Source organism: Citrobacter sp. L55 (genome assembly GCF_002850715.1).
Classification (GTDB): Bacteria; Pseudomonadota; Gammaproteobacteria; order Enterobacterales; family Enterobacteriaceae; genus Citrobacter; species Citrobacter braakii.
Window position 1 is genome coordinate 113,597 of the sequence record NZ_KZ559402.1, and the last position, 115,343, is coordinate 228,939.

The 115,343-nt window shown below is 51.8% G+C and carries 92 protein-coding genes, 1 tRNA gene and 7 pseudogenes (2 of these 100 running past the window's edge); 47 read left to right on the forward strand and 53 right to left on the reverse strand.

Features of this window, described 5'->3' with window-relative positions; all coding sequences use genetic code 11:
* Window positions 1–418, reverse strand: the start of a protein-coding gene (treR, locus tag B9P82_RS10630) for a trehalose operon repressor TreR (protein WP_016155565.1). It extends 530 nt beyond the left edge of the window; the window shows 418 of its 948 coding nt (coding positions 1–418); the start codon lies at window positions 416–418; its stop codon lies beyond the left edge, outside the window.
* A gap of 191 nt (window positions 419–609) precedes the next feature.
* Here treR and mgtL point away from each other — a divergent pair, with 191 nt between their 5' ends.
* From mgtL to B9P82_RS10645, 3 genes are all read left to right on the forward strand, one after another.
* Window positions 610–663, forward strand: coding sequence for a mgtA regulatory leader peptide MgtL (mgtL, locus tag B9P82_RS29395; RefSeq protein ID WP_223870169.1), 54 nt, complete (start codon window positions 610–612; stop codon window positions 661–663).
* A gap of 144 nt (window positions 664–807) precedes the next feature.
* Window positions 808–3,516 (forward strand): magnesium-translocating P-type ATPase, encoded by a 2,709-nt coding sequence (gene mgtA, locus B9P82_RS10640; protein WP_016151487.1) that lies wholly within the window; start codon window positions 808–810, stop codon window positions 3,514–3,516.
* A 558-nt stretch (window positions 3,517–4,074) separates the two neighbouring features.
* Window positions 4,075–9,417: a BigA/YdbA N-terminal beta-barrel domain-containing protein gene (locus tag B9P82_RS10645; protein WP_101700317.1), complete on the forward strand. Its 5,343-nt coding sequence runs from the start codon at window positions 4,075–4,077 to the stop codon at window positions 9,415–9,417.
* Between the two features lie 60 nt (window positions 9,418–9,477).
* On the opposite strand, the gene ridA is transcribed toward B9P82_RS10645, so the two are convergent.
* From ridA to pyrL, 5 genes are all read right to left on the reverse strand, one after another.
* Window positions 9,478–9,864, reverse strand: a complete 387-nt coding sequence (gene ridA / locus B9P82_RS10650; RefSeq protein ID WP_016151491.1) for a 2-iminobutanoate/2-iminopropanoate deaminase — start codon at window positions 9,862–9,864, stop codon at window positions 9,478–9,480.
* A 76-nt stretch (window positions 9,865–9,940) separates the two neighbouring features.
* Entirely contained in the window at window positions 9,941–10,402 is a 462-nt protein-coding gene (pyrI, locus tag B9P82_RS10655) for an aspartate carbamoyltransferase regulatory subunit (protein WP_016151492.1), read from the reverse strand.
* Between the two features lie 13 nt (window positions 10,403–10,415).
* On the reverse strand, window positions 10,416–11,351 hold the full coding sequence (pyrB, locus tag B9P82_RS10660) for an aspartate carbamoyltransferase (RefSeq protein WP_016151493.1): 936 nt from the start codon (window positions 11,349–11,351) through the stop codon (window positions 10,416–10,418).
* 2 nt (window positions 11,352–11,353) lie between these two features.
* Window positions 11,354–11,407, reverse strand: coding sequence for a pyrBI operon leader peptide (locus tag B9P82_RS29400; protein WP_106875647.1), 54 nt, complete (start codon window positions 11,405–11,407; stop codon window positions 11,354–11,356).
* Window positions 11,388–11,489, reverse strand: a complete 102-nt coding sequence (pyrL, locus tag B9P82_RS10665) for a pyr operon leader peptide (RefSeq protein ID WP_003025819.1) — start codon at window positions 11,487–11,489, stop codon at window positions 11,388–11,390. Before pyrL ends, B9P82_RS29400 begins: the two co-directional genes overlap by 20 nt.
* Here pyrL and B9P82_RS10670 point away from each other — a divergent pair.
* Window positions 11,469–11,591: a hypothetical protein gene (locus B9P82_RS10670; protein ID WP_085951096.1), complete on the forward strand. Its 123-nt coding sequence runs from the start codon at window positions 11,469–11,471 to the stop codon at window positions 11,589–11,591. The two genes, pyrL and B9P82_RS10670, sit on opposite strands and share 21 nt — an antisense overlap.
* On the opposite strand, the gene B9P82_RS10675 is transcribed toward B9P82_RS10670, so the two are convergent.
* The 5 genes from B9P82_RS10675 to arcA all read right to left on the reverse strand — a co-directional run bounded on the left by B9P82_RS10675 (window position 11,588) and on the right by arcA (window position 16,893).
* Complete coding sequence (locus tag B9P82_RS10675; protein WP_003839609.1) at window positions 11,588–12,067, reverse strand: arginine repressor; 480 nt, start codon at window positions 12,065–12,067, stop codon at window positions 11,588–11,590. The two genes, B9P82_RS10670 and B9P82_RS10675, sit on opposite strands and share 4 nt — an antisense overlap.
* A 144-nt stretch (window positions 12,068–12,211) precedes the next feature.
* A complete protein-coding gene (locus tag B9P82_RS10680; protein ID WP_101700318.1) occupies window positions 12,212–13,615 on the reverse strand; it encodes a YfcC family protein in 1,404 nt (467 codons plus the stop codon).
* Between the two features lie 55 nt (window positions 13,616–13,670).
* On the reverse strand, window positions 13,671–14,675 hold the full coding sequence (gene argF, locus B9P82_RS10685) for an ornithine carbamoyltransferase (RefSeq protein ID WP_016155572.1): 1,005 nt from the start codon (window positions 14,673–14,675) through the stop codon (window positions 13,671–13,673).
* Window positions 14,676–14,730: 55 nt separating this feature from the next.
* On the reverse strand, window positions 14,731–15,663 hold the full coding sequence (gene arcC / locus B9P82_RS10690) for a carbamate kinase (RefSeq protein WP_016151496.1): 933 nt from the start codon (window positions 15,661–15,663) through the stop codon (window positions 14,731–14,733).
* Between the two features lie 9 nt (window positions 15,664–15,672).
* Window positions 15,673–16,893: an arginine deiminase gene (arcA, locus tag B9P82_RS10695; RefSeq protein ID WP_016151497.1), complete on the reverse strand. Its 1,221-nt coding sequence runs from the start codon at window positions 16,891–16,893 to the stop codon at window positions 15,673–15,675.
* A 672-nt stretch (window positions 16,894–17,565) separates the two neighbouring features.
* On the opposite strand from arcA, the gene B9P82_RS10705 reads away from it, so the two are divergent.
* Window positions 17,566–18,018, forward strand: a complete 453-nt coding sequence (locus B9P82_RS10705) for a YhcH/YjgK/YiaL family protein (protein WP_016151499.1) — start codon at window positions 17,566–17,568, stop codon at window positions 18,016–18,018.
* A gap of 99 nt (window positions 18,019–18,117) precedes the next feature.
* Here B9P82_RS10705 and argF (B9P82_RS10710) read toward each other — a convergent pair whose 3' ends face one another.
* Together argF (B9P82_RS10710) and B9P82_RS29405 are read right to left on the reverse strand one after the other, a co-directional pair.
* Window positions 18,118–19,125 carry an ornithine carbamoyltransferase gene (gene argF / locus B9P82_RS10710; RefSeq protein WP_016155574.1) on the reverse strand — a complete coding sequence of 336 codons (1,008 nt, stop codon included), beginning with the start codon at window positions 19,123–19,125 and terminating at the stop codon, window positions 18,118–18,120.
* A complete protein-coding gene (locus B9P82_RS29405; RefSeq protein ID WP_370916541.1) occupies window positions 19,095–19,190 on the reverse strand; it encodes a putative translational regulatory protein ArgL in 96 nt (31 codons plus the stop codon). Before B9P82_RS29405 ends, argF (B9P82_RS10710) begins: the two co-directional genes overlap by 31 nt.
* A gap of 98 nt (window positions 19,191–19,288) precedes the next feature.
* Between B9P82_RS29405 and rraB the strand changes: the two genes are divergently transcribed.
* The 3 genes from rraB (at window position 19,289) to B9P82_RS10725 (ending at window position 21,520) form a co-directional block, all read left to right on the forward strand.
* A complete protein-coding gene (rraB, locus tag B9P82_RS10715; RefSeq protein WP_016151501.1) occupies window positions 19,289–19,714 on the forward strand; it encodes a ribonuclease E inhibitor RraB in 426 nt (141 codons plus the stop codon).
* A gap of 51 nt (window positions 19,715–19,765) precedes the next feature.
* Window positions 19,766–20,524 carry a tRNA isopentenyl-2-thiomethyl-A-37 hydroxylase MiaE gene (gene miaE / locus B9P82_RS10720; RefSeq protein WP_019078254.1) on the forward strand — a complete coding sequence of 253 codons (759 nt, stop codon included), beginning with the start codon at window positions 19,766–19,768 and terminating at the stop codon, window positions 20,522–20,524.
* Window positions 20,525–20,689: 165 nt separating this feature from the next.
* A complete protein-coding gene (locus B9P82_RS10725) occupies window positions 20,690–21,520 on the forward strand; it encodes a hypothetical protein (protein ID WP_049268898.1) in 831 nt (276 codons plus the stop codon).
* 26 nt (window positions 21,521–21,546) lie between these two features.
* Here B9P82_RS10725 and B9P82_RS10730 read toward each other — a convergent pair whose 3' ends face one another.
* A complete protein-coding gene (locus B9P82_RS10730) occupies window positions 21,547–22,050 on the reverse strand; it encodes a GNAT family N-acetyltransferase (RefSeq protein WP_075849114.1) in 504 nt (167 codons plus the stop codon).
* 193 nt (window positions 22,051–22,243) lie between these two features.
* Between B9P82_RS10730 and B9P82_RS10735 the strand changes: the two genes are divergently transcribed.
* Window positions 22,244–23,434: a YjgN family protein gene (locus B9P82_RS10735; RefSeq protein WP_101700319.1), complete on the forward strand. Its 1,191-nt coding sequence runs from the start codon at window positions 22,244–22,246 to the stop codon at window positions 23,432–23,434.
* 56 nt (window positions 23,435–23,490) lie between these two features.
* Here B9P82_RS10735 and B9P82_RS10740 read toward each other — a convergent pair whose 3' ends face one another.
* The 3 genes from B9P82_RS10740 to pepA all read right to left on the reverse strand — a co-directional run bounded on the left by B9P82_RS10740 (window position 23,491) and on the right by pepA (window position 28,411).
* Window positions 23,491–26,346, reverse strand: coding sequence for a valine--tRNA ligase (locus tag B9P82_RS10740; protein ID WP_101700320.1), 2,856 nt, complete (start codon window positions 26,344–26,346; stop codon window positions 23,491–23,493).
* Complete coding sequence (holC, locus tag B9P82_RS10745) at window positions 26,346–26,789, reverse strand: DNA polymerase III subunit chi (protein WP_016151505.1); 444 nt, start codon at window positions 26,787–26,789, stop codon at window positions 26,346–26,348. The genes B9P82_RS10740 and holC overlap by 1 nt, the downstream gene beginning before the upstream one ends.
* 110 nt (window positions 26,790–26,899) lie before the next feature.
* Complete coding sequence (gene pepA, locus B9P82_RS10750) at window positions 26,900–28,411, reverse strand: leucyl aminopeptidase (RefSeq protein ID WP_003025870.1); 1,512 nt, start codon at window positions 28,409–28,411, stop codon at window positions 26,900–26,902.
* A gap of 153 nt (window positions 28,412–28,564) precedes the next feature.
* Here pepA and B9P82_RS28910 point away from each other — a divergent pair, with 153 nt between their 5' ends.
* The 3 genes from B9P82_RS28910 to lptG all read left to right on the forward strand — a co-directional run bounded on the left by B9P82_RS28910 (window position 28,565) and on the right by lptG (window position 30,860).
* Entirely contained in the window at window positions 28,565–28,615 is a 51-nt protein-coding gene (locus tag B9P82_RS28910; RefSeq protein ID WP_212723231.1) for a hypothetical protein, read from the forward strand.
* 62 nt (window positions 28,616–28,677) lie between these two features.
* Window positions 28,678–29,778 carry an LPS export ABC transporter permease LptF gene (lptF, locus tag B9P82_RS10760; protein WP_016151506.1) on the forward strand — a complete coding sequence of 367 codons (1,101 nt, stop codon included), beginning with the start codon at window positions 28,678–28,680 and terminating at the stop codon, window positions 29,776–29,778.
* Window positions 29,778–30,860, forward strand: a complete 1,083-nt coding sequence (lptG, locus tag B9P82_RS10765) for an LPS export ABC transporter permease LptG (protein ID WP_008786067.1) — start codon at window positions 29,778–29,780, stop codon at window positions 30,858–30,860. The genes lptF and lptG overlap by 1 nt, the downstream gene beginning before the upstream one ends.
* A gap of 39 nt (window positions 30,861–30,899) precedes the next feature.
* Here lptG and B9P82_RS10770 read toward each other — a convergent pair whose 3' ends face one another.
* From B9P82_RS10770 to idnD, 5 genes are all read right to left on the reverse strand, one after another.
* Window positions 30,900–32,402 (reverse strand): helicase HerA-like C-terminal domain-containing protein, encoded by a 1,503-nt coding sequence (locus B9P82_RS10770; protein WP_046275851.1) that lies wholly within the window; start codon window positions 32,400–32,402, stop codon window positions 30,900–30,902.
* 79 nt (window positions 32,403–32,481) lie between these two features.
* Window positions 32,482–33,480, reverse strand: coding sequence for a DNA-binding transcriptional regulator IdnR (locus B9P82_RS10775; RefSeq protein WP_047358548.1), 999 nt, complete (start codon window positions 33,478–33,480; stop codon window positions 32,482–32,484).
* Between the two features lie 52 nt (window positions 33,481–33,532).
* Window positions 33,533–34,852 carry a gnt-II system L-idonate transporter gene (idnT, locus tag B9P82_RS10780; protein ID WP_016155581.1) on the reverse strand — a complete coding sequence of 440 codons (1,320 nt, stop codon included), beginning with the start codon at window positions 34,850–34,852 and terminating at the stop codon, window positions 33,533–33,535.
* Between the two features lie 187 nt (window positions 34,853–35,039).
* Window positions 35,040–35,804, reverse strand: coding sequence for a gluconate 5-dehydrogenase (idnO, locus tag B9P82_RS10785; protein ID WP_101700321.1), 765 nt, complete (start codon window positions 35,802–35,804; stop codon window positions 35,040–35,042).
* An 11-nt stretch (window positions 35,805–35,815) separates the two neighbouring features.
* Window positions 35,816–36,859, reverse strand: a complete 1,044-nt coding sequence (idnD, locus tag B9P82_RS10790; protein WP_101700322.1) for an L-idonate 5-dehydrogenase — start codon at window positions 36,857–36,859, stop codon at window positions 35,816–35,818.
* Window positions 36,860–37,076: 217 nt separating this feature from the next.
* Between idnD and idnK the strand changes: the two genes are divergently transcribed.
* Window positions 37,077–37,598: a gluconokinase gene (gene idnK, locus B9P82_RS10795; RefSeq protein WP_101700323.1), complete on the forward strand. Its 522-nt coding sequence runs from the start codon at window positions 37,077–37,079 to the stop codon at window positions 37,596–37,598.
* Between the two features lie 30 nt (window positions 37,599–37,628).
* Here idnK and B9P82_RS10800 read toward each other — a convergent pair whose 3' ends face one another.
* Window positions 37,629–38,648 carry an NADPH-dependent aldehyde reductase Ahr gene (locus B9P82_RS10800; RefSeq protein ID WP_016155584.1) on the reverse strand — a complete coding sequence of 340 codons (1,020 nt, stop codon included), beginning with the start codon at window positions 38,646–38,648 and terminating at the stop codon, window positions 37,629–37,631.
* A 221-nt stretch (window positions 38,649–38,869) separates the two neighbouring features.
* Between B9P82_RS10800 and B9P82_RS10805 the strand changes: the two genes are divergently transcribed.
* The 5 genes from B9P82_RS10805 to B9P82_RS10825 all read left to right on the forward strand — a co-directional run bounded on the left by B9P82_RS10805 (window position 38,870) and on the right by B9P82_RS10825 (window position 47,318).
* A tRNA-Leu gene (locus B9P82_RS10805) sits at window positions 38,870–38,954 on the forward strand.
* A 198-nt stretch (window positions 38,955–39,152) separates the two neighbouring features.
* Window positions 39,153–40,418 carry a tyrosine-type recombinase/integrase gene (locus tag B9P82_RS10810; RefSeq protein WP_101700324.1) on the forward strand — a complete coding sequence of 422 codons (1,266 nt, stop codon included), beginning with the start codon at window positions 39,153–39,155 and terminating at the stop codon, window positions 40,416–40,418.
* Window positions 40,419–40,654: 236 nt separating this feature from the next.
* The gene (gene hsdR, locus B9P82_RS10815) at window positions 40,655–44,167 is read left to right on the forward strand and encodes a type I restriction-modification system endonuclease (RefSeq protein WP_101700325.1); all 3,513 of its coding nucleotides are present in this window, start codon (window positions 40,655–40,657) and stop codon (window positions 44,165–44,167) included.
* 71 nt (window positions 44,168–44,238) lie between these two features.
* Window positions 44,239–45,828, forward strand: coding sequence for a type I restriction-modification system methyltransferase (gene hsdM / locus B9P82_RS10820; RefSeq protein ID WP_101700326.1), 1,590 nt, complete (start codon window positions 44,239–44,241; stop codon window positions 45,826–45,828).
* Window positions 45,825–47,318: a restriction endonuclease subunit S gene (locus B9P82_RS10825; protein WP_101700327.1), complete on the forward strand. Its 1,494-nt coding sequence runs from the start codon at window positions 45,825–45,827 to the stop codon at window positions 47,316–47,318. The genes hsdM and B9P82_RS10825 overlap by 4 nt, the downstream gene beginning before the upstream one ends.
* Before the next feature lie 71 nt (window positions 47,319–47,389).
* Here B9P82_RS10825 and B9P82_RS10830 read toward each other — a convergent pair.
* The 8 genes and pseudogenes from B9P82_RS10830 to B9P82_RS10865 all read right to left on the reverse strand — a co-directional run bounded on the left by B9P82_RS10830 (window position 47,390) and on the right by B9P82_RS10865 (window position 61,723).
* A pseudogene (locus tag B9P82_RS10830) lies at window positions 47,390–53,709 on the reverse strand (DEAD/DEAH box helicase).
* Between the two features lie 12 nt (window positions 53,710–53,721).
* Window positions 53,722–57,009, reverse strand: coding sequence for an STY4851/ECs_5259 family protein (locus B9P82_RS10835; RefSeq protein WP_101700328.1), 3,288 nt, complete (start codon window positions 57,007–57,009; stop codon window positions 53,722–53,724).
* A 1,169-nt stretch (window positions 57,010–58,178) separates the two neighbouring features.
* Entirely contained in the window at window positions 58,179–58,388 is a 210-nt protein-coding gene (locus tag B9P82_RS10840; protein WP_101700380.1) for a helix-turn-helix transcriptional regulator, read from the reverse strand.
* A gap of 107 nt (window positions 58,389–58,495) precedes the next feature.
* A complete protein-coding gene (locus tag B9P82_RS10845) occupies window positions 58,496–59,074 on the reverse strand; it encodes a YagK/YfjJ domain-containing protein (protein ID WP_101700329.1) in 579 nt (192 codons plus the stop codon).
* A gap of 137 nt (window positions 59,075–59,211) precedes the next feature.
* A pseudogene (locus tag B9P82_RS10850) lies at window positions 59,212–59,410 on the reverse strand (phage polarity suppression protein); the annotation flags it as partial.
* Between the two features lie 15 nt (window positions 59,411–59,425).
* Window positions 59,426–59,591 (reverse strand): annotated as a pseudogene (locus tag B9P82_RS10855) (ogr/Delta-like zinc finger family protein).
* A gap of 41 nt (window positions 59,592–59,632) precedes the next feature.
* Window positions 59,633–60,724, reverse strand: a complete 1,092-nt coding sequence (locus B9P82_RS10860) for a hypothetical protein (RefSeq protein ID WP_143704268.1) — start codon at window positions 60,722–60,724, stop codon at window positions 59,633–59,635.
* A gap of 126 nt (window positions 60,725–60,850) precedes the next feature.
* Window positions 60,851–61,723, reverse strand: coding sequence for a phosphorothioated DNA-binding restriction endonuclease (locus B9P82_RS10865; RefSeq protein WP_101700331.1), 873 nt, complete (start codon window positions 61,721–61,723; stop codon window positions 60,851–60,853).
* 258 nt (window positions 61,724–61,981) lie between these two features.
* On the opposite strand from B9P82_RS10865, the gene B9P82_RS10870 reads away from it, so the two are divergent.
* From B9P82_RS10870 to B9P82_RS10880, 3 genes are read left to right on the forward strand one after another with little or no spacing between them, the layout of a single operon-like run.
* Window positions 61,982–62,431 carry an STM2901 family protein gene (locus B9P82_RS10870; protein ID WP_101700332.1) on the forward strand — a complete coding sequence of 150 codons (450 nt, stop codon included), beginning with the start codon at window positions 61,982–61,984 and terminating at the stop codon, window positions 62,429–62,431.
* Window positions 62,425–62,751, forward strand: coding sequence for a DUF1493 family protein (locus tag B9P82_RS10875; RefSeq protein WP_046275102.1), 327 nt, complete (start codon window positions 62,425–62,427; stop codon window positions 62,749–62,751). The genes B9P82_RS10870 and B9P82_RS10875 overlap by 7 nt, the downstream gene beginning before the upstream one ends.
* An 18-nt stretch (window positions 62,752–62,769) precedes the next feature.
* Window positions 62,770–63,255 (forward strand): Hcp family type VI secretion system effector, encoded by a 486-nt coding sequence (locus B9P82_RS10880; RefSeq protein ID WP_016151545.1) that lies wholly within the window; start codon window positions 62,770–62,772, stop codon window positions 63,253–63,255.
* 62 nt (window positions 63,256–63,317) lie between these two features.
* Here the strand turns inward: B9P82_RS10880 and symE are convergent, their stop codons facing one another.
* On the reverse strand, window positions 63,318–63,680 hold the full coding sequence (symE, locus tag B9P82_RS10885; protein ID WP_101700333.1) for an endoribonuclease SymE: 363 nt from the start codon (window positions 63,678–63,680) through the stop codon (window positions 63,318–63,320).
* A gap of 778 nt (window positions 63,681–64,458) precedes the next feature.
* On the opposite strand from symE, the gene B9P82_RS10890 reads away from it, so the two are divergent.
* The 3 genes from B9P82_RS10890 (at window position 64,459) to pdxY (ending at window position 68,152) form a co-directional block, all read left to right on the forward strand.
* Entirely contained in the window at window positions 64,459–65,829 is a 1,371-nt protein-coding gene (locus tag B9P82_RS10890; RefSeq protein WP_016155590.1) for a tyrosine phenol-lyase, read from the forward strand.
* Between the two features lie 188 nt (window positions 65,830–66,017).
* Window positions 66,018–67,283, forward strand: coding sequence for an aromatic amino acid transporter (locus B9P82_RS10895; RefSeq protein ID WP_016151548.1), 1,266 nt, complete (start codon window positions 66,018–66,020; stop codon window positions 67,281–67,283).
* Window positions 67,284–67,294: 11 nt separating this feature from the next.
* Window positions 67,295–68,152 carry a pyridoxal kinase PdxY gene (pdxY, locus tag B9P82_RS10900; RefSeq protein ID WP_101700334.1) on the forward strand — a complete coding sequence of 286 codons (858 nt, stop codon included), beginning with the start codon at window positions 67,295–67,297 and terminating at the stop codon, window positions 68,150–68,152.
* 470 nt (window positions 68,153–68,622) lie between these two features.
* On the opposite strand, the gene B9P82_RS10905 is transcribed toward pdxY, so the two are convergent.
* Window positions 68,623–70,176, reverse strand: coding sequence for an L-lactate permease (locus B9P82_RS10905; protein WP_101700335.1), 1,554 nt, complete (start codon window positions 70,174–70,176; stop codon window positions 68,623–68,625).
* A gap of 580 nt (window positions 70,177–70,756) precedes the next feature.
* Between B9P82_RS10905 and B9P82_RS10910 the strand changes: the two genes are divergently transcribed.
* Genes B9P82_RS10910 through B9P82_RS10920 form a run of 3 tightly spaced genes read left to right on the forward strand, consistent with a single transcriptional unit; the run spans window position 70,757 to window position 73,599 of the window.
* Window positions 70,757–71,476, forward strand: a complete 720-nt coding sequence (locus B9P82_RS10910; protein WP_101700336.1) for a (Fe-S)-binding protein — start codon at window positions 70,757–70,759, stop codon at window positions 71,474–71,476.
* A 10-nt stretch (window positions 71,477–71,486) separates the two neighbouring features.
* The gene (locus B9P82_RS10915) at window positions 71,487–72,914 is read left to right on the forward strand and encodes a LutB/LldF family L-lactate oxidation iron-sulfur protein (RefSeq protein ID WP_016151552.1); all 1,428 of its coding nucleotides are present in this window, start codon (window positions 71,487–71,489) and stop codon (window positions 72,912–72,914) included.
* On the forward strand, window positions 72,907–73,599 hold the full coding sequence (locus tag B9P82_RS10920; protein WP_016151553.1) for a LutC/YkgG family protein: 693 nt from the start codon (window positions 72,907–72,909) through the stop codon (window positions 73,597–73,599). Before B9P82_RS10915 ends, B9P82_RS10920 begins: the two co-directional genes overlap by 8 nt.
* 49 nt (window positions 73,600–73,648) lie before the next feature.
* Here the strand turns inward: B9P82_RS10920 and gntP are convergent, their stop codons facing one another.
* Window positions 73,649–74,992 (reverse strand): gluconate permease GntP, encoded by a 1,344-nt coding sequence (gene gntP, locus B9P82_RS10925; protein ID WP_019078289.1) that lies wholly within the window; start codon window positions 74,990–74,992, stop codon window positions 73,649–73,651.
* A 260-nt stretch (window positions 74,993–75,252) separates the two neighbouring features.
* On the opposite strand from gntP, the gene uxuA reads away from it, so the two are divergent.
* The 5 genes from uxuA to B9P82_RS10950 all read left to right on the forward strand — a co-directional run bounded on the left by uxuA (window position 75,253) and on the right by B9P82_RS10950 (window position 81,057).
* The gene (uxuA, locus tag B9P82_RS10930; protein ID WP_016151555.1) at window positions 75,253–76,437 is read left to right on the forward strand and encodes a mannonate dehydratase; all 1,185 of its coding nucleotides are present in this window, start codon (window positions 75,253–75,255) and stop codon (window positions 76,435–76,437) included.
* Window positions 76,438–76,515: 78 nt separating this feature from the next.
* Window positions 76,516–77,991 (forward strand): fructuronate reductase, encoded by a 1,476-nt coding sequence (locus B9P82_RS10935; protein ID WP_101700337.1) that lies wholly within the window; start codon window positions 76,516–76,518, stop codon window positions 77,989–77,991.
* A 221-nt stretch (window positions 77,992–78,212) separates the two neighbouring features.
* The gene (uxuR, locus tag B9P82_RS10940; RefSeq protein WP_029139754.1) at window positions 78,213–78,986 is read left to right on the forward strand and encodes a Uxu operon transcriptional regulator; all 774 of its coding nucleotides are present in this window, start codon (window positions 78,213–78,215) and stop codon (window positions 78,984–78,986) included.
* Window positions 78,987–79,633: 647 nt separating this feature from the next.
* A complete protein-coding gene (locus B9P82_RS10945) occupies window positions 79,634–79,843 on the forward strand; it encodes a hypothetical protein (protein ID WP_016151558.1) in 210 nt (69 codons plus the stop codon).
* Window positions 79,844–80,019: 176 nt separating this feature from the next.
* A complete protein-coding gene (locus B9P82_RS10950; protein ID WP_101700338.1) occupies window positions 80,020–81,057 on the forward strand; it encodes a porin in 1,038 nt (345 codons plus the stop codon).
* A gap of 61 nt (window positions 81,058–81,118) precedes the next feature.
* Here B9P82_RS10950 and B9P82_RS10955 read toward each other — a convergent pair whose 3' ends face one another.
* The 4 genes from B9P82_RS10955 to B9P82_RS10970 form a co-directional block, all read right to left on the reverse strand.
* Window positions 81,119–81,520 (reverse strand): hypothetical protein, encoded by a 402-nt coding sequence (locus tag B9P82_RS10955; RefSeq protein ID WP_049269974.1) that lies wholly within the window; start codon window positions 81,518–81,520, stop codon window positions 81,119–81,121.
* Between the two features lie 190 nt (window positions 81,521–81,710).
* On the reverse strand, window positions 81,711–82,898 hold the full coding sequence (locus B9P82_RS10960) for an MFS transporter (RefSeq protein WP_101700339.1): 1,188 nt from the start codon (window positions 82,896–82,898) through the stop codon (window positions 81,711–81,713).
* 96 nt (window positions 82,899–82,994) lie between these two features.
* Window positions 82,995–84,275 (reverse strand): DUF445 domain-containing protein, encoded by a 1,281-nt coding sequence (locus tag B9P82_RS10965; protein WP_095715655.1) that lies wholly within the window; start codon window positions 84,273–84,275, stop codon window positions 82,995–82,997.
* A 75-nt stretch (window positions 84,276–84,350) separates the two neighbouring features.
* Window positions 84,351–85,277 carry a LysR family transcriptional regulator gene (locus B9P82_RS10970; RefSeq protein ID WP_016151563.1) on the reverse strand — a complete coding sequence of 309 codons (927 nt, stop codon included), beginning with the start codon at window positions 85,275–85,277 and terminating at the stop codon, window positions 84,351–84,353.
* Between the two features lie 219 nt (window positions 85,278–85,496).
* Between B9P82_RS10970 and B9P82_RS10975 the strand changes: the two genes are divergently transcribed.
* Window positions 85,497–86,729, forward strand: coding sequence for a dicarboxylate/amino acid:cation symporter (locus tag B9P82_RS10975; RefSeq protein WP_003019196.1), 1,233 nt, complete (start codon window positions 85,497–85,499; stop codon window positions 86,727–86,729).
* Between the two features lie 30 nt (window positions 86,730–86,759).
* Window positions 86,760–87,950: a cystathionine beta-lyase gene (metC, locus tag B9P82_RS10980; RefSeq protein WP_016155600.1), complete on the forward strand. Its 1,191-nt coding sequence runs from the start codon at window positions 86,760–86,762 to the stop codon at window positions 87,948–87,950.
* Between the two features lie 92 nt (window positions 87,951–88,042).
* Here the strand turns inward: metC and mdtM are convergent, their stop codons facing one another.
* The 3 genes from mdtM to B9P82_RS10995 form a co-directional block, all read right to left on the reverse strand.
* Window positions 88,043–89,284 (reverse strand): multidrug efflux MFS transporter MdtM, encoded by a 1,242-nt coding sequence (mdtM, locus tag B9P82_RS10985; RefSeq protein ID WP_101700340.1) that lies wholly within the window; start codon window positions 89,282–89,284, stop codon window positions 88,043–88,045.
* A gap of 323 nt (window positions 89,285–89,607) precedes the next feature.
* Window positions 89,608–90,258, reverse strand: coding sequence for a LysE family translocator (locus B9P82_RS10990; RefSeq protein WP_101700341.1), 651 nt, complete (start codon window positions 90,256–90,258; stop codon window positions 89,608–89,610).
* 48 nt (window positions 90,259–90,306) lie between these two features.
* Window positions 90,307–91,122, reverse strand: a complete 816-nt coding sequence (locus B9P82_RS10995) for a helix-turn-helix transcriptional regulator (RefSeq protein ID WP_101700342.1) — start codon at window positions 91,120–91,122, stop codon at window positions 90,307–90,309.
* 230 nt (window positions 91,123–91,352) lie between these two features.
* On the opposite strand from B9P82_RS10995, the pseudogene B9P82_RS11005 reads away from it, so the two are divergent.
* Window positions 91,353–91,856, forward strand: a pseudogene (locus B9P82_RS11005) (Rpn family recombination-promoting nuclease/putative transposase).
* Between the two features lie 51 nt (window positions 91,857–91,907).
* On the opposite strand, the gene B9P82_RS11010 reads toward B9P82_RS11005, so the two are convergent.
* Window positions 91,908–93,320, reverse strand: coding sequence for an aminotransferase-like domain-containing protein (locus tag B9P82_RS11010; protein ID WP_047358390.1), 1,413 nt, complete (start codon window positions 93,318–93,320; stop codon window positions 91,908–91,910).
* A gap of 177 nt (window positions 93,321–93,497) precedes the next feature.
* On the opposite strand from B9P82_RS11010, the gene B9P82_RS11015 reads away from it, so the two are divergent.
* The 7 genes from B9P82_RS11015 to tssD all read left to right on the forward strand — a co-directional run bounded on the left by B9P82_RS11015 (window position 93,498) and on the right by tssD (window position 98,037).
* The gene (locus tag B9P82_RS11015; protein WP_016155606.1) at window positions 93,498–93,662 is read left to right on the forward strand and encodes a DUF1127 domain-containing protein; all 165 of its coding nucleotides are present in this window, start codon (window positions 93,498–93,500) and stop codon (window positions 93,660–93,662) included.
* 148 nt (window positions 93,663–93,810) lie between these two features.
* A complete protein-coding gene (locus B9P82_RS11020) occupies window positions 93,811–94,275 on the forward strand; it encodes a MarR family winged helix-turn-helix transcriptional regulator (RefSeq protein WP_049041985.1) in 465 nt (154 codons plus the stop codon).
* Between the two features lie 5 nt (window positions 94,276–94,280).
* A complete protein-coding gene (locus tag B9P82_RS11025; protein ID WP_049041984.1) occupies window positions 94,281–95,348 on the forward strand; it encodes an HlyD family secretion protein in 1,068 nt (355 codons plus the stop codon).
* On the forward strand, window positions 95,338–96,402 hold the full coding sequence (locus tag B9P82_RS11030) for a DUF2955 domain-containing protein (RefSeq protein WP_049041982.1): 1,065 nt from the start codon (window positions 95,338–95,340) through the stop codon (window positions 96,400–96,402). The genes B9P82_RS11025 and B9P82_RS11030 overlap by 11 nt, the downstream gene beginning before the upstream one ends.
* Before the next feature lie 205 nt (window positions 96,403–96,607).
* Window positions 96,608–97,039 (forward strand): tlde1 domain-containing protein, encoded by a 432-nt coding sequence (locus tag B9P82_RS11035; RefSeq protein ID WP_223952673.1) that lies wholly within the window; start codon window positions 96,608–96,610, stop codon window positions 97,037–97,039.
* Entirely contained in the window at window positions 97,039–97,545 is a 507-nt protein-coding gene (locus B9P82_RS11040; protein ID WP_047414535.1) for a hypothetical protein, read from the forward strand. The genes B9P82_RS11035 and B9P82_RS11040 overlap by 1 nt, the downstream gene beginning before the upstream one ends.
* The gene (tssD, locus tag B9P82_RS11045; protein ID WP_016151575.1) at window positions 97,546–98,037 is read left to right on the forward strand and encodes a type VI secretion system tube protein TssD; all 492 of its coding nucleotides are present in this window, start codon (window positions 97,546–97,548) and stop codon (window positions 98,035–98,037) included. It abuts the gene before it with no gap.
* A gap of 79 nt (window positions 98,038–98,116) precedes the next feature.
* Here tssD and B9P82_RS11050 read toward each other — a convergent pair.
* The 3 genes and pseudogenes from B9P82_RS11050 to B9P82_RS11055 all read right to left on the reverse strand — a co-directional run.
* Window positions 98,117–98,400, reverse strand: a pseudogene (locus B9P82_RS11050) (SymE family type I addiction module toxin); the annotation flags it as partial.
* Window positions 98,381–98,536, reverse strand: a pseudogene (locus B9P82_RS28915) (type I restriction endonuclease subunit R); the annotation flags it as partial. The pseudogenes B9P82_RS11050 and B9P82_RS28915, both read right to left, overlap by 20 nt.
* Before the next feature lie 95 nt (window positions 98,537–98,631).
* Window positions 98,632–99,798 carry a restriction endonuclease gene (locus B9P82_RS11055; RefSeq protein ID WP_019078303.1) on the reverse strand — a complete coding sequence of 389 codons (1,167 nt, stop codon included), beginning with the start codon at window positions 99,796–99,798 and terminating at the stop codon, window positions 98,632–98,634.
* 231 nt (window positions 99,799–100,029) lie between these two features.
* On the opposite strand from B9P82_RS11055, the gene B9P82_RS11060 reads away from it, so the two are divergent.
* The gene (locus B9P82_RS11060; protein ID WP_049269953.1) at window positions 100,030–100,317 is read left to right on the forward strand and encodes a BrnT family toxin; all 288 of its coding nucleotides are present in this window, start codon (window positions 100,030–100,032) and stop codon (window positions 100,315–100,317) included.
* On the forward strand, window positions 100,304–100,606 hold the full coding sequence (locus tag B9P82_RS11065) for a BrnA antitoxin family protein (RefSeq protein ID WP_016155614.1): 303 nt from the start codon (window positions 100,304–100,306) through the stop codon (window positions 100,604–100,606). The genes B9P82_RS11060 and B9P82_RS11065 overlap by 14 nt, the downstream gene beginning before the upstream one ends.
* A 307-nt stretch (window positions 100,607–100,913) precedes the next feature.
* On the opposite strand, the gene B9P82_RS11070 is transcribed toward B9P82_RS11065, so the two are convergent.
* The 4 genes from B9P82_RS11070 to btsT all read right to left on the reverse strand — a co-directional run bounded on the left by B9P82_RS11070 (window position 100,914) and on the right by btsT (window position 106,311).
* The gene (locus tag B9P82_RS11070; RefSeq protein WP_101700343.1) at window positions 100,914–102,761 is read right to left on the reverse strand and encodes a UvrD-helicase domain-containing protein; all 1,848 of its coding nucleotides are present in this window, start codon (window positions 102,759–102,761) and stop codon (window positions 100,914–100,916) included.
* 186 nt (window positions 102,762–102,947) lie between these two features.
* Window positions 102,948–103,904, reverse strand: coding sequence for a GTPase (yjiA, locus tag B9P82_RS11075; protein WP_101700344.1), 957 nt, complete (start codon window positions 103,902–103,904; stop codon window positions 102,948–102,950).
* Between the two features lie 12 nt (window positions 103,905–103,916).
* Window positions 103,917–104,111 carry a YbdD/YjiX family protein gene (locus tag B9P82_RS11080; protein ID WP_003830038.1) on the reverse strand — a complete coding sequence of 65 codons (195 nt, stop codon included), beginning with the start codon at window positions 104,109–104,111 and terminating at the stop codon, window positions 103,917–103,919.
* 49 nt (window positions 104,112–104,160) lie between these two features.
* A complete protein-coding gene (gene btsT, locus B9P82_RS11085; protein WP_003830033.1) occupies window positions 104,161–106,311 on the reverse strand; it encodes a pyruvate/proton symporter BtsT in 2,151 nt (716 codons plus the stop codon).
* Between the two features lie 365 nt (window positions 106,312–106,676).
* On the opposite strand from btsT, the gene tsr reads away from it, so the two are divergent.
* Window positions 106,677–108,338 carry a methyl-accepting chemotaxis protein gene (tsr, locus tag B9P82_RS11090; protein WP_101700345.1) on the forward strand — a complete coding sequence of 554 codons (1,662 nt, stop codon included), beginning with the start codon at window positions 106,677–106,679 and terminating at the stop codon, window positions 108,336–108,338.
* Between the two features lie 39 nt (window positions 108,339–108,377).
* Here tsr and B9P82_RS11095 read toward each other — a convergent pair whose 3' ends face one another.
* From B9P82_RS11095 to B9P82_RS11105, 3 genes are all read right to left on the reverse strand, one after another.
* Complete coding sequence (locus B9P82_RS11095; protein ID WP_101700346.1) at window positions 108,378–108,893, reverse strand: GNAT family N-acetyltransferase; 516 nt, start codon at window positions 108,891–108,893, stop codon at window positions 108,378–108,380.
* A gap of 52 nt (window positions 108,894–108,945) precedes the next feature.
* Complete coding sequence (locus B9P82_RS11100; protein WP_016155619.1) at window positions 108,946–110,307, reverse strand: MFS transporter; 1,362 nt, start codon at window positions 110,305–110,307, stop codon at window positions 108,946–108,948.
* A gap of 211 nt (window positions 110,308–110,518) precedes the next feature.
* Window positions 110,519–111,433 carry a GntR family transcriptional regulator gene (locus tag B9P82_RS11105; RefSeq protein ID WP_016151582.1) on the reverse strand — a complete coding sequence of 305 codons (915 nt, stop codon included), beginning with the start codon at window positions 111,431–111,433 and terminating at the stop codon, window positions 110,519–110,521.
* A gap of 137 nt (window positions 111,434–111,570) precedes the next feature.
* Here B9P82_RS11105 and B9P82_RS11110 point away from each other — a divergent pair, with 137 nt between their 5' ends.
* On the forward strand, window positions 111,571–112,593 hold the full coding sequence (locus tag B9P82_RS11110; protein ID WP_019078308.1) for a zinc-binding alcohol dehydrogenase family protein: 1,023 nt from the start codon (window positions 111,571–111,573) through the stop codon (window positions 112,591–112,593).
* A gap of 13 nt (window positions 112,594–112,606) precedes the next feature.
* On the forward strand, window positions 112,607–114,052 hold the full coding sequence (locus B9P82_RS11115; RefSeq protein WP_101700347.1) for a tagaturonate reductase: 1,446 nt from the start codon (window positions 112,607–112,609) through the stop codon (window positions 114,050–114,052).
* A 105-nt stretch (window positions 114,053–114,157) separates the two neighbouring features.
* On the opposite strand, the pseudogene opgB reads toward B9P82_RS11115, so the two are convergent.
* Window positions 114,158–115,343 (reverse strand): annotated as a pseudogene (gene opgB / locus B9P82_RS11120) (phosphatidylglycerol--membrane-oligosaccharide glycerophosphotransferase) (it continues 1,105 nt past the right edge of the window).

The window sequence follows — 115,343 nt, forward strand, 5'->3', positions numbered from 1 at the left end:
CCTGCCAGGAGGCGAGCATGGATTCACTTATGCCGGTAAAACCAAACAGCACCACGCCGTCAATATTGCGGCGTCTGAGCATGCCGAGATGCTCTTCAACCAGCTCGGGCGAGAACTGGCTTTCCATCATGATCGGGTCGTAACCCTGCTCATAAAAGGCGGGCAGCATGGTTTGCACGGCGAGATTTTCCGAAAGCGAGTCCAGACGCGTGACGATGATCGCCACCACCTTGTCACTTTGTCCGCGCATGGCGCGTGCGGAGCGGGAAGGGGAAAAACCGTGCTGATTCATCACCGCTTCAACGCGTTCGCGGGTGCGTTCGCTCACGCCGCTTTCATTGTTAAGCACACGGGAAACGGTTGATTTTCCCACACCGCTTAAGCGGGCGATGTCTTTAATTGTCAGCCGGTTTTGCATCCTGTTTTCCCGTGTTGCGTGTGAAGTTATGCCAAATAGAGAATAACTTTACTCAAGCGCAGCGCAATGGGCAAAGTCTGGTATACGTTTGGTTTAGTTTCCATGGTTTATCATACTGCCATAATTGCCACAAACCTTATGGTTTTCTGCGTATAATCCGCAGCGCAAATCATTCACTTACCGGAGGCTATATGGATCCCGATCCCACCCCTCTCCCGAGATGGAGAAACTCCCCTTTCCGGTAAGCCTGTCTTTCACTGTCTTACCGGAGCAGTAAGACAGTGACGTTCTGACGTCCCTGTTGTGAATTTAATATTGCCATCAGGTAAGGCTTTGCCACGCCTGAAGGATTTACTGCGCCTGTTGAGACTGGCGCAGAGGGACTGCCTATGTTCAAAAATATTACTCGCCAGCTATTTGCCCGGCTAAACCGCCATTTACCACATCGTCTGGTGCATCGCGATCCGTTGCCTAATGCCCAGACCGTTGCCAGCACGCCGATCCCACCATCGCTGAGCGAACATTGTCTGAAAATGGCGCTGATGGACGAAGCCGCGCTGTGGAAAACGTTTGGCGCGCACCCGGAAGGATTAAACGCCGCAGAAGTGGAAAACGCTCGCGAATTACATGGTGAGAACCAACTGCCGGCGCAGAAGCCGTCGCCGTGGTGGGTGCATCTGTGGGTCTGCTACCGCAACCCGTTTAATATTTTGTTGACCATCCTCGGTGCGATTTCCTATGCCACCGAAGATCTGTTTGCCGCTGGCGTCATTGCTCTGATGGTCGTCATCTCTACGCTGCTGAATTTTGTGCAGGAGGCGCGTTCCACCAAAGCGGCAGATGCGCTGAAAGCGATGGTCAGTAACACCGCTACGGTGCTGCGCGTTATCAACGAGAAAGGAGAGAACGGCTGGGTTGAACTGCCGATCGACCAGTTAGTTCCCGGCGATATCATTAAGCTGGCGGCAGGGGATATGATCCCGGCCGATCTGCGTGTGGTGCAGGCTCGTGACCTGTTCGTGGCCCAGGCTTCGCTGACCGGTGAATCGCTGCCGGTGGAGAAAGTCGCAACCAGCCGCGACCCGCAGCAAAGCAACCCGCTCGAATGCGATACCCTGTGCTTTATGGGCACCAACGTGGTGAGCGGCACGGCGCAGGCCATCGTGATTGCGACCGGAGCCAATACCTGGTTCGGGCAACTGGCGGGCCGTGTCAGCGAGCAGGAAAGCGAGCAGAATGCTTTCCAGAAAGGGATCAGCCGCGTCAGCATGCTGCTGATCCGTTTTATGCTGGTGATGGCGCCGATTGTGCTCATCATCAACGGCTATACCAAAGGCGACTGGTGGGAAGCGGCGCTGTTTGCCCTGTCTGTCGCGGTGGGGCTGACCCCGGAAATGTTGCCGATGATCGTCACCTCGACGCTGGCGCGCGGGGCGGTGAAGCTGTCAAAACAAAAGGTCATCGTCAAACACCTCGACGCCATTCAGAACTTTGGCGCGATGGATATCCTGTGTACCGATAAAACGGGCACCCTGACACAAGACAAAATTGTACTTGAGAATCATACAGATATATCTGGTAAGCCCAGCGAGCACGTCCTGCATTCTGCGTGGTTGAACAGTCATTACCAGACCGGGTTGAAGAATCTGCTGGATACGGCAGTGCTGGAAGGCGTGGACGAAGAATCAGCCCGCCAGCTCTCTACCCGCTGGCAGAAAATTGATGAGATCCCGTTTGACTTCGAACGCCGCCGCATGTCGGTGGTGGTCGCTGAAGAAACCGATGTGCATCAGCTGGTGTGCAAAGGCGCGCTGCAGGAGATCCTCAGCGTCTGCACCCAGGTGCGCTACAGCGGTGAGGTTGTCCCGTTAGATGACAACATGCTGCGTCGGGTGAAGCGCGTCACGGATACGCTGAACCGCCAGGGGCTGCGCGTGGTGGCGGTGGCGACGAAATACCTGCCTGCGCGTGAGGGTGATTACCAGCGTATTGATGAATCAGATCTGATCCTCGAAGGCTATATTGCGTTCCTCGATCCGCCGAAAGAGACCACCGCGCCAGCGCTCAAAGCGCTGAAAGCCAGCGGTATTACGGTGAAAATCCTGACTGGCGATAGCGAGCTGGTGGCGGCGAAAGTGTGTCATGAAGTAGGGCTGGATGCGGGCGATGTGGTTATCGGCAGCAGCATTGAAGGGTTAAGCGACGATGAGCTGGCAACGCTGGCCCAGCGCACCACGCTGTTTGCTCGTCTGACACCGATGCACAAAGAGCGCATTGTCACGCTGCTCAAGCGCGAAGGTCATGTGGTTGGCTTTATGGGGGATGGCATTAACGATGCCCCGGCGCTGCGTGCGGCGGACATTGGTATCTCCGTTGACGGCGCGGTTGATATTGCGCGTGAAGCGGCTGATATCATCCTGCTGGAAAAGAGCCTGATGGTGCTGGAAGAAGGGGTGATCGAAGGACGCCGTACTTTTTCTAACATGCTGAAGTATATCAAAATGACGGCCAGTTCTAACTTCGGTAACGTGTTTAGCGTGCTGGTGGCGAGCGCCTTCTTACCGTTCCTGCCGATGTTGCCGCTGCACTTACTAATTCAGAACCTGCTGTACGATGTATCCCAGGTGGCGATTCCGTTTGATAACGTCGACGAAGAGCAGATCAAAAAGCCGCAGCGCTGGAATCCCAGCGAGTTGGGGCGCTTTATGATCTTCTTTGGACCAATCAGCTCGATCTTCGACATTCTGACATTTTGCCTGATGTGGTTCGTCTTCCATGCGAATACGCCAGAACATCAGACGTTGTTCCAGTCTGGCTGGTTCGTGGTAGGCCTGCTGTCGCAAACGCTGATTGTGCATATGATCCGTACCCGCCGCGTGCCGTTCATCCAAAGCCGCGCCGCATGGCCGTTGATGCTGATGACGCTGGTGGTCATGGTGGTAGGCATTGCATTACCGTTCTCGCCGCTGGCCAACTATCTGCAATTGCAGGCGCTGCCGCTGAGCTACTTCCCGTGGCTGATTGCGATTCTGGCGGGCTACATGACATTAACCCAGCTCGTGAAAGGTTTTTATAGCCGCCGCTACGGCTGGCAATAAGCACAAGATATCGGCTGCGTTGGTCCCTTAAAAAGCCAACGCAGCTGTAACCTGGCGCAGGAAGAATATCGGTATCGCCCGATGATTCGCGCCGCATAAAATTCATGCGCATTATTATTTCTGTTAAAAGATAATTAATTCGATAAATGTGAATGATAAGTGAATAAATTCACGTAGAATATTGTTTTTTAATATTCATGCATTAAAAATTATAATTTATAAGATATGCCTTAGCACTCCCCCTCTATTCATTCCGTAAAATATCGATAATTAAAAAATTTACATAAAAATCTATGGTTGCAACATGCTGTATTTTATGTTTTTTTTAATGATTCCTTTATTCTTATTTTTGTTAATCCCAATAAAAACAATGCGTTGAGATATATATTCATGGCGGTGATTCGTTGTTATGAAATATGTCTTTGGATATACTCGCTTCTATATAAATTTATTTATATGGTGCCGCTGTTGCACAGGTTCGGAGAATCTGTGGCGGCGTGTTTCGTCGCTATGTCGTTTTATCTATATCATTTCGCTCACATCAGAGAGAGTCACATTATGCAAAGGAAAGCTATTTCATTTTGTATTGCCCTGGCATTAAGCGGTAATACATTTGCCGCCGATCTTAACAACAACGAAGACAAAAAAAAGCAGTGTCCCGAAAATATCAGCAGCCTTTCTCAGGCTGAGCTGGCCAAACTGTCGCCGGAGTGCCAGAAAGCCACGGAAAGCGTTTTAGAGCAGGGCTGGGCATGGGCGGTGGGCGGTATCGCTGCTGTGGCCGCCACGGTGGGTATCGCGGCGAGCGGCGGCGGCGGCAGCAGCCATTCGTCCTCCGGGTTGCCTGTTGATCCAGTAACGCCTGTGGACCCGGTAACACCTGTCGATCCGGTGGACCCCGTTACACCTGATACCCCCCCCTCTGTTTATGACAATGGCGTTACCCTTGACCGGGGCGCGAAAACCCTGACCTTTGCCTCGCTGGTGGTGAACGGCGTCACTTATACCAATACCACCTTCGCCATTACCAAGCAGGGCGACGGCTACCTGCTGACCGCGCCGGACGGCAAAACCCTGACCGTGACCAGCCTGAATGTGATGGGCAATGCGCTGGTGATGCAGGGAACGTACGGCAGTAACAACCTGTTCTGGTCGTACAACCGCGCAGGAAAGCTTACCCTTGCGGGGCCAGACACCACGGTTATTGACGGCGACGGGCAGCAGAAAACAGTTGATGGTGGCTCCACCGCAGGCGGCCCGGGCGATACCGGGACGATTATCAACGGCGATGGTAACGATATTAATGTGAATGGTGACACCGGCGCTACTGGCGGCGGCACCGGCACCGACGTAACCGGTGACGACAACACCATCGACAATAAGGGTAAAAATACCGCAGACGGCGAAGGCTCCACCGGTACAAAAGCTGACGGTAACGGCAACACCATCAATAACGAAGGTGATACTGGCGCCACCAATGGTGGTACCGGCACGGACGTTGACGGCAACAACAACACCATCGACAACAAGGGTAAAACCACTGCAGATGGCGCTGGCTCAACGGGTACCGACGTAACCGGCGACGGCAACAAAATCAACAACGAAGGTGATACCAGCGCAACTGCTGGCGGCACCGGCACCAGCGTGGACGGTGGCGGCAACACCATTGACAACAAAGGCACCACCACCGCAGAAGGGGAAGGCTCGACCGGTACTGATGTCGCGGGTAATAACAACACCATTAATAACGATGGCGCCAGCAAAGTCATTGACGGTGCGACGGGGGCAAAAGTCAGCGGTGACGGCAACACCCTGAACAACGCAGGGGAAATGACCGCAGGCAGTACCGACAGTACCAAACCGAGCACCGGGGTGGATGTTGCCGGTAATAACAATACCATTAACCAGAACGGTAAAATGGTAGTGGGGGATTTCTCCACCGGTCTGAACGTGACGGGTAAATCGAACACCATTAATCTCGCGTCTGAAGAGATGAGCATCACCGGCCAGCAGGCGACCGGAGTCAACGTTTCCGGCGAAGCCAATAAGGTGACGCTGACCGGCAATATGGTGGTGGATAAAGACCAGACCTCTCCGCTGGCGGCAGATAATTTCTATAAGGCGTCCACCGGGATTAACGTTAGTGGAAGCAGCAATACCGTTAGTCTGGACGGAAAACTGACGGTAATCAGTGATACTGAAGCTACCTATGGAACAGAGTACAAACCGGGCAGCTCTGAAAGCATTAGAGGTTTGACGATTACCGGTGATGGCAACACCGTAAATCTGAACGGAGGGATTACCCTGAAAGGGGAAACGGACGCAATGGCTGATATTGCGGCAGGAGACAGCATCGGGGATGAAAATAGAGGGGCAGCAAATCAGTCTGTTGTTGATATTAGCGGCAAATCAACGGTCAATCTGTCAGGGGCATCAACCATCGAAGGTGATTTTTACGCCGGACTGGGCTCTGTATTCACGTTGTCTGATGGTGCATCACTGGTGATGCAGGATGGTGCATCACTGAATATGAATGCCGGTCATGTAGATAATTTCAACTACAACATGGATATGACTCCGTTAGTGAATGCTACGACGGATGCAACCATTACGATAGCCCCTACTGCGACAGTTCAGATTAAGGATGCTGCCGGTTTCCGTACCGCGACAGGCGCTGCAATGGTTAACAACGGGACGGTCGAGTTTGATCGTACTTCCCTTCTTGGTAATGACCGTAGCGGTGGTTTACGTGGCATGGATGCCCGTGGTGGCTCGGTGGTAAACAACGGTAAAGCCGTGGGCAAAGTGCTTAATCGAGATGGCGTAAATAGACTTGGAGGCACGAGTGATGACTACAGTGCGGTATGGGGTTCTGTGTCTGCTGTGGAAGTTATGAGTGCAACAAGCAATTCATCAACAGTCACCAACAGCCAGACGGGGGAAATTGAGCTCTATGGCCGTGGATATGGCATGACCGCTATGTCGGGAGCGAAAGCTGAAAACTACGGTTCAATTACCTCGGATTCTATGTGGAAAGATGCCGCAGACACGACGGACTATGCTGCTGATGTCGCTGGTTTGACCGATGTCAGGTACTTCGGCGCAGGTATGGGCAGCTCTGGCGGTAGCTTAACCAACCACGAGAATGGAACAATCACCATTTATAATGCCGGTGTGGGGATGTTTGCCGCGAGTGCGACGGCGATCAACCAGGGCACCATTAATCTTGAGAAAAATGAGAATTACACTGGCAATGAACCGCTCGTCGGTATGGCGGTGTATAGCGGTGGTACAGCCATTAACGACACTACCGGCATAATTAACATCAATGCTGAGAATGGTAAGGCGTTTTATTCTGATGGTAATGCCAACAACCGTATTATCAACCGCGGACAGATTATTCTGGGGGCGAATGCGTCAGCCGATGCGGATAACAGCGCTGACCTTGTGATGCCTGAATTTGCTGATGGCACCATTCTTGAGAACACCACCACTCTGGATAAAAATACGGGTATTGCACCCGGCAGTACGGTCAGCAATACCGGCACGGTTGATGGCACCTCAACGTTGACAGTCGAGGGCATCTATAACAACCAGACCGGTGCGGTGACCAGCGCGCCGTTGACCGTCAACGCCAGCGGCTTGGTGAATAATAGCGGTACGGTTAACAGTGTCACCACCGTCAACGGTTCCGGGAAAGTCGTCAACACCGGCAGCATGACCAGAGGCGTGAAGCTGAACACCAGTGCTAAAGTCACCAACAGCGGCACCGTCGCGCTGGGTAGCAGCAGCGATGCCAACAACGCCAGCATCCTGGAGCTGAAAAACAACAGCGTGTTTGAAAACGCTGCCGGTGGCATCGTGACGCTCGATAACACGAAAAACGCCATCCACCTGAACCACAACGGCACCCTGAAGAACGACAAGGGCGCGACCATGAACTTTACCGCCGCCAGCAATAATTCCACGGCGGTGAATATCTGGAACAATACGGCGGACTTTATCAACGACGGTACGGTAAACGCCACCGGCGTGACGGTGGTGGGGTCTGCCGGTAACGCGGCCGCCGATAAGGCCTTCTTCTGGAACCAGGATGACGGGGTAGTGAACTTTGCCGCTTCCAAATCCGGTCAGAGCGCGGTCAGCCTGACCCACAGCAACTATGCGGGTATTAACGACGGCACCATGAATATCAGCGGCAGCGGCGCCATTGGTATGAAAGGCAGCCAGAATGCCCAACTGGTCAACAACGGCAGTATCAATCTGGGGACAGCCGGTACGGATGAAACCGGCATGATTGCCATGCAGCTGGATGCAAACGCCACGGTGGACGCGGTGATTGAGAACAACGGCGCAATCAATATCTACGCCAAAGACTCTTACGCTTTCAGCCGTCTGGGAGCTAACGGTCGCATCATCAACAACGGCACGGTACTGCTGGAAGGCACCGGCAGCGGGCTGGTGAAAGAGTCTGGCGTGACGGTGGAAGGTAGCGGCACCGGTGGTAACGGCACGGAAACCCATGCGGCTTCCTATACCCTGCCGACCGACCCGACTGTGGCCCCTGTGCAGAGTAAAGGCCTGCGCTCCAGCGTCAGCCAGTACACCATCGGCACCAGCGCCAGCGGCACCGCCGGTACGTTGACCGCCGATTATGTTGACCTGGGCGATGTGGATGTGGATACCGGCTTCACCGCAGGTACGGCTGCCACGACTCAGACCTTCAACGACGTGTTTGTCGGCGAAGATATCCAGGGTGAGCAGAACATCAAATCCGCCAGCGTGGTATGGACGGCGGAAGGTGAGAAAGACACGAACGGCAACGTTGACGTCACCATGACCAAAAACGCCTACACCGACGTGGTGACCGACAGCAGCGTCAGCGGTGTTGCCGGCGCGCTGGATGCCGCCTACACCAACAACGAGCTGTTCAGCAGCCTGAACCTGAAGACCTCTGCCGACGTGACGAAGGCGATGAAGCAAATCAGCGGCAACAAGGCTGTGAACGTCTCCCGCGACGCCCGCAGACTCAGCAACCGCTTCGATATGCTGGCGGATGCCGCGCCGGAACTGGGTAATGGTCTGTCGTTTAACCTGGTGGCGAAAGGTGACCAGCGTGCCGAACTGGGTAAAGACACTCAGTACGACATGATGGCTCTGCGTCAGAAACTGGGCTTTGGCGATAATCAGTCGCTGACCATGGAGTACGGTATTGCCCGTCTGGACGGCAAAGGCAATGTCTCTTCCGGCAGCGACGGTATCACCGGCGGTTACAGCCAGTTCCTGGGTCTGGAGCACGCCATGCCGCTCGGTGAGGAAGGTCTCTCCTGGAACAACGCCCTGCGTTACGACGTACATCAGCTCGACAGCAAACGCGGCATTAACTACGGTGATGTCAACAAACAGGCGCTGGCGGACAGCCGTCAGCAATACCTGGAGCTGCGTACCGAGGGTCGTAAAACCTTCGCCGTCAGCGAAGGGCTGGATGTTGTGCCATATGCTGGTCTGAAACTGCGTCACACCATGGAAGACGGTTATCAGGAGCGCGGTGCTGGCGACTTTAACCTGAACATGAACAGCAGCACGGAAACGGCGGTTGATTCAGTGGTGGGTATGAAGCTGAGCTATGCCGGTAAGGATGGCTGGGCAGCAACGGCGATGCTGGAAGGCGGCCCGAACCTGAGCTACGTCAGTACTGGCAAAAAAGCGTCCCTGCAGGGGGCGGCAGGTCAGAGCTTCAACGTTGACGACGGTCAGAAAGGTGGCAGCATCAACAGCATGGCACAGGTGGGTGTGAAGTATAACGCCGGTAACACCAGCGCCGGGCTGGACGCTTTCCACTGGAAAGAGGACAATATCAGCGACAAGGGCTTTATGCTGAATATTAAACACAATTTCTGATAACAGCCTGAGTGAGTAAAAACAGAACCGCCGGAGTGATTTCCGGCGGTTTTTTTACGCTTAGCGACGAACGGCGATCGCTTCAATCTCGATTTTCACGTCTTTCGGCAGACGGGCAACTTCCACGCAAGAACGCGCCGGGAAGGTGGCGTTGTGCTCGGTGAAGAATGCTTCGTAGGTCGCGTTTACGGTTGCGAAATCGTTCAGGTCTTTAACGAAGACGGTAGTTTTTACGATGTCGCCCACTTTCAGGCCTGCTGCTTCAACGATAGCTTGTACGTTTTCCAGCGACTGACGCGCCTGAGCGGACACGTCTTCCGATACGGCACCGGTTTTCGGATCGACCGGGATCTGACCGGAAGTGATTACCATGCTACCCAGGTCAACGCCCTGAACGTATGGGCCGATTGCTGCTGGTGCATTTTCCGTCGCGATAGTCTTGCTCATGATTTCTCCTGAATTACAGCGGTAATAGAATGTTCCCGGCCATTATAGGGAGCCGGGAAATCATTACCAACACCAATTAGTTGGCCAGCACCACATAATGCGAAAACTCTTTTTCACAGTATTTGCATTTGAGTGCGATGTCGTCAGCGCGCTTTTTCACTGAAAAACTGGACGATACTGGTTCAGCATGGCTGATGCAGTTGCTGTTCGGGCAAACCAGCACGTTATCGATACGTTCAGGCAGGCTCGGACGTGATTTACCCACCACGTCATAATCGTCAATGCGGTTTACCGTTGCCTGCGGAGCGTACAGGGAGAGCTGGTTTACCTGCTCGTCGGTCAGGAACGTATTTTCGATTTTAATCAGGTCTTTACGGCCCATCTCGCCAGACGGCAGGTTCAGGCCGATGGTGATACGCTGGTCGGTTTCAGTCAGTTTGAACAACGTCAGCAGCTTAAAACCAACCTGTGCGGGAATATGGTCAATTACGGTGCCACGTTTGATGGCTTCAACCTGCAGTTTGTTATCGTGTGTCATCTCTTTTTCTCCCTTACAGTGCCAGTTCGCTATTCAGTACCAGTGCCAGTAACGCCTGGCGGGCGAAGATGCCGTTGCCAGCCTGCTGGAAATACCAGGCGTGCGGCGTCTTGTCGACGTCGGTGGTGATTTCATCGATGCGCGGCAGCGGATGCAGCACCTTCATGTTCGCTCTGGCACCGTTCAGATCGCTGGCACGCAGAACAAACTGTGCTTTCACATTGGCGTATTCGGACGGGTCCAGACGCTCTTTTTGTACGCGGGTCATGTAGAGGATATCGACCTCCGCCATTACCTCTTCGATAGTGCCATGCAGGCTCCAGGCGATACCTTTTTCATTCAGCATATCCAGAATGTATTGCGGCATGGCCAGCGCGTCCGGGGCGATGAAGTAGAAGCGGTTACCTTCGAACTTTGCCAGCGCCTGGGTCAGGGAGTGGACGGTGCGGCCATATTTCAGGTCACCCACCATGGCGATTTGCAGATTGTCCAGGCGACCCTGCGTTTCCTGAATGGTAAACAGATCCAGCAGCGTTTGGGTGGGATGCTGGTTGGAACCGTCGCCGGCGTTCAGTACCGGCACGTTACCGGAGAACTCTGTTGCCAGACGCGCGGCACCTTCCTGCGGATGACGCATCACGATGGCGTCGACATAGGTGCTAATGACGGAAATGGTGTCGGCCAGAGTTTCGCCTTTTTTGCCAAGCGACGTGTTGCTGCTGTCAGAGAAACCCACCACGCTGGCGCCCAGACGGTGCATGGAGGTTTCAAAAGATAAACGGGTGCGGGTTGACGCTTCAAAGAAGCAACTGGCGATGACCTTATGTTTTAACAGCTCTGGCTGCGGGTTAGCTTTTAATTTCGCCGCCGTCGCGAGGACCAGATTAAGGTCATCGCGGCTGAGGTCGTTTATGGAAATGATGTGTTTTTGATAGAGCGGGTTAGCCATGTTTATCTCCTGACGCCTGGGCAAAAAAAAAGCCCCTCAATTGAGGGGCTCGGAATGGGTGATCAACGGAAAGAAAAACGGCAGGCCAGCGTCCTTTTTCAGACGCGGTAAGACAAAATGTCGTACACACTGAACCATACATCCTCCCGGCAAATTGTCCGCGATTATACTCAGCTCCGTTATGGGATCAAGCGAAAAATGCACTATTTATTCATCGCAAACGGTTCTTATGAATTTTAATTCATTTTGAATAGATAATTAATCTGTTTATGGACCAGGCCCGTTCGCTGTACCACCCGCGGCGCGACCCAGACAATACTGCTACCGGCAATGACGCCGAGAATTTCTGGCAACGCGTGATAATCGAGGATTCTGGCTACGGCGCGACCATAGCCAGCCGCCGTGTGGATGAGGATAAACTCGCTATTGTGTTCCACGCTGACCACCATTTCAGCAATCGATCGGGCAGCATCAGGCGCGGGTCGTGATTGCGGATTTACAGAATAAATTTTTTGCCCTTTTGTATTTCTTATTTTTATAGCACCGAGCAGTTTCAGCAGACGAGATACCGTTGACTGGCTAATCCCGGTGAAACCATGGTGTTGTAGATCGCGGCGAAGCGCTTCCTGAGACAGGTAGCTTTTTTCGCTAATCAGGCGCTGACAAATCGCCAACTGTTTCTGCTCTTTGGTCGAGTAATCATCGAATTCCTTCATAAAAACACCCTAAATTTATCATTTGTATCAATGCGATGGCGAAATTCACCACATTTGCAGTATCAATAACGGCTCAAACGGGCGGTTGTGCAGAAAAACGAGAGCGCGCTCAAAAAAGCCGTCGGGATCCGACGGCCAACAGGACTACAGCATCGCGCCGATACTCAGAACAACCATGTTCAGCACCGTCAGAATTAGCAGCAGTGGTGCGACCCATTTCAGGTAGCGCACATAAGGAACACGAGCGATGGCCAACCCACCCATCACAACCGCTGAGGTGGGGGTAATCAGATTCACAATGCCGGAAGCGGATTGATACGCGGTGACGACCAGATCCCTTTGCACATGGGCGAAGTCAGCCAGCGGGGCCATAATGGGCATCGTGAGCACCGCCAGGCCAGACGAGGAAGGGACCAGGAAGGAGAGCAAGACTTCCAGCCAGTAAGTCACATTGATGAAAATGGTGGTGGACAGACCGGAGACTAAATTTTCGGCGCTGTGCAAAATGGTGTGGGTGATCATGCCGTTGTCCATCACCACGACGATACCGCGCGCAATGCCGATAATCAGCGCCACGCCGAGCAGATCCCGTGCCCCGTCAATGAAGGTACTGGTGAATGCTTCTTCACTCATGCGGGCAATTACGCCGACGATAATCGCAGATGCCAGAAAAACCCCAGATATTTCCGCCATCCACCAGCCGAGCACCGCGACGCCATAAATCATCACTGCAAAGGCGGCGGCAAATATCAGCAGGATCCACTTACGCGTAGCCGTGAATTCAAGATTGGTATTGGCGCGACTACCGAGAAAATGGGCACGGTTTTCCTCCAGTTTATCGGCCACGATGGAAAGCTCTGGATGGCTGCGAACTTTCCGTGCATAGCGCATGACCCATATCACACAGATTACATAGCCGACGACCAGCAGCAGAATGCGCATCAGCATTCCCTGGGTGAAGGGGATCCCGGCGGCGTTAGCGGCAATAACCGTTGCGAAAGGGTTGATTGTTGAACCGAGGGTGCCGATGCCTGCGCCAAGCAAAACGGTTGCAGCAGCAACCAGTGGATCAAAGCGCGCAGCCATCATGACCGGAACCAATAAGGTGTAGAAAGGAAGTGATTCTTCCGCCATGCCGTAAATCGTGCCTCCGGCGGCGAAAAGTCCCATCAGGATGGGGATCATCCACTCTTCTTTGCCATTCAGCCTGACCGTCACGCGTTCGATTCCGGCGTCGATGGCGCCCGTTTTGTTTACCACGCCGAGAAACCCGCCAATAATCAGGACAAACAACGCCACATCAATCGCGCCTGCGGTGTAGGTTTCGTGGTTATAAAGCCCGTCAATCGGAGCCAGCAGTACAGCCGTTAAACCTTGTGGATGCGCCTCTGTTGGGGCATAGGTAGCGGCAACCGGCACTTCTTTGCCCAGGGTGGCATTCATCGCCATCTGGTATTTCCCGGCAGGGACAATCCAGGTCATAACGGCGACGAGCGCAATGAGAATAAACAGGATGGTATACGCGCTGGGAAATTTGAATTTGCCCATGATGTTCTCCGGATAGCTTGGGCATATGCCGCCAGGCGACACATGCCCGCTGGGGTTAGTCGCCGAGTGTCGCTACCATGACCGCTTTAATGGTATGCATCCGGTTTTCTGCTTCGTCGAAGACGATGGAATGCGCTGACTCAAATACCTCCTCCGTGACTTCAAGCCCTTTCAGGCCGTAAGCCGCTTCGATTTCACGGCCCACTTTGGTGTGCTCGTTATGGAAGGCGGGCAGGCAGTGCATGAATTTCACATTGGGATTGCCGGTCGCATCGATGACCTGCTGGTTAATTTGATAAGGCGTCATCAGGCTGACGCGTTCTGCCCACGCCTCTTTGGGTTCCCCCATCGAAACCCAGACATCGGTGTAGAGAAAGTCCACGTCGTAAACGCCTTCCTCAACATCCTCTGTGAGCGTAATGCGCGCGCCCGTCACGCTGGCGATTTCACGGCATTCGGCAACCAGCGCCTCGTCCGGCCAGAAGGATTTCGGTGCGACCAGACGAATATCCATCCCCATTTTCGCCGCGCCGACCATCAGCGAATTGCCCATGTTATTGCGGGCGTCACCGAGGTAAGCGAAGCTCAGTTCGGGTAAGGTTTTACCCGGGGCGTGTTCCAGCATGGTCATCAGATCCGCGAGGATCTGCGTAGGGTGGAATTCATTCGTCAGCCCGTTCCAGACCGGCACACCAGCGAACTGCCCCAGTTCTTCCACGATCTCCTGGCCGTAGCCGCGGTATTCAATACCGTCATACATGCGACCTAACACGCGGGCGGTATCTTTCATCGACTCTTTATGACCAATCTGCGAGCCGCTTGGGCCAAGGTAGGTCACCTGTGCGCCCTGATCGAAAGCGCCGACTTCAAAGGCGCAGCGGGTGCGAGTTGACGTTTTTTCGAAGATTAGCGCGATATTTTTACCGACCAGCGTTTGCCTTTCGCGTCCGGCTTTTTTTGCCGTTTTTAACTCGATAGCCAGATCGATCAGGTACTGGATTTCCGTTGGGGTGTAGTCCAGCAATTTGAGAAAATTGCGATTTTTCAGGTTAACAGTCATGAAAATATCCTTATGTAGGCTGGATAAGGCTTCGCTTTACCCAGCAAAAAAAGCCTTAAGCGTTAACATCAGTGGCTTCGCGCCGAATTAGCGTGCCTTTGTCACCGGCGAGAATGGCCGAACCGTCAGCCAACGAGCCGATGCCAGCAATCCCGTGACAGTGAGAGACAAATTCCGCGCAGGCGGTGACTTTGGGGCCCATTGAACCGGCGTCGAATTGCATTTCGCCGAGCCGTTCCGGCGTAACCTGGGCCAGCGGGCGCTGGGTAGGTTTGCCCCAGTCGAGATACACCGCATCGGCATCGGTCAGGATCAGCAGCGCATCGGCGTGGATTTGTTTGGCGAGCAGGGCGGCGGAGAGATCTTTGTCGATCACCGCTTCAATACCGTGGTAGCCATCGGCTTTTTCCACCACCGGTACGCCGCCACCGCCGTTGCAGATAACCAGATGATCGCGGGCGATCAGTGTGCGAATGGCGTCACTTTCCACGATTCGTTTGGGTTGTGGAGAGGGCACAACACGGCGGAATGCTTTACCATCGGCTTTGAAAACCCAGCCTTTTTCCGCCTGTAACGCGTGGGCCTGGGGTTCGTCATAAATCGGCCCGATATATTTGGTGGGATTGCTGAAGGCCGGATCGTGGGCATCGACTTCAACCTGAGTCAGCAGGACACTAATTTCACGCTGTGGGAGCTGGTTTTTCAGGGCCTGTTGCAGCATATAGCCAATCATTCCCTGACTTTCTGCGCCGAGAATATCGAGCGGATAGGGGGTGACGTTGGCATAAGCACTGTTTTGTAACGCCAAAAGTCCAACCTGCGGGCCATTGCCGTGTACCAGAATTACGCGCCACTGCTGCGTGAGTTGAGCGAGAGTTCTTGCCGCCAGCTCAATATTCTTGCGTTGGATGTCGGCTTCCAGCGGTTCGCCGCGTTTGAGTAGTGCATTGCCGCCCAGCGCCACAACCAGGGTAGGTTTGTTTTCCATAACGTCTCCTTAAATACCGTCGCGTTCCAGCGGACAACTCATGCAGCGCGCACCGCCGCGCCCACGTCCCAGTTCGTCGCCAGGAATGGGTAAAACAGTGATGCCAGCTTTGTCGTATTTTTCGTTGGTCCAGATGTTACGTTCGTAGCCCACCACAACCCCGGGGCGCAGCGTCAGAACATTGTTCGCGTCATTCCACTGTTCGCGTTCAGCTTCGAAGGCGTCGCCACCGGTGGTGATCAGATTGATCTGGTCGAGGCCAAGTGCTTTTTCGAGGGCATGTACCAGCGTACTTTCCTGGGTGCGTTTCAGGCCGCCACGCCCGTCTGGTGTCAGGGTCCAGCACTGGACATCCGGGCGCACCACTTCCGGGTAGACGGAGAAGGTATCGATATCGATGTGGGTCATGACGGTATCGAGGTGCATACAGGAGCGATGTTTCGGCAGTTCGACTGCGATGACGCGTTCTGCCTGGCGATGCTTAAATAGCGACTGGGCAAGGAACTCAATGCCCTGCGGCGTGGTACGTTCCGACATACCGATGAGAACTGCGCCGCGACCAATGACCAGCACATCTCCACCTTCTAATGTGGCGTGGTCGTAATTAATATTTTCATCGCCGAAATATTTAATAAAATCACCATCGGCAAATTGTGGATGCCAACGGTAAATCGCCCGCAAGTTATTAGTTTCTCGTTGACGTGCAGTTTTTGCCATCGGATTAATGGATACGCCGTTATATATCCAGCATGAGGTGTCGCGGGTAAATAAGTGGTTTGGTAATGGCTTCATAATAAAGTCATTAATATCGTGAGTATCGACCACCATATTTTTGATTGAGGCAGGAATTTCTCCGTATGTCAGCCCACCGCTTAAATGTCGGGCGAGCTCCCGGTGCTGCATATCTGCAAGCCAGGCGCGAATATCCGTGGCGAAAGCGGGGCCAAGGCGATAATCAGAAATTTGTGTATCCAGTAGCCAGCTTTTGGCATCGGGGATATCCAGAGTTTGTGTCAATAAATCAGTGAGTAACAGAACCTCAATTCCCTGTTGACGTAACGTGTTGGCGAAAATGTCATGCTCTTCTCCTGCACGTTCTACCGAAAGAACATCATCAAAAAGCAGTTCCTGGCAATTTGACGGCGTCAGCCTTTTTAGGCTGAGGTTAGGGCGATGTAGCATTACGCTACGTAATTGACCGATTTCAGACCCGACATAATGCTTTTCCATCATTATTCCTTTAATACGATTTTAAAAAATAAAGAGGAGATGCCTGCAAATAATGTTTATTGCAGTCATGATTTTTCAGCTGATTTCAGAATCTATATTTAGATCTTATTTGATAGAGAAACGTGATTCATTTCACAGTCAGGTCGATGTTTGGCATTTGTTGTTTAATTTATGAGATAGCTCTGAGAATTTAAAAAATAAAAACATGAATAATTGAATTACTACGCAGGAATATGTCTTGTTATTTAACTGTGTTAATTTTATGTACATATCTAAATATTTAATAAATTAAATAGTGCGTTGATTTTTATATGTTTTTCTATATTTAGTGAATTTTTATGCGAATCTATTATTTTATTATTTGTGCTGTAAGGTTTATTTCAAAATAAATATGGCGATGAAGAAAGATAACGAAGGAGACGTAAACTGTGATCGATTGCTGGTTTTTCTAACAAAGCTTTCTATAACAGTGAGTTAGTGACTGAGTTGAAAAGTATGAGACGAAAGTTATGCAGAGTTTATGCATAACCTGTTGCTGGCTATTAGCATTATTTAACATCATCAGCGATAAACATGCGTTGACGCAAAATATCGGCAAATAGCAGTGGTATGGCAGGCCGTTTTTTCGTATAACAACCAAAATGAAACGATGTTTTAATTAAGGGGTTTGAAATGATTGTCGGCAATATTCACAACCTGGATGCCTGGCTGCCGGAAGAGCTGCGTCAGGCGATTGAGCACATTAAAGCGCACGTGACGGATGCGACGGAAAAGGGTAAGCACGACATCGACGGCGAACGTCTGTTCTATCTGATTGCTGAAGATATGACGGAGCCGTTTGCGCAGCGCCGCGCCGAATATCACGCTCGCTATCTGGATATTCAGATCCTGCTCAAAGGTCAGGAAGGCATGACTTTCAGCACGCAGCCTGCGGGCGCACCGGAAACTGACTGGCTGGCGGATAAAGATATCGCCTTCCTGCCGGAAGGCGAACAGGAGAAAACGGTGGTGCTGAATGAAGGTGACTTCGTCGTCTTTTATCCGGGCGAAGTGCATAAACCGCTGTGCGCGGTCGGTGCTCCGGCGCTGGTACGCAAAGCCGTGGTGAAAATGCGGGTAGCATAAACCGGTTTGCCGGGTGCGACTTACCCGGCCTACGGAAGCACGATGGTAGGCCGGATAGGGTGCGTCAGCATCGCCATCCGGCAATTCGATCACGCAACGCTATGATTTGGAAAGCGTCGCGACCATCACCGCCTTGATGGTGTGCATCCGGTTTTCCGCCTGATCAAATACGATACTGGCGGGTGACTCAAACACCTCGTCGGTCACTTCCATGCCGCCGTGCAGACCATATTCCTGCGCCATTTGTTTGCCAAGCGTGGTTTGATCGTCATGGAACGCGGGCAGGCAGTGCAGGAATTTCACCTGCGGATTGCCGGTCAACGCCATCATCGCGCTATTAACCTGGTACTTACGCAACTGCGCAATACGTTCGGCCCATTTCTCTTTCGCTTCGCCCATCGATACCCAGACGTCGGTATAGATGAAGTCCGCGCCTTTCACGCCCGTGGCGACATCTTCGGTTAGCGTTATATTGCCGCCGTTTTTCTGTGCCAGCGCTTTACACTCCGCAACGAGGCTTTCCTCCGGCCAGCAGGCCTGGGGCGCGACCAGGCGCAGATCCAGTCCGGTTAACGCAGCGGCTTCCAGCATGGAATTGCCCATATTGTTGCGGGCATCGCCGGTGTAGACCAGCACCATCTCATTAAACGCTTTACCCGGCAGGTGTTCCTGCATCGTGAGTAAATCCGCCAGCAGTTGGGTAGGGTGAAATTCGTTGGTTAATCCGTTCCAAACCGGAACTCCGGCATATTCCGCCAGCGTCTCGACAATTTCCTGACCGTGGCCCCGATACTGAATACCGTCGTACATACGACCGAGTACGCGGGCGGTGTCTTTGATCGACTCTTTATGACCAATCTGGCTGCCGCTCGGCCCGAGATACGTCACGCGCGCGCCCTGATCGTATGCGGCAACTTCGAAAGAGCAACGGGTGCGGGTTGAGTCTTTTTCGAAGATGAGCGCGATGTTTTTACCGGTGAGTTTAGCGACCTCTGTACCGTTTTTCTTATCCGTCTTGAGCTGCGCGGCGAGCTGGAGCAGTGACGTGAGTTCAGCAGAGGTGAAATCAAGCAGTTTCAAAAAATGTTTCTGATAAAACGCAGACATAGTTCCCTCACATGGCTTAGGCCATTTATTGAATTAAAATTCAATTTATATGGATGTTTATTCATTTGCAACCTTGTTTAACAAATCTTTCCTGGAAAGGTGGAGGCAATGACAGCGGTATGTGACAATAAGAGTATCGGCAGGACATTATGAGGAATGAGCCATGGCAAACCCGGAACTACTGGAAGAACAGCGTGAAGAAACGCGCTTGATTATTGAAGAGTTACTCGAAGATGGCAGCGATCCAGACGCGCTGTACACCATCGAGCATCACCTTTCCGCGGACGACTTTGAGACCCTGGAAAAAGCGGCAGTAGAAGCCTTCAAGCTGGGTTATGAAGTGACCGAGCCGGAAGAGCTGGAGGTGGAAGAGGGCGACACGGTTATTTGCTGTGACATCCTGAGCGAATGTGCTCTGAATGCCGAGTTGATCGACGCTCAGGTTGAGCAACTGATGAACCTGGCTGAAAAATTTGATGTGGAATACGACGGTTGGGGCACCTATTTTGAAGACCCGAACGGCGAAGAAGGTGAAGACGGCGACGATGAAGACCTCGTCGACGAAGATGATGACGGCGTGCGTCACTAAGTCATCTGCTGACCTACGGTAGCGTCTGCTGCCGTAGGCCAAGGATAACGTATGGATTACCTGCAAATACTCTCCCCGATCCACAACTTCCTGCACTGTAAAACGCCCCAGGCCTGGCTTGATAAAGCGCGAGCCCCGGCGAATCTCCCTCTGTTACTGACGGATCATCTCGTCTGCGAGCTGAAAGCGGCGCAAACGGCCATGCTGCTGGTGCGTAAGTATGTTGCAGATAAACAGGGATCGCAGGCGCTACTGGACTGGCTGAAACCCTATGAAGCGTATGCTTTCAGAGAAGGGGATGAACCGGATTTTATCGCGCTGAATAAACAGATAAGTAAAAGCGTAATGCCGCAAACTGACGACCCGTGGGGGCGCAAGCTGATCGACAGCATGGTTTTGCTGATCAAAGAAGAGCTGCACCACTTCTGGCAGGTGCGTGAGGCGATGATGAGCCGCAACATTCCCTACGTCAAAATTACCGCCAGCCGTTATGCCAAAGGCATGCTCAAAGAGGTGCGAACCCACGAGCCATTAACGCTAATCGACAAACTGATTTGCGGGGCTTACATTGAGGCGCGTTCTTGTGAACGGTTCGCCGCGCTGGCGCCGTATTTGGATGACGATTTACAGGCATTTTATCTTTCGCTGCTGCGATCCGAGGCGCGGCACTATCAGGACTATCTGGCGCTGGCACAGCAGGTTTCTGCCGACGATATCAGTAGTCGGGTGCGGTTCTTTGGCGAAGTAGAAGCCGCATTGATTACTTCTCCCGACGATGAATTCCGCTTCCACAGCGGCGTGCCAGCCTGACTCTCTTCTCTGACGCGCGGCGCTAATCGTCGCGCGGTTTTACCTTTCCTGTTTCCATTAGCAAAATCTGGTGGCTGGAAATCGCTCGCTGCTGCCGTAATAATCAAAACACACGAAGGGGAAATATATCCCCGCAACAGAGACTGTTTTGCATAAGGATGGTTAATGAACTGGGCACACGTATTGTTGGCGGGTTATATCGGGGCGGTGATTGCTATCGTCGTTGGCATGTTTCGCAAAAAAGGCTGGCTGGGCAAGATCTCCGGCGCGGTGGTTTTTGTGGTGGCGATTGTCGCGTGGAATCTGTTTGATGTGCACTACCTGATCCCGCGCGAAAGCCCTGATTATGGGCTGACGGACGCGCAGAAATTTGAAAATGCGATGCTGGCAATGCCTGTTTATCAGGTACTTAAAGAGCAGGAACCCGCGTTATGGCAGAACATCCTCAACCAGGCAACGCAACTGAAAGAAGCTGGGAAAAGCGAACAACAGATTATCGACGCTATTCAGCCGCAAATCCTGCAGGTACAGATGGCGCGTTTGCAGCAGGCACCCGATGCCAATGTGATTGAGTATATGAAAATTAACCTCGAGCAGATTGCTGCGGTGGCAAAAGTGGGCGATGAGGAGTGTTTTCGCTTTCTGTTCCCGGCGGTGAAAGGCGGGATTAACCCGGTGCGTATTATTCCGCGGGAGCTGATGAATCGTCGTATGGCCAGCGACATGAGTATGATGCACGCGGCTTATGGCCCGAACAAACATACGGTTACGGCGCAAGAGAAACAGCTGGCGCTTCAGGATCTGCAATCCATCAGCCCGGGATTGGTACAGCGCTTTGGACCGGATATCCAGATTATGGCTGATCCGAGTAAAGGTGTGGGCAAAGAGAAAGTCGCCTGTGAAATGGTGCAGGATTTATGGTCACAGGTGCTGACGCTGCCAACCGCTCGCGCGGCTGGCGTCATTCGGCTGATGCTCTCCGCCGAAATGCAGTAACGCAACCATTGCCCCTCCGGCTGAAGTCAGAGGGGCTTTAACATCCGCACTTCGCAATCCACGTGCCCGGTACAGCCCAGCGCTTCGTTGATATGCTCAAACCCTAAATGTTCATACAGGCGGATTGCCTCGGTCAGAAACGCCGTGGTCTCCAGATAGCACTGTTTGAAACCCTGCTCACGGGCATGTTCGAGGGCCATCAGCGCCAGCTTTTTCGCCAGTCCCTGACCGCGTGCGCTCGACAGGAAGTACATCTTTTGCAGTTCGCAAATGTCCGGTTCGCTACATCCTAACGGCGCAACGCCGCCGCCGCCCACGACTTCACCGTTTTGCTCAACCACCCAGTAGGCCGCGCCCGGCTGGCTGTAAACCTGGAATAGTTCATCCAGATTAGGGTCGGCAACGGTATAGCCCTTATCGGCAGTAAGCCCGTATTCAGCGGAAACTTTGCGGATCACCGCAGCGATAGCGGCATTATCTGCTGCGGTGATTCGGCGCAGCGTAAGCGTGGTGGGTAGCACAACATTCATAATATGGCTCAATTCTAAAAATACACTTATATATTTATTTAATACCACTCTCTTCTGTCGGGTGCAAGACGTTCCTGAATCAGAAAAAATTAAAACACATTGGCTAATTAAAAATAGTATTGTAAACGAACCAGTAAATAAACACTGGTTTTTATTTTTTATCTTAATGGAATTTATATTAGGGATATTGTTCATGAATGATTTTGTTGGTGGTCGGGAAAATCAACGACACACATTTATTTTTATCGGTAAAGGATGGCAGTACTTTATTATTTGCATTGTCAATTTTTTGCTGTGTTGTATTACTCTGGGTATTTATACACCGTGGGCGATAGTGAAATGTCGGCGTTATATTTACGAAAATATGACTCTCAATGGCCAACCCTTTACCTATAAGGCGACAGGTGGCGCGATATTCGTAAGCTTCTTGTCGATTATGGTGGTTTATGGTGCCAGCATGAGTTCTATTGCTAACGGCAGTCCTCTCGTTGGTTTTACTTTGATTGGTTTACTGGTAGCAGTCCTTCCATTAATGACCATAAAAAGCCTGCAGTATCAGGCGATGATGACGTCGCTTAACGGTGTGCGTTTTGGTTTTGACTGCTCACAATTACATGCATGGCTTTTTTTACTGGTTGTGCCAGTGGTGCTTGCTGTGGTGAACTGGGGAGTGATTTATCTTCTGATACTTGCCACCGACTGGATTGAGGGCAGTACTGGAATGCTTATCAGAATAGCATTTATTGCGTTGGTGGGAATTGTGGGCATGGGTATCACCTACGGTATTACCTGTGCAAAATGGATGCAGTTAGTGGGTAATGGCGGTAATTTTGGTATTCACCGCTTTACTATTAACGTTAATATGAAAGTAAGCATAGTGGGGTGTATTAAAGCCGTGCTGGTGTTGCTGCCATTTGTTGTTGTGATTGTCTGGCTAATTGCCCCTATTTTTCTGCAAATGGTGATGTTGGCTGTGTTAGGCGTGGCCGACGACGAATTTATCCGGGAGAATCAGAGCAGAATAATGGCGAGCTATTTTCTCTATTTCGCTGGAATTATTGTGGTTGGAAGCTATTTATACACCACGCTACGTAATCTGTTCATGAATAACCTGGCGCTGGCCGAGGGCAAAATCCGCTTTCATTCTTCCGTCACTGCACATGGCCTGATCTGGCGTTTTGTACTGGTGTTGTTTATTTCAGGCATCACGTTTGGGCTAGCTTATCCGTGGATGAAAATGTGGCTGGTCAGTTGGCTGGCCAGTAACTCCCATGTACAAGGGGATTTGGATGCGCTGGAACTGACTGACCATACAGAGGCGTTGGAAACAGGTCCGGCGATGTGGGTATCACGTGGTGTGATGACCTACTTCCCGTTCATCTGATACAACAAGGCCGGAGCATGCTCCGGCCTTTAATACGTGTATAACGTCAACGGCAATTACAGCGCGGCGATGACCGCCTGCTGCTCAATCAGCTTCGCTTTCGCTTCCGCATAACCGTCCAGCTTCTCACGCTCTTTGGCGATAACTGCTTCCGGTGCGCGAGCAACGAAACCTTCGTTGGAAAGTTTGCCTTCGATACGGGCAATCTCACCTTCGATTTTCGCCACTTCTTTCGCCAGACGCGCCAGCTCATCTTCTTTATTGATGAGGCCAGCCATCGGGATCAGCAGCTCGGCGCCGTCGATGATTTTGGTAACGGAGACTGGACCTTTGTCATCGGCTGGCAGCATGGTGATGCTTTCCAGACGCGCCAGGTTCAGCAGGAAGCTGCGGTTATCGTTCACACGGCGCATCGCATCAGCGCTGCAACCACGCAGCAGCAGTTCGAGCGGTTTACCTGGGGCGATGTTCATTTCCGCACGGATGTTACGTACGGCAACGATCGCCTGCTTCAGCCATTCGGTATCAGCCAGTGCGGCTTCATCAACCTGTGCGGCGTTATATTCCGGGAACGGTTGCAGCATGATGGTGTCGGCGGTAATACCGGAAATCACCTTCACGCGCTGCCAGATGGTCTCGGTGATGAACGGGATGATCGGATGCGCCAGGCGCAGCAGACCTTCCAGAACGGTGACCAGCGTATTGCGGGTGCCGCGCAGTTCAGACTCGGAACCGCCGTTCATTACCGGCTTGGTCAGCTCCAGATACCAGTCGCAGAACTGGTTCCAGGTGAATTCGTACAGAATGCCCGCGGCGATGTCGAAGCGGAAGTTGTCCAGCGCTTCGCGGTACGCTTTGATGGTCTGGTTGAATTCAGCAAGGATCCAGCGATCCGCCAGCGACAGGGTCATTTCGCCGCCGTTGAAGCCGCAATCCTGGTCTTCGGTGTTCATCAGCACGAAGCGACTAGCGTTCCACAGCTTGTTACAGAAGTTACGGTAACCTTCCAGACGCTTCATATCCCAGTTGATGTCGCGACCGGTAGAGGCCAGCGCCGCCAGGGTGAAGCGCAGTGCGTCGGTGCCGTGCGGCTCGATGCCGTCCGGGAACTGCTTCTCGGTACGCTTGGCAATCTTCTCGGCCAGCTGCGGCTGCATCATGTTGCCGGTACGTTTCTCCAGCAGTTCTGCCAGGGAGATTCCGTCGACCATATCCAGCGGGTCAATGACGTTGCCCTTGGATTTGGACATCTTCTGGCCTTCGTCGTCGCGGATCAGACCGGTCATGTAGACGGTCTTAAACGGCACTTGCGGCTTGCCGTTTTCATCTTTGATGAAGTGCATGGTCATCATGATCATGCGGGCAATCCAGAAGAAGATGATGTCGAAACCGGAAACCATCACGCTGGTTGGGTGGAACTGACGCAGCGCGTCGGTGTTTTCCGGCCAGCCCAGGGTAGAGAAGGTCCACAGTGCGGAGGAGAACCAGGTATCGAGAACGTCTTCGTCCTGGCGAAGCTGAATGTCGGCACCGAGGTTGTTTTCCTGACGCACTTCGTCTTCAGTACGGCCAACGTAGACGTTGCCGTCGTTGTCATACCATGCCGGGATACGGTGACCCCACCACAGCTGACGGGAAATACACCAGTCCTGAATATCGCGCATCCAGGAGAAGTACATGTTTTCGTACTGCTTCGGTACGAACTGAATGTCGCCGTTTTCAACCGCTTCAACCGCCGGTTTCGCCAGCACGTCGGCACGGACGTACCACTGGTCGGTCAGCATCGGTTCAATAACCACGCCGCCACGGTCGCCGTAAGGTACGGTCAGGTCGTGCGGTTTAATTTCTTCCAGCAGGCCCAGCGCATCAACGGCGGCAACCACCGCTTTACGCGCGGCAAAGCGTTCCAGCTTCTGGAACTCGGCCGGGATTTCATTGGAGTAAACGTCGGACTCTTCGCCTTTGGTGTCGTACACTTCCGCGGTTTCACGGATGTCGCCGTCAAAGGTCAGAATATTGATCATCGGCAGGCCGTGACGTTTCCCAACTTCGTAGTCGTTAAAGTCGTGCGCCGGGGTGATCTTCACGCAGCCGGTGCCTTTTTCCATATCAGCGTGTTCATCGCCGACAATGGGAATGCGGCGGTTAACCAGCGGCAGAACAACAAATTTGCCAATCAGATCTTTATAACGCGGATCTTCCGGGTTGACGGCCACGCCGGTATCGCCCAGTACAGTTTCCGGACGGGTGGTGGCGACGACCAGGTAATCTTTACCATCAGCGGTTTTCGCACCGTCGGCCAGCGGATAGCGGATGTGCCACATTGAGCCTTTCGACTCGCGGTTTTCCACTTCCAGGTCGGAAATCGCGGTGCGCAGTTTCGGGTCCCAGTTCACCAGGCGCTTGCCACGGTAAATCAGGTCTTCTTTGTACAGGCGAACGAAGACTTCTTTCACGGCATTGGAAAGACCTTCGTCCATAGTGAAGCGCTCGCGCTCCCAGTCAACGGAGTTGCCGAGACGGCGCATCTGGCGGGTGATGGTGCCGCCGGATTCCGCTTTCCACTGCCAGATTTTGTCGATAAACGCTTCGCGACCGTAGTCGTGGCGGGTTTTACCTTCTTCAGCGGCAATCTTACGCTCAACCACCATCTGGGTTGCGATACCCGCGTGATCGGTACCTGCCTGCCACAGGGTGTTTTTACCCTGCATGCGCTGGTAGCGGATCATGGTATCCATGATGGTTTGCTGGAAAGCATGACCCATATGCAAACTGCCGGTGACGTTCGGCGGCGGGATCATGATGCAGAAGGACTCTTTGCTTTCATCGCCGTTAGGTTTGAAATAGCCCTGCTTTTCCCAGTGCTCGTAAAGCGGCTGTTCGATATCTTGTGGGTTGTATGTCTTTTCCATTATTTCCAGGTTGCCGTATTCAGGTTAAAACCAGCCACGCGGTAAGCTTTGTAGCGATCGCGTGCCGATTGTTTCAAAGAATCTTCGTAAGGGACGAAGTCTATCACTTCTGTGAAAGCGGTGGCAAAATCTGCAAAGCCAACGCGCAAACTGATAAGCAGGTCGCGCGGGCTGCTGTTGCGTTTCTCCGGCCAGGCAATCTCTACCGGTGCGCCGCCTCTGGGGCCTTCACCTGCCAGATTATGCGGAACAAAGCTTTCTGCCGGTCTTGCCCACAGGGCTTCATCCAGTCGAAGAGCCTGCTTTTCGTTTTCGCAGGCGATCAGCACGCGCTTGCCAGCACGCCAACGTTCTGCGGCAATTTCACACACCAACTGCTCGACGGCGCTTAAGCCATCGTGTTGCGTGTCATTGTCCAGAAGATAGAAAGTTGCATTTCTCATATATGGGGCTTCTTCTGGTGAATTTAAATGCGTTGCCATGATGCACAACCGTAGGCCGGATGGCGTTGCGCTTATCCGGCCTACGGGTCTTATTGCTTGTGCTTACCGCCTTACTCTTCGCCGTTAAAACCGGCACGATTGAGCAGGAACTGCGACAGCAGCGCCACCGGACGACCGGTTGCGCCTTTGGCTTTCCCTGAACGCCATGCGGTACCGGCGATATCGAGGTGAGCCCAGTTGTACTTACGGGTAAAGCGTGACAGGAAGCAGCCCGCGGTAATGGCGCCGCCAGGACGTCCGCCGATGTTCGCCATATCCGCAAAGTTGGACTCTAGCTGCTCCTGGTATTCATCGCCCAGCGGCAAACGCCACGCGCGGTCGCCAGCCTGTTCGGACGCACCGATCAGCTCATGCGCCAGCGGGTTGTGGTTCGACATCAGTCCGGTGATGTGATGGCCCAGCGCAATCACGCACGCGCCGGTCAGGGTTGCGACGTCAATCACGGCTTCTGGCTCAAAGCGCTCGACGTAGGTTAATACGTCGCACAGGACCAGACGGCCTTCGGCATCGGTATTGAGAACTTCAACGGTCTGACCAGACATGGTGGTCAGCACGTCGCCTGGACGATACGCACGGCCACCCGGCATGTTTTCGCAGCCTGCCAGCACGCCGACGACGTTGATTGGCAGCTGAAGCTCGGCCACCATGCGCATCACGCCATATACCGCTGCCGCGCCGCACATGTCGTATTTCATCTCATCCATGCCTTCGGCAGGTTTGATGGAGATACCGCCAGAGTCAAAGGTTAACCCTTTACCGACCAGCACGATCGGACGCGCGTCTTCGGACGGATTGCCTTTGTACTCGATGACCGACATCAGCGACTCATTCTGCGAGCCGTGACCGACGGCCAGATAAGAGTGCATGCCCAGCTCTTTCATCTGCTGCTCGCCGATCACGCGGGTTACAACATTTTTGCTGTAGCTGTCTGCCAGCTGGCGCGCCTGAGAGGCAAGGTAGGCGGCGTTACAGATGTTCGGCGGCATGTTGCCGAGATCTTTTGCCGCTTTAATGCCGGCGGCGATCGCCAGACCGTGCTGGATCGCACGTTCACCGCTGGTCAGTTCCCGGCGGGTCGGTACGTTGAAGACCATTTTACGCAGCGGACGACGCGGCTCGCTTTTGTTGGTCTTCAGTTGATCAAAGCTGTACAGCGTTTCCTGTGCTGTCTCAACGGCCTGACGCACTTTCCAGTAGTTATTGCGCCCTTTGACGTGCAGCTCAGTCAGGAAGCAGACGGCTTCCATTGAACCAGTATCATTCAGCGTATTGATGGTTTTCTGAATGACCTGCTTGTACTGGCGCTCATCAAGCTCGCGCTCTTTGCCACAACCAATGAGGAGAATTCGCTCAGACAGAACGTTAGGAACATGGTGCAGCAACAGGGTTTGACCTGGTTTGCCTTCCAGTTCGCCACGACGCAGCAGTGCGCTGATGTACCCGTCGCTGATCTTGTCGAGCTGCTCTGCAATCGGAGAGAGACGGCGTGGTTCAAAGACACCCACGACGATGCACGCACTCCGCTGTTTCTCCGGGCTACCGCTTTTTACACTGAACTCCATGCACTACGCTCCTGAATCTTAAAGACAACGGCGGTGGCTACGGATAGAATTGCAAGCTTTCGTAACTCATACCCGCTGTTGCGGTGACTTCGTGTTAATCTTAACGTTATTACGGCATTGGCACGTCAGAACAATTTCTGAGAGGTGGATCCGTTGAGTATAATGATCTTAGCGACGATTTCGACGACTCAAGAGAATAAATGACGTTTAAGCCATGAAACAAGCTAAATTCCGGCAAAAGACGGGTTTTTACGGGCGTATTTAAAGTGATAATCATAAGATATCTGGTTCGGGAAACGCTCAAAAGCCAACTTGCGATCCTATTCATCCTGCTTTTGATCTTCTTTTGTCAAAAGTTAGTCAGGATCCTTGGTGCGGCAGTTGACGGTGATATCCCGGCGAATCTGGTGCTCTCGCTGCTGGGGCTGGGCGTGCCAGAAATGGCGCAACTTATCTTGCCATTAAGCCTGTTCCTCGGGCTGCTGATGACGCTGGGCAAACTGTATACCGAAAGTGAAATTACGGTCATGCACGCCTGCGGGCTGAGCAAGGCTGTCTTAGTGAAAGCGGCGATGGTGCTGGCGCTGTTTACCAGTATTATTGCGGCGGTCAACGTGATGTGGGCCGGACCGTGGTCCTCCAGACATCAGGACGAAGTCCTGGCGGAGGCGAAAGCAAATCCCGGTATGGCGGCGCTTGCTCAGGGGCAATTCCAGCAGGCGACTAACGGCGGTTCGGTGCTGTTTATCGAAAGCGTTGACGGCAGTAACTTCAATGATGTGTTCCTCGCGCAAATCCGCCCGAAAGGTAACGCCCGGCCTTCGGTGGTGGTAGCGGACTCCGGTCATCTTACCCAATTGCGCGATGGCTCTCAGGTCGTGACGCTGAACCAGGGGACGCGTTTTGAAGGGACCGCGCTGCTGCGCGATTTCCGCATTACCGACTTCCAGAATTATCAGGCGATTATCGGTCATCAGGCCGTGGCGCTGGATCCAAACGATACCGACCAGATGACCATGCGTACGCTATGGACGACCGACACCGATCGCGCCCGTGCGGAGCTGACCTGGCGTATCACGTTAGTATTCACCGTATTTATGATGGCGCTGATGGTTGTACCGCTGAGCGTGGTTAACCCGCGTCAGGGTCGCGTACTGTCCATGCTGCCAGCAATGCTGCTTTATTTGCTGTTCTTCCTGGTTCAGACATCGCTGAAGTCGAATGGCGGCAAAGGCAAGCTGGATCCGGTGTTCTGGATGTGGACGGTTAACCTGGCGTATCTGGCGCTGGCGATTGTGCTTAACCTCTGGGATACGGTGCCGATGCGCCGCTTACGTGCCCGTTTTATGCGTAAAGGAGCGGTATAATGCAGCCTTTTGGTGTACTTGACCGCTATATCGGTAAAACCATTTTCACCACCATCATGATGACGTTGTTCATGCTGGTGTCGCTCTCCGGGATCATCAAGTTTGTCGACCAGTTGAAAAAAGCCGGGCAGGGGAGCTACGATGCGATGGGCGCCGGGCTGTATACCCTGCTCAGCGCGCCGAAAGATATCCAGATCTTCTTCCCGATGGCGGCGCTGCTGGGTGCTTTGCTGGGGCTGGGCATGCTGGCGCAGCGCAGTGAACTGGTGGTCATGCAGGCTTCTGGCTTTACCCGTATGCAGGTGGCGTTGTCGGTGATGAAAACCGCGATTCCGCTGGTGTTGCTGACGATGGCCATCGGCGAATGGGTGGCGCCGCAGGGCGAACAGATGGCGCGTAACTACCGTGCGCAGCAGATGTATGGCGGCTCGCTGCTCTCTACCCAGCAAGGTTTGTGGGCGAAAGATGGCGACAGCTTTGTCTACATTGAGCGGGTGAAAGGTGACGCCGAGTTAGGCGGAATTAGCATCTACTCCTTTAACGACAAGCGCCGTTTGCAGTCCGTCCGTTATGCCGCAAGCGCGACGTTTGACCCGGAGCAGAAGGTCTGGCGTTTGTCGCAGGTGGATGAATCCAACCTGACCGATCCGAAGCAAATCACCGGCTCGCAGACGGTGAGCGGCACCTGGAAAACCAACCTTACACCCGACAAGCTCGGCGTCGTGGCGTTGGATCCTGATGCGCTCTCGATTAGTGGTCTGCATAACTACGTGAAGTACCTGAAGTCGAGCGGCCAGGACGCCGGACGCTACCAGCTCAATATGTGGAGCAAAGTCTTCCAGCCGCTGTCTGTGGCGGTAATGATGCTGATGGCGCTGTCGTTTATCTTTGGTCCGCTGCGTAGCGTCCCGATGGGCGTGCGCGTGGTGACAGGGATTAGCTTCGGCTTTGTGTTCTATGTGCTGGACCAAATCTTTGGCCCGCTGACGCTGGTGTACGGCATTCCGCCGATTATCGGCGCGTTGCTGCCAAGCGCCAGCTTCTTCCTGATAAGCCTGTGGCTGATGCTGCGTAAGTCCTGATATTCGCCCCTCCCGCTGTGCGGGAGGGGCGCCTTCCTGCTAGCGTTTTCTCCCGCCCATTAAACTCCCCAACATGCCGCGGATTATCTGATTGGTGACCTGCCGCGCCGCGCTTTTCGCCACGCTTTGTACCACGCCATCGCGCTTGCCGCCGCGTGGTCCGGTGCTGCCAAACAGAATATCCTTCAATCCACCGAGAATACCGCCGTCCACATCGATCGCTTTACCGTTGGCGGGAGGTGTATTTTGCTGCTCGGTGCTGGCCTGCACGCCTTGCTGTAAACGCTCATAGGCGGACTCGCGGTCGATCTGTTCTTCATATTTACCGTACAGCGAGGAGTGATTAATCAGCCCGTTACGCTCGTCATCCGTCACTGGTCCCATCCGCGAGCACGGCGCAATCACCATTGCTCGTTCAACCACCGACGGGCTGCCTTTAGCGTCCAGAAACGACACCAGCGCCTCGCCGGTTCCCAGTTCCTGAATGGCTTTTTCGGTATCAAATGCCGGGTTGGCGCGCATGGTTTGCGCGGCGGTTTTCACCGCTTTCTGATCCTTCGGTGTAAACGCGCGCAGGGCGTGCTGCACGCGGTTCCCCAACTGACCGAGCACGTTGTCTGGAATATCTGACGGGTTTTGCGAGACGAACCACACGCCGACCCCTTTCGAGCGGATCAGGCGGATCACCTGTTCGATTTTATCCAGCAGCACCTGCGGGGCGTCGTTGAACAGCAGGTGAGCTTCATCGAAGAAGAACACCAGTTTTGGCTTCTCCAGATCGCCTGCTTCCGGCAGCTGTTCGTACAGTTCGGAGAGCATCCACAGCAGGCTGGCGGCATACAGTTTGGGCATCTGGTAGAGCTTCTCTGCGCTGAGGATGTTGATCATCCCTTTGCCGCTGGCGTCAGTTCGCATCCAGTCTTTGATGTCCAGCATCGGTTCGCCAAAGAAGTGCGCCGCCCCCTGTTGCTCCAGCGACAGCAGTCCACGCTGGATTGCCCCGACCGAGGCGCTGCTGATATTGCCATATTGATTCTGGAAGGATTTGGCGTTATCGCCGATGTACTGGGTAATGGCTCGCAGGTCTTTGAAATCGAGCAGCAGCAGACCCTGGTCATCGGCAATGCGGAAGATAATATCCAGCACGCCGGACTGTACGTCGTTGAGGTTCAGCAAACGGGCCAGCAGCAGCGGGCCGAGGTCAGATACCGTGGCCCGCACGGGGTGACCTTTTTCGCCGAAGATATCCCACACCGTGACCGGATTAGCATGCGGTTGCCAGTCGGTAATGCCGATATTTTTCAGGCGGGCGAGTAGCTTTTCAGAGGCCTGCCCTTCCTCGGCCACGCCGGTTAAGTCGCCTTTCACATCGGCCATAAATACCGGTACGCCAATTTCAGACAGGGATTCGGCCAGCTTCTGTAGCGTGACGGTTTTACCGGTCCCGGTCGCGCCGGTAATCAGTCCGTGACGGTTGGCCATGCCTGGCAGTAAAAACAGTTCGGTGTCCGGCGTGCGGGCAATTAGCAGGGGTGTGCTCATTGAGATTTCCTCCATTTATCTTGCCTGGAGTATAGGCAATGTCCATCAAAGAGAGTATGCGATGGCCGGAGAAAATGACTTAAAGCGTATTGCCGTGATAAATCTGGTACCCCAAATCCACGGTGTTGTGGTTATGGTCGTTGTTCTTGATTTTGCTCAGCAACATCTGCGCTGCCATGCGGCCAATGTCAAAACGCGGGGTGATCACACTGGCGAGGCTTGGGATCATCTGCCTGCCCATTTCCAGCCCGTGAAAACCGGCAATCGAGATCTGTTCCGGAACGGCCAGATCGCGCTCGCGGCACAGCAGCAGCGCGCCCATCGCAATATCGTCGTTGGTGCAAAAAACGCCGTCTAAATCCGGATGCGCGGCGAGCGCGTCCCGCATCATCTGAGTGCCGAGATGGATGGACGAAATAGAACGCGGATTGACGCGCAGCGGCACCAGACCCCGGCGCGTCATGGCATCGCAATAGCCGCGATAGCGCTGTTCATCGCGGACGTCGTCTTTCGAACCGAGATAGAGGATTTTGCGCCGCTGGCGTTTATCCAGCATGGTGCTGACCATATCAAATGCCGCCTGACGGTTATCGAAGCCTACTTCCATGTCCAGACGATCGCCCTGAATATCCATCAGCTCCACCACCGGAATGTTGGCTGAACGCAAAAACTTCACCGTGCGCAGGGTGTGATATTTCTCGGACAGGATAATGCCGTCGATATTGTATGACAGCAGATTGATCACCGACTCTTCCTCGGATTCCCGGTCGTAATTGTAGTTGGCGATCAGCGTCTGATAGTTATGATCCGAGGTGACCGACTCAATGCCGGCCAGAATGTCAGCGAACAGTTGGTTTTGAAACGAGGGGATCAGCACGCCAAGCGTATAGCTTTGCGCATTCAGCAGCATCGCGGGCGCGCGGTTGGGGATGTAATTAATCTCCTCCATAATCTGCGCGATGCGTTCACCGGTTTCCTTTGCGACCTTTTTTGGCGAGCGAATGTAGCGGCTCACCGTCATTTTGGTCACGCCCGCCAGCGTGGCGATGTCTTGCAAAGAAATTCTGTGGTTCCTCATTTTCTCTCCAGTTCCGGGGAGCGCGGATCTGTGCTCCCCGGTGATGACTGTCTTAATGCAGAATGGCGTTCAGCGCCAGAACCCCCAGCAGCCCCATAATGGAAATCAGCGTCTCCATTACCGTCCAGGTACGCAACGTTTCCCCGACGCTGAGATTAAAATAGCCTTTAAACAGCCAGAATCCCGGATCGTTAACGTGGGAGGCAATCACGCTGCCCGCGCCGGTAGCCAGCACCATCAGCGCCGGGTCGGCGTGGGTGACGTTAATAATCGGCAGTACCACGCCTGCGGTGGTGATCGCCGCCACGGTGGCTGAACCGAGCGCGATACGCAGCAAGGCGGCGACCGTCCAGCACATCAGCAACGGAGAAAGCGACGTGCCGGTCATCAGGTGCGAGATATATTGCCCGACGCCGCTGTCGACCAGAACCTGCTTAAACGCGCCGCCCCCGGCGATGATAAATACAATCATCGCAATCGCACCGATAGAGTCGCCAATGATATCCATAATTTGCTCGATCGTACGTCCGTTACGTCGACCAAGGGTAAAAATGGCGAGTACGATAGCGATAAACAACGCGACCGCAGGGTTACCGATAAACTCAAAGAACACCCGTACGCTGTTGGTTTTCGGCAGCGTGATTTCGCACACTGCGGCGACCGCCATCAGTATGACCGGGATTACCGCGGCAAAGATACTGTTCCAGAATGACGGCATCTCTTCTTCGGTGAACAGATGCGGGTTGAATAACCCTTCCGGCGGCGCTTTCTCAAAGCGGGTCAGCAGCTTAGAAAACAGCGGCCCGGCAACAATCACCGTCGGGATAGTAATAATAAAGCCGTACAGCAGGGTAGTGCCGAGATTAGCCTCGAAAATGGTGGCAATCGCGGTCGGCCCCGGATGCGGTGGCAGAAAACAGTGGGTCACGGACAGCGCAGCTACCATCGGGACGCCAACATACAGCAGCGGCAGGCCGGAAGAGGCCACCACCGTAAACACCAGCGGCAGCAGCAGAACAAAGCCGACTTCGAAAAACATCGCCAGACCTACCACCAGTCCGGTGATCACCAGCGCCCACTGCACGCGTTTCTTACCAAACGTGCCAATCAGCGTGGTGGCGATGCGCTGAGCCGCGCCGGTATCGGAAATCAGCTTACCGAGCATTGCACCGAAGCCAAGGATCATCGCCAGACCGCCGAGCGTCCCGCCGATCCCATTTTGTATTGAATGCAAAACGGCCTGGGCATCCATCCCTTCGGCAAAACCGACGACCGCCGCCACCAGGACCAGAGCAATAAAGCCGTTAACTTTAAAACCAATCATCAGGACCAGGAGCAGCGCGACGCCTGCCGCAATTATTATTAATGGCATAATCGTTTCTCTTATATCCCCGTCATACTTCAAGTTGCAGGTGTGTTGGCTGCGCTCACTCATCTGAATCACTTACTCAAGTAAGCTCATCGGGTTCATTCACTTGCCGCCGTCCTGCAACTCGGATTATTTAGGGGTGGCCAAAAATGCAGCGCCTGGGCGCTGCGTGATGTTGCGTTGTGTTGTATCAGACGGCGACCAGCATGCCGCCATCGACAAACAACAGGTGCCCGTTAACAAAATCGGATGCTTTGGAAGAGAGGAAGACCGCCGCGCCAATCAGCTCCTGCGGATCGCCCCAGCGCGCGGCTGGCGTACGTTTGCACAGCCAGGCGGTGAAGGCTTCATCCTCGACCAGCGCTTTGGTCATCTCAGTTTTGAAGTAGCCCGGTGCGATACCGTTGACCTGGATATTGTGGCGCGCCAGCTCAACGCACATACCGCGGGTGAGCATTTTCACCGCGCCTTTCGAGGCGGCATACGGCGTGATGGTGTCGCGGCCCAGTTCGCTCTGCATGGAGCAGATGTTGATGACCTTCCCGGCCTGACGCTCCACCATGCGACGCGTTACTGCCTGCGAGACCAGGAACACCGCCGTCTGGTTAACGGCAATCACATCGTTCCAGTCCTGCTCCGGGAACTCGGTAAACGGATGTCGGCGCTGAATACCGGCGTTATTCACCAGCACATCGATTGGGCCAATGTCTTTTTCGATATGGTCGATGGCGGCATCAATGTCCTGTTTCTGCGTAACATTGAAGGGCGCGGCAACGGCGCGGATCCCTTCCCGTTGCAGTTTGGCGACGGCGGCCTCCGCGCGCTCCGGCGTAATATCATTGACGATAATCTGCGCGCCATATTTACCCAGCCCGGTCGCCAGTAAATAACCAATACCCTGGGCCGAACCGGTGATCAGAATATTTTTGCCATCCAGTGAAAAAAGATCGTTCATTATGTTCTTCCTTATTTTGTTTCAGCAAAAACGAGCTGGACTTTCGCTGCCTGGGTTTTATCCCCGGCAAAGATCAGCGCCTGTTCAAGCTCGGTAAACGGATATTCGGCGCTCAGTAACGGCAGTGGATCGATAACGTTATTCGCCAGCCACGACACCGCAGTGTTGAACTCGGTGGTAAAGCGGAACGAGCCTTTGAGCGCGATCTCTTTGCCGATCAGCATCATCATCGGGAAGTCCGGCACCGCGCCGCCCATGCCGACCTGCACCATCACGCCTTTCGCGCGGGTGACTTCCAGGCAGGTGGTGATTGAGGACGGATGACCAGAGACTTCGAAGCTGACGTCGAAGTAGCCTTTCTCTTTTTTCCACTCATCGAGCGAGTCCTGCTGCGGGTTAATCAGCGTGTTAGCACCCATCTGCTGGGCCAGCGACAGCGAGCGCGGGCTGATATCAGCACAGACAATTTCTGCTGCGCCGAGCGTTTTCACCGCGCTGACGATCAGGCAGCCGATAGGCCCCACGCCGGAGATAAACACGCGTTTGCCCTGCAGGTCTCCTGCTTCATGCGCGGCGTGGATCGCGACTGCCAGCGGTTCGGCAAAGGCCATGACTTTTTCATCGGCGTGCTGGGGGTAGGGGATGCACTGCGCGGTATCGACGGTTTTAAATCGGGTAAAGCCGCCGTCAACGTGGGGAAAATACATGGCGCTGCCAAAAAAGCGCATTTCCGTGCACTGGTTTTCTTCGTGCTGCAGACAGTATTTACAGTGGCCACAGGGCTTCGACGGATTAATAGCCACCGACTGACCTTCATGTAATTCTTTTGAGTCGCTGTGCACCACTTTACCAATAACTTCATGGCCTAAAATCATCGGTGCTTTAACGGTAAAATTACCGACTTTTCCTTCCTGATAATAATGTAAGTCGGAACCACAAATTCCGCCGCGGGTAATTTTTACCAGCGTTCCTTTATTATTCCATTCAATGTTTTGGTCGGTAATGGCAACAGTTTTCTTACCCGCGACAACGCAGGATTGGGTTTTGACTTGCATAAATGCCTCACTGGTCAGGTAGTAACCTCGGCAGCATTTAAACGGTTTTGATTGTTATTATTTGTGATAAAGATCACGCTGGAAAATTGTTACACTACAATGTTACGCATAACGTGATGCGCCTTGTAAATCTGCTCAGCCGCGCCGAAAAAAGGTGAATTCTGCAATGTGGAAGGCGTAGTATCGCGACATGGAATATGAATCTGGAGTTTTTTCAATGGCCGGGGAAAGTTATATTTTGATGGGCGTTTCGGGTAGCGGTAAATCTTTAATTGGCAGCAAAATTGCTGCAGTATTATCGGCCAAATTCATTGATGGTGACGATCTCCATCCTGCCAAAAATATTGATAAAATGTCTGAAGGTATTCCATTAACCGATGAAGACCGACTACCGTGGTTAGCGCGATTAAATGACGCTTCATACAGTTTATATAAAAAGAATGAGACCGGGTTTATTGTCTGCTCGTCATTAAAAAAACAGTATCGCGATATATTGCGGCAGGGCAGTCCGAATGTGCATTTTTTGTGGCTGGACGGCGATTACGAGACCATTCTGGCGCGCATGCAGCGTCGGGCAGGGCATTTTATGCCGGTGGGATTACTCAAAAGCCAGTTCGATGCGCTGGAGTGCCCGCAGGAGGACGAACGTGATATTGTCCGCATCGACGTGAACCATGACATTGAGCATGTGACGGAACAGTGCCGCCAGGCGGTGCTCGCGTTTCGTAACGGGCAATAAGCCCAGCCCCTTGCGGGACTGAGCCTTGCATCAGAAGTCGGCTTTCAGCACCACGCGGTAGCGGGCTTTGCCGTCACGCACGTGCTGGATAGCGTCGTTAATTTGCGACATCGGGTACAGTTCGGTGGTGGGCGACACCTTGCTGCGCCCGGCAAACTTCATCAGCTTGCGCAGTTCGAACGGCGTACCGGTTGCCGAACCGGAGATGCTGCGATCGCCAGCAATTAAGGTGAACGCTGGCACCGGCAGCGGCTTCAGCACCGCGCCGACGGTATGGAAGTTACCGCCGTAGGCCAGTGCTTCAAAATAAGGCTGCCAGTCGAGATCGACGTTAACCGTGTTAATAATGAGATCGAACTGGCCCGCCAGCGCTTTTAGCGCATCCGGATCGCGGCTGTTAACCACCTTATCCGCCCCCATCGCCAGCACTTCCTGCTCTTTCGCCGGATTGGAGCTGAACGCGGTCACTTCGCACCCCATCGCGTGTAACAGCTTAATGGCGATATGCCCCAGGCCGCCGATGCCGATCACCCCAACGCGACTGGTGGCGGTGATATGGTGCATCAGCAGCGGTTTGAACACCGTGATACCGCCGCACAGCAAGGGACCTGCCGCCGCCAGATCGATGCTTTCCGGCAGCGGGATCACCCACTGCCAGTCGGCCCGCAGCTTCTCGGCAAAGCCACCGCGATTGAGAATAGTGGGAACGGAACCTTCCAGGCAGTTAATCTGATTGCCGCTGATACAGGCGTCGCAATGCCCGCAGCTGCGCGCCGTCCAGCCAATGCCGACTCGCTGACCAACCTTCAGACCTTTATCTTGCGCTGCGCTGCCGAGCGCCGCCACGCGACCAATCACCTCATGCCCGGCAACCAGTGGATACTGAGAGAACCCCCATTCGTTGTCGATCATCGACAAATCGGAATGGCAGATACCGCAGTAATCGACCTGGACTTCGACATCTTCCGGCTTAAGCTCGCCCGCATCATATTCATAGAGTTCGAGTTCGCTGCCCGCCGCTTTTGCGGCGTAGCTTTTTATCATCGACATCGTGTTTCCCTCAGTGTGGTGTTGAACTGGAAGTGTAGAGCATGGGGAAACGGGACGCTTCGCAGAAGGGGGGGATTAATAAGGGGACAAACTGTGACGATGGTTACAGGTGAGAAAGGTAATGCTGAAATTTTCAACACTTAGCGAGTCAGACACACGCTGGTGCTTGCATGGCGGCGCATGACAGGTATAATCCACAACGTTTTCCGCATCCCTTCCGTGCCGGAGTGGCGAAATCGGTAGACGCAGTTGATTCAAAATCAACCGTAGAAATACGTGCCGGTTCGAGTCCGGCCTTCGGCACCATCGGAACATCAATAGACGTCAACGGACGTCTTTTTTTGTGCCTGAAATCCAGTATCCGCAAGGCTTTCCTCGCTTTTTCACTCAACCTAAGTCAACCTGATTCAATCTACATCAACTTACTGATGCGGGTACATCTGCGGGTATATCCCGGTTCGATAATGTTTGTACCCACACAGAACCCTTGAAAGGATACTCATCATGGCTCTGAGTGATGTGAAAGTTCGTTCGGCTAAGCCTGAAGCAAAAGCCTATAAGCTCACTGATGGTGACGGTATGGTTTTGCTGGTTCACCCTAACGGCTCCAAATACTGGCGACTTCGCTATCGCTTTGGTGGTAAGGAGAAGATGCTGGCATTGGGGAAATACCCCGAAGTCTCGCTGGCGGATGCCAGGGCACGTCGGGATGAAGCCCGTAAGCTGTTAGCTAATGGCGTCGATCCCAGTGAGAACAAGAAAGCCGTTAAGGTAGAGCAGGAGCAAGAGGCAATAACGTTTGAAGTGGTCGCCAGAGACTGGCATGCCAGCAATCAGAAGTGGTCTGCATCGCATAGCGCTCGTGTATTGAAAAGCCTCGAAGACAATTTATTTGCTTCAGTTGGGAAGCGAAATATCAAAGATATTGGTACTCGTGACTTACTGGTCCCAATTAAAGCAGTGGAAAAGTCAGGACGCCTTGAAGTGGCTGCGCGTCTTCAACAGCGAACAACGGCAATAATGCGCTTTGCGGTACAGAATGGCTTAATTGATTACAATCCTGCACAAGAGATCGCTGGTGCGATCGCAACAGCTAAACGAAAGCATCGCGCTGCGCTAGATCTCAACCGCATTCCTGAGTTACTCCATCGCATTGATAACTACACCGGCAGACCATTAACGCGGTTAGCTGTGGATTTGACGTTACTGGTTTTCATCCGTTCGAGCGAGTTACGTTTTGCTCGCTGGACAGAAGTGGATTTTGAAACGGCTATGTGGACGATTCCTGGTGAGCGTGAGCCGCTGGAAGGTGTTAAACATTCTCAGCGAGGTTCGAAGATGCGAACTCCCCATCTTGTACCCTTATCGCGGCAGGCTCTCGCCATTCTGAAAAAGATCAAAAGAATGAATGGAAACCGAGAGCTGATTTTTGTAGGAGATCACGATCCGCGTAAGCCGATGAGCGAGAATACGGTGAACAAGGCTCTGAGAGTGATGGGTTATGATACAAAAACGGAAGTTTGTGGACATGGTTTCAGGACGATGGCATGTAGTTCATTGATTGAGTCGGGGCTGTGGTCTAGGGATGCCGTAGAGCGGCAGATGAGCCATCAGGAGCGTAGCTCTGTGCGAGCAGCTTACATCCACAAGGCAGAGCATCTGGGAGAGCGCAGGTTAATGCTGCAGTGGTGGGCTGATTATCTGGATGCGAATCGGGAGAAAGGGGTTAGCCCGTTTGATTTTGGGAATAATAGTAATGTGTTGAAATGATTTAATTATTTATCGATTTTATAATTTAAAAGTGTGCGCTCGATATGGTCAGCTGACGTGGTTGAAGTGTTTGGGACTTTTTGTGTTTAGTTCAACACTACAAAATAGACGAACCCTTAAGAATTAGTCAGTTGCTGTGACGTTGGTCATTGCCCGGGAAGATGTGGAAAGCTAAGATAAAGAGTTATGAGCCTTAAATATATGGATAGGCTCGCACAGCGATGGATTAAAACCTAATGATGACTAAATCCAATTTTGAGTTCCTGAAGGGCGTCAACGATTTCACCTATGCCATCGCCTGTGCGGCGGAAAATAATTACCCGGATGATCCCAACACCGCACTGGTGAAAATGCGTATGTTTGGCGAAGCGACGGCTAAACACCTTGGCCTGCTGCTGGATATCCCCCTCTGTGAGAATCAACACGATCTTCTGCGTGAACTGGGCAAAATTTCCTTTGTTGATGACAACATCCTTTCTGTATTCCATAAATTGCGCCGAATTGGTAACCAGGCCGTCCACGAATACCATAATGATTTGGATGATGCCCAGATGTGCCTGCGCCTGGGTTTCCGTCTTGCCGTCTGGTATTACCGGTTGGTAACCAAAGATTACGACTTTCCTGTGCCGGTTTTTGTGCTGCCTGAGCACGGTGAGGATCGCTACCACGCCGAAGTTCTCACCCTCAAACAGCAACTGGAACAGCAGACACAGGAAAAAGTACAAAGCCAGGCAGAACTGGAAGCTCAGCAGCAACGATTAATTGCACTCAACGGCTACATTGCCGTTCTCGAAGGCAAACAGCAGGAAACCGAAGCACAAACCAAAGCACGCGTGGCCGCACTGGAAGCGCAACTCGCCGCCAAAAACGCCGAGTTAGCAAAACAAACCGAACAGGAACGCAAGGCATATCATAAAGAGATTATCGACCAGGCTATCAAGCGCACACTGAATCTCAGCGAGGAAGAAAGCCGCTTCCTGATTGATGCCCAACTGCGTAAAGCGGGCTGGCAGGCCGATAGTAAAACGTTACGTTTCTCCAAAGGTGAGCGTCCAGAACCGGGTGTAAATAAAGCCATTGCCGAATGGCCAACTGGCAAAGATGAAACCGGGAAGCAAGGTTTTGCGGATTATGTTCTGTTCGTGGGCCTTAAGCCTATCGCAGTGGTCGAAGCAAAACGTAAAAATATCGATGTTCCCGGCAAACTCAACGAATCGTATCGCTACAGTAAATACTTCGATAACGCGTTCTTACGCGACACGTTGTTAGAACACTACTCTCCTGATGAAGTACATGAAGCGGTACCTGCTTACGAAATTAGCTGGCAGGACACCAGCGGCACACAGCGTTTTAAAATCCCCTTTTGCTACTCCACCAACGGGCGTGAATACCGCGCGGCAATGAAGACCAAAAGCGGTATCTGGTATCGCGACGTCCGCCACACCACCAATATGTCGAAAGCGCTGCCGGAATGGCATCGCCCGGAAGAGCTGCTGGATATGCTGGGCAGCGACCCGCAAAAACAGAATCAGTGGTTTGCCGATAACCCCGGAATGAGCGAACTGGGTCTGCGTTATTACCAGGAGGATGCCGTTCGCGCGGTAGAGAAGGCCATTGTTAACGGCCAACAAGAGATCCTGCTGGCAATGGCGACCGGTACCGGTAAAACCCGTACCGCCATTGCCCTGATGTTCCGCCTGATCCAGTCGCAGCGTTTCAAACGCGTCTTGTTCCTGGTTGATCGTCGCTCGCTCGGCGAGCAGGCGCTGGGATCGTTTGAAGATACACGGATTAACGGCGACACTTTTAACAGCATTTTCGATATCAAAGGATTGACTGATAAATTCCCGGAAGACAGCACCAAAATTCACGTCGCCACGGTTCAGTCGCTGGTTAAACGCACGTTGCAATCAGATGAACCGATGCCGGTCGGCCGTTACGACTGTATTGTCGTCGATGAAGCACACCGCGGCTACATTCTCGATAAAGAGCAGACCGAAGGTGAGCTGCAGTTCCGAAGCCAGCTGGATTATGTTTCAGCCTACCGCCGCATTCTCGATCATTTCGATGCGGTAAAAATTGCCCTGACCGCCACGCCAGCCCTGCACACGGTCGATATTTTCGGCGAGCCGGTTTACCGCTACACCTACCGAACGGCGGTGATCGACGGCTACTTGATCGACCAGGATCCGCCTATTCAGATCGTCACCCGCAATGCGCAGGATGGGGTCTATCTTTCCGAGGGTGAACAGGTGGAACGCCTGAACCCACAGGGCGAGCTGATCAACGACACGCTGGCTGACGATCAGGATTTTGAGGTTGCCGATTTTAACCGCGGCCTGGTGATCCCGGCGTTTAACCGTGCGGTATGCGGTGAGCTCACCAAATACCTAGATCCTACCGGTCAGCAAAAAACGCTGGTGTTCTGCGTCACCAACGCCCATGCCGACATGGTGGTTGACGAGCTGCGCACCGCGTTTAAGAAAAAGTATCCGCAGCTGGAGCACGACGCGATTATCAAGATCACTGGTGATGCCGATAAAGACGCGAAGAAAGTGCAAAGCATGATCGTCCGCTTCAACAAAGAGCGGCTACCCAATATTGTGGTTACCGTCGATCTGTTGACCACCGGCGTGGATATCCCGTCAATCTGTAATATTGTGTTCCTGCGCAAAGTCAAAAGCCGCATTCTCTACGAGCAGATGAAGGGCCGTGCCACGCGTCTGTGCCCGTCGGTGGGGAAAACCAGCTTTAAGATTTTCGACTGTGTTGATATCTACAGCTCGCTGGAAAGCGTCGATACCATGCGCCCGGTGGTTGTGCGTCCACAGGTGGAACTGCAAACGCTGGTCAATGAAATTACCGACTCAGAAACCTACAAAACCATTGAAGCGGATGGCCGCAGTTTTGCCGAGCACAGCCATGAACAGTTGGTCGCTAAGCTGCAGAGAATCATCGGCCTCGCCATTTATAACCGCGATCGCAGCGAAGCGGTGGATAAGCAGGTTCGCCGTCTGGACGAGCTGTGCCTGGATGCCGCGGGCGTCAACTTTGGCGGTCTGGCCTCACGCCTGCGGGAAAAAGGACCGCACTGGAGCGCCGAGATTTTTAATAAGCTTCCCGGCTTTATCGCCCGCCTGGAAAGGCTGAAAACCGATATCAACACTCTGCGCGATGCCCCTATTTTCCTCGATATTGACGATGAGGTGGTGAGCGTCAAATCGCTGTACGGCGATTACGACACGCCGCAGGATTTCCTCGAAGCGTTTGATGAGCTGGTGCAACGCTCCCCGAACACCCAGCCCGCGCTGCAGGCGGTGATTAATCGCCCGCGCGACCTCACCCGTAAAGGGCTGGTGGAATTGCAGGAGTGGTTTGACCGCCAGCATTTTGAAGAGTCATCCCTGCGCAGCGCGTGGAAAGCGACGCGCAATCAGGATATCGCCGCCCGGCTGATCGGCCACATCCGCCGTGCGGCGGTGGGCGATGCGCTCAAACCGTTCGACAAGCGTGTCGATCACGCGCTGGCACGTATCAAGGGCGAGAACGACTGGAGCGATGAACAGCTAAGCTGGCTCGACCGTTTAGCGCAGGCGCTCAAAGAGAAAGTGGTGCTCGACGACGACGTCTTCAAAACCGGCAATTTCCACCGTCGCGGCGGTAAGCCCATGTTACAGCGCGCCTTTGACGACAACCTCGATAGCGTGCTGGATAAGTTCAGCGCTTACATCTGGGATGAGCTCGCCTGACGCGTTATCATCCCAGGCAATTTCTTCTTCTGCGGCCCCGATAAGGGCCGCTGTTTTACATAGGATCTTCAATGAACAATAACGATCTGGTCGCCAAACTGTGGAAACTGTGCGACAACCTGCGCGACGGCGGCGTCTCCTATCAAAACTATGTCAATGAACTCGCCTCGCTGCTGTTTTTGAAAATGTGCAAAGAGACCGGCCAGGAAGCGGACTACCTGCCGGAAGGCTACCGCTGGGATGACCTGAAATCGCGTATTGGTCAGGATCAGATGCAGTTCTACCGTAACCTGCTGGTTCAGTTAGGCTCAGATGAGAAAAAGCTGGTGCAGGCGGTATTCCATAATGTCAGCACCACCATTGAACAGCCCAAACAGCTGACGGAACTGGTCAGCTATATGGACGCGCTGGACTGGTACAATGGCGACCACGGCAAGTCCCGCGACGACTTCGGCGATATGTACGAAGGGCTGCTGCAAAAGAACGCTAACGAAACCAAATCCGGCGCGGGCCAGTACTTCACCCCGCGTCCGCTGATCAAAACCATTATCCATCTGCTGAAGCCGCAGCCGCGTGAAGTGGTGCAGGACCCGGCGGCGGGAACGGCGGGCTTTTTGATTGAAGCCGACCGTTACGTGAAATCCCAGACTCACGATCTCGATGACCTGGATGGCGACACCCAAGATTTCCAGATCCACCGCGCGTTTATCGGCCTTGAACTGGTGCCCGGCACCCGCCGTCTGGCGCTGATGAACTGCCTGCTGCACGATATTGAAGGCAACCTCGACCACGGCGGCGCCATCCGTCTGGGCAACACGCTGGGCAGCGACGGTGAAAACCTGCCGAAGGCGCATATTGTCGCCACCAACCCGCCGTTTGGCAGCGCCGCGGGCACCAACATCACCCGTACCTTCGTGCACCCGACCAGCAACAAACAGCTGTGCTTTATGCAGCATATTATTGAAACCCTGCACGCCGGCGGCCGCGCGGCGGTGGTGGTGCCGGATAACGTGCTGTTTGAAGGCGGTAAGGGCACCGATATTCGTCGCGACCTGATGGATAAATGCCATCTGCACACCATCCTGCGCCTGCCGACCGGCATCTTTTACGCCCAGGGCGTCAAAACCAACGTTCTGTTCTTTACCAAAGGCACGGTGGCCAATCCGCATCAGGATAAAAACTGCACCGACGACGTGTGGGTGTATGACCTGCGTACCAATATGCCGAGCTTCGGCAAGCGCACGCCGTTTACCGAGCAGCACCTGCAGCCGTTTGAAACCGTCTACGGCGAAGATCCACACGGCTTAAGCCCGCGTGAAGAAGGCGAATGGAGCTTTAACGCCGAAGAGAGCGAAGTCGCCGACAGCGAAGAGAATAAAAACACCGACCAGCACCAGGCCACCAGCCGCTGGCGCAAGTTCAGCCGCGAGTGGATCCGCAGCGCGAAATCCGATTCACTGGATATCTCCTGGCTGAAGGATAAAGACAGCATCGACGCCGACAGCCTGCCGGAGCCGGACGTGCTCGCCGCAGAAGCGATGGGCGAACTGGTCCAGGCGCTGGGCGAGCTGGACGCGCTGATGCGCGAGCTGGGGGCGGGGGATGAGGCGGATGCGCAGCGTCAGTTGCTGGAAGAAGCGTTTGGCGGGGTGAAGGCATGAGTGATTTTAAATTCCATACTCCCAACTCATGGATATTATCCTCACTGCCAGATATTGCTGGAATCAATATGGGACAATCACCCTCAAGTTCAGATGTTAATGAACAAGGTGAGGGTATTGTCTTTTTCCAAGGGAAGGCTGAGTTTGGAAAATTGTATCCAACCCCCAGAAAATATTGCACAAAACCAACAAAAATTGCGTCAGCTGGAGATATTTTGCTATCAATAAGGGCGCCGGTTGGACCAACGAACATTGCCACTGAAACAACGGCGATTGGTCGAGGGCTGGCAGCCATCAGTGCTCACAGTGGTTTAACAGACCCTAAATATCTTCTTTACTATTTTAGATGTATAGAGCCGTGGTTAAGTACACAAGGCACGGGGTCTACTTTCAAAGCTATTTCAGGTCAGTTTATTAAGGAATTAAAAGCCCCATTACCGTCTTTTGCCGAACAAAAAATCATTGCCGAAAAACTCGATACGCTGCTGGCGCAGGTAGACAGCACCAAAGCACGTCTTGAGCAAATCCCACAAATCCTGAAACGTTTTCGTCAGGCGGTGCTTGAAGAAGCTGTCAGTGGTAGATTAACGGAAAACTGGAGAGATGCGAGCATTAGTGAAAAATCAGCGGAAGAACTTCTCGTTACCATAAGTAAAACAAGAAAAAAAAATCTTACCAGTGGCGCAGACTCTCTAGCTACAGAGTCTAAGCGATATCTTGCAAAGATTGACGCCCATCATTTTAATATTCCTGATGTTATTCTTCCAGTTGGATGGAAATGGACTACTTTCTTACAATCGATGGAAAAAGTGGTTGACTGTCATAACAAAACAGCACCATATACAGAGAAAGGTATTTATCTTATCAGGACACCTGATATTCGTAACGGTATTATTTCATTAAAAAATACTAAATATGTCAATGAAGACACCTATAATTTTTGGTCAAAACGATGCCCCCCAAGAAGTGGTGATATAATTTTCACACGAGAAGCTCCTATGGGAGAGGCTGGAATTGTACCTGAGAATACACGTCTCTGCATGGGACAAAGAATGATGCTACTTCGCCCCATGCAGAGCTATCTCAGCAATAAATATGTTTTGCTGAATATTCTATCAATTAGTTTTCAGGCGAGAATGTTGTCTCAGGCAATAGGTACTGGAGTTAAGCACCTTCGGGTAGCTGATGTCGAATCATTAATGTATCCTTTACCACCACTCCCAGAACAACACGAAATCGTCCGCCGCGTCGAGCAACTCTTCGCCTACGCCGACACCATTGAAAAACAGGTCAACAGCGCCCTGACCCGCGTCAACAATCTCACCCAGTCTATCCTGGCAAAAGCCTTCCGCGGCGAGCTGACCGCCCAGTGGCGTGCTGAAAACCCTAATCTCATCAGCGGTGAAAACAGCGCCGCCGCCCTGCTGGAAAAAATCAAGGCCGAACGCGCCGCCAGCGGCGGTAAAAAAACCTCGCGTAAAAAAGCGTAATGATGGTCATCGGCCATCGCTGACTCGAGTCGTTTTAGCGCTCCCAACTCTTTATTGGGAGCGCTAATGCATTAAGACGGCATCACCTCTACCAGCACATCCGTTGCCCAGCTTTCCTCGCTATTAAGGACTTTGCCCTCCTGGCAGGCTTGCGCCAGTTTTACTAGCTGATAAGTCACATCATCAGTAAAGTCAAAGTTACGCCATGCATACGGGAAGTCGATACGCCAGTATCCCATTCCCTGGTCGAAGCGAATCTTCAACATCTGACTATCTTCAAAGGTCACCGTCAGCTTACGATGATGTGGAATATCACGTGGCGAATCGAACACCGTCAGTTCTACCGCTCTGCCCATTGCCGCAGTAAACCACTGGTCGGCGAAATCCTGAAAATCCGCTTCGCTCATCCAGTCATGAGAGGGGCGATTTCCTGAACGATCTTTGGGCTTAAACAGAGTATCAAGCTCAAGCTCCGCGTCATCGGTCAGCTTTGTTTTTAGCGGTTTCAGTATCGCCCCCAGCAGTGCCAGCGCAACCGGGTTTTGCAGATAGCGATCGGTATAGTGAACGCTGGTGATTCGCTGGTTTTTCATCAGTGACTGTGCTTCTTCATGGTTGTTACACAGCAAATCCCAGAAGCGTTGTCCGAACTGCGAAAGTGGACCATTTAACTGTTTATGAATCTCTATGTCTTTGACACGCTCAACAGCGTTCGCTGCTTTCCCCGGCAAAACAAACTCGTTCAGTTTTACCGTGTTATAGCCGAGGCTGCGAACGACCAGTTCGTCATTCAGGTGCCAGCCTGGCCCTGGGATAGTTGCCTGCTGGCTGCGTGAAGCCAGCGTCATTACGCGATCGGCAAAGGCGACTTGCGCAACAATCGGCAATTCCAGAGCCTGTTCGCTATGACACAAACGCACGCCCAAAGCAGTAAACTGCGAAAGCTCATGCAACAGCTCCGGATCATCGACGCCAGCAGGAATGACAAGGTCGACCGCAACATTGTCTTTAATCCGGTAGTTCTGAATAGCCGCCCGGAATTGACGGGCATAAAGATCCCACTCATTGAGTGGCCCATTCATCCACAGTGTGAGTTTTTCAGCACCCTCGTTAATCGCCCGACGAAGGGTATCGCCAATGGCTCCCGGGCAATATCGGGCATCCGGTAGCGAGAATGTTTCATCATCCGGCAAACCGATGTAGTACGAGAAGTCATCACCAAGCCATGCCTGTGCTGCTTTACGATCCAGCAAATCGTGATCGTGGCGAGTCTGGGAGTCGAGGAGGCATTCACTGCATGCCGTATCGCAGTGGTGGCAACCCAACTGCTTCACCATTCCCAACAGAATGGCCTCAATGTGCATTGGCGCACTGGATGCAAAACCTGCACCACCGCTAATCACATCGTAGAGTTGAACGGCTAATACTGATTGTCCATCTTCCAGTCTGACCGGACGAACGGCGTAGCCCAGTTCTGCCGCGGAGATACCCAAAACCCCGGCCAGCGCCTGACGTAGTGCTACCGCCAGAGTCATGGCAACAATCCGCCCTTCTTCCGTGCTATCCGGGAGATATTCACCGTTTTGCGGCTTGCGTAGAACCATTTCAAAGACATCCGTTCGTGCCAATGCCCCCAGCGTGACGTTCTTCATGAGCGCCGTCGAGCCGGGGCAAATTAGACGTTGATTCTGGCTGTCGCGATCTGCTTTTCCCGGACGCGGCGGGTAGTGGGCTTCCATACTTTTCGGCGCATCGTTTGCGTTCAACATCGACTCTGCGCGACCGCAGCTCAGACAAAGTGCGTAACCATGCCCACCTTCTCCAAGGCTTTGCTGGAAAACATGCCCATCAGCGCCAGATGCCATATACCCCATTATCGGGTTAGGTAGCGATACGGGTTCTGCTTTAACAAATACCCAGGCAGGGACAACCGGGATAAATTTCATGGTTTCAATATTGTTCGTCACCGGCGCGTGTGCATCAGTTACAAACCCGGCTGGCTGCAGCACCTGGCGACGATTATCCATGATGATTTTTTCACCACAGGCGCTGTTGGTGCAAAATAGCGTCCCGGAACTGCTCAACCCCTCTTCATAGCCTATGGTCCCGCATTTGTGACAGCGCCAGGCGCAATCCAGACGCTGGGCTTCATTGGTATCGGCATTAATATTGTGCCAGTGCAGTGAGACGCCAGCAGAGCGGAAGACCCGGCCATCCAGTATGATCTCTGCACCTGGTGCATATTCACGGATGGCAACCCCCAAGTTACGCGAGGGAAGTCCCTTATAACGTGACACATTATCTTCGCGATCTTTTTTATCCCGGCTTTTCTGTGATTTTTCACGGATATAGTCTTCCATAGTGAAGTTATCAAACGTCACCACATCTGTCGGGAAGCCGTATCCCGGCAGGAAAGTCCTGGCCGCCAGGTCACGCAGCAAATACTCGCCACAGTGTCGTTTTTTCTCCAGTTCTATGCGCTTGCGATAAGGCGTTTGCGGCTGCGATTCTCGTTCCTGGGCTACAAGATCGCGGTAGACGGAAAGCCATCGCTGTTGCAGGAACGTAATCGCATGGATTGTTTTATCCCGCAACAGGTCGGGTCTGGCGCCATGTAATGCTGTACCTTTCACCAGCCGTTCCAGCGCCGCGTCGATATCAAGAACCGGACGCTCGAGCCAGACTTTAAAGTGTTCACATTTTGATTGCCCGTCGTCTTCACCGAAAAACCAGAGGCTATCAAGACTGGTTTTTTCTTTATCTGTTTCGCCAATGACGTGACATAAAAAGTCGGACAGTAATAACGCATTGACGTGGCGTTGCACCAGCCGGGCGGAATTCATTGCCACCATTGGCGCGGGGATCATGGTCTCAAATGGCCGAGTGGGTTGGCAAAAACCTGTTGATCGTGCGGGTTCCCTTTACATAGTGTGTAAGAGATCGCACGCGATTCCTGACTACGCCCGGCTCGCCCGGCACGCTGTAAATAGTTAGCCGGATGGGGCGGTACGTTGTTCATCACTACGGCGGTAATGCCACCGATATCAACCCCCATTTCCATGGTGGTAGAACAGTTAAGAACATTAAGCTGCCCGTTCTTGAACATCTTTTCGTAGCTTTGCAGGCGTTCTGAAGACTGCTGGGCAGAGTGCTCTGCAGTGCGGTAGTAGAAGCCACCTTCAACGACACGATCGTTGATATCCGTCCAGACGTTTTCCGAACGTAATTGTGCGATCAGAGGTTCTTTACTAACCCAGTCACGTACCTTCGCCAGACCCGGAGCGTAGTCTTCTTGCGAACGATCCAGCTTCCAGATTTCCGGCATGGTGACCTTTTGTGCGACAAAAGCGTCATATTGTGTCTTGGTAAGGTGTTCAAACGAAATGTGGGTGGGCAGATAAGGGGTTAAGCCTTTAAAGGCCGTATCCAGAATCTTATTGGTTACCGGACAAATCCAGGCATCTGTGATTAAAGAAAAAGTCATGTGCTCTTTTGGCAGATAGAAACGGTTACCATCAGGTTTCAGCACTGCAAGTGGCCCAGTAAGTTGGGTCCACGCTTCTTTCAGCCACGTATTGATAATATCCATCGTCGCCGTATTTACGGTTTTGAATCCTGCGCCAAGCATTAATAACTTCACTAAACGATGGGATATATTGCCATTACGAATTTGCGGCCAGCGTCTGTTCTGATTATCTTCGGGATCTTTTGTGTCTGGGTTACGGACGAATTTCGATGAAAAACGGCTACCAATCCAGTTTTTCAACTCATCGTCCAGTTGTGTGAAGTTGCTTTCACGTACGTAGAGATCCAGCGTAACCTTAAGAAAATCCTTCCAGTCATCCAGCGTCAGCCCTTTCTCTTGCCAATGCACCGGCATCTTATGGATCTTCTCCAGCCCCTGATAACCAACCTGAACTAATCCCTGCGTTTCCAGGCTGTTAGTTCGTTTGGGCCGGCGCATAAACTCCCGGAATAACAACATTTCAGAAAGCTTCAGCGGCCCGCCATTTTCATTGAAAATTTCAGGCTTCAGATAGTGGTTATATTGCAGAATAGGACCGCGAATATCGGCTTTCTCTTTAAGTTCATTAACCATTTCAATCCAGGTCCGCGAAACCAGAATAGTCGCAGCTTTGCCACCGGTCGCGGCCTGAATAGCCTGTTCAAGCTGTTCGGCTTGCGCTTCAGCCAGTTTTGCTTGTTCCGGCATTCCCCAGCTTCTATATTCTTTCGCCTCATGGCGGGCCTGTTTTGCCCTCGTCGCTAACTTTTCCAGATCGGCATTGGCATTCGGTGTTGCAGAAGTCTGTGTTCGTTGATGCCAGCTCAGGATTTCGACCACACTACCGCGTAAGCGGCTGCGCTCAGCTTCTTGCTGCATGCGCACCGCCATTCGGGCCGTTCCTTGCCGGCTGTCGGTAAAGGTAATAAGTCGACGGCCTCGACCTGGTAACGAATCAGGTCCGACGCCCTCTTTTCCTTCTTCACTAATAAAATCCTGACAATATTCCAGAACGGTTGGCACAATATTGGTGACGTAAAATGGCCCACCTAATAAGGCTCGGCGGAACGGTTGTTTTCCGCTCGCGCCTCTGTAGCCACAGCTACTGGCACTACATACTTGTTCAATGTCGTTAATAACCAGCGGGATGCTGTCATTGTTAATAACACCAATACGACGTGTCTGACGGTCCAGACGCTGTAGGGTATAACCCGCCTCGCTGGTCTTCTCTGCGGCGATAATGAGTGGGGGCTGAAAACGACTCTCTTTATCAACTTTTTCTTCTGCGGCATCATTTTCAATATGCACATCATCTTGCAAAGAGAACTCATCACCGCCTTTATTTTCCCATTGGACAAGTTTTCCCTTTTTGTCCCGCGCCAGAAGATGTGGCTCATTACATTCATTACAGAATGCCAGCTCGTAAACCGGGCTTCCACAATCGCAATTTTGGCGTTTGTTCACATACACATAGCCAAAAGGCCAACCCTTTTCCAGCGGGGTACCGTGCTTTAATCTGCATTCTTTATCAACACAGGCCCACACCCCCTGGGTATTGCGTTGGAATATGTGCGCCCTGACCTTAAGAAATGCGGGATCCTTAGTATTGGGTTGTGTGCCAGAGCAGACGTCAATCCAGCGCAACACATCCTGCTGGCTATAATGCTGTTTTGTTAGCGAGTTCAACCGCTGCGTCATATCATCCAACTTCATTGGATTCGGTTGAGTAACTAGCATGTCGCGCAAGTAATACGCTTCAGGTGAATGCGTAAGTGCATCAAAGCGCTCTGGGCTTACGCCCTTCATGTCTGTATCAGGGATTTGCTCAATTTCTTCTAACGGAATAAAAACGTGTTTGCATGGTTCCAGTTCCGGAATAACCCGGCTTCCGTCCAGTACGTCAATGCGCTCTTGCGGTATACCGGATAATTCAGAGAGGAATTTTTTTAATTGCTTTTCGGCATCGCTTCCGGCAATGGTTGCAGAGGTTGCTACAAAGCGAACATCATCTGGAGTCACACCAAAGGCCGTCATCACGCGGCGTAACTGCAGCGCCAGTTCAGCGGCCTGCGAGCCGACATAGGTATGCGCTTCATCCAATACGATCCAGCGTAATGATTTTTGTGATTTAGATTGCTGGATAATTGGAGCGTCGATCTGGCGGACCATCATATATTCCAGCATTGTGCCGTTGGTCACTAGAATTGGAGCGGGTTCTTCACGCATTTTTTCGCGCGAGAGTACTTCATTCGGTCTTTTTACCTGTTCGCTTTTCACTGCGGCGTGTAGATTTTCGGTATTTCCGTTGTAGAGGCAGTATCGGATTCCGGAACCAAAACCACGTGTCCAAGCGTCCAGGCGCTCACGTTGCGAATTAATTAAGGCGTTAAGTGGATAGAGGAAAAGGGCCCTGACGCCGATAAGTGGGTTGTTGCCATTTTCATGTAATTCCCGGTAGAGGTCTTCCAGCACCGGCACCATAAAACATTCGGTTTTGCCTGAACCCGTACCGCTGGTCACTACCACAGAATGTTTTTTTTCCAGCAGAGCCTTCCAACTGGCTAGCTGGTGAGTAAAGGGTTTCCAGTCAGCACCAAAACGATAGCGTCCATTGTTCTGATCATCCAGCGAATCAACCACAGCTTTACTGAGCAATGCCTTGCCTTCCGTCAGGCTACGCATCGTTTTGTTTGACGCTTTCCAGCCAAACATTTGTTGGAAAACGGGAGAAGCAAGGAATGAGCCTGATTTCCCACAATCGGCGCCCATTTGTTGCGCGAGGTGCTCACGCAACTGCGGGTTTGTGACCCCCATGATACTCAGTGTTGCTTCAGTTGAACGAGACAACGATTGTTCAATAAGTGACGAAAAATAGCGTGTAGTCATTCTTATCCCTTTTTATTTTTGAGCAAAATAACGCAACAGGCTGCACTGGAAGATGGCCTTAAACCAGCGGGAATCGAAGTCCCTGACCTGTCTCAGGAAAAATACGGCACCCGGTTTACGGTCAAATACGGCTTCAAAAGAGGTATTGCCGCTTGCTACAGCTGCGGCGAAGACGGGTAACCAGGCAACGGAATAGCGGTATTCTGCGTCAGGATTAATGCTGATCACTGGATTTTTTTGTGATGTCATCCAGCTATGCAGCCGCTTGCTGCCGTACTCTGGCCAGCGAGCTTCACTATGCTCACGTAAAAGCTCCTGATACCACTCGCGAATGAAGAACTCTGGAATGGGCGGAGGGAATTGTCCATAACTTAACCATTTCTCAATTTCGTCGGCATATGTCGGAAAAACGAGCCCCAATCGCTGATACAAGCTCTTCACCAGTAAATTCTGGGTTTCTTCCGGTGCACCCTTTTGGCTCAGGAACAATTTAAATCGATCGGCTGCAGTTTTGATTTCGAAGATGGGGAAGAACTCCCATAAAATAGGGAACTCATTTTCAATGCGGCTCAGATACTCAGCTGACATCTCAAATTTAAATAGCGACATCGCCAGTGCTCGTGGATGCTGTACTAGCGCACGCCAAACTTCAAAGGTTGCCAGCGGCAGATAACCAAATTGGTCGTACAGGCAACGCATAAATTGCCAGCCGGAATGAGCGGGATCGTTAGCCATCTGTTCAAGTACCAGTGTAATGGTATTAACTTCAGACTGGGGATTAAAAAGCTGGGTCGCTTTCTGCAATGAACGAATACTACTTTCATCCACGGGTAACGAAGGTTCCCCACGAATGAAGCAGGGGCGAAACGCCATTTCCTCACCCTGTTTGGGGACGACTAACCACGGTCCATTTTTATTAATAACCGAATTCAGTTCATATTCACCTGTCGGTACACCTTCGCTCATTCTTGATGATAATGGGGTAATTTTTCTCTCCGGCTCACTCAATAACATGATAACAGGTGAAGACATTTGCCCGGTGCGATAATGGGTTGACTGGCTGATGAGAAGTTCTCTTTCATAATCATAGCGTAAACTGTATTTATAGCGGCGAATCCGCCAGCTCATTACAGCACCTGCGCCTTTGATTTGCATCTCAACAACCTGGTCAATTCCTGTCTCAAGAGACAGTAAGTTTTCAATATGCTCTCTCAGGCTGTATAAATTGAGTTCGACGGGGTGTTCCCCCGCGGTATAACACCATTCATGCCATGCCTGTAACCCACTTTTGGAACGTAAATGTAATTCCAGTGAAAAACGTGTCGGATCGCCATTTTTACCAAATAAAAAGGCTCTCGAACCCAGCAAATCATGCAGAGTAATATTTTTATCCAGAGTGCATCCATTTGCATCAAGGGCCAGGCAACCTTTTGCAGGGAAAGGTAGAGTCATCTCTACTGGGGCTGCACCCAAATTTGGGTAAATCTGCAAAGAGACAAACGCAGGAGGTATTCCTTCTGCTTTAAGTAATATTTCTGTTTGTCCTGCTGAGCGTTTGCGAGCAACCTCTAGTGTTTTATCTTTTAAGACAGACATGCAGGGATGTTGCGTTGAGATAACAATGGAACCTTCATTGGCTAGCTCACCACCCTTTATTTCAATGTTAAAATCTGCCGGCAAGATCCCAATTTTTCGACGCAGTAGAGTTTCATTGTGAGTATTTCTGACAGAAACATATTGCGTACCCATCATCTCTTGTACCTGACATTCATCTAACGATATGCCACTCAGGTAACGTTTGAATTGTATATCTTCAGCATTCAGGTTTTTCGCCGTAACTTTAGGTACACCAAGGAATGTTTCATCAGGATGGCAATTCCAGGTAACATGTTTTCCATAAAAATCAAATCCGCTCTGATTAGATTGTTCCCTCCCGGTGCGGATCCTGTATGTTTCATCTCCGGAAATGGTTATATCCTGGCGTCCTTTTACGGACAGTGTTCTGAGTCCTAATAACGACGCTGTACCTGGAGAGCCTTCACACCCTGAAATAGTGGTTTTTTCTTGAGGTAAGGCAATAAGAACATTGCTATTACGTACAGTACAAGAAGCTTGCCCTTGCAATAACCAGCGTTCCTCATCATCAACAAAAGTAAGTGGTACCTCGCCAACGGCGATTTCACTATCTTCAAGTTTTATGGTGCCAACAATCATTCCTCCAGTTCGTGCAACAATCGTTAAGCTCGCAGCTGGCTGGCGTCTGACAAATCTCGACTCACTTTTACGCAGGCGAACTTTGGCATGGGCGTTCTCCAGGGATGCATAGGCGGGGCCGAGACAGGTGACTTCTTCACCATCTTCATAAATGGCAAGTTCAAATCGCGTCGTTGAGGGAGTGCTGATGATTGGGAGGGGGAGTTCATCAGGCAGCGAAATTATCGCCTGGATTTGATTGGGATGGTTTTCCGACCAATAGAATTGACAACCGGAACCCTTATTTTTTTGTAAGTGGGATTTAGCCTCTACGGAGGCAGTACATAGCAACCCATTAAGAAAGCGAGTACCTGTTTCATCATCCAAAGGCATAGGGAACTCATCACGCCATTTTGGATGCACTTTATCAAGCTGCTTCACGGGTTCGGTATGATTGCTCAGGTTGTACATTAGAACCAGCGAGCTGAGTTTTTCCGCTATATGGCTGATGAGTTCTACAGAGGTGTCTTCGCTAAAAACAGTTGGCAGGGCTGATTTTTCTATGACAGTTCTTACTAGAGAAAGTATGGAAAATCCTGCCAGTTGTGCCTGCCCATATTGATTGAGAATCCGGGAGAATACATTCTGAAAATGGCTATCCGATTCTTTCAGTAAGCGGAACGGTAATCCCCCCTCACTGAACAATGTTCCGAGAAAATTACGTCGTTCTGATTCGTAAAATCGGATTGGGCGGTTCCAGTAACCTTCCATCCCTTTAGGGATAATAATCCTTAATTCAGTCGATGTTAATGATACTCCCAATGCTCTATATATAGGGTCCCACATCCAACCACAATGGCGCTCATAATCTCTGCGATACCATTCAGAGCAAAAAAGGACAAAACAGGCAGCGTAACCTTTATCATCGATATTACTCTGTACTTGACCAACTGCACGAAGTAGTTGTGTTAGATTATTGTATTCATCATTGGTCGCATGATATTCATATAGGGGACGGCTATCAGGTTGTCTCAATCCTCTACGATTAAGAAAGTTACTTAGCCAGGAAGTACATTTTACCCAAGAAATGCATTCTGATTGACTCAAGGCAAACTCCTTACAGACAAGCGAAAAAACCTTATAGTTTTAGTTAAAAAAACAGATCAGATTACTCTTGTGTTGGTATAACTTCAACTACTAATTTTTGTGGGTGTATCTCACAGGTGGTTTTTATTTAAATGATAACAAAAATTGATTGATTCCATCCTATTTATCGAGTTGTTTTATTATTTCAAATAAAAGGAAGTTTTACTTTGGCGTCGCTATGCACAATGACGAATAATTTATCTTCTATGATATAGAGCAATCAGGAGAACTATACAACCAGGAGTAATAAAAGTTGTATCATCAGTCAAAAATACATGGGGTTGATGTTTGCTGTGTATGCATTACATTATATGTATTGCAGGAGTATTTCTATATTATTATCAATGCGTTAAATGGAGATATATTCTTAAGCGCGCAGCGGAAGGGGTTACTGAACTAATAACCAGAGGCATCGTGTAGAAAATACCTATATGTTACTCATAATTTCAAGTTATGAGGCAATATACGCAGTGAGCAGGGATAGATTATTGCCTGCGTATAACTGCGCAGTATTGAGTAGGGTGCCTGTGAAACCGTTTATGGTGATATTGCCATGCGAAGTCAGCTGTACGTCTCCACCAGTCCAGAGCGTGCCTGAGGCGTTCAGCAAAAAGCTCTGTGCACTGAAAATACGGTAGTGTGTTGGGCATTGTTGGCAAAGTTACTTTCGTCATTCATCACTAGAACATTTCTCTGCATTACACCGCTGCTGGTGACTGTGTCTGCGTGTTTTTCTGGCGGCCAGTGTGCCTGTGTTCGTCAGCGCACTGATGAGTTTCAGCGTCGTATCACCGAGCGCCACCATCTGCCCACGACAGTTGAAGTCCTGCTTGTCGGGCAGCGCTGTCTGTACAGACGACTGGTGTCAGTCTGCACCAGTGACTCCCCTTTATCAGGCGAGCATTACCGTCTAGTGCGATAGAGGATTTTGCGTACGTGTAATGTTCCTTACCGCCAGATGACACGCAGGTTTGGTTCATCCCGGTGCGGGCAGACTGGCGGGTTTATCAAGTTAGAGCGTTTTAAGGGGGGCTACTGGCAATATCTGGTGTCTTACAGTGAGCAGTGTCAGAGAAAGCCGGGAAGCGAAGGGGACTTACTTCGATAAAATTCAGAGGGAGTTGGTCTGATCAACCGCCTCGTGAGTCCGCAATACGTTGCAGTAGCCAGTCTTCGACTTCACTTTGCTTCCAGCGGGAACTGCGGCCCAACTTGATCGGCTTTGGGAATTGGCCATCTTTTATAAGCTTGTAAAACCACTTGTCCGTAAGCCCTGTAAGCTTCGTGATGAAGCGAATATCCACCAGTTGGTCATCAAGCAAAGAAATTTGTTCTGTCATGATGCTGTCTTCCATTGTGGGATTATCCTGAGCTGGTGGGTGATTGTTCGTTACCACCAGCCCTTCCACATCAATGGATTGATACGTAAAAAAGTGCAGAACGCGAGTTACACCGTGCGAGGACGCCCCAGTCCGCTGGGCGGCGATACCTCACTGGCTCCGTAGTGATAGTGTCCGTGCTTTTGTTCTTCTTTGGCGAGATAACTGATGATATAGCGCAGGTTATCGATGGCTTCGGTATCAGCGTAGTTCACCGGCCTATCAATACTGGCTTCATAAGAGGGTTTGTACTCGCAACGGTTGTAATAGCCTTCTCGTTGCGTTATTTCCCGCCATATTGTTCCTACTTTCTCAGCTATTGGGTAGGTAGCCTGGTTAAGGTGCCTGTCGAGATAGAATACGATATGGGCATGGCAGCCGTGGTCTACAGAATTCTCGAGTACCCAGAAATACCCTGCCAGATTTGTGTGCTGCAGGGTGCGTTCAACCAGTATACGTACTTCTCGTTCGGTTTCGTTCCATGAATAATGTTTATAGCGCTCTGTATCTTTCTGATAGAACAGGTCGAGTCTGAGTGCCTGTATTCGCGAGTATCGGTTCAGTAGCTGATTCAGGTGGTCATTGAGTAGAGACAGTAGCAACCAGTTCATCGTGTATCTGGAATTAAAAGGGTAAGGAGTGTGCATTGATTTATCCTTTGTCAGGTGGAGTACAAAGGATTGGGATGAGATGTAATTTTTAAGAGAAGCAGGGATACGGCAAATACAGGGAACTGTGTGTAAGTATCCCGCATAATCGTGCCATTCACATTTAGAGCTCATCCGGCATAATCAATCTCCCATTTTTTCACATCGATATTGTCGCGCAAATCCTGCATTCTGCGCGGGATTTTGTTCGTCACCGGCAAGGAGCTGTTCACAGTATTCCCGTTCAAGGTCGGCCAGTTCGGCTTTAAGTTTCTGCCAGGTGTTTTTGTTCGTCTGACAGGTCTCAAAGGCCTGCTGTAATGTCACAGTGGTCACGTGTCTCTCTCCTGATTAATGCCGGAACGGCGAGCTGTAGCAGCCCTGTACTTTACGCGGCGGCGGTGGCATCACCAGCGCGGGAGGGCTCCGGCGCAGCACGTATCACACCGTCAACCGAATCGATGGTGCGGAAAGTGGCCGAACACTCGATATTGGTACACTGGTGATAATATAGCAACCCACCATAGGTAGGTTGCTACATCTCTATCCCTGAGGTGCTCATCTATTATTCTTTACATCTGTGACTTTCATTGATGTTTCAAGGTTATTCTGGATTAATATGCAATTACCTGTGTCCATAGAGCCAGATTTTTCTTTCACAAATGAGTTTAACCTTGTATTAACATACTCATTCATTAACTTATGTGTTCTTTCGGGGCAAACAAATGTAAAATTATTGTTTTGCACTACAGGGTATCCTTGAATCCAAATTTCGTTTTGACTTGTTTCTTTGATTCCCCAGTTATTTTTCAACCATTCTGATGGGAAGTTATTTTTATTGATTTTATACCAAAACATAATATCACTACGTAGACCTGAGAATGATATAGTGTAGTTGTTTAACTTAATAAGTATTCCAGGTGTCATTACACCAATGAAATATATGCTGATTATGATGATTGTTGTTATTATTCGTGCAGCACTTTCCTTTTTTCTCCCTTTTTGTTTATTTAATATTCCATCACATGCAATTAATGGCATATATATTATGATAAGATAAACAAACAAAATTAAAATCTTAGCTAGTCGATCTATGCCAGATAAAGCTGTATTATTATAAATTATTGATATAATTATAAATGTGGGTATGTTTATTATAAAACCTTTGATGAGTGCAAATATATTAATTTTAAGTTTATTATGTAGGGCTGTATAAAAAAAGTAACAAATATAAAATGCAGTGATGAAGATAAAAAAACCTGTAGTATATAATACGTCAGTGGAGCCTATGATTGACAGTAAAAGACCAATCGTTATTGTTTGATAGATCGTTATTTTTGAGTCTTTGTCTTTAGATATTGCACAAAGCCAATAAAAAATAATTGTAGGCATTAAAATAAAGAGTAGAAATAGTATTAAAATCAAACACATTGATGCAAAAATAGCTAGGAGCGTGGATGGGCTTGCCAGGAATGAAGGAAGAAGGTTTAATTTCCCAATGCGGGAAAGATATATCCAGATGTTAATAAATCCTATGACGGCTGATAATAAACTAAGATGAGGTAGATGAGGTAGTAATGATTTTAGTAATTCCTTTATTTTTTGTTGTTCTGTTTTGCTTCTTTTATTTTTAAAGGTTGTCATACTCATTTTGTCCTTAAAATTTATTTTGGTAATAAATATGCATGTTTATTGTATTTTTTAAAAATTGTAATAATTTCCCATATTAAAATAACGTATTATTGATATTTATCAGGGAAAAAGAAGGTATGCAAATCACCCTCTAAACACCTCTTTCCTGTGCCACTCCACAAACCCCTCTTTTGGATAATTCTCGCGCATCATAGGCAGCGCTATCGATTTACCGTCGAAATCCCAGAACAGTCTGCCCACCATGCCGCTGCCATTCACTGCGGATGACACCTGAACTCGCATACTCTCATCCAGCCCAATCGAACCTTTATCAAAGGCTTTATGGTGGATTGCACACAGCGCCAGTCCGTTTGAAATCTCGCACGGGCCACCATGCTGTTTCCATTTGATATGGGCCGCTTCAAGCGCAACTGAAGTGCTGTCGTGGCGCATATTGAAGCCACAAATGGCGCATTCATAGTTATAAGCACGCAGAACCTGCTGGCGGAACAACGGGTCCCGCTGTTTGCGGATTTGCAGGATATCAAACCCCAGTTCATCCGCGATTTCTTCCTGAATGCTTTCGGTGAAGTGCGCTTCGAGGATTTGCTGGGCCAGGGCGTTGAAGAGGTTCTTGTTCTTTTTCAGCAGGGCAAAATGTTGTTCATCAAAGCCTCCGGCAACGTTATGCGTCACCAGTTCTCCGGCAGGGGGCTGTTTGCTGCTGCCGGATGTTGAGCAATGCTCGGCGTTTTGTAGCTCCCAGAACCCATCGCCCTGTAAGCGCCAGAAGGGCATATCCGGGCGGTACTGCGCGCGCTGTGGTCCAAATCGTTCCAGCAGGCTATGCAATGGGTCGCGAACTTCCGAACCGTAGTCAAACAGGCGACTGTGACCCTGCAGATAACCCGCCAGCACATGAAGCAGCAGCAAAGGTTTGTGCGGCGCACGCTGCTCGCCTTTACGCCAGATGGTGATGTCGGCAATTGCCTGTTGCAGGGTTTTACTGGAAGTCATTGATTTCATTATCAGGTAAATAATTGCGATGATGCTCGCAAAATATCACCTGATCAAGCAAAGACGGGTTGATGCGCTATCGACGTCACTTATTGGTATCAATTTGATAAAGCACTATGCGTGGCATGTTGTCTGACATCAACGACATCACTTTTAAGTTTTCTGAAAAACACATACGCCACGGCAGTTACCGTTCCCCCACCAGGGTACGCAGGAGTACGATAAGTATGCAAATTATTGCATATCGAAGGATCTCTGATGGACACAGTAGAGGAACTCAACGGAACATACTTTTATAAAGGGGTCTGTAACATTTCTGCAGGTGAGCTATTTTTCTGGATTTTTCTCGACAAAATTGATGAACAATTTGGGGGAATTAAAGATGTGGTAGAAATGTCATGTATCATTCTTGGGCTACCATTGTTGAAAACACGGGGTAAGCCATATGGGGCAACACAAGGTACATCAATTGCCTCCAAATATTCTCGTGAGTTTCTTAACGTAAGATTGCCCGTCAGGCTTCCTACCATCACCAATGCCAGTATCAAATATTTAAAACCCATGATGACTAACAATCTGGGGGCATTCGTTGGACGAACAATTCCTGTGATTGGTTGGGCATTACTCGCAAGTGATGTCGCCCAAATTGTCTATAAAACGGTGAATACCTACAACACCATTGCCAGAGAGGAAAATCGCGTATGGTGACGGATAATGAGGTATTAGAATTTTTTCGGGGGGAGTTATCTCTCGCGGTAACGTTTACTTTCAAACCTATCCCGATTGAACTTGATACGCCGCTGCAAGGTTACGCTGAATGGGATGAATTACCGTATGCCATTGATGATTTTGGAGAGAAATATAACGTTGATGTTTCAGTCATTGATTTCGAGGCCTATTACCCGTGGGAAAGAGAGTCGGTCTATAGAAAGTGGTTTACCAACGAACCCATCAAACAAGTGTCAAAACCGCTTACTGTGCGAATGTTTGCAGAGTCAGCCAGAGCAGGTCGCTGGTTATATGATTGATTACAAGGAGTGTTGAAAATGGCTGTACCCGTTCATTTATTTTTAAAAGACGATGGTGGCGCGATGATTCGTGGAGGCTCGGATGTCCAGGGACGTGAAGGCAGTATTGAGTTACGTGGTTTAACACATAACCTTAGCATTCCAACCGATGGTGCCACTGGAAAGCTAACCGGCACACGCCAACATGGCCCATTTCTTTTTGACAAAGAGATCGATTCCTCCAGCCCATACCTTTACAAAGCAGTTGCGACAGGTCAGACACTTCAAAGTGCGGAACTTAAGTTCTATCACATAAACGACGCAGGCCAGGAAGTGGAATACTTTAATACCCTGCTTGAAGGTGTAAAAGTTGTATCAGTGACACCAATCGTGCATGACACACGTACGGTAACGGGAACCGGACATTTGGAAAGCGTACAACTGCGCTATGAAAAAATCACCTGGTGTATTGTAGATGGCAATATTCAATATACCGACGCCTGGAACGAACGCACTACGGCATAAAGCAAAAGTGGCGTAATACCCCAAAAAAGGCGCCCTTCGGCGCCTCAATTACCATCACGCTCTCACCCCTTCGCCGTTTTCCCCGCAATCACCCCGATAAACTCCAGCACCTGCTTTTGCTTACGCGCGGAGAGCTTTTCCACGGCGCGCAGGGATTTCATCAGTTCTGACTCTTCGGGTTCGGGCGTGCGGGCGGTTAACACAATGCAGCCTTGCATGACGCGCACATCGACGCGGGTGCCGGTGTCGAATCCGGCGGCTTTAAGCCACTGGCCCTTCATCACGATGGACGGAAACTGGACATACTTCACCGGCAAACGGCTGTAATCAGGATAACCGCTCGCATAACCCACCTTCAGGCAACGGTTATCTGCGACGTACACTTCTGGATCAAATGAAACTGCAATACAATGCGTATCAGTCATGGTGACTATTCTCCGATAATAGTTACTGCGATTAGCGATGCGGAGGTGTTGGCGCACCTTCGCATCGCGCTAATAAAACCCCTGTAAATTACCCCAGTAATTGGCGGGAAGTCCAGATGTAAATAACATGAAATAAGCGCGATTAGCACGCTTTCGGAATAAATAGAAATCCTCTCTATCCCAATAAACATAGTATTATTCACCGTATAAATTCATTCCTGTCCCATCCTCCTGATACCTGCCATTTCCAGAAAATAACGCCCATCTGTATCAGGCCAAAAATGCGATCTAACTCACTGAAGCAAATAGCAAACTCTGAAACAACGCCGTTTTGTACACTTTGCTTTACACTTTTAGTGATGTGAATCACAAATATAAACCCGTGAAGTGATCCGACTCTCACAAAATGGGGTGTACTCATTCAGCAATACAGTATGAGCACAGCCTGGAAAGTTAAGTTTTCAGTATTTCCCCTCTCCACGGGGGCACCATCGCAAATGGCAAATCAACACGCAAAAAAAAACTTGTTGAATATGAACGGGTAAAAAAATGACGTGTGATTTGCATCACCTACATTTACAGCTTTTTAAATTATTGCCAGTGATTAATGTTGACCAGGCTATTTCCATAATCAATTAAATCTTGCATAGTGCCTCCACATTATTTCTCCCCCTGACTCAGGAGGCGAATAGTTATATTTCATCAGACTTTATTGATGAGCCAGGTATGCTTTACTTCACATTAATACGTACATGACCACTGTTACTGGAGAAACAAAATGAATTATCCGGCAGAACCCTTCCGTATTAAAAGCGTTGAAACTGTATCTATGATCCCGCGTGATGAACGCCTTAAGAAAATGCAGGAAGCGGGATACAATACTTTCCTGTTAAATTCGAAAGATATTTATATTGACCTGCTGACAGACAGTGGCACCAACGCAATGAGCGACAAGCAGTGGGCCGGAATGATGATGGGTGATGAAGCCTACGCGGGCAGCGAAAACTTCTATCATCTGGAAAGAACCGTGCAGGAACTGTTTGGCTTTAAACATATTGTTCCTACTCACCAGGGGCGCGGCGCAGAAAACCTGTTATCGCAGCTGGCAATTAAACCGGGGCAATATGTTGCCGGGAATATGTATTTCACTACTACCCGTTATCACCAGGAAAAAAATGGTGCGGTGTTTGTCGATATCGTTCGTGACGAAGCGCACGATGCCGGTCTGAATATTGCTTTTAAAGGTGATATCGATCTTAAAAAATTACAAAAACTGATTGATGAAAAAGGCGCCGAGAATATTGCCTATATTTGCCTGGCAGTCACGGTTAACCTCGCAGGCGGGCAGCCGGTCTCCATGGCTAACATGCGCGCGGTGCGTGAACTGACTGCAGCACACGGCATTAAAGTGTTCTACGACGCTACCCGCTGCGTAGAAAACGCCTACTTTATCAAAGAGCAAGAGCAGGGCTTTGAGAACAAGAGCATCGCAGAGATCGTGCATGAGATGTTCAGCTACGCCGACGGTTGCACCATGAGTGGTAAAAAAGACTGTCTGGTGAACATCGGCGGCTTCCTGTGCATGAACGATGACGAAATGTTCTCTTCTGCCAAAGAGTTAGTCGTTGTCTACGAAGGCATGCCATCCTACGGCGGTCTGGCCGGACGCGACATGGAAGCCATGGCGATTGGTCTGCGCGAAGCCATGCAGTATGAGTACATCGAGCACCGCGTGAAGCAGGTTCGCTATCTGGGCGACAAGCTGAAAGCCGCTGGTGTACCGATTGTTGAACCGGTGGGCGGTCACGCGGTATTCCTTGATGCGCGTCGCTTCTGCGAGCATCTGACGCAGGACGAGTTCCCGGCGCAAAGCCTGGCTGCCAGTATCTATGTGGAAACCGGCGTACGTAGTATGGAGCGCGGAATTATCTCTGCAGGCCGTAATAACGTGACCGGTGAACACCACAGGCCGAAACTGGAAACCGTGCGTCTGACTATTCCACGCCGCGTTTATACTTACGCGCATATGGATGTGGTGGCTGACGGTATTATTAAACTTTACCAGCACAAAGAAGATATTCGCGGGCTGAAGTTTATTTACGAGCCGAAGCAACTCCGTTTCTTTACTGCACGCTTTGACTATATCTAAATAATAATTATGGCCCCATCTCAGGATGGGGCTTTTTTGTATTTCTTTTCCATGAACAGGAAGCCTTTGCGGTGCCCGTTACCGTGACATAACTACAAAAGTAAACCCTGACTCCGACATTTTTATTATCCGCATGATGTACAAATGACAGCTGTAATTATAACGAATAGTCTACAGGAACATTTATCATGGATATTAATGCCATTGAGCGACAGAGTAGTACCCCCGGACTGATTAGCGGAACCATGTTGGTTATCGCGACCGTAGTGGGTGGAGGGATGTTTTCCCTGCCGATTGCGATGGCTGGCGTATGGTTCCCCGGTGCGTCAGTTATTCTTCTGTTTATCGCCATCATGATGTTATTAACTGGTCTGATGCTGGTCGAAGTTAACCTGCATTATGGCGCCGGTGCCAGTTTTAATACCTTTACTCAGGATTTATTAGGCCGAAAGTGGAATATTGTGGTCGGTATCGCTTTCGGCTTTGTGCTGTATATTCTGACCTATGCCTATATCTCTGGTTCGTCGGCGGTGATGGCGCAAACCGTGTTCAAATACAGCGGCGTGCGCTTTCCGGCGAATATCTCGGTGGTGATCGTCAGTATGCTGGTCGGGGCGATTGCCTGGTACAGCTCCTTGTTGGTTGGACGTATTACTACCGTGTTGATTATCGGTAAGTTTATCGCGTTCTTTGCCACCTTTTCTGGCCTGGTGGGTCATATCGAAGTGGCGAAACTTGTCGACAGCGTGGCGGTGGCGCTGCCCAATTCGCAGTACCTGCCGTATATCCTGATGACGTTGCCGTTCTGCATTATCTCGTTTGGTTTTCACGGTAACGTGCCGAGCCTGGTGAAGCTGTATGGCACGAGCGGGATCTCAAATATTACGCGTTCGATTATCATCGGCACGCTGTTTGCCCTGCTGCTGTATATCTTCTGGCTGGGCGTCACGATGGGCAACATCAGTCGTTCCTCGTTCCCGCCAATTATCGCCAAAGGCGGCAATATCGACGTGTTTGTCGAGGCCATCAGCGGGCTGTTCACCAGCCGTTATATGGATCTGATCCTGACCTTTTTCGGCAACTTTGCGGTAGCCAGTTCCCTGCTGGCGGCGACGCTTGGCCTGTTCGATTACATCGCCGACCTGTTTCACTTCCCGGATGACGGCATGGGGCGCCTGAAAACCGCGCTGGTGACCTACTTCCCGCCAGCCGCCGTGTGCTTCTTCTTCCCGAACGGGTTTGTCCACGCCATTGGTTACGCCGGCCTGGCCTTTACCATCTGGAGCGTGATCCTGCCGCCGTTCCTGGTGAAAGCGGCGCGGAAACGTTTTCCGACCGCCAGCTATACCGCGCCGTGTAATAACACCGTGCTCAATCTGGTCATTGTCTGTGGGGCGGTTGTCTATCTGACGGTTGTTCTGGACGTATTTGGTCTGCTGCCAACGTTTCGCTAGACGGAGTCAAAATGAAAAACGTGTTGTCTGTTCAGTCGTCAGTCGTTTATGGCTATGCCGGAAATAAAGCCGCCGTGTTGCCGATGCAGCTCTCGGGGATCGATGTCTGGCCGTTTTACACCGTACAGTTTTCCAACCACACCCAGTACGGGATGTGGCAGGGCATGGCGATGCCGCACGGCGAGCTGAGCGCCATCATCAGCGGGCTGGATGATCTGCAAAAACTGGCGCAATGCGATGCCGTGCTGTCCGGGTATCTCGGGGACAAACGCCATTGCGAAGAGGTGAAGCTCGCGGTCACCACCATTCGCCAGCGTAATCCGCAGGCGCTCTATTTTTGCGATCCGGTGATGGGCGACCCGCAAAAAGGCTGCATCGTCGCGCAGGGCGTGGAGTCCTTTTTTGTCGATGATGCCATTCAACTGGCTGATGTGATGGGGCCGAATCTCTATGAGCTGGGCGTGCTGACGGGCAGACAACTACGTAGTTTTGACGAGGTGGTGGAAGCGGCGCAGCAGTTGGTGGCGTGGGGCGTGAAGAAGGTGCTGGTGAAACATCTCGGCGACTGCTCGCGCGACAAACAGGCGTTTGAAATGCTGCTGGTGACGGCGGAACAGACGTTACACATCGCCCGGCCGCTGTATACCTTTGCCAAAATGCCGGTGGGCGTTGGGGATCTGATTTGCAGCGTGATGCTGGCCTCACTGCTCAACGGTTATGAGGACAAGCAGGCGCTGGAGCGGACCACCAGTGTCGTCGACGCGGTGATGCGGCTGACGAAAGAGCACGACTCGTATGAACTGCGGCTGATAGACGCGCGTCACCAGATAATGGTGCCGCAAATTCGCTATCAGGCAACGGTGCTGTAGCGCCGCAAGGAGGCTCTATGTTTCTGACACTGCTACGATTTCAGCATCCGCTGATCTACCGTTTTGCATGGCTTCGTCTGTGGGTCAGGGTGTTAAGAGCGTGCGGGCTGCGTAAGTGAAAGGGGAGAACATTTTCTCTGCTGCCGGATGCGGCGCTTGCGCCTTATCCGGCCTACAAATGAGCGTGAAACGTAGGCCCGACAGGCGAAGCGCCATCAGGCATTAGCGCCAGGCATTACACGCGGAAGTAGCGTGGTGGGATCAACGCGGAAAAGGCGTCGAACTTCTTCACCATCTTTTTCCAGAACAACATAACAACAATCCTCGATTTGAAACATCGGCGCTATTTTAGTCAGCGCCGACAAATCGTAAAGCCAGTCGCTTCGTTTCGATCCTGAAGCGCTGTAAACCTTTTTGGTCACCGCGTCGTCAAATACGGTTGCCGTGAATTTGACGGGGTTGACAATGGATTACGCCATAAACCAGTAATAAAAGAGACCGACTTTCAGGCCGAGGATCACAATGTAGGCGCAGCAGTATTTCATGGTGCCAGACATTATCTGGTTGGCCTGTCCGTCCATTTTGGTGGCTGAAACCGCAATGGCGATACTCTGCGGCGAAATCATTTTCCCCCCTGTTGCGCCAGAAGTATTCGCCGCCGCGAGCCAGTTGGGATCGATATGCAGTTTACTGGCGGCAATGGTTTGCAGTTTGCCGAACAAAATATTCGAGTTGGTATCGCTGCCGGTAACAAACGTGCCCAGCGCGCCAATCACTGGGGCGAGGAAGACGTAGGAACTGCCGGTCAGATCGACAATCGACTGGGCCAGCGTGGAGATAATCCCGCTGAGATCCATTACCGTGGCCAGCGCGACAATCGCCATAATCGCCACAATGGAATTTTTAAGCTGGAAAATGGTTTTGATAAACACTTCCAGCATCCCGCGCGCGGACGCTCCCTGAATAAAACCGCCGATAAGGGTCGCAAAGATGATCAGCATCCCCGGCGTGGTCACCCATTCAACTTTCAGCGCCAGCGTGTTGCCGTCGGCGAGCGTGAAATGCAGCACCGAGGCCAGTTGGGACGCCGCGCCTTTGATCGTCGGGAACAGCGGTGAGCACAGCAGGATAAAAACAAAAATAAACAGATAGATAGAGCCTACGCGGAACAACACTTTTGCCGAGCGCGGCGTGGTTTCGCGGGTATGGCTGACCTCAATGCGCCACTCGGGATCGGTTTTCCCTTTGCGCAGGCGACTGACCATCGCCACGGCAAACAGGCTGAACAGGCTACCGGCAAAGGCGGGCAATTCCGCGCCAAGATGAATGGCGACAAAATATTGCGGAACCAGCGTGGTGATGCCGCAAATCAGCGTGATCAGAAATACGCCACGAATGGCTTTCAGGCCGCCGCCAATAATGCAGACAATGACAAACGGCAGCAGGATATTAAACAGCGCGAGCTGCAGAATAATGGTTCCGCCTAAGGTATACACCGGCAGATTAACCTGTTCCGCCAGAATAGATACCGGGATCCCGACCGCGCCGAACGCGGTGGGAACGGTATTCGCCACGAGAGAAGCGATCGCCGCCTTCAGCGGGTTGAATCCCAGCGCAATAAGAATGCCGATCGGAATAGCGACCGCCGTGCCATAACCTGCCGCGGCTTCAAGGAATCCGCCGAAGCACCATGAAATCAGTAGCACCTGAATACGCTTATCTTCGCTAATGCTGGCGAGAATATCGCGCAGAATATCCAGCGCCTTGGTCGCCTGCATGACGTTATAACTGAAGATGGCGCCGAGGATCACAATCACAATCGGCCATAACCCCTTCAGGGCGCCATAGCCTATCGCGGCTTTCAGATTCTGTACGGGCATTTCCCAGAATATGGCCGACAGCGCGGCAGTGAATACCAAAGAGATCAACACGGAATAATGGATGGGCATTTTCAATTTCAATATTAAAAATACCATCAGTAGTAAAGGAGAGAGTGCCATGGCAAACATAAAATATTCGTTCATTGCTATTCCTGATTGGTTCATTAAACCTGATTTATATTTATGGTGGGGAGGCTACATTGCTGGGTTAATAAAGTATGTAAACTGAATCGCTTCAGTGAATAAAGTAATTATGATTTGTAGTTTTGTAACTATTGTAATCTTTTAATTAAAATCCAATGCCATGTAAATATACTTAAGAGTAAGTTGAATACCTATAAATAGTTATATGATAACCTTTTTAATAATTCTGGTGATGAGAATAGTAAGCACCTGAAACTGTTTTTAAGGTGTTCATAACACTGTGGTTTTAAATATAAAAATGTGAGCGAGACCGAAAGAAATAAACCTGGTTGTTGCATATGGGGGTTGATTAGGGGATTATTTGATTTTGTCATACAAATGAAAATACAGACATATGCGACTGTCCTGACTTAAGAAGCGGAGAGTCGGTATCAAAGGAAAACGACCCGAGCATCACCATGAACCCAGGCATTAGTAAAAACAGCAAACAGAAAAACTGGGCGTGAAATACGGCTGAACCTTTGCTTGATATCGCGATATCAAGCGCAATAAACAGAAATGAAGCAATGGAGTAGTTATTGTGAATGTAAATTTCTTTGTTACCTGCATTGGTGACGCACTGAAATCACGGATGGCACGAGACTCCGTATTGCTGCTGGAAAAACTGGGTTGTCGCGTTAATTTCCCCGAGAAGCAAGGGTGTTGCGGTCAGCCAGCCATTAACAGCGGTTACATCAAAGAGGCGATCCCTGGAATGAAAAACCTGATCGTCGCCCTGGAAGATAACGACGATCCGATTATCTCGCCAGCAGGCTCCTGTACCTACGCGGTAAAAAGCTATCCGACGTATCTGGCCGATGAACCGGAATGGGCGCTGCGTGCCGAAAAGGTTGCCGCGCGTATGCAGGATCTCACCTCCTTTATCGTCAACAAGCTGGGCGTGGTGGACGTCGGCGCCAGCCTGCAGGGCCGCGCTGTCTATCATCCCTCTTGTAGCCTGACTCGAAAGCTGGGGGTGAAGGAAGAGCCGCTCACGCTGCTGAAAAACGTGCGCGGGTTGGAACTGCTGACGTTTGCCGATCAGGATACCTGCTGCGGCTTTGGCGGGACGTTTTCGGTCAAAATGGCCGAGATATCCGGCGAGATGGTGAAAGAGAAAGTCTTACATTTGATGGATGCGCAGCCGGAATATTTGATTGGCGCAGACGTCAGTTGCCTGCTGAACATTGGCGGTCGACTGCAACGGGAAGGCCAGCCGGTCAAAGTGATGCATATTGCTGAAGTGCTGATGAGCCGCTGAGGGGAAAGAGATGTCGATAAAAACCAGCGATGTAGAATTTAAACTGCGCATTCGTCAGCAGATAGAAGATCCGATCATGCGCAAAGCCGTGGCCAATGCGCAGGAACGTATTGGCGCAAATCGACAAAAAATGGTCGATGAGTTAGGCCACTGGGAAGACTGGCGCGATCGTGCCAGCCAGATCCGCGATCACGTGCTGAGCAACCTCGACGCTTACCTGTATCAACTCTCCGAGAAAGTGACGCAAAACGGCGGCCACGTCTATTTCGCCAAAACCAAAGAAGAGGCCACCGCCTACATTCTGCAGGTCGCGCGCAGCAAAAACGCGAAGAAGGTGGTGAAGTCCAAGTCGATGGTGACCGAGGAGATCGGCGTCAACCATGTCCTGCAGGATGCGGGAATCCAGGTGATCGAAACCGATCTCGGGGAATACATCCTGCAATTGGATCAGGATCCACCTTCGCACGTCGTGGTCCCGGCTATTCATAAAGATCGCTATCAGATCCGCCGCGTGCTGAACGAGCGTCTGGGGTATGACGGCCCGGAAACCCCGGAAGCTATGACCTTGTTCATTCGCCAGAAGATCCGCGAGGATTTCCTGAGTGCCGAAATCGGTATTACCGGCTGTAACTTTGCCGTGGCGGAAACCGGTTCAGTATGCCTGGTGACCAACGAAGGCAATGCGCGCATGTGCACCACGCTGCCGAAAACGCACATTGCGGTGATGGGCATGGAGCGTATCGCGCCGACCTTTGCCGATGTGGATGTGCTGATCACCATGCTGGCGCGCAGCGCCGTGGGCGCTCGTCTGACGGGCTATAACACCTGGCTGACCGGCCCGCGTGAGGCGGATAACGTGGACGGACCGGAAGAGTTCCATTTGGTGATTGTCGATAACGGTCGCTCGCAGGTGCTGGGCTCTGAGTTTCGCGATGTGCTGCGCTGCATCCGCTGCGGGGCCTGTATGAACACCTGCCCGGCGTATCGCCACATCGGCGGACACGGCTATGGCTCGATCTATCCCGGCCCTATTGGCGCGGTGATTTCTCCACTGCTCGGCGGCTATAAAGATTTTAAAGACCTGCCGTACGCCTGTTCCTTATGCACGGCCTGCGACAGCGTCTGCCCGGTGCGTATTCCGCTGTCAAAACTGATCCTGCGTCATCGTCGGGTGATGGCCGAGGAGGGCATTACCCCGAAAGCCGAGCGACGGGCGATCAAAATGTTCGCTTATGCCAATAGCCATCCGGGGCTGTGGAAAGTGGGGATGATGGCGGGCGCGCATGCGGCAAGCTGGTTTATCAATGGCGGCAAAACCCCGCTCAAGGTTGGCGCGATTGGTGACTGGATGGAGGCGCGCGATCTGCCTGATGCTGACGGCGAGAGCTTCCGTAGCTGGTTTAAGAAACATCAGGCGCAGGAGAAAAAGAATGGATAACCGTACCGCGTTTTTAAACACCATCGCCCAGGCGCTGGGTCGCCCGCCGCGTTTCGAACCGCAAGCGGATGCCGCGCCGGTTAACAATTATGCCAACGAGCGCCTGACCGAACTTAGCCCGCAGCAGCGCTGCGATGCGTTTATCCAGTTCGCCAGCGAAGTGATGCTGGCCCGCTGTGAACTGACTCGCGAGGACCAGGCCGCAGAAGCAGCGCTACGCCTGTGTGAAGAATTGGGTCAGCCAGTAGTGCTGAGCGGCGACAGCCGACTGGTGGCGCTGGGCATCACCGAACGCTTGCAGCAGGAATGCAACGCCGTGGTCTGGGATCCGGCGCGAGGCAGCGAAAATATTACCGAGGCCGAGCAGGCGAAAGTCGGCGTAGTGTATGCCGAGTATGGCCTGACCGAGTCCGGCGGTGTGGTGCTGTTTTCCGCACCGGAGCGCGGGCGTTCTTTGAGCCTGTTGCCGGAGTCCTCGATTTTCGTGCTGCGTAAAAGCACCATCCTGCCGCGCGTGGCACAACTGGCAGAAAAACTGCATCAGAAAGCGCAGGCCGGTGAGCGTATGCCGTCGTGCATTAACATTATCAGTGGACCCAGCTCGACGGCGGATATTGAGCTTATCAAGGTGGTTGGGGTGCATGGCCCGGTGAAGGCGGTGTATCTGATTATTGAGGATTGTTAAGGCAGGAGAAAGAACCGCTCTGGCGCTGCGGGCCAGAGCGGTATCGACGTTATGCAATCATGCTGATGATCAACACGATAATCAGACCAACCACGGAGTTCACCAGCTCCAGCAGACCCCAGGTTTTCAGCGTATCCTTCACCGACAGGTCAAAGTAGCCTTTGAACAGCCAGAACGAGGCGTCGTTGATATGGGTCAGGGTGTTGGAGCCTGCCGCCGTCGCCAGTACCAGCAACGCCGGATCGACGCCCACCAGTTGACCGGTTGCCGGGTCGAGAATGGCTGCGCTGATAATCCCCGCCGCCGTCATGGCTGAGACCACGCCCTGACCGGTTGCCAGACGAATAAGCACGGTTATCAACCACGCCATGATGTACGGAGAAATATTGCCGTGCGACATCAGCATACCGATGGTATCGCCAATGCCGGTATCAATAATGGTCTGCTTCAGTACGCCGCCCGCGCCGATGATCAGGATCACCATGGCGATGCTTTTTACCGCGTTTTCAAAGGCGTTCATCACCCACTGCATGTCGTGACCACGCGCGGTACCAAACAGCACGAAGGCGACAATCATGGCGATAAACATCGCAATTGGCGAGGAGCCTAAGAAGTTGACCACTTCCCACGCCTGCGTTCCTTTCACCAGCCAGATGTTGGCGATGGTGGTGGAGATCATGATGATCGCCGGGATCAGCGGAACCAGAATAGAGATGCCGAAAGACGGTAGATTGTTCTGGTCAACCGGTACGTCGGCCTTCATGAATGACGGCGTCGGGCGATCGAGGTTGCCGAGGAACTTCGGCAGGATAAGCCCGGCGCAGATCACGCTCGGAATAGTCACCAGAATACCGTAGATGTAGACCATACCCATGTCAGCGCCGTAGGCGTTAACCAGCGCGACCGGACCAGGCTGCGGTGGGAACAGAGAGTGGGCGGTGGTGGCGGCGGCAACGGCAGGAATCGCCAGCTTGAGGAACGGGATCTTCGCTTCTGCGGCAATGACGATCACCAGCGGCGCCAGCATAATAAACGCCACTTCATAGAACATCGCCAGGCCGAAAATCAGACCAATAATGATCACCGACAGCTGTACATAGCGCAGACCGAGTCGCGCCAGCAGCGTATGAGCAATCTGATGCGCCGCTCCGGAATCGACCATCAGCTTACCGATGACTGCCCCGAATACCACGATAATCGCCAACTCACCCAGCGTGCTGCCAAAGCCGGATTTCATGGTGTGCAGCAGCGCCATTAAGTCCATACCCGCCAGCATGCCGACCGAGAGCGCCGCCAGCAGCAGGGCGACCATCGAGTTTATTTTGAATCTTAGATTGAGCACCAGCATCAGACCGATGCCGAATACGACCCACAGAATATTGAGAACATGCATATAACGTCTACCTTTATTGGTTGAACTATTATGATTTTGGTTGAGATGTTATCTGCATTGGTTAACCATTGATGCGATGAATGTCACATTGCGTTACATGTTTACATCTTTACTGCGCTTCCTGGCCGCAAAATGGCGATCTAATCAGCAAAAATCGTGATTTGGTTAACCAATTCATTCCTTCAGGTTGACATGTCATACCAAAAGGAGGAATTTATGTGCCATATCGTCGAGTCCATAACGTAAATGAGGAATAAAAGATGGAACAGACATGGCGCTGGTATGGTCCTAACGATCCGGTCACCTTAGCGGATGTACGTCAGGCGGGTGCCACGGGCGTGGTCACCGCCTTGCACCATATCCCGAACGGGGAAGTGTGGACGGTTGATGAGATCCTAAAACGCAAAGCCATTATTGAGCAGGCGGGCCTGGTCTGGTCGGTCGTCGAAAGCGTACCGATCCACGAAGACATTAAAACCCGTTCTGGTAACTATCAGCAGTGGATCGCCAACTACCAGCAAAGCCTGCGTAACCTGGCCCAGTGTGGCATTCGTACCGTGTGCTACAACTTCATGCCGGTTCTCGACTGGACCCGTACCGACCTGGAATACGTCCTGCCGGACGGCTCCAAAGCGCTGCGTTTTGACCAGATTGAATTCGCCGCCTTTGAGCTGCACATCCTCAAACGCTCGGGCGCGGAAGCGGATTACACCGCCGAAGAGATTGCTCAGGCGAATGAACGCTTTGCCACCATGAGCGATGAAGACAAAGCGCGTCTGACCCGCAATATCATCGCCGGTCTGCCGGGCGCGGAAGAGGGCTATACGCTTGACCAGTTCCGCCAGCATCTTGCGCGTTATAAAGATATCGATAAAGCCGCACTGCGCGAGAACTTTGCCGTCTTCCTGAAAGCAATTATTCCTGTGGCGGAAGAAGCAGGCGTGCGGATGGCGGTACACCCGGACGATCCGCCGCGCCCAATCCTCGGCCTGCCGCGCATTGTTTCCACTGTGGAAGATATGCAATGGATGGTCGATACGGTCAACAGCATGGCGAACGGTTTTACCATGTGCACCGGCTCCTACGGCGTCCGGGCGGACAACGATCTGGTCGACATGATCAAACAGTTTGGCCCACGTATTTACTTCACCCACCTGCGCTCCACGCTGCGTGAAGATAACCCGAAAACCTTCCATGAAGCGGCGCATCTTAACGGCGACGTCGATATGTACGAAGTCGTGAAAGCGATCGTTGAGGAAGAGCAGCGCCGTAAAGCCGAGGGTAAAGAGGACCTGATCCCAATGCGTCCGGACCACGGCCATCAGATGCTTGACGATCTGAAAAAGAAAACCAACCCAGGCTACTCCGCGATTGGTCGCCTGAAAGGGCTGGCGGAAGTGCGTGGCGTTGAGATGGCTATCCAGCGCGCTTTCTTTAGCCGCTAAAGCGAGTTGCCGGCCACCTGTCTGGCCGGCTTTTTCTTTTCTCTTCCGTTGGTCATTCAACGGGTTCTGGAGTTCACGATGACAACGACAATTGCCAATAGCAACCTGCCGGTTGCTCGCCCTGCATGGGACTGCTCGCGCCTGCAATCCCGCATTGTTCACCTGGGATGCGGCGCATTTCACCGCGCGCACCAGGCGCTGTACACCCATCATCTGCTGGAAACCACCGACAGCGACTGGGGGATCTGTGAAGTTAACCTGATGCCGGGTAACGATCGCGTCCTGATTGAAAACCTGCGCAAACAGCAACTGCTGTATACCGTGGCGGAAAAAGGCGCGGACAACACCGTGCTGAAAGTGATTGGCTCGATGAAAGAAGCGTTGCACCCGGAGCTTGACGGTTGTGATGGTATTTTACAGGCTATGGCGCGCCCGCAGACGGCAATTGTCTCGCTGACGGTCACGGAGAAAGGCTACTGCACTGATGCTGCCAGCGGTCAGTTAGATCTCAATAACCCGCTGATTAAACACGATTTGGCGAATCCAGGCGCGCCAAAATCGGCGATTGGTTACATCGTACAGGCGCTGCATCTGCGTCGTGAGCAAGGGCTTGCGGCCTTTACCGTGATGTCCTGCGATAACGTGCGTGAAAATGGTCATGTGGCGAAAGTCGCGGTGCTGGGTCTGGCGCAGGCGCGCGACCCGCAGCTGGCGCAGTGGATTGAGGCTAATGCCACTTTCCCGTGCACCATGGTAGACCGCATTGTTCCGGCGGCGACGCCAGAAACGTTGCAAGAGATTGCCGACCAGTTGGGCGTGTACGATCCGTGTGCTATCGCCTGTGAGCCATTCCGTCAGTGGGTTATCGAAGATAACTTTGTTAACGGTCGCCCTGACTGGGATAATGTTGGTGCGCAGTTCGTTGCCGATGTGGTGCCGTTTGAAATGATGAAACTGCGTATGCTCAACGGCAGCCACTCTTTCCTCGCGTATTTGGGCTATCTCGGCGGCTATGAAACTATCGCTGATACCATGACAAATCCGGCGTACCGCAAAGCGGCGTTCGCGCTGATGATGCAGGAGCAAGCGCCGACGCTGTCGATGCCGGAAGGCACCGATCTTAACGCCTATGCGACGCTGCTCATTGAGCGTTTCAGCAACCCATCACTGCGTCACCGCACCTGGCAGATTGCGATGGACGGCAGCCAGAAATTGCCGCAGCGCCTGCTGGATCCGGTGCGTCTGCATCTGCAAAACGCCAGCGACTGGCGTCACCTGGCGCTGGGCGTGGCGGGCTGGATGCGCTACACCCGTGGCGTGGATGAACAGGGGCAGGCCATTGATGTTGTCGACCCCTTGCTGGCTGAGTTCCAGCGCATTAACCAACAGTTCCAGGGGGCCGAACGCGTGACGGCGCTGCTGGGGCTGAGCGGCATTTTTGGCCATGATCTGGCGGAACACGCTGATTTTGTTGAGACAATTATCGCGACGTATCAACAACTGTGTGAACACGGCGCACGCGAGTGCGTTGCGGCGTTAAGCGCTGACGCATAATCCCCGAAGTATGACGGGTCAATCAAAATGCTGATTTGGTTGACCCGTTTTCTGTTTTTGGCTTCCCGCAAATGCTATAGTTCAGGCGAAAAAACGTTTTTTGTAGGCTTGATAAGATGCGTCAGCGTCGCCATCAGCCAACGGCACAGGTGCCGGTTGGCAGCGCATGTGCCTTATCCGGCCTACGGATCTGAATTGACGCATCTGACGGACATAACACGATGAAATCGAACACTTCTCAACAAAGACCCTACCAGGAAGTGGGTGCAATGATCCGCGATCTGATTGTCCAGACGCCGTACCAGCCCGGGGAGCGTTTGCCGCCGGAACGTGAAATTGCTGAGATGCTCAATGTCACTCGCACGGTGGTTCGCGAAGCGTTAATTATGCTGGAAATTAAAGGTCTGGTGGACGTGCGTCGCGGCGCCGGGATCTACGTACTCGACAATGCAGATGCGCAGACCATCGACAGTACGGATGTCAATCATTGCAATGACGCGGGCCCGTTTGAGCTGCTGCAGGCGCGACAGCTGCTGGAAAGCAATATCGCCGAATTCGCCGCGCTGCAGGCTACGCGTGAAGATATCGTTAAAATGCGCCAGGCGTTACAGCTGGAAGAGCGGGAGCTGGCCTCCAGCGAAGCGAACGGTTCTGAAAGCGGCGACATGCAGTTCCATCTCGCCATAGCTGAAGCCACGCATAACAGCATGCTGGTGGAGCTGTTTCGCCAGTCATGGCAGTGGCGTGAAAACAACCCGATGTGGATCCAGCTCCATAGCCACCTTGACGATACCCATTACCGTAAAGAGTGGATGGGCGACCACAAACAGATCCTGGCGGCATTAATCAAAAAGGATGCCCGCGCAGCCAAGCTGGCAATGTGGCAGCATCTGGAAAACGTCAAACAGCGCCTGCTGGAGTTTTCAAATGTTGATGATATCGACTTTGATGGCTATCTGTTTGATTCCTGGCCGCTGGATAAAGTTAACGCCTGATTTTCCTTTCTCTCCCATGCGGGCTGTTGCAGCCCGCGCGACACTTTTCAGCACAAAAGCTTATTGCATAACAACGCTTTTTTCTCGTCATGAACGTCACGTAAAAAAAGCTTTCCATCACCTCAGATGATGATTTTTCCTCCGTCGTTACGCGGTGAAAATTGATTTATATCAATTAAGAACAACTTATTTTTGCATGCGAAAAAATGCATTGTTTACCTTATTTTTACCTTTCCGTGCTTATTTTTAGACAAAATGGGCCTGTGTTAAGTGAGAATCAAACTGATTTCCGCGGTGGTCAGAGCGAGGCAGCCCGGAATAACAGTGCATAAAAACAGGCGCTTCACGGAAATGTAGACATTAATAACGGCACGTAACTTATTGGCTGTAATGATGTTTTGATTTGAGGTCATGCTTATTGTCAATAGTTATGGCTTTTTTAATCAAATGAATAAAAGTGAATATATGTAAAGTTAAAATTACACATTATTCTATAATCAAGTTATCTTTCATTTGAAATGCTGTTCCAGTTTTTTGTCCGTTATTAACAGTTTCATTACTATTGTCACTGTATTTTGCCGTTGACATGTTTTTACACTGACTGCATATTTCATCGCCATAAGCGTGTTTGCGTTCAGGAGATGATAATGCCCTCTCGAGATTACCCCGATATTAGAAAGGCCAGGGGTACCCGTTCAAAAGATATGGTTCTTTTAAGTGCCCGTGTCGATACCTCTCTGTGGGAATATGTTCGTACGCTGGCATTTGAAACCCGTAAAAGTAAACAAGATATTATTGCCGAAGCAATAATGTTATATCGCTCTGTTAATGAGAGCGTAAACGAAGAATCCAAGTAATTACTCTCTGTTCGGGTTTTATTTAACCCCAAATGATATGTGTCTTGCCACTTTATTATTACCTTCATTGGTGTGTTAGAGGTTTTCCCCTTTTCCATAGGGGGCTTTTTTATGCGGGTATTCTGCCTTCATAACAAAGTTGATAGCAAAATTCACAATTAAAAGTGAGTAATAACATGAAAAAGTCAGCAATGGCATTAGCTGTAATGGTATTAGGGGTAACCTCCGTTCATGCAGCGGAAATTTATAATAAAGATGGCAACAAACTGGATCTGTACGGCAAAGTAAAAGCGGTCCATTCCTGGACTGGCGGCACCGATGCCGACGGTACATACGCGCGTCTGGGTTTTCGCGGTGAGACACAAATCAACGATCAACTGACCGGTTATGGCCAATTTGAAAGTCAGTTTGATGCCTCTAAAGCAGAAGGTTCTCAGAATGGCGTCAATACACGTCTGGCGTTTGCTGGCCTGGATTATGGCCATGACGTTAGCTTTGACTACGGTCGTAACTACGGTATCGCTTACGACGTGGGAGCTTACACTGACACTCTTTCAGAGTTCGGCGGCGACTCCTTTGAAGATGCTGACCGCTTCCTTACTTCACGTACTTCTGGCGTTGCAACACTCCGCACCAAAAATCTCTTTGGAGCCGTTGATGGTCTGAACATTGGTGCGCAATACCAGGGTAAAGGTGATGCCAACTCGGAAGACCCGACAAAACCTAATTTGACTAAGCAGCACGGTAACGGCTACGGCTTCTCCCTGGGCTATGACAACATTGCGGATTCCGGCGTGTCTGCTATTGCGACCTACACAAATAGTTCAATCACAGCAGCCCAAAAGAAAGGCAATAAAGACGCTAAATGGGATGGCGAAAACGCAGAGTTCTGGGGCGCGGGTCTGAAATATGATGCTAATGCCATCTACGTCGCGACTATGTACGGCGAGTCCCACAACCTGATTCAGAAGGCGGATAAAGCTGAGCACTTTGAAGCAATGGCTGCGTATGTGTTTGATTTTGGTCTGCGTCCGAACGTGGGTTACGTTCACGCGCGTGACAACAACAATAATGACCTGACTGAATACGTAGCGTTTGGCACGGATTACTACTTCAACAAAAACATCGTGGCTGATGTGGGTTACAAAATTAACCTGCTCGACGGCAAAGACGACGACAACAAGGTTGTTGCGGGTCTGACCTATCAGTTCTAGGTTTTTGTACTGATATGCAAAAGGCGTCTTAGTTAAGACGCCTTTTTTACCTCTGCCGTGTTTAAACTGGCTGACTCTCTTTCACCTGTACACCGCTAAACAGCCATTGCCAGATGCCCACTTTTACCCATGCGACCACGCAGAGAATCAGGTAAAAAAGTGGATTATGCGTAATGGTAACGTACATGACCTCCATTAAATCCACATGCAAATTTCCGGCAATTGCCATATTGATAACAAAAATTGAGGCTACCGCGCTGGCCAGTAAAATAAATACGGCCTGAAGCTGGGTTATCTCTGGTAACCTGCCAGAGGCCCATTGCCATAAAAATGTTGTTGTTAACAGGAATATAAGAAACAATCCTAACGCGCCAAACAGGCCAAAGTCTTTATAATCCTTTAGCGTGCCAATTAAACCCACCAAAATAATTAACCCCAGTAGTATTTTTTTAAACCATGACATGTACTTTTCCCGAAGATAGTGTTGATGCTGAGTTAATATGTCCATTTTTACGCATTTTAAATTGAGTTTATAAATGAACAGCCGGGGATTATAAATTGTCTGGCGGGTAATTGCCGATTATTTGTGGTTTATTAAATGTTGACATTTGATTGCGGACTAATCCTAAGATACCTGTTTATAAGGTTGTCGATTATACCCTTTTGGGGGAGGCGAAATGCTGTTTGTATAATTGTGTGAGGCTAATCAGTGCCGCAATAAACAAGGCGACGGCACCGCATAGCGTGGCATTAACGATCGCTTGAGCGCCGCTTCCCAGCAGGCTGGTTAATAGCGGTCCGAGTATTTGCCCAATGCCGTAAGTCAGGGTGACCAGGCCCAGCAGATTAATATTGCGCGGTACGCTAAGTTGACGGGCGAGCGGCATGACCAGCGAAGTGGTCCCCATAAACGTTGCGCCAAAACCCACGCTGCTTATCACCAGCAGCGGCAAGGAGTCGCTGGCGAGCGTCATGACCACGCAGGCACTTTGGATCAGTAAATTCGCCGTCAGGCATTGCAATACCCCCCAGCGTCGGGCAGCCCACAGCCAGGCGAAACAACCCGGAATAATCGATATGCCGACCAACGACCAGAGATGGGCCGTCAGCAGCGGCGACCCGGCACTTTTCGCCATCAGTGGCAGGTATGTAGCGACAATGATGTAGCCAAATCCGGCCAACCCATACAGTAGCGCCAGCAGCCACCAGGACATAGGCTGATGCTCTGTTTTTACCGGTGTGGCGGCGGGAAGCGCATGGTCGCGAGATGGCAGGAGCATAACGAGTAGCACAAAGAACAGCGCGGAGGCTGCCGCTGCCCCCAGCCAGAGCGTGTGTGATGACAGCGCAAAATGCAGACCGCTGATGACATATTCATTGCCCAGCAAAATGCCTGCGCCAACGCCGGAGAACAATGCGGCGATCACGAAGGGATGCCGGGTATGATGCAGGACGATCATCGAACCAAAAATCATCATACCGGCACTGGCGACGCCTGCCAGAAAACGGATCAGCATCACCAGCGTGGGCTGCTTAACGCTTGCCATTGCCAGAATCAACCCTGCGGTAGCGAGCGCAGAAGTTAACAACATCGGGCGTAAACGTGAGGGAAGATGGAAGAGCCCGAAGGAGAAGAGCAGGCTTCCCGCCAGATATCCGGCGTAGTTGGCGCTGGCAATCCAGGAGAGCTGGTCAAACGTAAACTGACCTTCCGACAGCAGTACCGGGAGCATCGGCGTATACAGAAAGCGTCCAATTCCCATGCCCAGCGTTAAGACCAGCATGCCAAAGAGCGCGACGCTGATGGCATGACGATTTGAATCGGGGCTTCCCTGGGACATACGGACTCTCATTTCACGCTGTTAGTTTGATAATTGTTATATTACATGTGCAAATGATAAGAAAAGTAAAATAAAAATGGGCGTTTTACTTTCTCCTTAAAAATTCGCCAGCGTCAGCAGGGAAGGAATTTGCGACAACAGATATAACACCAGCCCAATAGAACCGCCGACCAGCGTGCCGTTGATGCGGATAAACTGTAAATCTTTGCCGATGTTTAGCTCAATTTGCTGCGACATATCGCGCGCATCCCAGCTTTTCACCGTGTCGCTGATGTGGCGCGTCAGGAAGGTGGCGAACTCCGGCGCAACTTTATACGCGGCCTGCTCCAGATGCCCATTCAGTGAGGCGCGCAGGGCGCTGTCGGCAACCAGTGTTTCGCCGAACCACTGTCCGGCGCTGGCGATGCGCTGCTTCACGCGCGAATCGTCAGCGTTAATGTCGGTTTTCACCCACTGGCGCAGGTCTGCCCACAGTTCGCCAAGATAACGGTTGAAGGCTTCGTCTTCCTTCAGATAGTTTTTCATGCTTTCGGCCCGCACGGCCATCTCCGGATCGTGTTTGAGCTTATCGATTAGCTTAAACGTGGCGCGATCGAAGGCGTGGCGGATCTGATGCGCCCGATCGTGGCTGATGTCATCCAGTAAGGAATTAACGGCATCAGACACCAGTTCGGCGCTGTGCTCGCCCAGCCATTCAGTCGGCAGGATCTTCGCTTTCAGCGGATGCTCGGTCTCCAGCCAGTGCACGATCTGTCGGGCGATAAACGCCCGCGAGCTGTCGCGCTGGAGCAGGGCGATAAGTTGGGCGATCAATGTGTCGAGCAACACCTGATGGCGATTGTTTTTGGTCATGCTTTCCAGCATCAGCGCGCTGGTACCGGAGAGATCGACCTTGTCGATGGCTTTGTGCACCGCCCGCTTGATCAGCCGCTGAATGCGGGCGTCGTCGGTGAGTTCGAGAAAACCGCTCATGATCTGCAGCAGATGCTGGCCAATTCGCTGGGCGTTTTCCGGCTGGCTGAACCAGTTACCGATCAACAACGCCGGTTCATGGCGGCGGATCAGGGCGATCAGGGACTGGGTGTCGAGAAATTTTTCCTGCACAAACTGACCAAGGTTCTCCCCGATCCGATCCTTATTGCGCGGGATAATCGCCGTATGTTGCGAGATGAACGGGATTGGTACCCGTCGAAAAAGCGCCACCACGGCGAACCAGTCCGCCAGCGCGCCGACCATCGCCGCTTCGGCGATCGCTTTGATCCCGAGCACCCAGAAGTTAGGCGGCAGAAACAGCGTGATGACGAAGGTAGCGGCGGCCATCAGCAGCAATGAGAGCGCCAGTCGCTTGGCGCGTTTGAGTTCAGCAATTTTATTCATAGGCTTAAGGATAGAGCCAGACGGGGGGATCGCGCAAAAAATGTGGAGCGCCTCCCATTTTCAGACGTGCAAAGCTTACTCTGGGATCCAGTTGTCCCAGGCGGGTAAGGGGCCGAGTTCCGCCACCAGAAAATCGATAAACGATCGCACCTTCGGATTGCTGTACTTACTGGGAAAATAGAGCGCATACAGGGCGTGGGTTTCGCAGGTGATGGTGCCGTCGAGCATCAGCGGCGTTATCTCTTCTTTTTGAATATGATCGCCAATCAGATAGGTGGGCAAATACGCCACTCCCTGATCTTCTAACACCGATTTCAGCAATACCAGACTGCTGTTGGCCTGGATAGGCATATGCAGTTTTAACTGATGCAGACGATCCTGTTCATCCGCCACCTTCAGCACCGGCGTGAGACCTGGGTAAACCAGGCAATCATGATTGACCAGATCGCTACGACGCTGGGGCATGCCTTTTTTGGCAAGGTAGCCGGGTGAGGCGCAGTACGCCCAGCGGACAGGCACCAGCTTGCGCATTGCGTAGTTCTGCGGTGGTGCGGTGGAGATTCGCAGGGCGATGTCGAAATCCGTTTCGTTCAGATTCACGAAGTTATCGTTGAGATCGATATACAGATTCACATCTGGGAACTGGGAACGATATTTATCCACCAGGTTCACCAGCCGGGAATAACCAAACGCAATTGAGCAGGTTATGCGTAATTCACCTTGCGGGCTGTGGTAATAACCGGAGGTGGTATTCAGCGTTTCATCGAATTCTTTCAAAAGCTTATTGGCGCGGTTAAAGAGATATTGCCCGGCATCGGTCAGGGTAATACTGCGGGTGGTACGTTTAATTAATGTCGTGCCTAACGTATCTTCCATTGCCGCCAGGCTTTTGCTGACCGCAGATGGCGAGACGTTGAGCTGCGCCGCGGCTTCTGACAATCCTCCGCAGTCGACGATTTTAATGAAAAACTCCAGATGCTTGAGTGAAATCGGCGTACTCATAGTTTCCTTTTATTCACAAGTGATTTGCAAAAACGGTACGAATAGGCCGTTACATTCGCGTTTTAAACATGTAACTATTGAATCACAGGAAACAACTTGCTGGCAAAATGAAAAAATAACAACTTAGGTGAGTTACGTCACAAAATAAAAGGAGGCGAAACGGAAACTCATCACATTGTGAATTTAATCTCATTAAATATTATTCTAAAGGTACCGATTATGTGGTCACGACTCGAACCCTACAGATCGTCGATTATTTTATTAGTTGCTCTGGTGATTGGCGGCTTATTAGGTATTTATGCCCCCTCGTTTGCAAGTAAACTCCAGCCAATCGGCCAGATATTCTTAAATCTGCTATTTATGATTATTGTGCCGCTGGTGGGGATCAGCGTCATGTCTTCGATCGCCAGTATGACCGACCTGAAAAGGCTGGGGCGCATTATGGCGATTATCTTTATTGTTTCGATCGCAATGGCCTTTATTCCGGCTGCCGGGATCGTTGCGCTGGCGCTATGGTATAACCCGGCGCAGGGCGTCACTATCGATCTTTCGCAGTCGGTGCAGGCGGGCAGCGGTAAGATGGATTTTGTCAGCATGATCACGACCAGCGACTTTATCGGACTGTTTTCTAAGTCCAATATTCTGGCGCTGATTGTGATGGCGATTATTGCTGGTGTGGCGATTGGTCAATCGGATCAGGCCGGTAAGCGTATTGCGTCGTTGCTGGAAGATGCCAATACCGTGATCATGAAGATCGTTTCGATCATTATGAAGGTCGCGCCGATTGGCCTAGGCTGCTATTTCGCTGCCACTATGGCCAGTCAGGACTCTGCACTGCTGCTGACCTTTGCTCGCGCCATCGGCCTGTTCATGGTGGCCACGCTGGTCTACTTTGTTTTTGGCTCGATTCTCTATTCGTATATTGGCGGCGGTATTCCGGCGGTCAAAGCCTTCTGGCGTAATGCGATTGAACCGTCTGCGACTGCGCTGGGGACTTGCTCTTCGCTGGGGACTCTCCCGGTGACGCTGCGTGCCGGTAAGGCGATGGGGATTAACCCGGAAATCGTTGATGTCTCCATTCCGCTACTGGTTAACCTGAACAAAGGTGGCGTGGCGATGATTGCCGCGCTGAAAATTGTCTTTATCTATTCCGTGCTGGGCATGGAGTTCACCACCGAGACCTTCTTCCTGACCATGCTGATTGCGGTGCTCTCCGCCATTATCGTCGGCGGCGTACCGGGCGGGGCATTCCTCGGTGAAATCTTTATCGTCACTACGCTGGGCCTGCCAATGGAAGCGATCCCGATGTTGGTAGTGCTGGGCACGATTACCGATGCGCCTGCCACACTGATTAACGTTATCCATGATTTGAATGCGGCGCAGATTGTTGAACGGTTCGCTGGAAAAAAGCAGACCAACACTGAAATAAACTCTACTGCTGCGGTGGTATAGGTTTCACACGGATTAAGAACAGGAGATGTTATGAAAGACGCAATGAAGCTTGAGACGCAATTGGTTGTTGCGGGTCGCGACAAACGCTACACCCAGGGAGCGGTGAATCCGGTTATCCAGCGCGCCTCTTCACTGGTGTTTGATACCGTGAAAGACAAAAAATTCGCCACCGCCAATCGCGCAAATGGCGAGCTGTTTTACGGTCGTCGCGGAACCTACACCCACTTTGCCTTCCAGAAGGCAATGAGCGAACTGGAAGGCGGCGTTGGCTGCGCGCTTTACCCGTGCGGCGCTGCGGCAGTGACCAATGCGATTCTGGCGTTTGTTCAGGGTGGCGATCATATTTTGATGACGGGCGCGGCCTACGAGCCAACCCAGGATTTTTGCAATAAGATCCTGAGTAAATTCAATGTGGAAACAACGTATTACGATCCGTTGATTGGTGCTGGTATCGTTGATCTTCTGCGTCCGGAAACGAAAGTTGTATTCCTCGAATCGCCAAGTTCGATCACCATGGAAGTCCAGGATGTACCGGGGATGGTGAAAGCTATCCGCGCGGTTAATCCGGAGATTGTCATTATGATCGACAACACCTGGGCGGCGGGTGTGCTGTTCAAAGCGCTGGAATATGGCGTGGATATTTCCATTCAGGCGGGAACGAAGTACACCATCGGTCATTCGGACGGCATGCTGGGCACGGCGGTGTCCAACGCGCGTTGTTGGGATCGTCTGCGCGAGAACTCCTATTTGATGGGGCAAACGCTGGATGCCGATACGGCCTACAACGGCAGCCGTGGATTGCGCACCCTGGCGGTACGTCTTAAGCAGCATCAGGAGAGCAGCATCCATATTGCCCGCTGGCTGTCGGCAAGGCCGGAAGTGGCGCGGGTGAATCATCCGGCATTACCGGAATGCCCGGGGCACGAGTATTTTCAGCGTGACTTTGCCGGAAGCTCAGGCCTGTTCTCGTTTGTGCTGAAAAAGAGACTGACCGACGAGCAGATGGCGAATTTCCTCGATAACTTCTCGCTGTTCCATATGGCCTATTCGTGGGGCGGATTTGAGTCGCTTATTCTGGCGAATCAGCCAGAAGAGCTGAACAGCATTCGCCCAGCCGGAGAGGTGGATTTCAGCGGCACCCTGGTCAGGGTGCATATTGGCCTTGAGGATATTGGCGACCTGATTGCCGATCTGGAAGCAGGGTTTGCGCGCATTGCTTAAGATAATGTGATGGTTGCCGGATGCGGCGCAGGCGCCTTATCCGGCCTATCACTACGACATAGGCCGGATAAGCGTCAGTGCCATCCGGCTGGTTAGTTTTCAGTGGCTAACGTTGTTGTTTCATGCTGGCGAACCCGCTTCAGTAAGCCTGCCAGGGTAAAGACGACAGCAATACCCGCCGCAACCGCCAGCAGATGAAACGAAATCCTGCCGCCGTTAAACCACAGCCAACGTCCGATTTCGACAGAAACCGCCATCACCGTCAGGATGACCATATTCAGCGACGCCGAGACCGTACCCTTCGGTAAGTTGTTGGAAAACAGCGTAAAGCGGAACAGCGTCGGAAAGATCATACCAATGCCAAACGCATACAGGCTGGTTCCCAGCACCGACCACAGCCAGACGTGCGGCCACAGCAAATTGCCGGCAATCAGCACCGCCAGTCCGCTCAGTTGAATGGGTGCCGCCCGCCAGATAAAGCGTGGCTGGGTTGGATCCTTCACAAAACGAACAACCACCATATTGGCGACGATCACCGCGCCAAAGACCGGTGCCTGCGCCCAGGCGAACTCTGATGTGCTCATACCGCCAGCGTCGATCAGGATCACCGGCGAGACCGCCACCCAGCTCATCATCGGGATATAGCTTAACGACAGCGTGGCTGCGCCAAACAAGAACACCCGGTTGCGGAAAACGTCGCGGAAATCACGCAGTACGCCGCGTGCACTGAACGGCACCGCGCCGCGCTTAACGGTTTCCGGCATTGCTAACGCTAGCCCTATCAGGGCGATAAACCCCATGGCGGCGATAATGGCAAACAGGACTTTCCAGTGTACAAAGTGCATCAGCGCTGCGCCGGAGAGCGGGCCGATAACCGGCGCAACCAGCACAATGGAGGTGATTATCGCCATTAACTTTATGGCCTTCGTTTGCCCAAAAGCTTCCTGCACCGTGACATAGCCAACGGTAGCGATAAAGCAGATGCTGGTGCCCTGTACAAATCGGGCGACCAGAAATTGCGTCATTGAGGTGGTCAATAGCGTGGCAGCGCAGGCGAGCGTAAAGATTAACCCCCCCGCAATCAGCACCGGTCGACGGCCAATCCGGTCGGAGAGCGGTCCCAGCAGCCATTGCAGCGCCATGCCGCCAGCCAGATAGAGGCTCACCGCAGCGGGGGCCAGGCTGACGTCGGCGTTGAAATCACGCACCACATTGATGATGCCTGGCTGGATCAGGTCCGTCGACAGATAAGCGGCGAAGTCATATAAAATCAACGCGACAGGAAAAAATAGCGTCGTGGTGCGTTGGGAGAAAAACGCGAGAATCCGTTGCATAAAACAGCTCCTTTTCGGGAGAAAACCCTCAACGGGAATAGCGAAATTCAATACCGTCTTTGAGACGTCAGACCGATGACAGAAAAAAGCAGACTGCAAATGTACTGAATTTCATGTAATCAAAAACGCTGCCTGCGCGAGGCGCAAACAGGAGAAACGTTTTCAGACTCGGGTCAGAAAACGTAACGATTACAGGTAACAATCAGCACATCGCACCTCGGGAAGAATTGGTTGAATGGATAATAGCCACCCAAAGTGTAATGCGGATTGGATATTAATTAAACGAGTTTATCCGCTTTATTTGCAGAAAATCGTCACGCTTATCAGAAAGTGACGCTCTGCAGAAAACGCAGCGCGATTGCACAACCGAAGACGATCAATACGCCGCCGGCGATACGCTCGATCCACAATATCCCTCTGGTTAACCGTCGCTGGATCTGCGGTAAGCCGATGAACATCACGATCAGCAGATCCCAGAACAACACCACGCTGGTCATCCAGATCCCGCTCATGGTTTGTTGCAGCAGCGTCACCGACGGGCCGAGCAGGGCGGTCATCAGCGCCAGATAGAACAGCGCATTTTTTGGGTTGAGCAGCGACGAGCCTAATCCCAGCAGCAGCTGTTTACCAAATCCTGGACAGGTAGACTGGGCGTCTGCTCCGGTCAGGGGTTGCGGGCGGCTGCGTATCAGCAGGCTGCCTATCCACAATAAATAGAGCGCGCCCAGCAGTTCGATAACCGTAAACAGCAGGGGAAGCTGGCGCAGGATCCCCCAACCAATAATCGCCAGCAGGATATACAGCCCGTTGCCGATGGCGATCCCCACACACAGCCCGGCGCTGCCGCGCATTCGGTAACGTACGGCGTAACCGACCAGTAAAAAGAAGTCCGGCCCTGGGCTGAGTAGTGCAACAAAATGCGCCAGCGCCAACGCGGGAAAAGCAGACGGAAAAAGTTCAGCAAGCAGCGACATAGCGACCTCAGAAAATGAAACAGAGATCAGCGTACGCCTGACGCAACGCTAATTATTGTCTGATATTGATCGTCCCAATGCGTACTGGCGTGGTGTGGCTGCTGTGTAGCGAACAAAGGTGCGATGGAAATGGCTCTGGTCGGCAAACCCGCTCTGATAGCCGACATCGACAATCTCGTCCCCGGCCCGTAGCCGCTGACGGGCATAGTCAATCCTCACGATGTTCAGATAATTTCCCGGCGTCAGCCCGGTGTCCTGCTTAAAGGTCCGAATCAGCGTCTCTTTACGCATGTGACACTCATTTGCCAGCTCATCCAGCGAGGGTGGGGAGAGCAAACTGGACTGCAACCGCTCGCGCAGATACTGGCTGGTGACGCTTAGGTTTTCCGGTGTTACCGACTGCAATGGCAGCGAGCGCAGCAATGCTTGTGCGGCATCAGTTATCTGCGTCGTTTGCCGTTGCGGCATGAGCGCCACAAGGTGCATGTAGCACTGGAATAATTGCGGATCGCGGATAACAGGAGTGCACGTGCTAAGCCGTTGATTGCTGTTCAGCGCAGGCAGATGGGTAAGACACCACCGGGCATCAAGATAAAGCATGTGATAGCTGCGAAATTTCCCGTTGACGGGATTACAGCTGTGAGGTGCCAGTGGTGGGATCACAATGAGATCGCCCACCTTCAGATGGTATTCCTTGTCATCGCACAGGCAGCAGGTTCCTCCCTCGAGAATTGCCCCAATCGAGAGCTGAGAGTGGTGATGGCGCTTATAGGCCTGCTGACTTTGCCAGGTGCTGCGAAGCTCCAGCCACGGCAGTTGCTCATCACGCCAGAACGATTGTGGAATATCTCGGGTATGCGTCACATCGTGTCCTCCATGAAAGTGATGATTTGTTATAGCACAGGCCCTGCGGTGAAAAAGCGGGAATGTGCATTGAAGTCGTGATTTTGCGTGATGCGTTCCAGACAAATGCAGACGTTACAAAGGGGCGTTTTTATCCCGGAAATCGCCTCGCAAAGAGAGAAAGTTACAGGTGAGGGTGTGGTTTACCAGCGCTACAGTCACGGCATCTTATTTCCAGGTGATGGATCGCCATGAACAAAGCACCGACTTCCACCCCGCATGATGCGGTCTTTAAAACCTTTTTGCGCCACCCTGAGACAGCTCGGGATTTTCTACAAATACATCTTCCCGCTTCGCTGCGCGACCTAATGGGGCTGGTCGAGCAAATTGTTTCCCTGCTACTTACCGGACTGACTAATGACAGCCAGAGAAAGACGCTGTTTAATTATATTTTACGAACTGGCGATGCGCCTCGATTCAGTGAGTTTATTCGTGAGGTTGCCGAACGTTCACCGCAGTATAAGGAGCATTTGATGACGATCGCCGACAGATTGCATGAGGCAGGGCTACAAAAAGGCAGGCTGGAAGGGTTACAAGAGGGGTTACAGGAAGGATGACAAGAAGGGCTTATAGAAGGACGACGTGATGAGGCGCTCCGTATTGCCCGCACCATGCTGGCAGACGGTATTGATATCTGCACGGTACAAAAAATTACCCGGCTTTCCGCAGAAGATATTCAGGGTTTAAGTCATTAGATATGACTTAAATCGTATAATCGCCTGCCCGGAATCACCGGGCGGTCCGGTTTACTCTATCGCCATCTTTACCGCCTCGCCGAGCTTTTGCATCACTTCCTGATGCTTCTCGTTTGGCGGCAACGCGCAGTTGATGCGTACGCAGTTGCGATACTTTCCGGATGCGGAGAACAGCGATCCCGGTGCGACCTGGATTTTCAGGCGACAGAGCTGCTTAGCGACGCAGACCATATCGACCTGGAGCGGCAGCTCGACCCACAGCATAAAGCCGCCTTTCGGTCGAGTGACGCAGATCCCGCAGGGAAAATATTCCCGTACCCAGCAGGTGTAGATCTCCATATTACGCTGATAAATCTGGCGCATACGCCGGATATGCCGATGGTAATGACCTTCGCGCACAAAGGAGGCTGCTGCCAGCTGCGTAGCGGGAACGTTAGTACCAATGACGGCGTACTTCATGTGTAGCAGTTTGTTGTAATAGCGACCGGGAACCACCCAACCCACGCGCAGTCCTGGGGCTACGGATTTGGTAAACGAACTGCAGAGTATTACCCGGCCGTCACTGTCCCAGGAGTGGATCGTACGCGGGCGCGGATACTCTGTGGCCAGTTCGCCATACACATCATCTTCAAAAATGACGATGTCGTGACGCTGGGCGAGGGCGAGCACCGCCCGCTTACGCGCATCCGGCATAATGAACCCGAGAGGGTTGTTGCAGTTGGGAACCAGCAGCACGCCTTTGATCGGCCACTGATCCAGCGCCAGCTCCAGCGCTTCAATGCTGATCCCGGTATCCGGATCGGTTGGGATCTCAATCACCTTGATCCCCAGGCCGCGCAGTAGCTGCATTGTGCCGTAGTAGGTGGGGGATTCAACGGCGACAATGTCCCCAGGCTGACAAACCGCCAGCAGCGCCAGCGACATTCCGCTCTGGCTCCCGTTGGTTATCACAATATCATCGGCGTTGAGGACTGAACCGCTGTCCAGCATCAGACGGGCGATCTGCTGGCGCAGATCCTGGCTGCCGGGAAGCTTGTCGTACCCCAGCACCGCCTTCAGATTATGCTGCACTACGCGGCTGAGCTCGCGCCAGAGCGGTTTCAGGCTCGGTTGACTGACATCTGGCGCGCCGCTGCTGAAGGGGATCACAGATTTATCGCTATGCCCTTTTAGCATATCCAGCACCAGATCCCACTGCGTTATCTCGACCGGACGCTGCACCGGGCGTGACATCGGCGGTACGGGCGGCAGCGCTTTTTGCGGCGCGACAAAATAACCGGAACGCGGCTGCGGGGTGATCAGTTGCCGCTGTTCCAGCATCTGATACGCCTGCTGGACGGTGCTGATACTAACCCCGTGCTCCTGACTCAGGTTACGTACCGAAGGCAGTTTTTCGCCATGGCGATACAACCCCTGCTCAATGCGTTCGGCCAGCAGATTGGCCAGATGTTGATAACGCGTCATGCTGTATCCCTCATGGGTATCATACAGATTAAAAAACCAGTACAGATTGGCGTGAAAAAAGCGATGCAGAACCCTTTTTAACCAATCTGTATGTTAAATAAAAGTACTTTGTGAGTCTGTATTGCTTAGGGCCAAATCCGTGAAGATAAAGCCTCAGACAAGGCGGGGAGGCAAGGTATGGAATTTCATGAGAATAAAGCAAAGCAGCCATTTATTGGGTTTGTTCTGATCTGGCGGGCATATAAGGCGTGGCGGTTACGGGCGCAAACGCGGCGCGTATTGCAACAGATGAGTAATGAGCGGCTGCGGGACGTCGGGTTGCGACGCGATCAGGTGGAGTGATTTTCTTCCATCGACAGAGGCTGGAGGGTTATCGCCCCGGCCTCTTTTATATTCACAATATTTATCAATTCATGCTTCTGGACAGTCTGTTTCTTGATACTTACCCTGATAAGCATTATTTTCTTCTCAGCGATGAGGGGAAAGTAAGATGACGGAAGATGAACTGTTTGCCCGCCGTCCGATGGGGATGCGCATGGCTATGGTGGTACGTCAGTGGCGGGCCATTATTGATGCTGCCATCACTGATACTGGCCTGACGCAGTCAAGCTGGACGGTACTGATGCAACTGTATCAACTGGGAGACAACGTATCGGTCAGTGAACTGGCACAAATGCAGGGCATTGAACTGCCGCCGCTGATGCGCACCCTTTCTCAGCTGGAAAAGCAGGGCTATCTGCTGCGTTCCACATCGCCTTATGACAAACGCATCCGTCTGCTAACGCTGACCGCGCAAGGCCGCTCAAGGCTTGAAGAACTTAACCGGGTGATTGAGACATATCAACATCGCGTCACCTGCACCATTCCCGAAGCGGAGCTTGCCTCATTCAGCGCGACCTTAAATCAACTCGCCTGCAATTTGCGGACAATCCGCGAAGAAGACAATCAACACTAAAAACTATGATGACCCCAGAACAAAAATTTGCCCGTTGGGTAAGGGTGAGTATTGCCGCTTTCTTGGTAATATTCGCCTGGTTTATCGTTGCCGATATCTGGATCCCGCTGACGCCGGACTCCACGGTGATGCGCGTGGTAACGCCCGTTTCCTCACGCGTATCCGGTTACGTCTCGCAGGTGCATGTACACAATAATAGCCTGGTGAAGAAGGGCGATTTGCTGTACGAACTGGATCCGACGCCGTTTATCAATAAGGTCGAGGCTGCGCAAATCGCCCTTGAGCAGGCGAAGTTGAGCAATCAACAGTTGGATGCGCAGATAGCCTCCGCGCGCGCCAACCTGCGTACCGCGCAATTCAGCGCCCGTAACGATAAGACCACCTTTGACCGCTATCAGCGCCTGGCCACCATGCAGAACGTGTCGCAATCCGATCTCGACAAGGTGCGTACCGCCTGGCAAACCAGCGAGCAGTCGGTGGCGGCGCTTAATGCCAGCATTCAGAACCTGCTGATCCAGCGCGGCGAGCTCGATGACAAGCGTAACGTGACGCTGCAAAAATACCGTAATGCGCTGGAAGAGGCGCAACTGAACGTCAGCTGGAGCAAAGTGTATGCACAGACCGACGGTACGGTGAGTAACCTTCAGCTTAGTCCCGGACTTTACGCTACCGCAGCCACGCCGCTGCTGGCGCTGGTCAGCCATCAGACCGATATCGTGGCCGACTTTCGAGAGAAAAGCCTGCGCCACACTCGGGTAGATACCGATGCCGCCGTGGTGTTCGACGCCTTGCCGGGCAAAGTTTTCTCTGCCCGCGTCACCAGCAGCGATGCCGGTATTCTGGCGGGTCAGGAACAGGTTAACGGTCTGCTGTCGCAACCGGAACAGTCCACCCGCTGGGTGCGCGATGCCCAGCGTATGCGCATTCACGTTGCACTGAATGAACCGCTCGACACGCCGTTACCGACCGGGGCGCGCGCCACGGTGCAGCTGTATAACAGCGAGGGGATGTTCGCCCGTACCTTTGCCGGGGCGCAGATCCACCTCGTCAGCTGGCTGCATTATGTCTATTAACACTCTGGCCCACGTCTTTACGCCGCACGGGAACATTGTCTACACCGCCAATGATTTTCGCCAGACCTTGCGTATCTCCGTTGCCGGGACGATAGCACTGAGTATCTCGACCTTCTACAACGTACAGTACGGCGTATTTTTTGTGGTTTATCCGCTGATGCTGCTGTCGCTGGTGCCGGTGTTCAACCGCCATGTGGCAAAACAGTTCGTGTTCAGCGCGGCGGTGAACTGTGTCGAAATGGTGCTAATCGTCGGCTATCTCTCACAGTGGCCGCTGATTATGACGCTGGTGGTGTTTGGCCTGTATGTGATGCGTTTTCGCTTGATGAGCAAAGGACCGCTGTTTCTGCTTGGTTCGATGGGCGTGGTGTGCCAGAGCACGATGCTCAACTTTATGAGCTATCCCACCACCAACTGGCACACGCTGATGTTCTCCAATATGGAAGCCTGCATCATGGCGGTGGCGCTGAGTGCGCTGCTGCATTATCTGATCCCGGACGTGGAACCCCGCCAGCTACCGCCGCGCATTGAGAAAGATGCCACCCGGGTGCGCCACGAGTCGCTGCTTTCCGGTACGGTGGCGACGATGATTTTTGTTATCTTCCAGATCTGTGATTTGAGCGATTCGCTGTCGGCACTGATGGCGGGCATTTTGATCCTGTTTCCTATGCACTATCGCGGCGCGGTGTTGAGCTCGCTCTGGCGCGTGGTCGGCGTGGTGCAGGCCTGCCTGTATATTCTGTTGGTGCAACTGCTTATCTATGATTTCAGCAACCATATGCTGCTGATGATGCCGCTGATCGGCCTCGGGCTGGCGTTCAGCGCCCGCCTGCACGTAATGGAAAAAGTCGGCGCGGGGGTGGGTTTTGCCAGTATCACCACCATCGGGATTATGTTCGGCCAGAACCTGCATCCGGACAGCGATCTGGTGTTCAGCGATTTATACCGCATCACCTCTGTTACCGTCGCGCTGGTGGCAACGCTAACGATGGTATTTCTGGTACACCGGGTTTTGAACTGCTTTACCGCGACGCGGTTTGTGATTACCGAGTGAGTGGGGAGTGAATGCCGGATGGCGGCTGCGCCTTATCCGGCCTATGAGACGCAGAATTTGTAGACCCGGTAAGCGTCGTGCCACCGGGTGTTTTCAGATTGCCTGCTGCTTCCCCGTTATCTAATTATTCAGAATACGATTTATTGGTTCGAGAAATAAAGATGTATGAATTATAAATATTTTGAATTTTAATAATTGTGACTTTATGAACATATTTAATTTTACAATTAAATATGATAAGCATAATTATTATATTTTAAAGGATGTAAATCATATGACATGGGAATATAAAGTATCGACAGGTATACTGAGCCATAACGGTAAATTAATTGCTTATTGCTACAGTGGTGCTGGTGAATCAAAGGATAAACCGAACTGTGAACACATACGTAACAAGGGCCCCATTCCACGAGGCGTTTATTTTATTGCTGGATGGAATAATCATAAAAGTCCCTCCGCTATTATCCTCGAACCTATTGCAGGGACAAATACTTTTGGCAGAGATCATTTCGAAATTCATGGTGATAAAAAAGGGCAGCCACCGGGAACGGCATCTGCAGGATGTATAATTATGAATGGACAAGATAAGCGCCAAACCATTTACGATTCGGGTGACACAATTTTGGTGGTAAGATAATGAAATTTATTTTTATCTCCTTTCTATTTATTCTTTCGGGTGCTCCCTGTGCTGCAGTGCATACTGCAGCACAGCTTCTGCAGATGATAAATGAAAAAGGAGCAAATACCGTTGTACACGAACTTTATGATGGCAGTGAGTCAGAATGGTGGAACCATATTATTCCTGAAATTAGCAAAGGTAATAATGACTGGTTAACGGTAGCAAGTGCTCTTGAATCCGGAGTTGATGCCAGTACGGCGGAAGATTTACAGGGGGCGGTCTCTGAAGCCATTCCACATAACCCAGTCGGTGTTCTGGCTATCCTCAACGATAACAGACCATTGCTGAATATTGAGCAGATATGCGCATTTACCTCTTACCCTGAGTCAGAAGAAGAAATGAATAAGCTATTTGTTAATTCCATCAGGGAAATGTATAAGGTCAAAACGACAGAAGGGAAGCGGTGTATTGCGGTTATGATCAATAGTGTTGAGAATTCTATTCCATTTAACAAGGATTTATAAATGGCTATCCCCGGGTATATGTCATTAATCGATGATGCTGGAAATATTATCAAAGGTAGTGTGATGGTAAAAGACCGTGAAAATCAGATCGAGATTTTAGGTCTGTATCATAATGTGAGCTACAACTCTGATTTGCATAATGGGAGGGTGTTGAATAAACGCCAACATCGTCCATTTTTAATTGAAAAGGAAATTGATGCTTCTAGTGTGCTTTTGTACAAATCATTAAGTACCGGAGAAACATTAAGGAAAGCTGTTATTGACCTCTATCGAATAAATTATGCTGGTCAGGAAGAGGTCTATTTTACGATAACCCTGGAAAATGTGAAAGTCGTTACGCTTTTTTCACTGATGCACGATGTTAAAGATCCTTATTACGAAAAACAGACCCATCTTGAACTTGCTCAGCTCCGTTACAAGAAGATTACCTGGCACTATCATGATGGGAATATAGTCCACTATGATGATTGGGATTATCGCTTAGGGTCTTGAGTAAACGGCTCCGGATAAAATGATGTTACAATCAATACACGGGGCTTATACTCATGAGCGCTGTCTGGCATCCGGGCGGTTATTTCTGCCTGACAGGTTTCGCCGAAATTACGTCGATAAACTCCTGCACCTACTGTTGCTTAGTTGCTTACGTGCGGACAGCTTGCACACCCGACGCAGCGAATGTAATAACGCTAGTTCTTCCGGCTCCGGCAGCTTGGCCGTCAGCACAATGCAGCCGGGTATCACTCTGGCATCGAATTTGCAGCCGGTGGTGAAACCGGCTGCCTCCAGCCACTGGCCTTTCATAATAATTGTCGGAACATGCGTGTAATCCGGATAACGCGACTTTGCCGCGTACGATGACCTTGCCGTCCCGGAGTTTGACCTCTTGTCTGATTTGCGTTGTGTCGTTCCAGCCAGCGTCAAGGATGGCGGGCATTACGCGTTTGGTGATGATGTCTGCTTCCGTCAGGGTACTCAGGTTCAGGTCAGCCATGTCCGTTCTCTACCGATAATGGGATTGCTCTGATTTTACACAATATTGTTATGCAAGCCATGAACAGAAATGGCTGTGCTACAGCGTCTGGCACGTTATTCAATCTCCAGCTCATCAAACAGCTGTAAATCCACATCCAGCAATTCCACTGCGTTGCTGCGTCGAATGCCGACGTTGTTTTCAATCAACAGCTCCAGCAGGCGATCGCCGTCGATTAAGGTAATCGGCGCGGCGCCTGGGAACAGCGCTGCTTCCGCGCATTTGGCGGCAAACTTGCCGGTAGTGATCAGCGTGCCGCGAATGGCTTTGTGGTAGGGAAGTGCGCCGCGTAGCTGATCGATATACGGGCGCGTGATGGTGTTCTGCATCCGTTTTACCTGCACCACTTCGGTAATGGTGGTGATGCCCACCTGAACCTTACCAATCACATCCACGCCTTTATCGCCGGAGGCTTTGGTCACTTCAACCTGCTCGTAACCCATTGTTTCAAGTAGCTGAGCCACCAGATGTTCAAATTTGTACGGATTCATGGTGGAGAGCTGGTCGCGCAATAGCTCTTTTTGCTGCTGGTTATAGCGTTTTACCGCATCCAGCAACTCCTTACGTGGATCGGTTCGACGTTCAGGCAGTGCCTTACCGAGCCATTTTCGACCAGCCTCGGTAATTTTGTAGCTCATCCCTTCACGGGCTACCAGATCGCGCTCGACCAGGTTGTACAGCCGGGCGTAGAGCGTAGTTTTGACTGAACTGGGGGAGGCAAATTTTGAGTGCTGATGTAAGAATGCCTGCCACTCGGGTAGAAGATCAGCGCGTCTGGCCTGCTCCCGGCCGGCGAGCAGTTCCAGTAGTTGCAACATGCCTTCTGTATCGTCGAGTTTACGCAGTGTGGCTTCATCGTTATCCAGAAATAATCGCCCCTGTTCGCTGGGGTACCAGCCGCCGTCTTCGTGGGTCTGCATAAGATCGAACAAAGGGTTATTGATAAACATGTAGCAGCCATAGCTGTGGCGGGGGTTGAGAATATGGTTATCCATCTTCCAGATCTGCCAGGCTATTTTGGCATCTTCGCCGCTGAGCCGTTCTTTAATCCAGTTATCCGGCTCTGACCAGTCAACCGGGTTTTGTGGCGTACCCGTTTGCTCCTGAATGGCGGTGATCATATTACGCACCGCTTTGACTGAACATCCAGCCACGGCATTCATCATGGCTCGGGTCTGATCATAAGTTGGAAAAAGCGGGGTAATCACTTTGTACTTTTTCACGTTGGTCCCTTAACGAGTGCAATGGCAATAGCTTGCCATACCAGATGAAAAATTCCATGGGATGAATCACTTATCGGAATGAAAACTGCCAGTGCCGGATGGCGGCTGCGCCTTATCCGGCCTACTAACTTCACTCTATTAAAAGCAAAATGTGATGTTATTTCCAACAATTTCGCTATAATCGTAAGATAATTGTATATACACTTTTGTATATACAATTAGGGAAAGAACATGCCAATGGAGTTTGAGTGGGATGCAAACAAGGCACAAAGTAACCACCGTAAACATGGTGTTCGCTTTGAGGACGCAATATTGGTTTTCGACGATCCCCAACATCTGTCGCGGCAGGAGCGGTATGAGAACGGTGAGTATCGCTGGCAGACCATTGGTCTCGTTCATGGCATTGTGGTTATTCTGGTTGCCCATAGCGTTAGGTTTGAAAGTCGCTTTGAAGTCATTCGTATCATCAGCGCCAGAAAGGCAGATCGTAAAGAGAGGAATCGTTATGAGCATAGTTAAACATAAACGCGGCAGCGTATCCGCGCTGAGTGCTCAGCATGAGGCTGAACTGAAGGCGCTGGCGAATAAACCGGACGATGATATCGATTACAGCGACATTCCCGTGACCGAAGATAAGCAGTGGTCAGAGGCCATTCGCGGTAAGTTTTTTCGTCCGTTAAAAACGCAGGCGTCGGTGCGCATTGATGCCGATGTGATGGAATGGCTGAAGCGCCCCGGGAAGGGTTACCAGACGCGTCTCAATGCCATTTTGCGCGAAGCGATGCTGCGCGAGCAAAACAAGAAATAGTCAGAATATGCAGGGACTGTGAGTGCCGGATAGCGGCTGTGCCTGATCCGGTCTACGGGAAGCAGAATTTCCAGGCCCGATAAGTGTAGCGCCACCGGGCATCTGCGAGGTTATTTCTGCTGCGGTTCTCCGCTAAAATAACCGCAGCTGTCAAATTAGTGGAACACCTGCGGCATCATGCCGTGATGACAAACCGATTACCACCAGTGAACAGTGGGTTGTAACGCAGCAGGGCGTGTTGAAATAGGATTCGCCCCTCTCCGCTGTAGGGAGAGGGGAATGTTTACGGATTCCTGGCGTGGCTCCGTTAGATCACCTTTGCGCTATTTTCGTAGGTGTTGATAAGATGGTCGCGCAAGCTCCCTGTTCCGTGCATTGTCACCAAAAGATTCTGGCGCGCGCGGGTAAATCCGACATACAGACGCTTGATGTCGTCACTCAGATCTTCCTCATCCCTTTCCTTTGCGGCATCCATAATAGCCACTGAGTGAAATTCAAGCCCCTTACTGCTTGGTAAAGGCATTACACAAAGGAGATCATTTTGCGGCGACCAGTGCTTTTTGTCATCGCTGGTCACAATCATTTGGTAGGGGATGCTACGCGCCGCGAGACGTGGCCCCAGCATCCCCGAAATGCTGTATGTTGAAGGGCACAGTATGGCGATCTCTGACCATGCAATACCTTGTTGTCGCTGCTTTGTCACCCAATCGAGCACGTGAGTAATCTCCTCGTCCTGATTATCAAAGCTGGCCAGTGCCGGGTAAGTGCCGGACAAGCCTCCAGCATCAGGTTGCTGGTATTTGAGCGCCTCTTCAATGTGATTATTGAGATAATTAAAGGCAATGTTGCTGGCAAAATGGAGTATTTGCCGGGTATTACGATAGTTGGTATTCAGGATCGTAGTGCGGCCAAGGGCCTTAATATTGACACTAGAGAGTGTGAAGTCGAGGGCTTTCTTTTTCTGGTAGATAGACTGGGCGTCATCGTAGAGGAAAAGAAGGGAGTTATCTTTGTTGTCTGGCATACGTGCGAGTATTCTCAGCCACTCCGGTTTAAAATCGTGTCCCTCGTCTATTAGGACTGCGCTGTATTGCTCCGGTTTTATAATCCCCTCTTCAAATGCCACCGTCAGTGCATTTTCCATCAGCTCAATAAAGTTTTTACTTTTCGGCGGAAGACTATGATGTGTATTTAACTGTTGATAACACCAGGCATGAAAATGGATGACTTCGACGGGAAGTCTTAAAGTGTGCTGCTCAAGCTGTGATTTGAGTTTTTTGGCCAGCGTGATGTTGTAGCAAATCACCAGGATCGGCTTGGTGTTTTCAATATTGTTGGCAAGCTCAATACAACGGTGGTGCAAAATGAGCGTTTTACCGGATCCTGCCACGCCATGAATAACACGGTGTCCTGCACCCATGCTTCTGGCGAGTTGTTCCTGGTTCCTGTCCATCATGCAAACCACATCGGGGGTGTGGAACGTAAAATTGTTCAGATCAACCTGCGTAACGGATGCGTTAATGCGTACATCGGGATATAGATGCCATCGGATACGGTCGAGTTGCTGTGGTGTAGTGTGATGAGCGTAGTTATGTCTGAGAAGGGATTCGAGCCGGGCAGAGATTTGTTCCTTGGTCATAAACTCGCTGAGTTCGTCTTTGCAAATAACCTGGCTGGCTGGGAATAGTTCATTTATCGCTTCGGGTGGAAAACTCTTTTCTAGCTGTGCTCGGGTGATATTGCTCAAATAAACACCAAATCCATACGGCATAATAAAGCTGCCTTCATAATCACCTTGTTGCTGGCGAAGCAGCGGATCTTTTTTTAGGCTATTGATAGTGTGAAAGGTATATTGACGAACCTGTTCGAGTGGATTCTTGAACGGTTGAATGCCGTCTTTAGTTTCATAATGAATATGTGATTTGTTGGCAGATTTAATTTTTGTAATAAACCAGTCTTTTACTTCTATAAATAACAAACCTTTTTCGGGGGTTAGAATTACAAAATCCGGATGCTCTTGCTTGTCTCCCATTCGGGTGTCATACCAGCAGGTACACTGTTCGCTGAGTCCCCCCTCAAGAAGTCTTGCCAGTCTTTTTTCGCCGGCAGTAATTTTCTCGCTACAACTGCTTATTGTGGGAATAATGATTGCCATGTTACGCCTACCAATTCATGAAAATTATATAAATATGTTAAATTAATATTCCGAGAGATATTAATAAAAACATGAATTCATCATGGGTAATGACATTAACAGACAATATTACAAACAGAAAGCGTGATGCGAGATATTTGTTTCAGAGATATTTGCTCCCTTTCACAAATAAAAGGGAGCGGCTGTTTACTTCTTCAATCCCGCAAACGCGGCTCGGATCTCGTCTTCCGGCAGATTAATGCCGATAAATACCAGCGTACTGTGCGGTTGCTCATCGCCCCACGGGCGATCCCAGTCGGCGCTGTACAGACGCTGAACGCCCTGGAACAGCAGGCGGTTCGGCTCGCCGTCAATCCACAGCATGCCTTTGTAGCGCAGCAGCTTCTCGGCGGATTCCAGCAGCAGATTTTCCATTACCCGCGACACGTCACTGATGTTTACCGGGTAATCCAGCTCGACGACGATCGAGGAGATATCATTTTGCTTATCGGCGATAAAGTGGAAGCGTGGTTTGGCGCTGACCACGTTCTCCTCGAGCATGAAACCGTTGGTATCGAACAGCAGGGAGAGGTCGATATCACCATGCGTGACGGTATACACCGGGGCGCGGGCGTTGATGCGCGCCAGGCGCTCACGCAGTTTCTCGCTTTCACCCGCCACGTCGGTTTTGGTCAGCAGGATGCGGTCAGCGTAGCCCACCTGCGACTGGGCGATGGTGAACTGGTTCATCTGCTCGTCGGCATGTACTGCGTCAACCAGCGCAATCACACCGTCCAACAGGTAGCGTTCGCAAATCACTTCATGGGAGAAAAAGGTCTGGATAATCGGGCCTGGGTCGGCCATGCCGGTGCACTCGATCACCAAACGGTCGAAATGGATGGCGCCTTTGTCGAGGTTGTCGAGCAGATCTAACAGTGCGTCTTCCAGCTCACTGGAGCGGGTACAGCAAATGCAGCCGTTGGTCAGGGTTTTGATCTGCGTGGCGCGGTCGCCAATCAGCTGATCGTCCACCGAGACTTCGCCGAATTCGTTTTCGATAACGGCAATCTTATAGCCGTGCTGCTCGTTGAGAATATGGCGCAGCAGGGTGGTTTTACCCGCGCCAAGAAAACCGGTGAGTAGGGTAACTGCAATCGGGGTCATTCATTTCTCCTTCTAACAGCAACTGCTTCCGCCGCTACCGTAGCGGGCTTCCTGGCGCTCGCGGAAGAATTCTTCGTAGGTCATGTACGGCTTATCGGGATGGTTGGTCTTCATGTGCTCGACGTAGTTGTCGTAGTCCGGAATGCCAATCAGCATCTTTGCCGCCTGACCGAGGTATTTTTTTGCCTGACCTAAAGTACCAAACATAAACAATCCTGATAAGCGAAAAGCCCCGCTGAAGCGGGGCTGAATACGGTTAGTGATGTGAAGAGGTCTTCACGCCGCCTTCCGGCACCGGTACATACGGCGTCTCTTTATCAGAGCGACCGTTGATGGCGCGGGCTTTCTGCCAGGTACGGAACCCGTAGAAAATGATGCTGTACACCACCACCAGGAACAGAATACTCAGACCTGCGTTGGTGTAGTTGTTGACGACGATGTGGTTCATGTTGGCAATCTGCTGAGCGGTCAGTTCGCCGCCGTTAGCAATCTTCTCTTTGTACTGATTCGCCATGAAGAAGAAGCCTTCCATCTGCGGGTTGGTGCTGAACAGTTTCAGACCCAGCGCCCAGGTGGTGCAGATAAGCAGCCATACAGCCGGAACAACGGTAACCCAGATGTATTTGGTACGCTGCATTTTAACCAGTACCACGGTGCCCAGAACCAGTGCCACGGCAGCCAGCATCTGGTTAGAGATACCGAACAGCGGCCACAGGCTCTTAACGCCGCCCAGCGGGTCAACAACACCTTGATACAGCAGGTAACCCCACAGGCCTACGCAGCCCGCAGTACCGATGATGCCCGCAACCAGAGAGTCGGTTTTTTTCAGGAACGGAACGAAGTTCCCCAGTAAATCCTGCAGCATAAAGCGGCCAGAACGGGTACCGGCATCCAGTGCGGTCAGGATGAACAGTGCTTCAAACAGAATACCGAAGTGGTACCAGAAGCCCATATCAGCCATCGGCAGCACTTTGTGGAACACGTGAGCGATACCAACGGCCAGCGTCGGCGCGCCACCTGCGCGGTTCAGAACGGACGGTTCACCGATGTCTTTCGCGGTCTGCAGGATCTGCTCAGGCGAAATGACGAAGCCCCAGGAGCTGACGGTCGCCGCCGCATGTGCGGTTACGTCTTTCAACTGCGCCATAATCAGCGGGGCGTTCTCGCCGCTCATTTCATGCAGGTTCGGCATGGTGATGCCAAGGCCCGCAGGCGGGGTGTTCATTGCGAAGTACAGACCCGGTTCGATGATAGATGCAGCAACCAGCGCCATAATCGCCACGAAGGATTCCATCAGCATGGCGCCGTAACCGATAAAGCGCGCGTCGGTTTCACAGGCCAGCAGCTTCGGTGTGGTACCAGAAGCGATCAGCGCGTGGAAGCCAGATACCGCACCACACGCGATGGTGATGAACAGGAACGGGAACAGAGCGCCTTTCCACAGCGGACCAGTACCATCAACGTACTGAGTCATCGCCGGCATTTTCAGTTCCGGGTTGAGGATAACAATCCCCACCGCCAGACCGACGATAACGCCGATTTTCAGGAAGGTAGCCAGATAGTCGCGCGGCGCGAGGATCAGCCATACCGGCAGCAGCGCAGAGATAAACGCGTAGCCGATCAGGGTAAAGGTAATGGTGGTGTCTTTAAAGGTCAGCGCCGGGCCCCAGTACGGGTCGTGAGCAATCACGCCGCCGAAGTAGATAGACGCAACCAGCAGCACAATACCAATCACTGACACTTCGCCCACACGACCCGGTCGCAGGAATCGCATGTAGATCCCCATGAATAGCGCGATAGGTACGGTTGAGCAGACGGTGAACACACCCCACGGGCTTTCAGCCAGCGCTTTCACCACGATCAGCGCCAGTACCGCAAGGATGATGATCATGATTAAGAAGCAGCCGAACAGCGCAATGGTTCCCGGGATCGGGCCCATCTCTTCTTTGATCATCTCACCCAGAGATGCGCCGTTACGGCGTGAAGAGATAAACAGCACCATGAAGTCCTGCACCGCACCGGCCAGCACGACACCCGCCAGTAGCCACAGCGTACCGGGCAGATAGCCCATCTGCGCGGCCAGTACCGGCCCAACCAGCGGACCCGCACCTGCGATAGCGGCAAAGTGGTGGCCAAACAAGACGTTACGGTTGGTTGGAACGTAGTTCAGACCGTCATTGTTGATGACCGCCGGCGTGGCACGCGTCGGGTCAAGTTTCATCACCTTTTGGGCGATGTACAGACTGTAGTAACGATAGGCCACCAGATAAACAGAAACTGAGGCGACCACGATCCACAGGGCACTGATGTGCTCACCCCGACGTAATGCCACTACCGAGAGGCAGAATGCACCGATGATTCCGAGAATCACCCAGGGTATGTGCTTGAATATCTTTTTCGTATCCATAGTAAAACCTGGTATCTAATTAATAATTGGCCGAAGCCGCGTGGGTTTGATCTTGTGTTTGAGGAGGTAAATTGACTGCTATGTTGGGGGGATCTTGCCAGAGAAATACGCGCGTAAAGTAAGGTAAATAAGTGAGCGGTTGTATGTCAGCTTAAGCGGTCCCAAGTGTCAGTGAGCGGTAAGCAATGGGGACTAACGGGTATATTTATGTGATTGAGATCACTAATAAACCCGCTTAGCGCTTTGGCAGACGGCGTGGATCGACGAATCGTCGATGCTGAGATCGATTCAACTAGCACAAATTTCATAAAGTTTTCCCTTTCCAGGCCGAAAATTCTGACATCTGTCTAGCGGAAAGAGAAAACATGTTAAAACGAATGAAGATTGTTACCAGCTTACTGCTGGTATTGGCGCTATTTGGCCTTTTACAGCTCGCCTCCGGCGGCTTGTTTTTTAACTCACTTAAGAATGACAAAGAGAACTTTACCGTTCTGCAAACCATTCGCCAGCAACAGTCTGCGCTGAACGCCACCTGGGTTGAGCTGCTGCAAACGCGTAATACCCTGAACCGGGCGGGTATTCGCTACATGATGGATCAGAGCAATATCGGCAGCGGTGCGACCGTTGCTGAGCTGATGCAGGTAGCCAGCACGGCGCTGAAACTGACGGAAAAAAACTGGGCGATTTACGAGTCGCTCCCGCGCGATCCGCGTCAAAGTGAAGCCGCGTTCCAGGAGATCAACCGCACCTATGACATCTATCACGGCGCGCTGGCGGAGCTGATCCAGTTACTGGGTGACGGGAAGATCAATGCGTTCTTTGATCAACCCACGCAGAGCTATCAGGATGGTTTTGAGAAGACATACATCAACTACATGCAGCAGAACGATCACCTGTATGACATTGCGGTAGCAGATAACAACAGCTCTTACAGCCAGGCGATGTGGGTACTGGTCTGCGTGCTGATTACCGTACTGGCGGCAATTATTGCGGTCTGGTTCGGCATTAAACTGACTCTTATCTCCCCAATGAACCGTCTGATCGACAGCATTCGTCATATCGCCAGCGGCGACCTGGTGAAGCGTATTGAGGTGGAAGGTTCCAACGAGATTGGCCAACTGGCGGAAAGCCTGCGTCATATGCAGGGTGAGCTGATGAACACCGTGGGTGATGTGCGTAACGGTGCCAACGCGATTTACAGCGGGGCCAGCGAGATTGCGATGGGCAACAACGATCTCTCCTCGCGTACCGAGCAGCAGGCTGCATCTCTGGAAGAAACCGCAGCCAGCATGGAACAGCTGACGGCGACCGTGAAGCAGAACGCCGAAAACGCGCGTCAGGCTAGCCATCTGGCCCTGAGCGCTTCTGAAACCGCGCAGAAAGGCGGCAAAGTGGTGGATAACGTGGTGCAAACCATGCGCGACATCGCTTCCAGTTCGCAGAAAATCGCCGACATTATCAGCGTCATCGACGGCATTGCCTTCCAGACCAATATTCTGGCGCTCAACGCCGCGGTAGAAGCCGCGCGCGCGGGCGAGCAGGGCCGTGGTTTTGCTGTGGTTGCGGGTGAAGTTCGTAACCTGGCCCAGCGTAGTGCGCAGGCCGCGCGCGAGATCAAGAGCCTGATTGAAGACTCGGTCAGCCGTGTGGATGTGGGTTCAACGCTGGTAGAAAGCGCTGGTGAAACCATGGATGAGATCGTCAATGCGGTAACCCGCGTGACCGATATCATGGGTGAAATTGCCTCTGCTTCTGATGAACAGAGCCGCGGTATCGACCAGGTCGGTCTGGCCGTTGCTGAGATGGATCGTGTGACGCAGCAGAACGCCTCGCTGGTGGAAGAATCCGCCGCCGCCGCTGCGGCGCTGGAAGAGCAGGCCAGCCGTCTGACCCAGGCCGTTGCCGTATTCCGTATTCAGCATGACCAACAGCGCGTGCGTGACGTTGCTGCCGCTAAACCGGTTTCAACGGTCCAGCCGCGAAAAGCTGCGGTAACGGATGCCGGGGATAACTGGGAAACGTTCTAAGTTGGTAATGCCCGATAAGGCGTAGCCGCCCGCGGGCAATTAACGCAGCATCAGGCGCATGGCGCAGCGTAGTTCGTACGTCTGCCCGTGCGCCGCTTCGTCTTCTCTTTTCTGGCGCAGCAGTGCAGGAAGCGTCTCGTCAGCCAGCATTTCAAACCCCAATCGTGAGTACAATGGCGCATTCCACGGCACATCGCGAAAGGTGGTCAGCGTGAGCGATGTATAACCTTTCTCGCGCGCCTGTTCGGCAACATAGCCAATCAATCTGCGACCAATACCTTTTCCCTGCCACTCCAGATGCAATGAAAGTTCAGCAATAAACAGCGATGACCCCAGCGTTTCGGCAACTAAAAAACCGACCGGATGCTCATCGACCTGCGCCAGCCAGCTCATGCCAGCGGCGACAAATGCCCGATGCTGGTCAGCCGATATAATCTGGTCGTCAGCAATCCACGCCAGTTCGGGGATGAATAAAAAACGTTGTCCCGCAGATCGTTCGATGGCGGGAAGAGCGGCAGTTTCTGCCAGAGTGGTGGAGCGTAAGGTGATGTTCATTTGTCGAGCATAACATGCCCGATAAGCGCGGTGTTATCGGGCATCATGAGGATTAATCTTTACGCGGATCGCTGATGGGTTGGCGCACCAGGAAGATGTAGGCGAGGGCTCCCACCATGGTGACGCAGCCACAGATGATCAGCGCCAGACGGAAAGAGTTGGTGGTATCAACAATAAATCCGGTGACGATTGGTGCAAACGACGCGCAGATAAAGCTGGCAAAGTTCTGGATACTGCCCACGGAGGCGGTCATGCGTGAGGCGACGGCTACGTGGATCAGGCCCCAGCACGAGGTGCCGGCGAAGTGGATACAGAACAGCGCCATACCGATCAGTAAGACGGCGGCCATCGACGTTGTGGCCTGCGGCACGATGAAAGTGAAGGCCGCAGAACAGAACATCCCGGCGATAATACAAATCTTACGGCTCTTAATCGGTGCCATACCGCCTTTCACCAGCCAGTCGGTGACAAAACCGTTAATTAACATGCCGGCTGCGCCAAACAGGAATGGGATCGCCGCCATTAATCCGGTGCTTTTTAAATCCAGGTTGTAGGAGGTTTGCAGGTAGCCTGGCAGCCACGCCAGATATAACCACGCGGTGTAGTTGATGCCGCTAAAGCCCAGCATCATGCCCCACATAGTGCGGTTGCGGAACAGGCTGCGCCATTCGGCAAAGCTCAGCGGATCGCGGCGGGCATTGACGCTACCGGCGTTCAGATACGCTTGTTCAGTAGCGCTCAGCGCAATCTGCTCGCGGTTGCGATACAACATGTACCAGCCGATGGCGAGGAAAATACCCAGCACGCCGATGGTAATAAACATCCAACGCCAGCCCATCACCAGCATCATGGCAGCCAGAATCGGCGGGCTAATGGCAACACCGATGGTGGAAGCGGCGTTGAATAACCCCATTGGGCGACCGCGCTCTTTGATGTTAAACCAGTCGTTGATGACCTTTACGCCGCACGGGTTCATGGGCGCTTCGCCGATCCCCATCCCGATACGCACGAGAACAAACTGAGTGAAGCTGTGAACCATGCCAGACATCGCCTGAAACAGCGACCAGAAGAACATCCCCAGCCCCAGCATAATGCGCGGACCTTTGCGATCCAGCAGCGGGCCGCAGGGCAGCTGTGCAATACCGTAAGCGAGAGAAAACACTGACAGCAGTACGCCGATTTGCGTGGCGCTCAGCCCCAGTTCTTCACGAATCGTTAAGTTGGCGACCGACAGTGAACTGCGGTCGAGATAATTAATCACCGCAGCAAAAAATAATAAAATCATTGCTGTGGTCTGAATACGTTTTATTCGGCTACTGCGTTGCACCATGCCCTCAGGCGGAACGTTAATATCCGCAGATGACGACGTGCCAAACGAAGAACTCGGGTCGAGGGTAATATTATTTTTTTCCACGCCGGACTCCTGAACCTCAATAATTTATTTTCACACAGCCGGGCTGTGCAGTATTGAAAAATACCAGTGATGAATCAATTTGCTCATCACCGCTCACAAAAGTTTTTAATGCAGTCGACTTAGCGTGAGCATAGGCAAGCGGTATTTTTCCGGCGTTTTTATTTTTATAAAATCGTGCTCCCGGTAATGGTTTGCTGTTTTTTATCGGTACTTAATGAGCGGCGCTATGGCTTTGGTTGATGGAGCGAATCATCGATTGTTTGGCTGAATTCAAATGGTTACAGAGCGCCAGGGTGGCATCCAGGTCGCTGCGGCAAATCAGTGCGCTGAGGATGGTCATATGCTCATCAATGGCAATGATATTGCGCTGCTTGAGGTCGCTTTCATCCCACTGATAATGAAAGTGGAAAATCACGGAGATAATTTCAAGTGATTGATTAAAAAATATATTATCTGCTGCGGAGAGCAATAAAGCATGAAACTCACGGTCTAACTGCGAGAACATACGAAAGCTGCTGCCGATGCTGTCGCGCAGGACCCGGTGACGCTCCAGCAGTGTTTTAGCCTGCAGCCAGCGCGGGTCATCGTCGGGCAGATTGAGAAAATGCTGCAGGGAATGGGTTTCCAGCATCTCTCTGAGTTCAAACAGCTGTTCCGCATAGGCCTGATCGAACTGCTTCATGCTCCAATGGCCGCGTTTTTCGTTTTTGATCAGATTGTAACGTTCGAATTTTAAAAGATATTCTCTCACCACCACCGGGCTGACCCCTGCAGCTCTGGCAAGCTGTAGTTCGGAGAAACTCTCCCCTGCGCGTAGCTGACGCTGGTTGATCATGGTGAAAAAAGCCTGCTCAAAAATCCGGTTTTGCTCAGTCATGGAGGCGGTGGTACAGGCAAAACCGTCGTCATGGTCGGGTTTACGTACGATGACATAGTGGCTGCCGACCTGGGTCAGCACGCCGCACTCGCCTAAGTGGCTCAGCATATGGCGCACGGTGGTGCGGCTGATGTTGTACATCTCCGCCAGCGCGCTTTGCGACGGGAGGGGGGAAGGGATATGACCACGCGCCATATCATCGATTATCTGGTTAATCACATTGTGGCGTAAGTTCTGTGAACGGCTCATGGCTTCTCCTTTTTGCGTATTAAAACCCGATTTAAAACATTTTTATGCGCTGGGATTCACAGATTGTGTTTCTGCTTTCTCCGGCTTTTTTATTTTCGTTGATATCTGAGGCAACAAAAAAACAGGAGAGCAGAATCATGTCTACGATGAATACGTTGATTTGCCAGGAACCTAAAAAATTAGTCTGGAAAGAGCGTGAAATACCTATTCCGGGTGAGGGTGAAGCATTAATAAAAATTAAATCAGTCGGGATTTGCGGTACCGATATTCATGCCTGGGGTGGCAATCAGCCATTTTTCAGCTATCCACGTGTACTGGGTCATGAAATATGTGGGGAAATTGTCGGGCTGGGCAAAAATATACAGAATCTGAAAAATGGTCAGCAGGTGGCGGTTATTCCTTACGTGGCCTGCCAGCAGTGTCCGGCCTGTCTGAGCGGGCGCACTAACTGCTGCGAGAAGATTTCGGTGATTGGCGTGCATCAGGATGGAGGCTTCAGCGAATACCTGTCCGTACCGGTCACCAACCTGTTGGATGCGCAGGGAATTGATCCGCAGGCGGCGGCGCTGATTGAGCCTTATGCCATTAGCGCGCATGCGGTACGCCGGGCGGCAGTGGCTCCGGGTGAGCAGGTGCTGGTGGTCGGTGCCGGTCCGATTGGTCTGGGCGCGGCGGCGATTGCCAAAGCCGATGGCGCACAGGTGGTGGTCGCCGATACCAGTCCGGCTCGCCGGGAGCATGTGGTTTCCCGGTTGGGGCTCCCGGTTATCGATCCGTCTGCTGAAGATTTTGATGCGCAACTGCGTGACCAGTTTGGCGGTTCGCTGGCGCAAAAGGTCATTGATGCCACGGGCAATCAGCATGCGATGAACAACACGGTGAATTTGATTCGCCATGGCGGCAGCATTGTTTTCGTTGGGCTATTCAAAGGCGATTTGCAGTTCTCCGATCCGGAGTTCCACAAAAAAGAGACCACCATGATGGGCAGTCGCAACGCCACACCGGAAGATTTCGCCAAGGTGGGCCGCCTGATGTCGGAAGGCAAACTGACCGCCGACATGATGCTCACGCACCGTTACGCGTTTGCCACACTGGCAGAAATCTACGAACGGGATGTGATTAACAACCGTGAGCTGATTAAAGGCGTGATCACGTTCTGAGAGGGGAAATGCGATGAAGACATTGAATCGACGTGATTTTCCGGGAGCCAGTTACCCAACGCGCGTGATCCAGTTTGGTGAAGGGAATTTCCTGCGGGCGTTTGTCGACTGGCAACTGGATATCCTCAACGAGCAAACCTTTTTGAACGCTGGCGTGACCATCGTTCGCCCGATCAATAGCGATTTTCCACCGTCGCTGAATACCCAGGACGGGCTGTATACCACGCTTATTCGCGGGCTAAACGCGCAGGGCGAAGCGGTGAGCGAGGCGCGGCTGATCCGTTCGGTGAATAACGAAATCAATCCGTATCAGGACTTCGCGGCGTATCTGGCGCTGGCCCACAATGCGGATATTCGCTTTGTGTTTTCAAATACCACCGAAGCCGGAATTAGCTATCACGCGGCAGACCGGGTCGATGATGCGCCGCCGGTAAGCTTTCCGGCTAAACTGACGCGTCTGCTGCTGGAACGTTTTAATCATTTTGAGGGCGCAGTGGATAAGGGCTGGGTCATTATCCCGTGCGAGCTTATCGACTATAACGGTGAGGCGCTCAAAACGCTGGTACTGCAGTATGCGCAGGACTGGCAGCTTCCCCCGGCGTTTGCCGACTGGGTGACGACGGCAAACACCTTCTGTTCCACGCTGGTCGACCGCATTGTCACCGGCTACCCGCGAGAAGAAGCCGCCGCGCTGGAAGCTACGCTTGGCTATCACGATGCGTTTCTCGATACCGCGGAGCATTTTTACCTGTTTGTGATTCAGGGGCCGCAGTGGCTGGCCGAGGAGCTGAAGCTGGCGCAGTGCCCGCTGAACATTCGGGTAGTGAGCGATATCAAACCGTACAAAGAGCGTAAGGTCGCCATTCTCAATGGCGCGCATACGGCGTTGGTGCCGGTGGCCTGGTTGTGTGGTCTGGAGACCGTCGGCGAAGCGATGCAGGATGCCGATGTCTGTCACTTTGTCGAGCGGGCGATTAGCGAGGAAATTATACCGGTATTGGATCTCCCGGCGGATGAACTGCGTGAATTTGCCGACGCGGTGAGCGGGCGTTTTCAAAATCCCTACATTCGTCACCAGTTGCTTTCCATTGCGCTTAACGGGATGACCAAATTCCGTACCCGAATTTTGCCGCAACTGCTGGCGGGCCAGCAAAATGGGCGCTGGCCCGTGCGGTTAACGTTCGCCCTCGCGGCGCTGCTGGCGTTTTATCGCGCAGAGCGGGAGGGAGAACGCTATCCGATACAGGATGATGAGCAGTGGGTTAGCCTGTATGCCAGTCAGTGGCCGCGAGTTGGCAAAGATTTAACGCTGCGTGAACTGGTGGATACTGTGCTCGGCGATGCGGCGCACTGGGGTGAAGATTTGACGTTGCTGCCCGGGCTTGCCGGGCAGGTGACGGCAAACCTGGAAATGATTCTGGTGCAGGGTATGCGCCAGGCAGTGAAAAGTCTGGAATAAGGTTGCCATGCAGCGCCCGGTGTGGTGTTGGGCGCTGTTTTTTTTCAGACAATAAATGCGGCTGGCTGTAAGGCTGATAAGCGAAGCGCCATCAGCCATTTCATGTTACGAGCCCTGAGCGACAACTTTGATTTCAACCATCCCGATCCCCAGTTTACGCGGCGAGTGGCCGAGAATATTGCCCTCGTTGGTGGCGACCGGATCGGGCGGGACAATCACCAGCGTATCGGCATCTGCCGGGTTATCAAAATGCAAGGTAGTGGTAGTGACATCATGGCCTAACACCAGCGTCTGTTCCTCGTGGCCAACGCGCACGGGAATAGGACGATTGGCATTGTCGCCGAAGGCTTTCGCGGTGATGACCAGATCGAATTTCTTCGGCAGCGGGGCCTTGTACTCGATGGTCACCTCTTTGCTGAGCTGCGCATTGGACCAGCGCCCCCAGGATTCGGGGCGTGATATGCCGCTAAACTGTTTAACCTCTTCCGGCGCGCCCGCCACGTTGAAGACGAAGCTGTCGGCTTTGTAGCGAATGTCGTTATCGACAATTTTCAGCGTATCGACGTTACCTTTGTAGCGCTCCATGTCGATCACCGTGTCTTTAAACACGGTTTTGCTTTTCCATTTGGCTTTGTCGACGTGCTGCACGATTTGCTGTCCGCCTAACTGGCCTTGCGATACGCACCAGTCGGTGGAGAGCGCCAACTCCGGGGCCCATAGCTGAGCCATTTTGTAGCAGCGATCAACCCAGACAAAGTTATCTCGCGGCGCGAAATCTGCCAGTTGGAAGCGCAGCGGGGCTGAGTATTCGCTTTCCGGCAGCGGCTCGACGCGTTTGTCCGATACGCGCAGCAACAACGGCAGGCGGAAATGGCTGCCGGAGAAAGAGATCATGTTTTTGTCCTGGTCGACGGTGAACTCTTTCATCTCTTTCGGGAAATTCCACAGGCGGATGATATCGGGCTTCCACGCCAGCATTTTTTCTTTGATGTTCAGGAACACTTCAGACACGGATTCGCTCGACAAGCTGCTGCGGCCAAGACCGATAAAGTTATCGCCACCGAGAATATCCAGTACCGTTGCCCCGTTATCCATCGTGTTACGCTTCACCGCCAGCGTGTCCTGCTGTGGCTGGTCGCCGCGCAGCACGAAGAACAGGTTGTTGCGATCCTGCTTGTTCAGATACTTCCATGCGGTGTTGTTCATCGCCAGATGATCGGAAGAAACCACGATAACGGTATCTTTGAACCACGGTGAGGCTTTGATCTTATTGATAAATTCGGCAATGTTT

Excerpts from the sequence above, each read along its gene's own strand:
- mgtA (WP_016151487.1), top strand. The coding sequence starts at position 808 with ATGTTCAAAAATATTACTCGCCAGCTATTTGCCCGGCTAAACCGCCAT.
- B9P82_RS10645 (WP_101700317.1), top strand. The coding sequence starts at position 4,075 with ATGCAAAGGAAAGCTATTTCATTTTGTATTGCCCTGGCATTAAGCGGT.
- ridA (WP_016151491.1), bottom strand. The coding sequence starts at position 9,864 with ATGAGCAAGACTATCGCGACGGAAAATGCACCAGCAGCAATCGGCCCA.
- pyrI (WP_016151492.1), bottom strand. The coding sequence starts at position 10,402 with ATGACACACGATAACAAACTGCAGGTTGAAGCCATCAAACGTGGCACC.
- pyrB (WP_016151493.1), bottom strand. The coding sequence starts at position 11,351 with ATGGCTAACCCGCTCTATCAAAAACACATCATTTCCATAAACGACCTC.
- B9P82_RS10670 (WP_085951096.1), top strand. The coding sequence starts at position 11,469 with ATGTCGTACACACTGAACCATACATCCTCCCGGCAAATTGTCCGCGAT.
- pyrL (WP_003025819.1), bottom strand. The coding sequence starts at position 11,489 with ATGGTTCAGTGTGTACGACATTTTGTCTTACCGCGTCTGAAAAAGGAC.
- B9P82_RS10675 (WP_003839609.1), bottom strand. The coding sequence starts at position 12,067 with ATGAAGGAATTCGATGATTACTCGACCAAAGAGCAGAAACAGTTGGCG.
- B9P82_RS10680 (WP_101700318.1), bottom strand. The coding sequence starts at position 13,615 with ATGGGCAAATTCAAATTTCCCAGCGCGTATACCATCCTGTTTATTCTC.
- argF (WP_016155572.1), bottom strand. The coding sequence starts at position 14,675 with ATGACTGTTAACCTGAAAAATCGCAATTTTCTCAAATTGCTGGACTAC.
- arcC (WP_016151496.1), bottom strand. The coding sequence starts at position 15,663 with ATGGAAAACAAACCTACCCTGGTTGTGGCGCTGGGCGGCAATGCACTA.
- arcA (WP_016151497.1), bottom strand. The coding sequence starts at position 16,893 with ATGGAAAAGCATTATGTCGGGTCTGAAATCGGTCAATTACGTAGCGTA.
- B9P82_RS10705 (WP_016151499.1), top strand. The coding sequence starts at position 17,566 with ATGATTGTCGGCAATATTCACAACCTGGATGCCTGGCTGCCGGAAGAG.
- argF (WP_016155574.1), bottom strand. The coding sequence starts at position 19,125 with ATGTCTGCGTTTTATCAGAAACATTTTTTGAAACTGCTTGATTTCACC.
- B9P82_RS29405 (WP_370916541.1), bottom strand. The coding sequence starts at position 19,190 with ATGAATAAACATCCATATAAATTGAATTTTAATTCAATAAATGGCCTA.
- rraB (WP_016151501.1), top strand. The coding sequence starts at position 19,289 with ATGGCAAACCCGGAACTACTGGAAGAACAGCGTGAAGAAACGCGCTTG.
- miaE (WP_019078254.1), top strand. The coding sequence starts at position 19,766 with ATGGATTACCTGCAAATACTCTCCCCGATCCACAACTTCCTGCACTGT.
- B9P82_RS10725 (WP_049268898.1), top strand. The coding sequence starts at position 20,690 with ATGAACTGGGCACACGTATTGTTGGCGGGTTATATCGGGGCGGTGATT.
- B9P82_RS10730 (WP_075849114.1), bottom strand. The coding sequence starts at position 22,050 with ATGAATGTTGTGCTACCCACCACGCTTACGCTGCGCCGAATCACCGCA.
- B9P82_RS10735 (WP_101700319.1), top strand. The coding sequence starts at position 22,244 with ATGAATGATTTTGTTGGTGGTCGGGAAAATCAACGACACACATTTATT.
- B9P82_RS10740 (WP_101700320.1), bottom strand. The coding sequence starts at position 26,346 with ATGGAAAAGACATACAACCCACAAGATATCGAACAGCCGCTTTACGAG.
- holC (WP_016151505.1), bottom strand. The coding sequence starts at position 26,789 with ATGAGAAATGCAACTTTCTATCTTCTGGACAATGACACGCAACACGAT.
- pepA (WP_003025870.1), bottom strand. The coding sequence starts at position 28,411 with ATGGAGTTCAGTGTAAAAAGCGGTAGCCCGGAGAAACAGCGGAGTGCG.
- lptG (WP_008786067.1), top strand. The coding sequence starts at position 29,778 with ATGCAGCCTTTTGGTGTACTTGACCGCTATATCGGTAAAACCATTTTC.
- B9P82_RS10770 (WP_046275851.1), bottom strand. The coding sequence starts at position 32,402 with ATGAGCACACCCCTGCTAATTGCCCGCACGCCGGACACCGAACTGTTT.
- B9P82_RS10775 (WP_047358548.1), bottom strand. The coding sequence starts at position 33,480 with ATGAGGAACCACAGAATTTCTTTGCAAGACATCGCCACGCTGGCGGGC.
- idnT (WP_016155581.1), bottom strand. The coding sequence starts at position 34,852 with ATGCCATTAATAATAATTGCGGCAGGCGTCGCGCTGCTCCTGGTCCTG.
- idnO (WP_101700321.1), bottom strand. The coding sequence starts at position 35,804 with ATGAACGATCTTTTTTCACTGGATGGCAAAAATATTCTGATCACCGGT.
- idnD (WP_101700322.1), bottom strand. The coding sequence starts at position 36,859 with ATGCAAGTCAAAACCCAATCCTGCGTTGTCGCGGGTAAGAAAACTGTT.
- idnK (WP_101700323.1), top strand. The coding sequence starts at position 37,077 with ATGGCCGGGGAAAGTTATATTTTGATGGGCGTTTCGGGTAGCGGTAAA.
- B9P82_RS10800 (WP_016155584.1), bottom strand. The coding sequence starts at position 38,648 with ATGTCGATGATAAAAAGCTACGCCGCAAAAGCGGCGGGCAGCGAACTC.
- B9P82_RS10810 (WP_101700324.1), top strand. The coding sequence starts at position 39,153 with ATGGCTCTGAGTGATGTGAAAGTTCGTTCGGCTAAGCCTGAAGCAAAA.
- hsdR (WP_101700325.1), top strand. The coding sequence starts at position 40,655 with ATGATGACTAAATCCAATTTTGAGTTCCTGAAGGGCGTCAACGATTTC.
- hsdM (WP_101700326.1), top strand. The coding sequence starts at position 44,239 with ATGAACAATAACGATCTGGTCGCCAAACTGTGGAAACTGTGCGACAAC.
- B9P82_RS10825 (WP_101700327.1), top strand. The coding sequence starts at position 45,825 with ATGAGTGATTTTAAATTCCATACTCCCAACTCATGGATATTATCCTCA.
- B9P82_RS10840 (WP_101700380.1), bottom strand. The coding sequence starts at position 58,388 with ATGACAGAACAAATTTCTTTGCTTGATGACCAACTGGTGGATATTCGC.
- B9P82_RS10845 (WP_101700329.1), bottom strand. The coding sequence starts at position 59,074 with ATGCACACTCCTTACCCTTTTAATTCCAGATACACGATGAACTGGTTG.
- B9P82_RS10860 (WP_143704268.1), bottom strand. The coding sequence starts at position 60,724 with ATGAGTATGACAACCTTTAAAAATAAAAGAAGCAAAACAGAACAACAA.
- B9P82_RS10865 (WP_101700331.1), bottom strand. The coding sequence starts at position 61,723 with ATGACTTCCAGTAAAACCCTGCAACAGGCAATTGCCGACATCACCATC.
- B9P82_RS10870 (WP_101700332.1), top strand. The coding sequence starts at position 61,982 with ATGGACACAGTAGAGGAACTCAACGGAACATACTTTTATAAAGGGGTC.
- B9P82_RS10875 (WP_046275102.1), top strand. The coding sequence starts at position 62,425 with ATGGTGACGGATAATGAGGTATTAGAATTTTTTCGGGGGGAGTTATCT.
- B9P82_RS10880 (WP_016151545.1), top strand. The coding sequence starts at position 62,770 with ATGGCTGTACCCGTTCATTTATTTTTAAAAGACGATGGTGGCGCGATG.
- symE (WP_101700333.1), bottom strand. The coding sequence starts at position 63,680 with ATGACTGATACGCATTGTATTGCAGTTTCATTTGATCCAGAAGTGTAC.
- B9P82_RS10890 (WP_016155590.1), top strand. The coding sequence starts at position 64,459 with ATGAATTATCCGGCAGAACCCTTCCGTATTAAAAGCGTTGAAACTGTA.
- B9P82_RS10895 (WP_016151548.1), top strand. The coding sequence starts at position 66,018 with ATGGATATTAATGCCATTGAGCGACAGAGTAGTACCCCCGGACTGATT.
- pdxY (WP_101700334.1), top strand. The coding sequence starts at position 67,295 with ATGAAAAACGTGTTGTCTGTTCAGTCGTCAGTCGTTTATGGCTATGCC.
- B9P82_RS10905 (WP_101700335.1), bottom strand. The coding sequence starts at position 70,176 with ATGAACGAATATTTTATGTTTGCCATGGCACTCTCTCCTTTACTACTG.
- B9P82_RS10915 (WP_016151552.1), top strand. The coding sequence starts at position 71,487 with ATGTCGATAAAAACCAGCGATGTAGAATTTAAACTGCGCATTCGTCAG.
- B9P82_RS10920 (WP_016151553.1), top strand. The coding sequence starts at position 72,907 with ATGGATAACCGTACCGCGTTTTTAAACACCATCGCCCAGGCGCTGGGT.
- gntP (WP_019078289.1), bottom strand. The coding sequence starts at position 74,992 with ATGCATGTTCTCAATATTCTGTGGGTCGTATTCGGCATCGGTCTGATG.
- uxuA (WP_016151555.1), top strand. The coding sequence starts at position 75,253 with ATGGAACAGACATGGCGCTGGTATGGTCCTAACGATCCGGTCACCTTA.
- B9P82_RS10935 (WP_101700337.1), top strand. The coding sequence starts at position 76,516 with ATGACAACGACAATTGCCAATAGCAACCTGCCGGTTGCTCGCCCTGCA.
- uxuR (WP_029139754.1), top strand. The coding sequence starts at position 78,213 with ATGAAATCGAACACTTCTCAACAAAGACCCTACCAGGAAGTGGGTGCA.
- B9P82_RS10945 (WP_016151558.1), top strand. The coding sequence starts at position 79,634 with ATGCCCTCTCGAGATTACCCCGATATTAGAAAGGCCAGGGGTACCCGT.
- B9P82_RS10950 (WP_101700338.1), top strand. The coding sequence starts at position 80,020 with ATGAAAAAGTCAGCAATGGCATTAGCTGTAATGGTATTAGGGGTAACC.
- B9P82_RS10955 (WP_049269974.1), bottom strand. The coding sequence starts at position 81,520 with ATGTCATGGTTTAAAAAAATACTACTGGGGTTAATTATTTTGGTGGGT.
- B9P82_RS10960 (WP_101700339.1), bottom strand. The coding sequence starts at position 82,898 with ATGTCCCAGGGAAGCCCCGATTCAAATCGTCATGCCATCAGCGTCGCG.
- B9P82_RS10965 (WP_095715655.1), bottom strand. The coding sequence starts at position 84,275 with ATGAATAAAATTGCTGAACTCAAACGCGCCAAGCGACTGGCGCTCTCA.
- B9P82_RS10970 (WP_016151563.1), bottom strand. The coding sequence starts at position 85,277 with ATGAGTACGCCGATTTCACTCAAGCATCTGGAGTTTTTCATTAAAATC.
- B9P82_RS10975 (WP_003019196.1), top strand. The coding sequence starts at position 85,497 with ATGTGGTCACGACTCGAACCCTACAGATCGTCGATTATTTTATTAGTT.
- metC (WP_016155600.1), top strand. The coding sequence starts at position 86,760 with ATGAAAGACGCAATGAAGCTTGAGACGCAATTGGTTGTTGCGGGTCGC.
- mdtM (WP_101700340.1), bottom strand. The coding sequence starts at position 89,284 with ATGCAACGGATTCTCGCGTTTTTCTCCCAACGCACCACGACGCTATTT.
- B9P82_RS10990 (WP_101700341.1), bottom strand. The coding sequence starts at position 90,258 with ATGTCGCTGCTTGCTGAACTTTTTCCGTCTGCTTTTCCCGCGTTGGCG.
- B9P82_RS11010 (WP_047358390.1), bottom strand. The coding sequence starts at position 93,320 with ATGACGCGTTATCAACATCTGGCCAATCTGCTGGCCGAACGCATTGAG.
- B9P82_RS11015 (WP_016155606.1), top strand. The coding sequence starts at position 93,498 with ATGGAATTTCATGAGAATAAAGCAAAGCAGCCATTTATTGGGTTTGTT.
- B9P82_RS11020 (WP_049041985.1), top strand. The coding sequence starts at position 93,811 with ATGACGGAAGATGAACTGTTTGCCCGCCGTCCGATGGGGATGCGCATG.
- B9P82_RS11025 (WP_049041984.1), top strand. The coding sequence starts at position 94,281 with ATGATGACCCCAGAACAAAAATTTGCCCGTTGGGTAAGGGTGAGTATT.
- B9P82_RS11030 (WP_049041982.1), top strand. The coding sequence starts at position 95,338 with ATGTCTATTAACACTCTGGCCCACGTCTTTACGCCGCACGGGAACATT.
- B9P82_RS11035 (WP_223952673.1), top strand. The coding sequence starts at position 96,608 with ATGAACATATTTAATTTTACAATTAAATATGATAAGCATAATTATTAT.
- B9P82_RS11040 (WP_047414535.1), top strand. The coding sequence starts at position 97,039 with ATGAAATTTATTTTTATCTCCTTTCTATTTATTCTTTCGGGTGCTCCC.
- tssD (WP_016151575.1), top strand. The coding sequence starts at position 97,546 with ATGGCTATCCCCGGGTATATGTCATTAATCGATGATGCTGGAAATATT.
- B9P82_RS11060 (WP_049269953.1), top strand. The coding sequence starts at position 100,030 with ATGCCAATGGAGTTTGAGTGGGATGCAAACAAGGCACAAAGTAACCAC.
- B9P82_RS11065 (WP_016155614.1), top strand. The coding sequence starts at position 100,304 with ATGAGCATAGTTAAACATAAACGCGGCAGCGTATCCGCGCTGAGTGCT.
- B9P82_RS11070 (WP_101700343.1), bottom strand. The coding sequence starts at position 102,761 with ATGGCAATCATTATTCCCACAATAAGCAGTTGTAGCGAGAAAATTACT.
- yjiA (WP_101700344.1), bottom strand. The coding sequence starts at position 103,904 with ATGACCCCGATTGCAGTTACCCTACTCACCGGTTTTCTTGGCGCGGGT.
- B9P82_RS11080 (WP_003830038.1), bottom strand. The coding sequence starts at position 104,111 with ATGTTTGGTACTTTAGGTCAGGCAAAAAAATACCTCGGTCAGGCGGCA.
- btsT (WP_003830033.1), bottom strand. The coding sequence starts at position 106,311 with ATGGATACGAAAAAGATATTCAAGCACATACCCTGGGTGATTCTCGGA.
- tsr (WP_101700345.1), top strand. The coding sequence starts at position 106,677 with ATGTTAAAACGAATGAAGATTGTTACCAGCTTACTGCTGGTATTGGCG.
- B9P82_RS11095 (WP_101700346.1), bottom strand. The coding sequence starts at position 108,893 with ATGAACATCACCTTACGCTCCACCACTCTGGCAGAAACTGCCGCTCTT.
- B9P82_RS11105 (WP_016151582.1), bottom strand. The coding sequence starts at position 111,433 with ATGAGCCGTTCACAGAACTTACGCCACAATGTGATTAACCAGATAATC.
- B9P82_RS11110 (WP_019078308.1), top strand. The coding sequence starts at position 111,571 with ATGTCTACGATGAATACGTTGATTTGCCAGGAACCTAAAAAATTAGTC.
- B9P82_RS11115 (WP_101700347.1), top strand. The coding sequence starts at position 112,607 with ATGAAGACATTGAATCGACGTGATTTTCCGGGAGCCAGTTACCCAACG.